This is a genomic window from Dyadobacter chenhuakuii (assembly GCF_023821985.2).
Classification (GTDB): Bacteria; Bacteroidota; Bacteroidia; order Cytophagales; family Spirosomataceae; genus Dyadobacter; species Dyadobacter chenhuakuii.
Genome location: NZ_CP098805.1, coordinates 3,575,627 through 3,690,969, shown reverse-complemented (window position 1 = coordinate 3,690,969; position 115,343 = coordinate 3,575,627). Strand labels below are relative to the sequence as shown.

The following is a 115,343-nucleotide window of genomic DNA, read 5'->3' as shown; positions in this document are numbered from 1 at the left end:
TTCGTCGGAAAACGCTTACCATAGGGCTTCATGGCTGATAGATTTGTGTAAACAAGTAACACAAGTCTATTAGCCATGAAGCTTTTTTATTTTAAGTATCCGGAGAAAACCAGCGCCTTATTAAAGGATGCTGGATCGATTGACGAATCAGGAACAGAATGGATGCTAGCCCGGAGTAATCAGTAACATTGCGTTTCACTTAAATTATGAACGAAAAAGGAACGAAGCGTCTGCGGATGACGGCATCATCACTGGATGGAAGGGATTTCAGTAATATGGACCTTGAAAATGCGGATTTTAGCTTTTCAAGTCTTAAAGACATCAATTTCGATGGCGCTAACCTGCGCAATGCGAAGCTTCGTTTCGCTGCATTGGACCGCACCACATTCCGGAACTCCGACCTGCGCAATGCCGATTTGAGTTTCAGCAGCTTAACCGATGTTGACCTCACAGGCGCCAGGGTGGAGGGGGCCAATTTCAGTTTTACCTCACAAGAAAAATCATTTAACTGGCGTGATCTTAACCTCATTGGCATCATTCAAAACCAGGGTTGGATAGGGACAGTGGTCGCTGTTATCCTGGGAGCCACTGTGTTATACGGGATCAATGCGATCTCTTATTTTACTGCTGAAATCTACTTCACCAATGAGCCCGTCCGGATCAAGCTCTATCAATATCTGGTTTCCCAAAATGTTATAGCGGGGGTTTTTACCATTCTGCTAACCCAGGGAATCACCATATGGCTCGACGTTTTCATTACCCGAACCATTCTTAGGCACGTAATTTTGTCTGTAATTGTGCTCATAATGAACAATTTGCTTGCAATAGCCGTCTATTTTCTTTTTGGCGTAACGCTGGTAGACAATTACAGGAATCTTTATCCCAATGAAGCAGCTCAGAATGCGCCCTGGTATTGGTATATGTGGGGCCCGATCATTGTTGCCAATATTTTCTACTTTCTGAGCCGCGAAGGCAAACAGATTTCCAGGAAGATTTCCGATCAGGAATTTCAATTACTAAACCTGGAAAAGCTGAAAACGCGCGCCGAGCTGGATGCATTGCAGGCACGCATTAACCCTCATTTTTTATACAACTCCTTAAACAGCATTGCCAGCCTCGTCCATGAGGATCCCGATAAGGCCGAGGAAATGACACTGTTGCTTTCCAAACTGTTCAGATACACGACCGGAAGAAAAACGAACGATTACTTTGATACAATCGAGAATGAACTGGAAATGGTTGCCACTTATTTGCAGGTGGAGAAAGTTCGGTTTGGGGAGCGCCTCAGATTTACCGTTGAGGTGACCGATCCTGCATTAAAAGAATTGCATGTGCCCAAATTCATTTTACAGCCCATCGTGGAAAACGCAATCAAGCACGGCGTTGCTAAGCTGGCCGAACAAGGCGCAATTGTGGTTCGCATTTACGAAGAAGACGAGTGGCTGCATTTATGTGTGCACGACAATGGCCCGCCGTTTTCTGAAACAATGGGCGCCGGATATGGAATGAGGAGCATTCAGGACAAATTAAAATTGCTTTATGGCGATGCGGCGCGTCTGGAACTGCATAATGAGCCGCGCAAATCGGTCAACATTTCGATTCAAAAATCTGCTATTATACAAAATCAACATCAAGGCCATGACCCAATTCCCGCTGAAAACGATCCTCATAGATGACGAGCCGCTGGCATTAAGCCGGCTTCGAAGGCTTTTGGAAAAACACAATGACGTTTTCACCATTGTATCCGAAGCAAAAAACGGCGCAGAAGGGTTGGTCGAGATTGACAAGCATAGTCCTGATATCATCTTCCTGGACATTGAAATGCCCCTTTTAAATGGTTTCGAAATGCTCGCTAAGCTGACCAAGATGCCGCTGGTGATATTTTCAACGGCCTACGATCAGTATGCGATCCGTGCTTTTGAGGAAAATTCTGTTGATTATTTGCTAAAACCGGTCGAGAATGAGCGGCTGGTTAAGACCATTGAGAAGATCCGCAACATTACCAAAGCAGGCGCCAACAATCTCGCCACGGTAAATCCCTATTCCGAAAACCTGCTCAGGCTGTTAGAGGAAATGAAACCGAAAAGAGAGATCTTCTCATTGTCGGTGAAATCAGGCGACCGGATCTTGCTCATTCCGCTGACCGAGATCACCCATTTCGAAGCAGAGGAAAAGTATGTTTTTTTAAACACATTAGACGGACAAAAATATCTGCTCAATTATACGCTGACATCCCTGGAAGAGAAGCTTCCCAAGCAATATCTGCGCATTAGCCGCGCCGGGATCGTTAATTCCCACCACATCAAAGAAATCCAAAAACATTTCAACAGCAAGTATGTCATTATCATGCGCGACCGCAAGGCATCCCAGCTCACAAGCGGCAGCACATACGGAGAAGCAATCCGCCATCTTCTTGATAATTAATCGGGTTACTACGTCCCCGGACACAAAATAATGATTTTGAAGAGGGCATACTTATTCCTAAATTGCGCCCTGATTTTAAATTCCATTACTATTTTTGAGGTTAATCAACTGTTCATCAGAAGGTTTATAGCAATTTGAGACGAAGCTAAGACTAATATTTTTTTAGTTTTCGACACAGAATGCTGCATTCCTGCGTATCATGATGTACAAAGTGATCCCTTTAAAAAAGCGGGAAGTTTTAAATTTTGATCTTACTTGAAAAGATCCTCGCTGTAGTTCATTTTGTTTTTGTTAAAAAAGGTTAAAGGGGTCAGGAATAATGAAGGAGCTCATTGATACGGGCAATCTGCCAAAGCACATCGCCGTTATCATGGACGGTAACGGAAGATGGGCCCAAAACCAGGGAGCAGCGCGCATTTTCGGCCATCGCAACGCGATCAAGGCCGTTAGGGAAGTAACCGAAGGTTGTGCGGAACTAGGTGTCGGGTTTTTGACACTTTATGCATTTTCCACCGAAAACTGGGCCCGTCCCGAGTTTGAAGTAAGGGCTTTGATGGAATTACTGGTTCAGTCTATTGGAAATGAGCTGCCTACTATGCTCAAGAACAATGTAAAGCTGGACACGATCGGTGACACGGAAAGTCTGCCAAAGAGCTGCCGCAGAACATTGGCGGAAGCTGTTGAGGCTACAAAGGCAAATACAGGCCTTAACCTGATCCTGGCGCTGGGTTACAGCGGAAAATGGGACATTACCCAGGCTGCGAGGAAGATTGCGGAGGATGTAAAGAATGGTGTGATTGCACCGGAGGAGATCAACGAAGAAATGCTGGCTGCGAATCTGGCAACCCAAAACCGCCCGGAAGTGGACCTGATGCTGCGCACGGGCGGTGATCACAGGATCAGCAATTTCCTTTTATGGCAGCTTGCTTACGCCGAGCTGTATTTTTACGAAAACCTTTTCTGGCCGGATTTCAGGCGGGAACATTTATATGAAGCGATTGCCGCCTTTCAAAACAGAGAGCGTCGTTTTGGCAAAACTGGTGAACAAATCAAAGCGAATAGTGCTAAGTAATAATATGAACCTTGTGAAAAATTTGAATAGATCATTAGCACACCTCAAAAGTATTTTAGCATTGATCCTGCTTTGCTGGTGTTTTTCAGCAAATGCACAAAAGGTCGGGCTGGGAGCTGCTGGATCAAAACCTGCTTCTGCTGCCGCCAATTTGGGCATTGACCCGGCTAATCCAAAAGAATTTACAATTGCAGAAGTGACTGTTTCAGGAACCCAGTTCCTGGACCCTAATTCCATGGTTTCGATCTCAGGCTTGAAACCTGGCGATAAAATCCGCGTTCCGGGACCAGCAATCCCGTCGTCGATCAGAAGAATGATGGATTTCGGAACATTGAATGATGTTGAGATCATTGCTACGAAAGTGGAAGGCGAAAAGATCTGGTTGAACATTCACATCAAAGAGCGTCCAAGACTTTACAAAGTTTCCTTCTCAGGCATCCGCAAAGGCGAACGCGAAACATTGAATGATAAGGTGAAATTGATCAAAGGGCGCGTTATTACGCCAACCGTAATCAAGAACACCCAGCTTGTTATCAAGAAGTATTATATGGATAAAGGGTTTTACAACACGAAAGTAAAGGTGTTGCAAATCCCTGATTCAACGCGAGGACAGGCTACGCTTAACTTCACCATTACAAAAGGGAAGAAGGTTAAGATCGAGGAGATCGACATTCAGGGAAATACGGCGGTGAGCGATAAAATCCTCAAACGCAAAATGAAAGGCACCAAACAGAAAAGAATTGGCCGTCTTTTCAACCCATCCAAATACATTCCTAAAAAATACGACGAAGACAAGGAAAAACTCATCGCCTATTATCGTAAAAACGGTTACCGCGACGCAACGATTGAATTCGACTCCATTAAAAATGGTGATGAAACGATCAGCATTGTCATGAAGATTGACGAAGGAACTAAGTATTTCTATCGCGACATCACCTGGTCCGGGAATTACCTTTATACATCTGCTTACCTGGGTGAGCGTCTGGGTGTTAAGAAGGGCGACGTTTACAATCCAGAAGAACTAGACAAAAAGATCAATGGTATCCCTGGTGCCGACGTTAGCTCCATTTATATGGATGACGGTTACCTGTATTTCCGCATTGAGCCTACGGAAAAAGCTGTTGAAGGCGATTCTATCGACGTTGAATTAAGAATGTTCGAAGGAAAGCAAGCAACGATCAACCGCATTTTGCTGAATGGTAACACCAAAACCAGCGACCGCGTGGTATTAAGGGAGCTCTTCACATTGCCAGGACAGAAATTCAGTAAAACAGAGATTATCAACACGCAGCGTCAATTATCCCAAATGGGCTATTTCGACCCTGAGAAAATTCAGATCAACCCGATCCCCAACCAGCAGGACGGAACGGTAGATATCGAATACACTGTAGAAGAAAAACCTTCTGACCAGATCGAGTTATCCGGTGGATGGGGTGGATACATTGGTTTCGTTGGAACGCTTGGTTTGGTTTTCAATAACTTCTCACTGAAAAACATCCCTAACCGTGAAACCTGGCGGCCATTGCCTTCCGGTGACGGTCAGAAACTATCGTTGCGTTTCCAGGCGAACGGAAAGCAGTATCAGACCTACTCGCTATCATTCAGTGAACCATGGCTTGGCGGCAAGAAACCGATTAACTTTGGTGTGTCCTTACAGCGCACAGTTTACCGGATGACAGATCCACGTTCTTTTTATAACAATTTGGGCCAAGGTAACGGAGGTCTGAGCTACCGCGGCGGGTATTTCAATAATGGAATTACTTTATCGCTTGGTCGCCGTCTTAAGGAACCGGATCGCAATCTTGTTATGACCCATTCGCTGTCCTATCAGCGATACAGACTGGATGATCTTGATATATTCCGGATTGGATATAGCAATGGTGTATCAAACAATATTTCGTTCAACACAACGATATCCAGAAATACCCTTAGCGATTTCCAATTTCCAAGAAACGGAAGCAACATTTCTTTGAGCGGAACATTCACGCCGCCTTATTCAGCATTCAGGAAGAAGACTTTCACAGACAAGACCGACACATATCGTTGGGTAGAATATCACAAATGGATGTTTGACGCCAGCTATTATGCAACCATCACAGGAAAGCTTGTATTGAGCGCTCGTACGCACATGGGTTTCCTTGGAGCTTATGGAGACAAAGTTGGTTACAGCCCGTTCGGCCGCTTTATCGTGGGTGGATCTGGTCTGGCAGGTCAAGGTTCATTCTCACTTGCTGACCAGGACATTATCGGTTTGCGTGGTTACCAGGATCAGAAAGTAGGACCACAGAACGAGCAGGGCTTCCCGGCATCAGGAGGTGGAATTGTGTATAACAAATATGTAATGGAGCTTCGTTACCCGGTTTCACTGAACCCGCAAGCAACGATCTTTATATTAGGTTTCGCAGAGGGTGGAAATAACTGGGGAACATATAAAGAGTTCAACCCATTCGATTTGAAACGTTCAGCAGGGGTAGGAGCACGTATATTTATGCCTGCATTCGGACTTCTGGGAATTGACTGGGGTTACGGTTTTGATAAAATTCAGGGAGAACAGAAACGAAGCGGACCACAATTCCATTTTACGATTGGTCAGCAGATCAGATAATATTTCTGATTGTAGTTTCGTTAAGAAGTTTGCAAATTATTAGCTCCCTGGCATGAAGAAGTTTTTTATTTTACTAGTTTTGTCAATTCTATGTGGATCAGCGTCCTGGGCGCAAAAGATAGGTTACACAGACATGGAATTCATCACCAGTAAAATGCCTGAGTACCAATTGGCACAAACAGAGATGAAGAAGTTCTCTGACAAGTGGGCCAAAGAGATCCAGGATAAATTTCTAGAAGTCGATCGCATGCAGCGTGCTTATATGGCTGAGGAGATCCTGCTCACCGAAGACTTAAAACGGAAAAGACAGAGCGAGATTAAGGAAAAAGAACTCGAAGCCGGAGAATACAATAGTAAGATCTTTGGCATGGAAGGACTTCTTTTTCAGAAGAAGAAAGAATTGATGAAGCCTGTCCTTGAAAAAGTGCAGCGAGCAGTTACCAAAGTTTGCAGCCAGCGCCGGCTCGATTTTATGTTTGATAAGTCCAGCGATGTAGGCATGCTTTATACAAATCCCAAGCACGATTACTCGGATTATGTGATGGAGGAGCTTGGTATTAATCCAAAAGCAACAAAAGCAGCTGCGGAAGAGAAAGTAGGAAAGGCAGAGCAGCCACCCGTCCAGGCCCCGACACAAAACTCACCAAAACAAAAAAGTACAAACAGTAAACTTAAGTAACAAAGCAATGAAACAAAAATTGATAGCTTTTTTGGTCGTAATGACCATTATTACAACCCCTCTGTTAGCACAAACAACTCCTGCAAGCGGACTTACTAAAATCGGTTATACCAATGTTGATTATATAATTGGCAAGTTACCAGAAAGTAAAGTAATGCAGAACCAGCTTGAAGTTACAAAGGCTCAGTTGGATAAAGCGTTAGGAGAAACATACAAGGAAGCACAGGAGAAGTATGAAGCCTATCAGAAAAATGGCGCTAACATGACTGATGTTATCCGTGCAGATAAAGAAAAAGAATTGCAAAACCTGCAAACAAGAATTCAGGAAATGCAAAACAATGCTCAGACGTCTTTGCAGACTAAGCAGCAACAATTGCTTGAACCGATCTTGACGAAGGTTAACAACGCCATCCAGGAAGTTGGAAAAGAAAGCGGATTCCTTTACATCCTGAACATGGATGCAGGCGCTGGAACAACACCGATCATCTTGTTTGCAGCTTCTGAAGACAACAATGCAACCAATCTTATCCTAAGAAAATTGGGTGTGGATCCTGACAAAATCGAAGCAGCAGCTCCTGCGGCAGCGAAGCCGGGAACAGCTGCACCAGTAGCAGCACCTGCAAAAACAGGCGCAGCAGCACCAGCTACAACACCTGCGGCTACGACGCCAAAGAAAAAATAGTAGCAGCTTCTTTGAACTTAAAATACCGGAGGGTAGTCTTTAAAATGGCTCCCTCCGGTATTTGTATTTAGCAAGGCCGACGTTTTTACACTGCACTATTATTTGAAATGTCCAAAATCAATCTGATTAGCAGGGCTTCCGTTTTCAAATATCAATTTAAAAATTATTCAAAACGCTTTTCTATATAGTATTTGCTAGTTTTGCGTTAGACTCAAAGGGTTTCTCGACACATGGAATTAATTATATTTTGGAAGTTATGATTACAAAGCATATTCATAAAATACTGATACTTCTGACGGCCGTTTTCTTATTCTCAAAGGCGCAGGGGCAGGATAATATGAAGAGTTCTGCAACAGGCCCCTTGCAGATTGTTTTCCCGAATGAATCCGAATGGAATGTGCTGAGTGAAGGGAAGGAGATCAATTTTCATCTTCAGACCAAAGGTGGAAAAAGCGATTCTGTGCGATATAGTATTTCTACCGGTTATCTTAAAGAGATGAAGTTTGACTCGCTCGGGCATTTCATCTGGACTCCGGGTTACGACATTGCTGACCGGATCAATACTTCGAAATCCTTTCCGGTTGTGTTTGAAGCACAGAGCACATCGGGTGAAAGTGCTTCCCGAGAGGTGGTTTTTAAAGTCATGCACGTGAACCGCCCTCCGCAAGTTGACGAATTAAAGCCTTTCTACATTCAATACAGAACTCAGAACACCTACCAGATCGATATGAACTCTGTCCGTGATCCGGATGGTGATCCCGTTGTTTTTGTTCCCATTCTGGAAGAAATGCCTGAGGGAATGAAGCTTTCGGCAGCAGGTGAAATCGTCTGGGAGCCTTCTACCAAGCAGTTTAATATTTTGAAGGAATCGCCTAAGTATGTTGAGTTCTATGTAGAAGATCAGCCGTCCAAAGAGCGGACAAAAGGGAGGTTGCGATTGAACATTACGCAAATGGACCTGGCACCGGACTTTACGATTGTGCCGCAGGTTTCCACGATCAGGAGCGCGGAAAACAACCGCATTAACCTGCGGTTCGCATTGTCCGATCCAAACGGAGAAGACGACATTTCCACATTTGCATTCATTTCTGAAAATAAGAATGTTCCCAAGGAAGCTTTGGTAAAAAACGCGCCTACCAGTTACGAGTTCATATGGGAGCCGGGTTATGATTTTGTAAAAGATCCGTTTGATACTCTTTCCTTTAACATCATTTTTTACGTGATGGACAAGGCGCAGAACAAAAAGGAGAAGACGATCCGCTTTGTGATTAAAAATACTGTGGATGAAAGTCTTCGTGACGCATATGTATACGGCTTATACAAGGGCGCACTCGTGAATGCATGGGGGCTTCTGGAGCAAATGCAGGAGAAGGAAATTTACCTGAAAAAAGCGTATTCCAAAGCGAAACGCGGGAAGAGGAGCAGATCCTTGCTAAATGCTTCGCTAGGAGCAACGACCGGGCTGGCGCCACAGTTTACAGACGATAAGGGAAAAGCCCGTGGTTACATTACAACCATTGGCGGGACGACGGTTGCGACGGTTGGAACATTGGAGGCAACTGAGGTGATCGGTAAGTCCACGAACGGACTTTTAGATCGTTTTAATTACGTATTGCAAAAGAAAAATGAGCTGCAAAATAAAGGAGATGTTTTTGCCCGTGAATATGCTCAGAAATCTGCGCGGAGGACACCTGATTTTATCCGTAAACTCGACGAATTCAAAGCGCTTATGAACCTGAGTGGTTTGGTAGCATTGGAACTGGATGCGAATTGGGAAAGCAAGAAGGAAGCCACAGATGCTGCACTGAAAAAGTCCTTTAAGGATTTTGTGCCACTAACCAAAGAAGAGAATTAATATCAAGATCATATCAAACGAAAAAAGAGAGCCTTAGCTCTCTTTTTTCGTTTCGTCATCTTCCAGTTTAACAGGAGTGGAAGGAATGTCTGTGTGCTCATCCGTTGCGCTTAATGTCGTTTCAACGGGTGTTTCATCCTCATCTTTATGATCTGAATCATCTGAATGATCCGAGTGAAAGCTTCCCTGGAATATTAAAATGCTGCATACGCCGATGAAAATGCATGAATCGGCAACGTTGAAGATCGGTGTAGAGTAATATTGTCCTCCCCAGACAGGAATCCATTCCGGAATAAACCCTTCCCAGAAATCAACAAAAATCATGTCAATAACCTGTCCATGAAACCAGGGAGTAGGAGAGCCGTAAGGCGCATTTTTAAGCAAAACGCCATAGAATGTGCTGTCAATTACATTACCCACCGCGCCGGCAAGTATCATCGACAATGCCCAAAGCAATCCCTTTGAAGCGCCTGAGCGGGCCAAATGGATCAAATACCAGCCAATGGCGCACATGGCCACAAGGCGGAATAATGTCAGAAAAAGCTTGCCATATTCGTGCCCCAGCTGCATGCCGAACGCCATCCCCGGATTAAGTACATAATGTAGTTTCAGCCAATTGCCGATCAGTGGGATCTGCCCGGAAAATCCAGGTTCCATATATTTGTAAACCAGGAATTTAGAAAGCTGATCCAGCACGATAAGCAGCAAACTGAAAACTAAATATGGCGTTGGATTTCGGGATTGATTCATTCGTTTTTCAAACAATTGACAATTTCAAGAATGCGAAAGTAATAAGTTACTTATAAAGAACCGATTCCCCTCCGCTTCAATTCACTTTTAACCAGCAGATACTCCCTGCTGCTTTGGCCCGCAATAGAGGTGTTTTCCTCCGCACGGCGGATCAGATAAGGCAAAACAGCGTCAATCGGGCCATAAGGAACATACTTGGCAACATTATATCCCGCCTTCGACAAATTAAAGGAAATGTTATCGCTCATGCCCAGCAATTGTGCAAACCAGATCCGGTCATCATTCCGGCTGATGCCCTGCTTTTTCATCTTGGCAGCACAGTATTGCGAGCTGTATTCATTATGTGTGCCCAGGCAGATCGAAATGTGTTCGATGTGGTCTAAACTGAAATCGATGGCTGCGTTGTAGTCGCTGTCCGTTGCTTCCTTCGAAACATGGATAGGATTAAAATATTCGTTTTCCCTCGCCCTGAGCCGCTCTTTTTCCATATATGCACCCCTAACGAGCTTTCCGCCAAGGAAATAGCCTTTCTGCCGTGCGGCGAGATAAGCACTTTTCAATCCTTCCAGCGTATCATGCCTGTAAAGTTGGTATGTGTTGTAAACGATGGCTTTTTCGCGGTTGAATTTTTGCATCATTCGGTAGGTCAGGTCGTCGATGATGCCCTGGATCCAGCTTTCTTCCGCATCCACAAAAATGCGGACGTTCTTATCATGTGCATGGCGGCATAATGTCTCCACACGCTCCTGAATGCGGGCATATGCGGCCTCTTCCTCGCTCGTAAGCTCCTCGTTTCGCTGGATTTTTTCCAGCAGATCCGCGGAAGCAACACCCGTAATCTTGAACACAGAAAAAGGGATCGTTTCTGAGGAAGCGGCCTTATCGATCGTTTTCAGTATTTCATTCGTTGTAGCATCAAAGCTTGCTTCGTCGTCCTCACCTTCCACTGAGTAATCCAGGATGGTGCCAATGCCCGACCGGCCGAGCAATGAAATGGTTGGGTCGCAGTCCCTAATCGTCTCACCGCCACAGAATTGTTCAAAAATGGTAAGACGGATAACATTTTTTATCGGTAAGTGAAGTTTTAGTGCAAGCTTTATAAAAAAAGTGCCTAAATTTACCACTCGAGCCTGATTCATGAGGCTGAATAACCAGTAAGTTTTACGTAGTTGAGCGTCTGATTTTGATGCAAATGCGACGGAAGTATCTTCAAAAAATACAGGTATTTCGTCTTTTGGAGAAGGATATGCCATTTTTTAATTATACGTTTTTCCTAAGTGAAAGTTTAGTGTTTTTGCTTAAAATCACTGGAAGAAAGTAGTACGCATTAAGAAGTTGATTGACTTTTGTTATATCAAATGTACGTCAATCCCAGAAATACGCATAACACCGGATCAAAATATTACAATTATCATTTTTTATTAAGGACAAGTTTTTGAATATGAATGCTTCTTTAGATATCCTTCCGTTAAGCAGTTGGATCAATACCGAAGGTAAGCCTTTGGTAATCGCCGGACCTTGCAGCGCAGAGACCGAGGAACAAATGTTAGAAACCGCAATCCAGATCAAAGAGGAAGGATTTGCGCACGTAATCCGTGCGGGAATTTGGAAACCGAGGACTCGTCCAGGAAGTTTTGAAGGCATGGGAGAAGCTGCTTTACCCTGGTTACAGGAAGTAAAGAAACAAACCGGAATGCCTGTTGCTGTTGAAGTTGCAAATCCTCAGCACATTGAATTAGCATTGAAATATGGTGTGGATATACTTTGGATCGGCGCGCGTACAACCGTGAACCCGTTCAATGTTCAGGAACTTGCGGATGCTTTGAAAGGCATTGACGTTCCTGTTTTGGTGAAAAACCCTGTAAACCCTGACCTGCAATTGTGGATCGGTGCTTTGGAGCGTTTGAACCAGGCTGGCGTACGGAAATTGGGTGCAATCCACCGCGGTTTCTCGAACGCTCAGGAAACGAAGTTCCGTAACTCCCCAATGTGGAACATTGCGATCGAATTGAAAACGCTTTTCCCTGAATTGCCTGTTATCGGTGATCCAAGCCACATGGCCGGAAAACGTGCTTACTTATATGAATTGGCACAACGTGCGCTTGATTTGAACTATGAAGGTTTGATTATCGAATCACACCGCGAGCCGGATAAAGCTTGGTCTGATGCTGCTCAGCAGTTGACGCCAGCTGCCCTTGGTCAAATGTTGCATGACCTGCACGTTCGTAAAGAGTCTTACGGCAGCGATTACCAATCTCAATTAGAGATCATTCGTGGCAAAATTGACAACCTGGACCGCGAAATGCTTGAAACATTGGCAAACCGCATGGCTTTGGTTGAGAAATTGGCCGAATACAAACGCGATAACAACGTTGCCGCTTACCAGGTTGACCGTTTCCGTGAAGTTTTGGAAACGCGCGCAGGATGGGGCAAGAGCATGAATTTATATCCAAACCTTGTCGACGAGCTTTTCAAACTTGTTCACATGGAATCAATCCGCAAGCAAACCGAGGTGATGAACCAGGTGAATGTTTAGGATTTAAGATAGCATACCAAAAACGGCCGTTTCGAAAGAAGCGGCCGTTTTTGGTTTTATAATGTTTGATCAAATTCCCTTTTCCTTCAAAACCTTCCTAATCTCCCGTCCCCAGATCTCATAAGCCTTCTCGTTCAAATGCGTTTTATCAACAGCATACTCAACTTTCAGCCCCGTTGAATCTGAAATAAACTGATTGAGGTCAATGTAAGCAACTTGATTTTCCTGGCAATATTTAATCAGGAAGTCGTTTAATGTATCTACTTCCTTTTTGCTAACGGGATCATTTTGCTCATAGACAGTCAGCGTGACGACGGGGATGATTTTGCTTTCTATTATTTTGTCAAGAATAGCCTGATAGTAGCCCTGCATTCGCTCCTGCGAAACGCCGACTGTAATGTCATTAATGCCGCCTTTTACAAAACATATCTTCGGATGCAGGTTAGTAACATGTGTGGGAAGCAATTGCAGGAAGTGATAAGTGCTCATGCCGGGCAGTCCGTTGTTCAGGACATCCGTCCGGTCCAGTAATGCGGTCCATTTTCCCTGTGCGGTGATCGAATTTCCATACATGACAATGGTCGGATTTCCTTTCATGGCAACAAATCTTTGCATAATCTTATCACGATAAATGTATGAGAAAACGCAAATTGACACGATCAGAAATGCATTCAGCGCCAGAGAAGCAATAAGCCAGTTCCTGGTTTTCATACTTGTTCACCCAAATTAAAGCAGCGGCGGCACCGTGCCTCATAAAGATTGGTTTCGCCTAATAAAACGCGTTCGTTAGACGGGGAAAGCCGGTAGGAATGGGAGGCAACTTCCCCGCAGACCATGCAAATGGCATGCACTTTGGTTACATATTCCGCGACAGCCATCAGCTGAGGCATGCATCCGAATGGTTTTCCCGCATAATCCATATCCAATCCAGCCACAATCACCCGCTTGCCGGAGTCCGCCAGCAATGTGCATACTTCCACAATTTTCTCATCAAAAAATTGCGCTTCATCCAGGCCGACCACCTCACAGTTTTCGGCCCGGTCCAGGATTTCAAGGGATGTCTGGACAGGAATAGAGCGGATCGAATTGTCATTATGAGAAACAATGTTCTCCTCGTGATAGCGTTTATCCAACGCAGGCTTGAAAATTTGTATCCGTTGCCGGGCTATTTTGGCGCGGTTCAGTCTGCGGATCAATTCCTCCGTTTTTCCGGAAAACATTGATCCACAGATCACTTCGATCCAGCCGGTTCGCGGACTCTCGTTTTCTTTCCTTTGCGATGGTTCTATGAACATGTTTGACGGGATACGGGGCTGCCGAACAGGCAAATTTCTTTATCTTTACAAATCAAGCACATTTTTTTTAAACACAGACGTTATCAAAAGCTCTTATTCGTTATGCCGGATAATTTGAATTTAATTGCACTCAACCAATACGCTGCCAGGTTCACCACAACGATCTTAAATGAGATGTACCGGGACCAGGATACGATCTCAGGAGCCGGATTACTGAAACTCACGCCCGTAAGACAAGTAAACCTTGGAATTTTGAACCGGTTATTTGACGCCTGGAGAAGTAACGCAGAACAGTTTCGGAGCCCCTATTTTGATTTTACCAATGAAGAGGTAAAAAAGGCACTGGAAGATTTTATGAACACGGCTTCGCAACATATTGCTGTGAAACGCGCCGACCTGGAACCCATATTATCGGACTCTGTGAAGGACGCGCTCAGGTTATTACTGGCTCCGGAAAGTTATTTCGAGGATAAGATCAGGGAAAAGCAGGATGCGGAATTTACGCATGAAAAGGCCGAGCATCTGGTTAAATATACCCACATTCACCGTGGACTGGCAGAAGCGATGTTAGCCCGCCTGACAGACAGTGGCTCAAATTCGGTTTATCAGACCCAAGCCGTTAGCTGGTTATACGAATTAAAAGGCAATCCGGACCTTATCGACGATTTGGATCCTTATTTGCTTCAATTCTCGGATGTTTTCCCGCTTAATCTGTCAGATCTTCGCATTTCTGAAAGTGGTAGAAATACATCAACGAGCGGAAGAAATGAATCGAGATCATTCTTCGATTCAGCATTCAATGAGCTGGACGCACCTGCTAAGCCTGCGCCGCCACGCGCAGAACCTGCTTCGGCGGTGATCGGTGAAATTATCGCTAAAACAAATTCTACCGAAAAAGACAGCCTCAACAGCCGCTACAAAGTGGAGCTTCCAAAACATGATGACGACAAGTCATACGGAAGCGTTCCGGTGAAGGTGGAGAGCATTGCGGGTTCTATTCCCTTGGGACAGCGCTTTATGTTTGTTAATCAGCTTTTTGACAAAAACAGTGAGCATTTCGACAAAGCAATTTATGAATTGGATATGGTGAAAAGTTTTGAAGAAGCGCAAAACCTGATCTGGCATCGTTATGCGTCCAAATATGCCTGGGATGTGAATGGAGAGGCGGTTACAGCGCTGTTAGCGATTGTAAAACGTAAATTTTCAGGTCAATAGACATTTATACCAATTGAAGGAACTGCTTACGAGCGTTTTGCAAAGCCTGCAAATCCAGATTGAGCAGTTCTTTTTTTTCTTTTGCAAATTCCATCAGATTTTCGGTCGGCATATTTCCTACGAGCTCATCCTGCGCCATGGGACAACCGCCGTAACCCAGCATTGCACCATCAAAACGCCGGCATCCTGCTTCATATGCTGCTGCAACTTTCTCCCGCCATTGACCAGGTGTTGTATGAAAATGTGCCCCAAATTCCAGATCCGGCCGGAGCGCCAGCATTTGTGAAAATACATTCCTAATGTCGCTTTCCCGCGCTACGCCCACAGTATCGGCCAGTGAAAATGTACGGATGCCAGATTGAGCCAGCTTTTCAATATTCTCGAATACAATTTCAGCATTCCAGGCGTCTCCGTACGGATTTCCGAAACCCATTGAAATATAAATAACAAGAGATTTCCCATTGTCCTCCGCCAAAGCGGTAATGCGCTTCACTCTTTCCAGCGATTCTGCAATCGTGGAATTGGCATTACGGATCTGAAAAGTTTCGGAAATGGAAAAAGGAAAACCAATGTCGGTGATCTGAGGAAACTGGCATGCCTCGATGGCGCCGCGCTCGTTAGCAACAATGGCAAGAAGCTTGGTAGTGGAGCCAGCTGTGTTCAGCTGGCTTATTAATTCCGCAGTATCGCTCACCTGAGGCATGGCTTTGGGAGAAACGAAACTCCCAAAGTCAATGGTATCAAACCCAACGCGAAGCAGCTGGTTAATGTAATACGCCTTTTTCTCAGTAGGAATAAAGCGATGAACTCCCTGCCAGGCATCACGCGGACATTCGATGATTTTCAAGATTCAATGAGTGAGTGAGTGAATGAGTGAATGAGTGAATGAGTGAATACTCGTTTTTTAAAACATTCAGTCATTCACTCATTCAATCATTCAAAATTATTTCAATATTGGTGCCAAATCTTTTTCATTTTCTGCGAGCCACGCTGCAATGTCCTCGACGATCTGGCGGATGCCGATTTCGGGTTTCCAGCCTGTAAGTGCTGTTACTTTCGTGTTATCCGTCACGTAAAGCCGGATGTCGGCGGTGCGGTTTTCGGGTACTACTTTAATAGGGATTGTTTTGCCGGTAACTTCCTGGCAAACTTTCGTTAATTCCTGCAAGGATGCACTGCTTTCCAGTCCGCCGCCTGCATTCAGGATCTCTCCGTTAACTTTATCAAGGTTGTGCAACTGCCAGTCGATCAGGCGGTAAAGGTCTGCTACGTGCAACATGTCACGGATTTGCTTACCAGTTCCGCCGTAGCCGAAGTAGCCCAGTTGTTGTTCAAAATAATGTTTTGCAATCCAAAGCACCATCACGCCCTGATCCACTTTGCCCATCTGCCAGGGACCTGTGATCACGCCGCAGCGGTTAATGACCGTTTTGAGATTATAAAACTCGTTGTATTCCTGGATAATAAGCTCAGAAGCCAGTTTGGTCGTTCCATATAAAGAGCGCGCACCATTCAATGGGAAATCTTCCGCAATCCCCTTGGAAGAAACACCGGCAACCGGCTGGTCGTCCGACAACGCAAAACGCGTAGGCTCTTCAACGAAGTTTAATGTTTCAATGGTTTTGATCGGATAAACCCGGCTCGTGGAAAGGAAAATAAAGCCAGCTTTATGCTTCAATGCATAATTAAGGCAGTTAATGGTCCCAACCAGGTTGGTATTAATCAGATAATCAGGTGTGCCGTCCAGGCCAGCCAGAACCGAAGGTTCGGCAGAAGCTTCGATCACCACGTCAACCGCCGGGACCGAGTCAAAATCTTCTTTATTCCTGATGTCGCCATGCACGAATTCAACGCCCTGCGCTTTCAGTCGGCTCAAATTGAGCTCGGAACCCCTGCGTTTAAGGTTATCCAATGCATAAACCTGGTAATCAGGATAATTAACTTTCAGGGATATGGCTAATGCGGAACCTACGAAACCGGCTCCTCCGGTAATTAAAATTTTCATACAGCGATTTTATGTGTAAGCAGAAAGTGTGGAAGTAAACTGTTTCCAAAGTTAGGAGATTCCATAAGAACGGATAAATTTGCCAGGAATATTTATATTTAAAACTTGTTATGTATAACATCGAAATCTAATTAATTTGAATAAATTTGGAATGTAGTATGTAACTTATGTTCACATCCTTTTCAGCATACTCCACTGCAACAATTCGTTAGCTCTACTTCGTACTAAGCATAACAAACCGGCCATACATGCGCATTTGTACTTTTACTATTTTTCTTCTTTCCTGTCTCGCATTCCAGTCTTTCGGGCAAAATGGTGGCGTAGCCGAGGCCAAAGAGACCGCATATCCGATCGCCATGTACAAGGAGGCCACCAGCCAGTCTCAGAACCTCTACAACGGCCGACAATATTACGTTTACGACAACCGGTCGGAAGAACATCAGTTTTTTGAGTTCAGAAAATGGCACAACGGCGTCATCATGTACGACGGCCAGCGCTTTGACAGCATCCCCATGCTTTACGACATCTTTAAAGATGAGCTCATAATCAAACATTTCAACGGCGATCACATCCTTCTGCAATCCGAAAAGGTTGACTATTTCAAAGTAGACAACCACAATTTTGTGCGATATGAGGCCGGTAAGGACATTAATGAACAAATGCGCACCGGGTTTTATGATGTCCTGTACGAAGGTAAATCGCGTACAATCGTCCGCCGGGTAAAACAGCGCCAGGAAAAGATCGTGGATAAAATGGTGATCGCATTATATCCCCAGAAAAATAACTTCTTCATCAGGAAAGGCGACCGTTACTATGGCGTCAGTTCCAAAAAGTCGGCGCTGAATCTGTTTCCTGAATATAAAAGGGAGTTGCGTAAAGTGCTTAAAGATCAAAGAATTAAGTTCAGGAAAAACAGGGAAACAGCCATCGTCACCATTGTCGACACTTACGACAAACTAGCCAAACAATGAAAATACTTTTACCCTTAATGATCTTATTCAGTGTCGGGTTGTTTTCCAGAGATGCTTACGCACAGTCGGCACCGGAAAAGAAAATCACCATGCGCCTGGATTCAGCGCGCTTCAATGACTTCGTAAAACAGGTCGAGAGCCAAACGGGCTACTATTTTTACTACGACGCCTCCAAATTCGACAGCCTTACGCTGGATCTCAACGTTAAAGATCTCGCGATCCGCGAAGTGCTCGACCAGGTTTTTAAAGGCTCGGAATTTGAATATTCCATTGATGCGCAAAAACGCATTTACATTACCCAGGGCCAGCGGATCATTACGCAACTCACGCCCGGACTTTTCGAGCCGGATCTGGCTGGTGACAACGGAACCATCGCTTATTCTGGTCCGGAAAACGATGCGAAAGAACGACTGCTCTCAACCGCTGAAAGCAAATTACACGAGATAGGCATCAAAAAACACCGCATAACCCCTGGAAACTCAACCATAACCGGCTATGTGCGGAATGCGGTTACCGGCGAGCCGGTGATTGGTGCGGCGGTGTTCATCACATCACCTTCGATTGGCGTTACTACGGATGCGCTCGGCCTGTACGCGCTCACCATCCCGCGTGGAAAGCAGATTGTACACATTAAGAGCACCGGGATGCGGGAAACGCAGCGCCAGGTCATGCTGTATTCTGATGGAAAACTGGACGTGGAGATGCGAGAAAGTGTGATCGCGTTGAAGGAAGTTTCAGTGAAGGCAGGGATGGATAAGAATGTAGTAGGGACACAAATGGGAACGGTTAAGCTGACCATTAAAAACCTGAAACAAGTGCCAACCGTGTTTGGGGAAACGGATCTGCTACGTACAGTGCTGACATTGCCGGGTATCAAGTCGGTGGGTGAAAACAGCACAGGATTGAATGTTCGCGGTGGCTCAACGGATCAGAATCTGATTCAGTATAATGATGCCGTTATCTATAATCCGTCCCACCTTTTCGGGTTTTTCTCCGCATTTAACCCGGATGTACTAAAAGACGTGGAGCTTTACAAAAGCACGATCCCTGCCAAGTTCGGGGGAAGGCTGGCGTCGGTTCTGGATATCAGCAGCCGGGATGGGAACAAGAAAAAGTTTATGGCTTCGGGTGGAATTGGCTTGGTAACAGGCCGGTTAACATTGGAAGGGCCATTGGTTAAAGACAAAACCTCCTTCTTACTCGGCGGCCGGTCCACTTATAGCAGCTGGCTGATCAAGAGGTTGGATAATGAGAACTATAACAAGAGCTCGGCTTCTTTTTATGATGTAAACCTCCATATAAGCCACGAAATCAATGAAAAGAACAGCTTATTTCTGACCGGATACATTAGCGACGACCGGTTTAGGCTGTATGGCGATACACTTTACACGTATCAGAACCAGCTGGGATCATTGAAATGGAAACATACATTTAATAACAGGTTATACAGTGTTTTCACGGCTGCCCACACAAAATATCAGTATGCAATGGGCGCTGCGGGTCTGCCGCTTAATTCTTTTGATCTGAAATTTGACATTAACCAATCCAATTTCAAGGCCGATCTGAGCTATGTCCTGCATCCTAAGCATACATTGGATTTTGGACTGAGCACCATTTACTACAAGCTGCATCCCGGCTCATTCCAACCAAAAGGAACTGAATCACTGATCGTTCCGGATGTGCTGGAAGCCGAGCAGGGCACCGAAAGCGCCATTTACATTGAAGATAAATTTGAGGTTAATCCAAGGCTGTCGATTACTGCCGGGATCCGTTATTCATTTTACCAATATTTGGGGCCAAGAAATGTAAATACTTATGTGCCAGGCCTTCCGATTGAATATATTTATCAGAATGGTGTAAAGGAATATGGCTCGGGTAAGAAGATCAAGTCCTACGGCGGCCCGGAATATCGTGCGTCGGTGCGTTACAGCGTCTTTGATAATCTTTCGCTGAAAGTGAGTTACAATACATTGCGCCAGTATATCCACTTGCTGACCAACACCATGACGGTTTCGCCGACGGATATCTGGAAGCTCAGCGATAATTATGTAAAACCACAAATCGGCGATCAGATCTCGGTGGGTCTATATCGGAATTTCAGGGGAAATAAGATCGAGGTTTCACTTGAAGGTTATTATAAAAACATTCAAAACTTCCTGGATTACAAAGGCGGAGATTCGCTGATTATGAACCACAACATTGAAGCCGCCGTGCTGAATACCAAAGCCAAGGCATATGGGGTTGAGTTTATGATTAAAAAAATGACAGGTAAGCTAAACGGCTGGCTGGGTTACACTTATGCCCGAACATTGCTGCGGGCCATCGACCGCGATTCCCCGGACGCGCCTAATGATGGCAATTTCTATCCAAGTAACTATGATAAGCCGCACGATTTTACATTGATTTCCAATTACAGGTTCTCGCACCGGGTAAGCTTTTCATTCAATTTTACATACAGCACAGGAAGGCCGTACACGCCGCCGATCGGGAAATACCTGATCGATGGATCGCAACGCGTTTATTATGCAGACAGAAACCAGTTCCGTATCCCGGATTATTACCGTACAGACGTCTCGCTGAACCTGGAAGGCAATCACAGGATTAAAAAGCTGGCACACAGTTCCTGGACGCTGGCCGTATACAATGTACTGGGCCGCAAAAATCCAACCTCAGTTTATTTCCAGACCGTCGGCGGCAAAGTAAGCGGTTACCAGCTTTCTATTTTTGGACAACCTATCCCGACCATCACTTATAATTTCAGATTTTAACATGGTCACACGGAAATGGTTTTCTGTTAAAAAAATGCATTGGGGTTATCAGTCTGCGGTTTTTCTTGCATCGATCCTGGTTATATACGGCTGCATTGAGCCGTTTTCTCCGCCGGAAGTCACTAATACAGAGAGTTTTCTGGTTGTCGACGGATTTCTTAATGTGGGAAGTGACACCAGCAGGATCGCATTACGGAACACGCAGAATACAAATGATGATACACGGCCTGTTGTGGAAGGCGGCGCGCGGATTTCAGTGGATGCGGAAAGTGGTGAAAAATATGAATTTGAAGAAAAAGGGCAAGGTGTTTATCTTTTGCCGCCGGTAAATTTTAACATGACCACCAAATATCGCCTGCACATTCGCCGGTCGAACGGCAGAGAATATTTATCCGATTATGTGGTTGTGACGCAAACACCTCCTATTGACAGTTTGACCTACAAGCTGGATTTGAGAAGAAATGCAATGATCATTTATGTAAACACACACGATCCTGCAAACAACACGCGGTTTTACCGGTGGAAATTTGAAGAAACTTTTGAGTACAAGAGTGCTTATTTTTCAGGTTTAGTGCGTGATACGGAGGCAGGCGAAATTATTCCGCGGCGGGACGATATCAGTACATGCTGGAACACACTGGAATCCAGGGACATTAAATTGGGTTCAACAATAAAGTTGAATCAGGATATAATCAAAGATCTGCCGATCAATATCATTGATATCTCTACAAATAAGCTCTTTATTAAGTACAGCATTCTGGTCAGGCAGTATGCATTGTCACGGGAGGCATTTGAATATTGGACAGATCTTTCAAAGACAACGCAGGGAACCGGAAGTCTTTTTGACCCACAACCTTCGCAGGTTACAGGCAACATTAAGAATACAGGAGATCCCAAGGAGCTGGTTTTTGGTTATTTCAGCGCGGTTACAGAACAGAAACAGCGCATTTTTATGACGCCCGCACTCGGTCGTTCGCCGATGTGCCTTGCGCCCGATACGCTCACGCCAGACGATGCTTACAAATCCTACGGTGTGCTGCTGAATTCATATATAGATGCAGGCGGAAGCACTTTTATTTTAAGTTCTTCCGAAGATTGTGCCGATTGCCGGGCACAAGGTGGAACAACCACAAGACCATCTTTCTGGAAATGATATTTTAATGATCATATAATTTTATGAAAAGGATTTTATTCTATTGCTGTATGCTGCTCTGTGCCGCTTTATCCGCAAAGGCGCAGGACGACGCTATGGTCAAGTCGATTCAGTATAGGTTTGGCTTATATGCCGAAAAGGCGTTGCAGGAAAAAATGTATGTCCATCTCGATCGCCCTTTGTATCTGATCGGGGAAACGATCTGGTTTAAGGCTTATAATTTAAATGCATCCTCGCATCAGTTTGTGGATGTGAGCAAAGTCGCATATCTGGAAGTACTTGATGCTGAAAACAATGCATTGATACAAACGAAATTCTCATTAGCCGAGGGCAAAGGAGATGGCTCTATCCTCATCCCGTCTACAATCGCGAGCGGAAAATATAAAGTGCGTTGCTATACTAACTGGATGAAGAATTACGGTCCTGAATATTTCTTTGAATCTTCCATCTCCATCGTGAATCCATTTGTGCGCTTCGATCCGGACAGGTTGGCAAAAGAAGCCGAAAAATATGACGTGCAGTTTTTTCCCGAAGGCGGATATTTAGTCCAGGGAATTGAAAGTAAAGTCGCATTCAGGGCCATTGGAAAAGAGGGCACTGGCATCAGCTTCATAGGCGACATTGTCAACAGCCAGAACGAAAGCATTACCAAGTTTCAGCCTGAAAAGAATGGGATTGGGTTTTTTACATTAAAACCCGAATCAGGCACCACTTACAATGCAGTCATAAAAGATGGTAAGGGACAGCAGTTCACTTTCCCGCTGCCCAAAGCGGAGGAAAGGGGATATGTTATGCAGCTGAAAGATTCTACCAATAAATTGCTGAAAGTCACTGTAACGGCAACGGTTGTAAGCGATGAGCCCGTGCCGGTTTATCTCATGAGCCACACTCGGCAGCTTAATGCATCTGCGGACAGGAAATATCTGAAAAATAACAAGGCAGTTTTTGTTCTGGACAAATCCAAACTCGGAGAAGGGATTTCGCACATTACGATCTTCAATGAAAAACTGAAACCACTTTGTGAAAGGTTGTATTTCAAAAGACCGGCGAAAGAGCTGGCCATTGAAGCAACGATTAAAAATGCCTTTGTAACAAGGGAAAAAGTGAATATGGACATTTCAGCGGCCGTCTCTTCCGCCAGAGCATCGGAACTGGCCAATGTCTCTGTCGCCGTTTATTTGGCAGATTCCATCGTTAGCCAGCCGCAATCGGACATTACCAGTCATTTGTGGCTTTCTTCGGACTTAAAAGGCAGTGTCGAATCTCCCGAATATTATTTTTCAAACAACAATGCCGATACGGACAGGCAGCTGGACAACTTAATGCTCACACACGGCTGGCGCCGGTTTAAGTGGGAAAATGTGTTCGTAGGCCAGGCCGTTCCGTTCGAATTCCTGCCGGAGTTTGATGGTCATTTGATCCAGGGCAGGGTTATCAACAAAATTGACAGCACTCCCGCCAAAGGCGTTGACACATATCTCGCAGCGCTCGACTTTCCGGCGCGGTTATATGTTGCCCAAAGTGATCAGAAAGGCAATGTTATGTATGAAGTCAGGAAATTCACAGGGCCAAAAGAAATTACTCTGCAGACCAACCTGAATATGGACTCCACTCATCGTATCGAGATAGCGAGTCCATTTTTCAAACAATTTGCAACCAGGCCGCTGGCGCCGTTCGTTTTTAGCAAAACCTGGGAAAATCAGCTGCTTACCCGGGCCATTAACATGCAGACGGCCAATGTGTTCCTGCCGCCGGTGGTGGTGGAACAAAAAGCAACATTAGCCGATTCTGTTGCGTTTTTCGGCGTGCCGGATGAAAAGTATTTCCTCGATGATTTCACCCGTTTCCCTACTATGGAGGAGGTTTTGAGGGAATATGTACGTGGTGTGCTTGTTAGAAAGAGACAAAAGGAATTCCATTTCCGAATGGTGGATAAGCTGCTTCCGAACACATTTTACACCACCGATCCGCTGGTGTTGCTGGACGGCATTCCGATCTTCGACACAGACAAGATCATGGAAATGGATCCTTTGAAGATCAAAAAAATAGAAGTTTTGAACTCCCGCTACTTCCTTGGGCCGATGACTTTTACCGGAATTGCCAGCTTTTCGACTTATCGCAATGATCTGGCGGGCTTTGAACTCGATCCCAAAGTGACAGTTATCCCTTACGAAGGCGTGCAGGTGCAACGCGAATTTTATTCGCCCCGGTACGACAAAGGCAATGCCGACAGCCGCATTCCGGATTTCAGAAACCTTTTACATTGGGCACCGAACATTACCACGGACGCTTCCGGAAAGGCAAAGCTAGATTTCTACACTTCCGATCAGACTGGGCGTTATCAGGTTGTAATCCAGGGTATTACGCCTTCCGGAGTTTCAGGAAGCAAAACACTTTCTTTCAACGTTGGCAAAAGCAGCCTTTGATCAGATGTAAAATTCTGATGTATGCTTGATTTCTTTGAGTACAAATGTGCTGTTAAGCACGCCAATGTTGTCGATTTTGGATAGTTTGTATTTGACGAAGTCGTGGTAATCGTCCAGGCTGGCGACATTGATTTTTAACAAAAAGTCAACTTGTCCGGCCATATGATAACATTCCTGAACTTCCTGCAGATTCTGGATTTCCTGCTCGAATTTTTCGATAAAAGCCTCATTGTGGTAACGCATGGAAACCTGGCAGATCGTCGTTACCTGCCGGTTGATCAGCTTCTTGTCCAGGATCGCCACGTAATGTTTGATATATCCCAGGCTTTCCAATCTCCTTATCCTTTCATAGATCGGCGACACAGTCAGATTTAACATTGTAGCGATTTCTTTTGTCGTCTTTTTCGCGTCTTTTTGCAAGATGCGCAGGATCTTGGTATCAATTTTGTCCAACTGTTCCATGGTGCAAGAATATTTACTGTGAGCCGAAAGCTTAGTGAAGTTTAAAAGTAATATTTTCTTTGAATCTATGATAGTGCAGGAACATTTCCTGTCAATAGGGTCAAACATTGAGTTTATTATCCGAATTCGGGAAATTGCAAGTGATTAATGCTTTATCAAAACAGGCTTGTCATGAAATCAGAATGCATACTAGTGATCGGTGCGAACGGACAAATTGGTTCGGTGCTTGTAGAATATTTAAGAGAGATTTACGGAGTTGAAAAAGTAGTTGCCTCAGATATCAGGCTGCCCGAGCATGAAACCGGGCTTTTCGAAAAACTGGATGCAACAGATGGCAATGCCCTGGCTGCATTGGTAAAAAAATACAAGGTCACCCAGATCTATCACCTGGCTGCAATCCTGTCTGCGAAGGGTGAGCAGGAGCCATTGAAAACGTGGCATATCAACATGCAAACCTATTTTAATGTGCTGGAAGTGGCTCGGGAAAATAATGTTGCAAAGGTTTTTTACCCAAGTTCTATCGCGGTTTTTGGAGATAATGTGGATACAAAGGCAGAGCAATGGTCTTATCTGGATCCGGCGACGGTTTACGGAATTAGCAAAGCGGCCGGTGAAAACTGGTCGAATTATTATTTTCAAAGATATGGAATGGATATCCGGTCGCTGAGATATCCGGGCATCATCGGTTACCAGTCTATGCCGGGCGGCGGGACCACGGATTATGCCGTTGACATTTACCACAAGGCCGTTCAGGGAGAAGCGTTTGAATGTTTTCTGGAAGCTAAAACAACACTTCCGATGATCTACATTAGTGATGCAATGGACGCAACCGTGCGGCTAATGGAAGCACCTAAGGATAAAATCACGGTACGAACGAGTTACAATCTCGCTGGAATCAGTTTTTCCCCGGAAGAAGTAGCAGAAAGCATTGGCAAGATTATCCCGGATTTTAAAATTTCCTACAAGCCTGATTTCCGCCAGAAGATCGCCGAATCATGGCCTGCACAAATTGACGATTCGCAAGCCAGGAAAGACTGGGGCTGGCGTCCGGCTTATAATTTGGATAAAATGACGGAGGAAATGATTTTTGAATTGAAGAAAAAGTACCAATCCGTCAAAAGCTGAGAAGCGATTACATATCAACATTAAAAAATCAGATTTATGAACGCTAGCATTCAGGAAGAACTGCATCAGGAGCTGGAAGCCATTAAGGCAGCCGGTTTATACAAAAAAGAAAGAGTTATCACCACGCCCCAGGCCGCTAAGATAGCAACCGACGGAAAGGATGTGCTAAATTTTTGTGCAAACAATTACCTGGGACTTTCTTCTCATCCTGAGGTGATTAAGGCCGGTATAGAAGCCATTAACACACACGGATTTGGTATGTCATCGGTTCGTTTTATTTGCGGAACGCAGGACATTCATAAAGAGTTGGAGAGCAAAACCGCTGCTTTTTTAGGCATGGAAGACTGCATTCTCTACGCAGCAGCATTCGACGCCAACGGCGGCGTTTTTGAACCATTGCTAAACGAAAAAGACGCTATAATCTCCGACGAACTGAATCACGCTTCCTTAATTGACGGCATCAGGCTGTGTAAAGCGAAACGTTTTCGCTACAAGCACAATGATATGGCCGATTTGGAACAGCAACTTAAAGACGCAGCCGGAAGCCGCAGAATCCTGATCGTAACTGACGGCGTATTCTCCATGGACGGAACCATCGCGCAGCTCGACAAGATCTGCGACCTGGCCGAGGCAAACAATGCCATGGTCATGATCGACGAATGTCACGCATCGGGTTTTATGGGTAAAACGGGCCGCGGCTCGCACGAATTCCGCAATGTTATGGGCCGGATTGACATCATTACCGGCACATACGGAAAAGCGTTGGGCGGTGCGTCGGGTGGTTTTACAGCCGCTAAAAAGGAAATTGTTGAGATTCTGCGCCAGCGTTCAAGGCCTTATTTATTCTCCAATACACTTGCACCATCCATTGTTGGCGCATCCATCAAAGTGCTGGATCTGCTTTCTTCATCAACGGCACTGCGCGATAAGCTGGAAAAAAACACAGCCTATTTCCGCAAAGCCATGACAGAGGCCGGTTTCGATATCTTACCAGGGGAACATCCGATCGTACCAATCATGCTTTACGATGCGAAACTTGCGCAGGAATTCGCTTCGCAATTATTGGAAGAAGGCATTTACGTGATCGGCTTCTTCTATCCCGTCGTGCCGCAGGGAAAAGCCCGCATCCGCGTGCAGATTTCCGCCGGGCACGAGCAGGAACATCTGGAAAAGGCCGTGGCGGCGTTTACGAAGGTAGGGGAGGGGTTGGGGGTTATATAAAGATAACATCCCCAGTCACCCTGAGCGGACCGGGGCCGGGCGGCCCGGTCCGCTCAGGGTGACTGGGGAGATGAATATTATTAGTTACCCGGCTCCGGCTCCAAAAGCTCCGTTTCCACATGCAGCGATTGCAATGTAGCATTGCCGTACTGCGTTACCATCGCTACATCCGCGGCGTCGCGGCCGTGGGCGATTTCGATTCTGTATCCATCTGTTTTTTCCTGCACCGCGTCGAATGTATACCATTGTCCACCGATGTACACGTCGAACCAGGCGTGCAAGTCCATTACTTTAAGCCTGTCGAGATAGCCAACGGTCATTCTGGCCGGGATGCATAGGTTACGGCACAAGGCGATGGCCAGGTGTGTGAAGTCGCGGCATACGCCAATGCGGTTTCGCGCCACATCCAATGCTGTCGTGCTGGAATCGGTTACGCCGTACTGATATTTCACATTCTGGTGAATCCAGGTCCGGATCGCTTCAACTTGCTCATAACCAGGTGCCAGGTTGCCGGCAATGTTCATCACAAGCATATTGATTTCGTGCAGGTCCGACTCGCAATAACGGCTTGGCAGGATGTAATGCATCACTTCGTCAGGCAAATCGCCAACCAGCATGAATGTTGGCGGCGGACTTGGAATGGACTTCGTTGCGCTCACCTGTGCCTGAACTTCTGTGGTAATGGTCACCCTGCCTACCGGCAGGATTGTACGCTGGCACGGATTGCCGTATATATCGGTGTATTCTGAAAAAGGAACGGACGGCTCAATGTTGAAACCTTCCTGAATGATAGACTGGCCTTCTTGTCTGCGGGGGCGTAACATGGTCGTTACGGTTGTGGGCGCATACACGTCATACGTGAATATGCTTCTTCCCTTCATTTTCATGTATGAGTCGATTTAATATATTTGGTAAATGTTATGACAACGAGTGAGTTAAAAATTACGTGCCATTATTTTCGTTTAAACATGCATTACGGTCTGAATTAAAACATTTTAATGGACGTTTATACGTCAGGAATGCTAATTTTAGGATTAATAACAGCACCGGGACGTTCCCGTCTGCAGTTTTTGTAGAATCTAAATTCTTTATCTATGTCAGTTACAAAATGGATCGTAGACCCGGTACATTCGGAAGTACAGTTTAAGATTAAACACCTCGTCATTTCCACCATTACAGGCTCCTTTAACAACTTCGAAGGCGGCGCAACTTCGGACCTGAATAACTTCGAAAACGCTGAAATTCACTTCTCGCTGGATGTGAGCAGTATCGACACGAAGGTTGATCTGCGCGATGCGCATTTAAGGTCGGCAGATTTTTTTGATGCAGAACAATTCCCGCATATCACTTTTCAGTCCAATTACTTTCATAAGGTGAAAGGCGATAATTACAAGCTCTCCGGGTTGCTTACATTAAAAGGCATTACAAAGCCTATCGAGCTGGATGCAGAATATGGCGGTGCCGAGCGTGATGCGGATGGGAAACTCAGGATTGGTTTTGAAGTGGAAGGCAGGATCAGCCGTCAGGAATTCGGCCTTAATTACATGCAACTGACCGATTCCGGAGGATTGGTCATCGGAGAAGATGTAAAGCTGATTGCCAACATTCAATTGGTTAAACAATCTTAAATCATACAATTTACCCGGTTAGTCCGGGACAATGCCCGACATCAGCCGTCACGGAATGTCGGGTTTTTTTATAATGAGGATAAAACAAATGTTTGCTCCTTTTGCATATTGGTAACCTAACCTCCCACATTCAATTAATGAGATTCCTTCGAATTTTCCTGCGCATCATCGGGGTGATCGTACTGCTCTTGATACTGACCATTGCTACGATGATCACGACAATGGACGATACGCCATATAAGGAAATGCCCTATTATGGTCAATGGAAAAAGCAGATTAGTAACGTTAAGAAAGATACAACGAGCGCTTCCGGGCAGCTGCGGGCGGGCTGGGCCAAAGTGAACATTACGCCGCCATCACCCACACCCACAGCAGGTTATGGCAAGCGCAAGGGCAAGTTGTACACGGCCGTTCACGACTCTGTTTATGTGCGTGCAATGGTCATAGACAATGGCGGGACGCAAGCCGCAATCATTGCCGCTGACCTGCTGATTGTGCCCCCTACGGTGATCAAGCTGTTACAAGCAAGGCTTACTGAAAAGGAAATTCCGTTCAATCAGGTCTTTTTCGGGGCAACGCATAGCCATAATAGTGTAGGTGGTTGGGGAACGGGGATCTCTTCTTTGTTTTTTTCAGGAAAATACAATCCAGCCACGGTAGAACGTCTTGCAGATGCTATTTTTCAAGCCATCGTACAAGCCAAAGCAAAGCTGGAACCTGTCTCACTGACTTACATGGAATCGATTGACAAAGTGGATATCCGGAACAGGCTGGTAGGAGAGGAAGGAGAGGTCGATCCTGAGATCCGTTCTGCGGCATTCGTTACAAACAGTGGGAAAAAGGCGATTTTAAGCTCCTATGCGGCACATTCAACGATTTTGAATTCGGGCAATATTGTTTTGTCAAGGGATTATCCCGGCATTCTGGTGGATTCGCTTGAAAAAGGTCGATACGATTTTGCTATGTACATGGCTGGCGCTGTGGGCAGCATGGGGCCTATCGAGAAGGGTTCCGACGATTTTGATGAGTTGAAAAATCAGGCATATGGTGTCCAAAAAGCATTGTTATCTGATTCAGCGATAAAGGAAAAGTCTAGCGGCGCTATGTTGCAGGCCATCACATTGCCTTTGCCCTTGCGCGACCCGTCGCCCAGGCTCACAATGCGCATTAACCTTCGTTCTTGGGTGTTTAAGAAGGCTTTCGGAGATTATCCGGTGTTTGTAAAAGCGTTACGGATCGGGAACATTCTCATGGTGGGGATGCCGTGTGATTTTTCGGGGGAGCTCGTTGCGGGACTGGATGCTTATGCCAAGACAAAAGGTCTCAATTTGATGGTTACCAGCTTCAACGGTGGTTATATCGGCTACATTACGCATGATAAGCATTTTGATAAAGACCTTTACGAAACCAAAACCATGAGTTGGTATGGCCCTTATAATGGTGCTTATTTGCAAGAGGTGATCAAAGACATTATTGATAAGTTATCCTAAACCAAATCGAATATGAAAACATTGCTGCTTTGTTTACTAGCGCTTTTTAGCATTCAATCTATGGCACAAGCACCTTTGAAAATCGCGGTTGCCGGTTTAAGTCACGGCCATGTCGGCTGGATTTTCAACCGTTCAGACAAGAAGGATATTGAGATTGTGGGTATTTACGAAACAAACCCGGACCTTGTTAACTTGTTCATGACCAAATACAAGCTGGATAAAAAGCTCTTTTTTACAGACTTGAATAAAATGCTGGAAGAGGCCAAGCCGGAAGCGGTTTCGGCATTTGGGGCAATAAATGAACACATTGCCATCGTACGCGCCTGTGCGCCCAAAAAAATCCACGTAATGGTGGAAAAGCCACTGGCAACTACATTTGCAGATGCAAAGGAAATTCAGAAACTGGCGGATCAGAATGGCATCCAGGTGCTGACCAATTATGAAACATCCTGGTATGCGAGCAATCAGCATGTCCGGGATTTGGTGGAACAAGGGAAACTGGGCGAGATCAGGAAAGTAATGGTGAATGATGGTCACCAGGGACCGAAAGAGATTGGTGTGAGCAAAGAATTTCTGGCCATTCTCACCGATCCTGTGAAAAACGGCGCAGGAGCATTGGTGGATTTTGGCTGCTATGGAGCCAACTTGATGACTTGGCTGTTGAAGGGTGAACGCCCGCTGTCCGTTACTGCGGTTACGCACCAGAACAAGCCGGACATTTACAAAGAAGTGGATGATGAGGCCACCATCATTTTGCAATATCCTAAGGCACAATGTGTCATTCAGGGTTCGTGGAACTGGTCTTTCGCGCGGAAGGACATGGAAGTGTTTGGAAACAAGGGTTATGCAGTTGCTGTGAGTCCCACAACCGTGCGGCAGCGCCTTGCAGAAAAGACGCCGGAAGAAACGATCAAGCTCGATCCGCGCCCTGCTCCGTTCACCGATCCGTTCTCTGTGTTGGCTGATGTGGTCCAGGGCAGATTGAAGCTTGAAAAGAATGATCTCTATGGATTGCCGGTCAATGTTACGGTCGTTGAAATATTAGAAACGGCAAAAGAGTCCGCCAAATCAGGAAAAACCGTTTATTTGAAGAAATAACCTAACATTAAGCATTTGGAACCTCGCTCAGTTCGATTTTCACAGACCACATTAACGGAACTCATGATTCCGTCCTACGCTAATTTCGGCGGAAAAATACATGGAGGCATCCTATTATCGTTGATTGACAAGGTCGCTTATGCGTGTGCAGCGCGACATGCAGGCACTTACTGCGTGACGGTTTCAGTTGATGGCGTGGATTTTTTAGAGCCGGTGGAAGTTGGGGATCTGGTTTCGCTGCACGCGTCCGTCAATTATGTTGGCAGGACGTCGCTGGTGATTGGGATCCGGGTGATTGCGGAAAATGTTAAAAACGGAACACAAAGGCATACAAATACTTCCTATGTGACAATGGTGGCGAAGGGAGACGATGATAAACCTACAGTTGTGCCTGAGTTACTGCTTGAAACGGAGGATGATGCCCGCAGGTTTCTGGAAGCGATCAAACGTCGTGAATTAAAGGAGAATTATAAGGATGCATTTGATAATGCAAAAACAAGAATGGATGTGCAGGATAATTTGCACAAGCTATCGAATCAGCGCTGTGTAATTGGTTGGGAAACAGATAAATAAAGATGATTATGCTTGTATGGATTGTGAGTTGCCTGCTAGGCTGGTTTGTGGAACCGGCAATGACATTGAACATTGAGTTTACCAATATAAAAAAAGGCCAGGGTAAACTTTGGATAGCCATTTATAAGCCGGAGGAGAAGTTTGCCAGTAAGGAAAAGCCTAAAATTTACAGGATTGTTGACGTGAAAGGTGCTGCACCTCAGCTTGTTGCATTTGACCTTGCTCCTGGCCGCTATGCGTTGGCCGTTTACCACGACCTGAACAGCAATGGTGTGCTGGATAAAAACTTTGTCGGGATCCCCAAAGAACCATACGGTTTCAGCAAGAACTTCCGGCCAAAGTTTTCTGCCCCGAAATTTGAAGATTGTGAATTCGTTTTCAAAGATCCGGGACAGAAAATTAATGTGAAGCTTACAGACTAGAAGCCAAAAAAACCGCCGCTTTTTTTGCGGGTACTCGTTGTTTTTTTACCAAATAACATTCCGAAAACGCCCCTGACCACTTCCCGCCCAATTTGTTTGGCCAATGGTGAGTTAAGTGCTTCGGAGAGCATTCCTTTTTCTTCCTTTCCTTTTTTTACTTCCGCAACTTCCTCCTGGGCTTTTGCTTCCACCTGTGCATGCGCTTCCATCCGCTTGGTAAGCATTTCATAAGCACTTTCAGGATCGATAGGGTCTTTGTATTTCAGGTAAACGTCTGATTGTCGGACGTGATTATCGTAATCTGCCTGCACCATTGGCCCCATGACCGAGTTAGGCGGAAGTAAATGCGTTGCCGCCACTTCTGTCGGGATTCCTTTTTCATTCAAAACCGTAATCAATGCCTGGCCGATCCCTAATGTGGTCAGGATCTGGTCGATTGCATAAAAATCTGATTTCGGATATGTCTTAACCGTTTGTTTCAGCGCGTCGGCATCCTGCGGCGTAAATGCCCTCAAAACGTGCTGCACACGGTTTCCTAATTGGGATAAAACCGACACCGGAACGTCCTGGGCCATTTGTGTACAGAAGAAAATTCCCACACCCTTCGATCGGATAAGCCGCACAACCTGCTCAATCTGATCTAAGAATGCTTTGGGGGCATCTTTGAACAGCAAATGTGCTTCGTCGAGGAAGAAAACCAGCTTCGGCTTATCTAGGTCTCCCGCCTCAGGCAATTTGGTATAAAGCTCGGCCAACAGACTGAGCATGAATGTTGAAAACAATGCAGGCTTGTCCTGAACATCTGAAATGTTGAGCAGGCTGATCACGCCCTGGCCGTCGACGCGGCTGATAAGATCCGTAATGTCAAAGGATTTTTCACCAAATATTGTCCCTACGCCCTGTTGTTCCAATGCAACAATTTTCCGCAGAATAGTCCCCGCTGTGGAAGTTGAAATGCTCCCATAATCTGATTTAATTTCTGCCGCTCCCGGTCCTTCGGAAAGATAGTTCAGCACTTTTTTCAGGTCATTCAGATCCACCATAGGAAGATCTTTGTCATCGGCATATTTGAAAAGAATGGCCAAAACGCCTGATTGTGTGTCATTTAATTCAAATATTTTGGAAAGCAATATCGGCCCGAATTCCAGGATCGTTGCCCGCATCTGCGCGCCTTTCTGGCCGCTTAAAGAATAGAGTTCAACCGGATAACCTTTCGGTTCGAACACCGTTCCCAACGCTGCTGACCTTTCCTGCAATGCAGCATTGGTTTGTCCCGCTTGCGCAATGCCCGATAAATCGCCTTTTATATCCGACATAAAAACCGGCACACCGGCGGCAGAAAGCTGTTCCGCAAGCACTTGCAACGTCCGCGTTTTTCCCGATCCCGTTGCGCCAGCCACCAATCCATGCCGGTTCATCATGCGCAAAGGCAGATTAACCTGTGCTTCTCCAAGGATTTCGCCGTCCAGGATGGCGGAACCCAAATGGATCACAGGTTTGTCGGTTCGGTAGGATTTTTGGATAGCTGCAACAAATTGTTCTTTTTTTGACACGGGAATAAAGGTTATGTTTATGGATTGTTAATTTACAAAAATTAAATGTTTCAGGAAGTTTTCACACAATCGCCCCTTATTTTCTTGTTATAATAATCTTTCGAGAACTTATATTACTTTTCGTAGGTTATTGTATTTGCAAAATTTTATTAGGTATTTTGGTATGATTACTTAGCAATTATTCTGATTAAACATTTTAAAGACAACAATTTCAATTTATGCTTAGCCGAGTTGCCAATTCAATATACTGGATGAATCGTTACATAGAACGGGTTGAAAACTACGCTCGGTTTGTGGGAGTTAATTTTAATCTGGCATTGGACCTGCCGCCCGACGTGGATGAGCAATGGGAACCGCTTCTGATTGCAACTGCTGATCATTATTTGTTTTATAAATACTACGAAAAGCCTACAAAAGAGGACGTTATACATTTTATGACGTTTGATAAGAGAAATCCTAATTCCATTATCAGCTGCTTATACGAGGCGCGTGAAAATGCGCGTACGATAAGGGAAACGATTTCGAAGGAAATGTGGGAGAGTATCAATACTTTTTATCTCTCGATCCGCAGCACGAACCCGGACAATTTCCGGAATATGGACCATATGCAGTCTTATTTTACGGATATCCGTAAAAGCTGCCAGCTTTTTCACGGAGTTGTGGATTCGTCCATCACGCGCAATGAGGCATGGCATTTTGGTCGCCTGGGCAGGCACATAGAGCGCGCAGATAAATGCTCGCGTTTTCTTGATGTAAAGTATTTTACATTACTACAAGATTCAGGAACCTCGGGCTCTACGCTTGATTTGATGCTCTGGACGGCGGTTTTGAAATCGGTAAGCGCATATAATATGTACAGGCAGACGCACCGTGCGCTCACGCCGATGAACATTGTGGCTTTTCTTATTCTGGATAAGCTGTTCCCGAGATCCATTGCTTACTGCGTGCGGCAGGCAGAGCTTTCCTTGTACGCGATTGCGGGTTCGATTCCCGAACGCGGCCACACCAATCCTGCTGAACGTGTATTAAGCAAAATCCGGACAGAACTGGAATTTACAGACGTGGAAGACGTTTTTAAAATGGGCCTTCATGAATATCTGGATAAATTTCAGACTAAGAACAACGAAGTAGACAACGCGATTTTCGACATGTATTTCGGACTGGAAAAAGGTCAGTCTCAAAGCCAGTCCCAGGGGAATTCACAGAGTCAGACGCAAAGCCAATCATCCGGGCAATTCAAAACCCAGTGGATGAATTGACCAAATCATCACAACTAACTGACCGGAAAGTTTATGAATTTAAAAGTCCGGCACGCTCTGGAATATCAGTATAATGCTCCGGTGGTCTTGGAAATGCACACCTTGTATTTGTATCCAAGATCTTATCCGCACCAGCGATTGCTGGAATATAACCTGTCCATTGATCCGCAACCATCTAAAATCGTTAAAAACGTAGATGTCGAAGGCAATGTTCAGCATTTGATTTACTTCTATAATCAACCTTACAGCAGGCTTTTTGTAGAAGCATCCATAACCGTGAGTTCGGAGCCTGTCAATGTTTTCGACTTTGTGTTTTATCCTTTCGAGACCAGCAAAATCCCTTTTTTATACGATAACCGGATTTACAAATACCTGATCCCCTATCTGGACAAAACGGATGCAACGCAGCAAGTGGAGCAGTTTGCCCGGAAAATCGCCGCGCATGTTAACTATGCAACCATTCCTTTCCTGGTGGAAATGAGCCAGTATATCAGCCAAAACTTTGTGTATCAGCAACGTGAATATGGCAATGCTTATCCTCCTGATGATACATTGCGGGACAGGAGCGGGTCATGCCGTGAATACGCCCGTTTGTTCATTGGCGCTTGCAGGAGCCTGGGAATTGCGGCAAGATTCGTGAGCGGATATTTATACGGAAACCCTCAGCAGGCACACGAATTGCATGCATGGGCGGAAGTCTTTCTGCCAGGCGCAGGATGGCGGGGATTTGACCCCACGGAAGGTAAAGCTGTGATAAACAATCATATCAGTATGGGAACATCCGCGGATTACGACCAGCTGGCGCCTGTGATGGGTTCATTTTTAGGCTATACAAGCTCCTGGCTTACGACCAATGTAGACATTGAGTTACTATAAGGCTAGCACCAACGCTAAGTCAAATGTTACTTTTGTTTCAAGAAAAATCGGACAGTAGAGAGGGAAATTTAGTATTTTTGCAACCAAACAAAAAGAGGAATTCTAGATCGTGACGTTAATTAAATCTATCTCAGGAATCAGAGGTATCGTGGGTGGAAAATCGGGTGAGGCGCTGACTCCGATTGATGTTGTTAAGTTTGCAGCGGCTTACGGGAGATGGCTGAGGCGTACAAATCCACAAAATTTAAAGGTTATTATTGGCAGGGACGCACGCTTATCCGGTGAAATGGTGAGCCGCCTTGTTGCCGGGACATTGCAGGGAGTCGGGCTTCATGTAACTGATCTTGGCCTATCCACTACGCCTACTGTTGAGATTGCCGTTACGGCCGAAGGAGCAGCAGGAGGGATTATTTTAACAGCAAGCCACAACCCGATTCAATGGAATGCGCTGAAACTGCTGAACCACGACGGAGAATTTATTTCCGAAGAAGAAGGTGCAGAAGTTTTGCGGATTGCCGATGAGGAAGATTTTGTTTTTGTTGACGTTAAAAAATTGGGAAGCTACACTGCGGATGATACATATTTACAAAAGCATATAGATCAGGTTCTTGCACTTCCATTGGTGGATGTGGAAGCCATTACGAATGCAAATTTCAGGATCGTTGTTGATGCTGTCAATTCTACGGGCGGGATCGTTGTTCCGATGCTCCTGGAAGCATTAGGTGTTTCTACAAAGAACATTAAGAAGTTAAATTGCGAGCCAACCGGCAATTTCGCACACAATCCGGAGCCACTTCCTGAACATTTGCGTGAAATCAGCAAAGAACTGAATGATGGTTCTTTCAATCTCGGCATTGTCGTGGATCCGGATGTGGATCGTCTGGCGCTGATGTGCGAAGACGGAACGCCGTTTGGCGAAGAATATACATTGGTGGCCGTTGCGGATTATGTATTGAAAAACACACCTGGTAACACGGTTTCCAACTTGTCGTCTACGGCCGCATTGCGTGATGTGACGATTAAGGCAGGAGGAAAATATTTTGCTTCGGCAGTAGGCGAGGTAAATGTTGTAAATATGATGAAAGCGAACCAGGCGATTATTGGTGGTGAAGGAAATGGCGGGGTGATTTATCCTGAAAGCCATTACGGACGTGATGCTTTGGTTGGAATTGCTTTATTTCTGACGCATCTGGCTAAGTTTGGCAAGACTGCTTCTGTGCTGCGCCGCTCATACCCAAGCTATTATATTTCAAAAAATAAGATCGAGCTGACGCCGGATATCAATGTGGACAACATTCTAAGCCGCATTCAAACGCGTTATTCCAAGCAGCCATTGAACACAATTGATGGTGTGCGCATTGAATTTGACAGGGAATGGGTGCATTTGCGCAAGTCGAATACTGAGCCGATTATTCGCATTTACTCAGAGTCGGAAACGCAAACGACTGCCATTAACCTTGCGAACAAGATCATTTCAGACATTAAGGAGATCATCTCTGAGCCAAAAAACAGGCAACAATGAAAGTTTATTTGGACAACGCTGCTACTACGCGCCTTGATCCGGAAGTGTTGGAGGTTATGTTGCCGCTTATGACCGAGCAATTCGGCAATCCTTCTTCCATACATTCTTTTGGGAGGGCAGTCAGGTCATCTATAGAAAAAGCCAGAAAAAGCATTGCAGGGATTTTAAATGCAGCTCCTGCGGAAATATTCTTTACATCAGGCGGCACGGAAGCAGATAACACAGCGATCCGTTCCAGCATTGAAACACTTGGATTAAAACACGCCATCACGTCCCGCATCGAGCATCATGCCGTTTTGCACACACTCGAACATCTTCAAAAGTCGGGACAAATTCAGCTGAGTTTTGTTAATCTTAACGAAAAAGGAGAGGTTGATTTACAGCATTTGGAAACATTGCTGCAATCCAATTCCCGCTCACTGGTTTCGTTAATGCATGGCAACAACGAAATAGGTAATTTGCTCGATCTGGAAGCAGTAGGCGACATTTGCGAAAAATACAATGCTGTTTTTCACAGTGACACGGTGCAGACGATGGGTCATTATAACCATGATCTTCAGAAGTTGAAAACCCATTTCATCGTCGGTGCAGCCCATAAATTCAATGGTCCGAAAGGCGTTGGTTTCCTTTACATGCGTCCGGGAATTAAAATTGCTCCCTTCGTACACGGAGGCGCGCAGGAGCGTAACATGCGTGGCGGAACGGAAAACATTTACGGCATTGTGGGCTTAGCGAAAGCATTGGAAATCGCCTACCGCGACATGGATGCGCACCGCAGGCACATTGAAAGCCTGAAACTGCGCATGATAGGCAAATTGACGAACAGCATTGATGGCATTACATTCAACGGCAATTCGGCGGATTTGGACAAAAGTCTTTACACTGTGCTGAATGTCAGCTTGCCGCCTTCTGATATTAGTGATATGCTACTTTTTAACCTGGATATTGCAGGCGTCGCAGTCTCAGGAGGAAGCGCTTGCGCCAGTGGAACGGAAATCGGCTCACACGTGCTGACGGAGCTGAAAATTGATGAGAACCGCGCTAATGTTCGTTTCTCTTTTGGAAAATATAATACGGAAGAGGAGATTGATTATGCCGTGCATACGCTGGCGGAATTATATAAAAAGGAAAGTGTAGTTTTATAAAGCAAAAAAGCGGTTATCAAACCGCTTTTTTTATGATGTCTTCCAAAGTTTCGATCCAGATATCACTGTCATTCAAGCTCTCCACCAGCTGCCAGTGCTGACCGCCTTCTTTCTCGAAAATCTCTTTATATTCTTCACCAACTTCAATCGTTGTTTCCAGACAATCGGCAACGAATGCGGGCGAAAACGCAAGGACGCTTTTTACACCTTTTTTGGTCAATTCAGGAATTACTTCATCCGTGTAAGGCCTTATCCAGGGATTTTTGCCCAATCTAGATTGAAAGCAAGTTGTATAAGTGCCTTCTTTCAAGCCTAAGCCTTTCACCAGCAAACGAGTCGTTTCAAAGCATTGCGCACGATAGCAATGTTGGTTTCTTGCATCCAAATGATCGCAGCAGGATCCGAATTGGCAGAAACTGCCTGTTACATCGCCTTTTGTAATCTGTCTTTCAGGCAATCCGTGGTAACTGAAAACAACATGGTCATACTGCTGCTGCGCCATGTATTTTTTTCCCAGATTCACAAAACCTTCAACGAATTTAGGATGATCCAGGAAGCGGTTGATGAATTTAATCTCAGGCAAAACTTCCCAGTCCTGCACCACGCGCATCACTTCTTTGTATACAGAACCCGTTGACGCTGAGGCATATTGAGGGAAAAATGGAACGACAATGATTTCAGAAAGTGTTTGTTTTCTTAGTTCTTTCAAACCGTTTTCAATGCTCGGGCTTTGGTAACGCATCGCAAGTTCTACAACATAATCATCACCGAGCACGCGCTGCAATTTTTCCTTAACCGAAAAGCCGTAAATTTTCAAAGGAGATCCGTCCGGTCTCCAAAGCTGCTTGTAAACCTTGGCCGATTTTGGGGCCCTGAATGGTGCGATTATGAGGTTAATCAGCATCCAGCGGTTAATGTATGGAATGTCGATCACGCGCTCGTCCATCAGGAACTCACGCAGATATTTGCGCACATCCGGCACGGACGGGCTATCCGGCGTTCCCAGATTTACGATCAGGACACCCGTTTTGCGGACCGATTTCATGTTTATTGAGCTATCTGGCTGTGCCAATGTTTCGGTATTCATTCTTTCAATCATTTCAAATATGTAGCAAAACCTCGCGTAACGCCGCCTGCGCAGACCATTCGCGGTTTGCCGCTTGTTCAATCACCAATGATCTTGGTCCATCCAAAACCTCATCCGCCACCTTCATATTCCGGCGCAATGGCAGGCAATGCATGAATTTACCATTATCCGTCAAGGACATTTTCGCTTCCGTAATCATCCAGGAAGGATCGCTCGTCAAAACCTGTCCATAATGCTGGTAAGACGACCAGTTTTTGCCATAAACAAAGTCAGCACCTTCCAAAGCCTTATCCTGATCATAAATAACCTGACCTTTTCCAACAAATTCCGGCGCAAGATCATAACCTTCGGGATGCGTGATCACAAGTTCCACATCCATTGGGTTCATCCATTCGCAAAACGAATTGGCAACGGCCTGCGGCAATGCTTTGAAATGCGGTAACCACGTCAAAACGACCTTAGGGCGCTGTTTGATCTTAAATTCTTCAATGGTAATGCAGTCTGCAAGGGATTGTAACGGATGCCTTGTGGCCGATTCAAGATTAATGATCGGCACGTCAGCGTATTTTTTAAATTGCTGAAAAACGATCTCGGCATAATCCTTTTCCCGGTCCTGCAATCCGGCAAACGAGCGGATTCCGATAATATCGCAATAACTGCCGATTACAGCCGCAGCTTCCTTCACGTGCTCGGCCTTATCACCGTTCATGATCACGCCATCCTCCATTTCCAAACCCCATCCATCCTGGCCAACATTCATCATAATCACATTAAGCCCAAGGTTTTGCGCAGCTTTCTGCGTGCTGATCCTCGTTCTCAAACTTGAATTGAAAAATAGCAGTCCGATGGTTTTGTTTTTTCCTAACTCAATGTCTGCAAATGGGTTACGCTTGGCGGCGATGCCATTTGAGATCAGCTGGTTCAGGTCGGTTACGTCGTTAATGGAAAGAAAGTGTTTCATTCAGTTCGGTAATTTCTGCGGCGTTTAGGTTATATTAAATGGCAACGGAAGTCTCTTTTTTTAATGCTTCCAGGAATTGATCGGCCTCTTCTTTGCCCAAAGCAAGCGAAGGCAGCAAACGAATGGTGTTGGCGCCCGCCACTCCTGTGAACATTTTATAGTCGAACAAAAGTTTGTTGCGAAGGTCCTTAACCGGGAAATCATACTCAATCCCGATCATTAACCCGCGTCCTCTCAGCTCTTTATATCCGCCAATTTCTTCGATTCCTTTCAAAAGATAATCGCCGATTTCCGCGGCGTTATCGAGCAAGTTTTCATCCTTCATGATATCCAGGACCGCGACGCCAGCCGCACAAGCCAGGTGATTCCCGCCAAAAGTGGTTCCCAGCATTCCATAACTCGCTTTGAACTTTGGAGAAATCAGGATTCCTCCGATCGGGAAGCCGTTGCCCATTCCTTTGGCCATGGAAATAATATCCGGATCGATGCCGCTGAACTGGTGCGAGAAGAATTTTCCGGTCCGGCCATAACCACACTGCACGCTGTCCAAAATCAGCACAGCGCCGGTTTCGTCACATTTGCGTCTTAATGTTTGCAAGAATTCATCCGAGCTCACATTAATCCCGCCAACACCTTGAATTCCTTCCACGATCACTGCGCAAACTTCATCCGTAATGCCGCTTTCCGCAGCCTGCACATCATTAAACGGCAGGAATGTTACATGTTCTTTATAATTAACCGGCGCAACAATCGAAGCATTGTCCGTCGCCGCGACCGCACCAGCCGTCCGGCCATGAAACGATTTTGTAAACGAAATAACCTTCTTGCGACCGTTGTGGAAAGAAGCCAGCTTCAACGCATTCTCATTCGCCTCCGCGCCGGAGTTGCATAAAAACAGCTTATAATCCGGATAGCCCGAAAGTTCGCCCAGCTTCTCAGCCAATTCCTCCTGCAAAGAAATCTTCACCGAATTCGAATAAAAACTAATCGCATTCAGCTGCTTCGTGAGCATATCCACATAATAAGGATGGCAATGCCCAACCGAGATCACCGCATGCCCGCCATAAAGGTCGAGATACTTGGTCCCATTCTGGTCCCACAAATAACTCCCCTGCGCCTTCACCGGCTCTATATCGTAGATGGGGTAAACATCGAATAAGTGTGACATGGCTTGAATTGTTATGTCTTTAAATGGGTGTTAATAATTTAAAACGCCGGCGCTTTCAACCTCAACCCCGCATCTTCCGGCAAATCAAATAGCAAGTTCATATTCTGAACTGCTTGTCCCGAAGCGCCTTTTGTGAGGTTATCGATAATGCTGCTTATTAATAGCTGTCCATCGTGCACTTCCAGATTGATAAAGCATTTGTTGGTGTTTACGACTTGTTTCAAATCAATCGGTGCGTCGCTTACGTGCGTGAATGGGTGTGAGGCGTAGAAGCTTTTGTAAATGCTTTTAGCTTCTTCCAATGTTCCTTCATAGGCTGTATAGACATTCGCCATGATGCCGCGTGTATAATCGCCGCGGTAAGGAACGAAGTTGATCGCGTTGTCAAACCCATCCTGCAATTTGCCCAAACTCATCTTGATCTCGGTCAAATGCTGGTGCGTAAAAGCTTTATAAATAGAAATATTATTACTTCGCCAACTGAAATGCGTCGTCGCACTTAATGCCTGACCTGCACCTGTGCTGCCCGTAACCGCGCTTACGTGAATGTCGTCCTTTATTAATCCAGCCTCAGCCAATGGCAAAATTGCGAGTTCAATGCTTGTAGCAAAGCAACCGGGATTGGCCACTTTCGTTGCTGTCTTAATCTTTTCCCGTTGCAACTCTGGCAATCCGTAAACGAAGCCATTTGACTCATCACGGAAATCCGTGCTCAGGTCAATGATCTTTACATTTTCCGGAACATTATACTCATTCAGAAACTTCTGTGATTCGCCATGTCCTGAGCAAAGGAAAATCGCATGAAGATCCGTCTGATTCAAAAGCGTCTGAATCTCATCTCCCGAAAAAGCCAGATCCGTATCGCCAAGTAAATCCGTATGCGTCGCATAAACCGGTTTTCCAACCTGGCTTTTACTATGCGCGAAAGCAATGGTTGCACTTGGGTGATTGAGCAATATTCTGATCAGTTCTCCGCCTGTGTAACCCGCAGCGCCTATTATGCCTATGTTAATGTTGTTCATTGCCTAGTTGTTGGCTGACTCGCTCACCTTCTGATAAATCATCACCTGGTTGGAAGCCACTTTTGAAAATCCTCTTACGTCGTCGCCGGTCCAGGCGTTGTTCATTTCACCGTAGCTGCCAAATTTTGATGACATCAGGTCAAATGGTGATTCGATTCCTTCCACGTGGAAGCGGTAAGGTGCCAGGTGAACATGCACTTTTCCGGTTACATGTGACTGTGTATCAGTAAGGAACGTTTCAATGTTACGCATCACCGGCTCTACGAACTGACCTTTGTGCAGCAAGCTGCCATACCAGTTAGAAAGTTGTTCTTTCCAATAAAGCTGCTGCTCGCTCAGCACGTGTTTTTCCAAAGTATGATGCGCCTTAATGATGATCAATGGAGCCGCAGCTTCAAAACCAACGCGGCCTTTAATCCCGATAATCGTATCTCCTACGTGAATGTCACGTCCAATCCCGAAAGGCTGCGCAATAGCGGCTAATTTTTGAATGGCCTGAACCGGATTTTCAAAACTTTCGCCTGCAACGCCTTTCAGTTCACCTTTTACAAATTCAATCGTGATTGTCTCGGGCTCCGTTTTAGTGATTTGCGTAGGCCAGGCCGATTCCGGCAGATATTGATCAGAGGTTAATGTTTCTTTTCCACCAACCGAAGTGCCCCAAAGGCCTTTGTTAATGCTATATGCAGCCTTAGCCCATTCACGGCCAACGCCTTTATTTGTTAAATATTCAATTTCTGCCTCGCGTGAGAGTTTCAGGTCGCGGATCGGTGTAATGATCTCAGCCTCAGGAATGATAATGCGAAAAGCCATGTCAAAACGAACCTGATCATTTCCAGCTCCGGTGCTTCCATGCGCAATCGCATTAGCCCCGATTTCCTTTGCATATTCAGCAACTGCCACAGCCTGGAAAACACGCTCAGCGCTTACCGAAAGCGGATAAGTATTGTTTTTAAGGATATTCCCGAAAATCAGATATTTGATACAATCATTATAGTAATCACTTGTCTTTGTGATCGTTGCATGCTGTTTCACACCCAAAGCATACGCATTGGCCTCAATTGTTTTCAGTTCTTCATCCGAAAAACCGCCTGTATCAACCAAAACCGAATGGACTTCGTAACCTTTGTCTTCGGCTAAATATTTTACACAAAAAGAGGTGTCTAATCCACCGCTGAACGCTAATACTACTTTGGGTTGTGACATTATATTAAAATCTGATTCTGACTAAATGCTTAAATTGGAGTACAAAAGTAACAAAAAAATACCTCGCTTCGGGCCAAAAAACGGCTGCCGGGCGAGGTATTTAAGAGATATATAAATCTGTAAATAAAGGCTGTACTTTAATGTACGAGCAATGTGCCGGCGTTTTTCTTTTTAGCGCGTTCTTCCCTTCGCAACAAAATGCGTTGCTTAATGCGCATCCAGCGCTCGTACAAGCTCGATTCTTTCAGGAAATCCCAGGAATGTTTTTCTGGCTCCACGCCAACCGTAACTGCCACTTCCTCTTTCTTTTTATCCTCAGGATTATACATCATTCCTGTGCATAGGCAATGTTTTCTGCCGGTCCGGGTCAATACATCGTAATTAACACAGCTTGCACACCCTTTCCAGAAAGCGTCATCAGCAGGTAACTCACTGAAAGTCACAGGCTCGTAACCCAGGTCGGAATTGATTTTCATCACGGGCAAACTGGTTGTAATGCCAATGATCTTTGCATCAGGATATTTTTGGCGCGATAATTCAAAAGCTTTCTGCTTGATGGCTTTTGCCATTCCGCTGTTACGGAAGTCAGGATGTACGATTAAGCCGGAATTTGCCACAAATTTGCCGTGTTCCCACGTTTCAATGTAACAAAAACCTACCCATTCGCCGGTGTCGGTGGTTGCGATGATCGCTTTCCCTTCCACCATTTTTTCCATTATATATACAGGAGAACGTTTGGCGATACCAGTACCACGCTTTTTGGCGCTCTCTTCCATCTCTGCGCAAATTGTATCCGCAAAGTGAAGATGATTTTCATTGGCAGTCTGCACTATAAACTTACTGCCCACTACTTCGGTATTTTTCATTGATGGCGATTCTGACAAAAATGTTCGAAACAATAGTTATTACACCCAGAGAAAACGATGGGACGTTTTGAAAATTGGAAAAGTTGGTGGGTATAAAAGTTTTACCACGTAGGTAAAAAGAAATTATGCGGTCCGGGGGGACCTGAATCGAAAAGGCGTAGTATGAAGAACAGTATGTATGCCGTTGTCGTTCATTGACTTGCTAATGCGTCTAAGAGGCTGCAAATTTTGAAAAAAAAATTGTCACTCCAAAGAAACAGAAGATATATTTTTATGGTTCGATTTTGAATAAAAGTTTTTATTACTTACCCGCTTGCGTTTTGTACAAAACCGAGGCATACCCATTTTTAAAATATGACTTCCATGTCAGCAATCAGTACAGATGACCTTTTGAACGGATATATAAATGGGATTTTCCCAATGGCCGAGGCGGACGGGACCATTTATTGGTATTCGCCAAACCCCCGCGCCATTATTCCCATTGACACCTATAAACCTTCCAAATCCCTTCGGCCTGTTTTGAATAAAAAATACTTTGATATCAGGGTTAACTGGGATTTTGAAGGCGTGATGCGCGGCTGCTCAGCGCCACGGGCTACGGAGCCTGGAACGTGGATTTCTGAGGAGATCATTGCGTCTTACACCGCACTGCATGAGCTCGGTTATGCGCACAGCGTGGAGACTTATCGCGAAAACAAGCTCGTAGGAGGGCTTTATGGCGTTTCGATCAATGGTGTTTTCTTTGGGGAATCGATGTTTTCGTATGAAAGCAATGCTTCGAAGGTGGCATTTCATTATCTGATCCAAATCCTGCGAATGAACCGCTTTGTGTTGCTCGATACACAGTTTATCAATGACAATGTGCTGCGTTATGGGGCTATTGAAATCCCGCGTGAGCACTATCTGCACCAGCTGGAAAATGCTTTAAAGCTGAAAAGACGTTTCAACGGCAAAGTGCTGGAAGACATTCTTTGAATAATTTTCTACTTTTAGGCTCAGATTTCAGACTTGGGACCGCCCGTTGGCTTGCGTCCCGTTCAAGCCCTATTTTAAAGTGTCAAAACCAATACTCGTAATCAAATTCGGGACTGCCTCCATAACCCTTCCCTCCGGTGAACCGGACGTCAGGATCATTTCGGAAATAGCACGGCAGGTCTCGGAGATCCATTCGCAATACAGGATTATCATTGTTTCTTCTGGCGCTGTGGGCGCGGGGAAGGCTTATATACAGGATTACAAAGGCTCGATGACGCAGCGGAAAGCAGCCGCGTCTGTTGGAAATCCGCTTCTGGTGGGTTTGTACGCATCTTATTTTGCGCCAAATAAAATTTATATTGCCCAAAGTCTGTGCGAAAGACAGCATTTTGCCAACCGCGCCAAGTTTCTGCAATTGAAAGAAACGTTCGAGGAATTGTGGGAAAACAACATTATTCCCATCGTGAATGAGAACGACGTTGTAAGCGACCGTGAATTGAAATTTTCGGATAATGATGAGCTGGCCACATTGTTGGCCGTGGGTTTTGGGGCTGAATCGCTGATGTTTTGCACGTCGGTGGGCGGTTTGCTGGACGAGCACGGCAACATTCTCAGGAACGTATCCAATGTGAACGAGGTTTTCAAATTTGTAAGGACTGATAAATCTTTCCTCGGTCTGGGCGGAATGGCCTCGAAGCTGACATTCGCGAAACTGGCCGCAAGAATGGCGATTAAGGTCGTTATTTTTGGAATGAAGCAGGAAGATGAGTTGCTTGAAGCGTTGGGAGGAAACGCGGGAACATTGATAAACCCCGGCAAAAGCACACTTTCTGCCCGAAACAGGTGGTTAGGAAGCGGCGGGCTCGTTTCCGGAACATTGCAGATCGACGAAGGCGCATCGAAAGCATTATTAAAAAGAAAAAGCTTACTGGCCGTGGGCGTGATGGAAGTAACGGGCGAATTTGAGGCCGGTGAAATCATCGAAATTTACACAGCAGCCGGCGAAATGGTCGCTGTTGCGCGCGCCAGGGAAAATTCGGCCGCTATCCGGGCCAATTTGAAGACAATGAATTTTGAAGTGGCGCATGCCAACGACATCGTACTATTATAATGGAATCCATTTTACCTCTTTTAGAACAAACCCAAAAGGCAGCAGCCTCGGTCAGGAACCTGACGGGCCAGCAGCGGTCGGACCTTTTGCTGAACATTGCTGCTCAGGTGCAGGCGAATGTTGCTAACATTATCACGGCTAATCAGAAAGACCTTGATGTGATGGACGACACCGACCCGAAAAAGGACCGGTTGTTGTTGAACGAACAAAGGATTCAGGCACTGGCGCAAAGTCTGCGTGATGTGGCGGCTTTACCGGATCCGAGCGGCGAAGTGCTTTTGGAGCGTACAATTGAGCAGGGTTTGTCGCTGCGTAAAATAGCCGTTCCGCTGGGTGTAGTGGGGGTTATTTACGAATCGCGGCCCAATGTTACGCTGGACGTGGCGTCGCTATGCCTGCGTTCGGGCAATGCGTGTGTGTTAAAAGGAGGCAAGGAAGCGCATTACTCGAACTTGTTTCTGGTGGGTTTGATCCACCGCGCATTAATAGAATTTGATATTGATCCTGCGGCAGTAATGTTACTTCCCACGGATAGAAAGTTTGTAACCGAGCTGCTTACTGCGACGCGATTTGTAGACATTATCATCCCAAGAGGATCGGAAAGTCTGATCAAATTTGTGCGTGAGAACTCGCTCGTTCCGACTATTGAAACGGGCGCAGGCGTTTGTCATACATATATTGAAAAAACGGGTGATCTCGACAAAGCAGCTGCGATTGTGGTGAATGCAAAGGTTTCCCGGCCATCGGTTTGCAATTCTCTGGATACGATTTTAGTAGACAGGGAAGTGGCAGCTGAACTGTTACCGAAGCTGAAAGCTGATTTTATCAAGTGGAATGTCGAGATTTTTGCCGACGACACTTCTTATGCGATCTTTAAAGAAGATGGTTATCCAATGCTACAGCATGCTGAGGAAGATGATTTTGGGAGGGAATTTTTGGATTACAAATGTTCGGTTAAGGTTGTAAATGGTTTAGATGAGGCTTTGGAGCATATCAGGGCACATTCTTCCAGGCATTCCGAGGCAATCATTTCAAAGGACGAAGTTAAAATTGAACGGTTTTTAAGAGAAGTGGATGCGGCTGCTGTTTATGCCAATGCTTCTACCCGTTTTACGGACGGCGCTGTTTTCGCGTTAGGCGCAGAAATTGGCATATCCACCCAAAAATTGCACGCACGCGGACCTTTCGCTCTGGAAAAGCTCGTAACAGAAAAATGGATTGTTAAAGGGGACGGGCAAGTAAGATGGTAAACGCATTGGAAAACATACTAACATTGACAAATGAGGCGATTGCGCTGCTGAAAAGCCTGATCGAAACACCTTCATTCAGTAAGGAAGAAGACAAAACTGCGCAACTGATTGCAGCATATTTTGAATCAAAAAACATTCCGTTTCAACAAAAAAAGAACAATCTGTGGGCCTATAACCGCCATTTTGATAAGCATAAGCCAACATTGCTTTTGAACTCTCACCATGATACGGTCAAGCCTAATAAATCCTGGACGTTAGACCCGTTCAAGGCGATTGCTGAAGACGATAAGTTGTTCGGATTAGGCAGTAATGATGCCGGTGGTTGCCTGGTTTCGCTGATTGCCACATTCTGTTACTTTTTTGATAAAACAGATCTTGCTTATAACATTGCCATTGCAACAACTGCCGAAGAGGAAATTTCCGGAAAAGAAGGGCTCGAAATCGTTGTCCCTGAGTTGCCTGAAATTGCATTCGCCATCGTTGGAGAACCGACTGAAATGCATCTGGCAGTTGCTGAAAAAGGATTGCTGGTTTTGGATTGCACGGCAAAAGGAAAATCTGGTCACGCGGCACGGGAAGAAGGTGATAATGCCATTTACAAAGCATTGAAGGACATTAACTGGATCCGGGAATACAAGTTTCCAAAGGTTTCACCCACATTAGGACCCGTGAAAATGTCCGTAACGATCATTAATGCAGGAACGCAGCATAATGTCGTTCCCGACGCCTGCAACTTCACAATTGACGTGCGTGTAACGGATCAATATACATTGGAGGAGGTCATTGAAGTCATTCAAAACAACATTCAATCCGAGGTTTCTGCAAGATCGATCCGTTTGCGGCCTTCGAGCATTCCGATGGATCATCCGATTGTGCTGGAAGGCTTGAAGCTGGGACGGGAAGCATATGGTTCGCCCACAACCTCTGACCAGGCGTTGCTCGATTGTCCATCGTTAAAAATGGGCCCGGGACATTCGGGACGCTCGCATAGTGCGGATGAATTTATCTATCTTCATGAGATTGAGGCGGGAATCAAGCAATATATAACGATGCTCGAAGGTGTCGTAAATAAGGCTTAACAAACATTCCGCTATTCCATAACGCCAACAAGCGCCTGTATGCGGTTTTATTCAGAAGAAGACGTCCAGCATTTCGATTCGGTGAAGCTTTTGTACATCAAAACTTCATTTGCCAATCATATATTCACCATCACGCTAAGCCGTCCCGAAAAGCGCAATGCCTTCACGCCGGGTATGGCGGAGGAAATCGTCTTCGCATTGGCATATGCACATTATCATAATGACGTGCGATGCCTGATAATCAATGCAGAAGGTTCCGTTTTCTGTGCAGGTGCCGATTTAAATGCTTTCCACAACGTTTCCGCAGACATCAAGAATCCTACATTGCCGCCAATCAGCGAAGAGGCGAAGTTAGGGGATGCATTTAATGAAATTTGTAAGCCCATTATTGCACAGGTTGAAGGTCCGGTTTTGGCGGGCGGCTTCCTGATCATTTGTGGCTGCACATTCGTTTTTAGTGTAAATAATGCAGTTTTCAGCTTGCCAGAAGTTAAGCGCGGCATATGGCCCATGCAGGTTATGGCCTCACTTAGCCAGATTGTCCCTCCGCGGAAAATGTTGGAAATGTGCATTACAGGCAAAAGCTACAATGCCGATGAAGCGCTTGAATTGGGCCTGGTAACCCACATTGCAGAAGCCGAAAGCATTGTGCAGGAAGTTCAGGAAATGGCTGTGCAAATTTGCGGGAATGCTCCTTACTCAATTCACCAAGGCATGAAAGCTTTTCAAAAGTTGAAGCAAATGCCGGAAAGCGAAAAGCACAGTTTTCTCAAAGCAGAATTAGATGAAATTCTTGCTTCCGAAGATGCAAAAGAAGGAGTGCTGGCTTTTAAAGAAAAAAGAAGCCCGAACTGGAAAGGGAAATGACGGTGAATGCTAGAATTTAAATCGGGCTGTTAATTACCCGGAACAATCTCAATTTCCTCGCCGTAACGGTTGTGGAATTTGAAGTCGACCACACCCAGCGAAGTATCTTTGATCAGCTTCACCCAAGTTTTGTAATGGAAAAGCCACTTTACTTGCTCTGAGATTAATCCCTTTGTAAAATAAGAATGCAGGAATGGATGAAGTGAAATGGTGATTCCACGCTCATTTTGCTTGGTCAGAATGTAATCCAGGTTATTAGCAATTACATCCGAAACCAGAATACTCGCCTGAATAGTGCCCGTTCCGCCGCAAGTAGGGCATGTTTCGCGGGTTACAATGTTCATTTCAGGCCGTACGCGCTGACGGGTAATTTGCAGCAGACCGAATTTTGAAAGCGGCAAGATCGTGTATTTCGACCGGTCACCCTTCATTTCGTCGCGCATTGTATCGAAAAGAACGCGTTTGTTTTCCGCCTTCTTCATATCGATAAAATCGACCACAATAATCCCGCCCATATCGCGAAGCCGCAACTGACGGGCAATTTCTTTGGCTGCTTCGAGGTTGACGCTCAATGCAGTCGCTTCCTGATCTTCCTCTGAATTGGACTTGTTACCGCTGTTTACGTCGATAACGTGCAGCGCCTCAGTATGTTCTATAATCAGGTAACCGCCATTCGGCAAACTTACAGAACGTCCGAAAAGGGATTTGATCTGCTTTTCAAGACCAAATTGTTCGAAGATTTTATTCTTACCATTGTGCAGTTTCAGAATGTTTTCCTTGTCCGGCGCAATGTTGTGAATGTAAGCCTTAATGTCGTCGTAGACCTCTTTGGAATCAACTGTAATGCTGTCGAATGATTCATTCAGCATGTCGCGGATGATGGAAGAAGCGCGGTTCATTTCACCTATAACCCTATCGCGAGGCTTGGCATCTTTCAATGCTTTGATCCCGTTTTCCCACTTGTCGAGGCAATCCTGCAAATCTTTATTCAGCTCATCCACATCCTTCCCAGTTGCAACGGTGCGGATAATGACACCGAAGTTGGCAGGCTTAATGGACGACATCAGACGCTGCAGGCGGTTGCGCTCAGCTTTGTCAGTGATCTTTTTGGAAAGGTTTACAGAATTTGAAAACGGCACCAGCACAATATAGCGGCCGGCAATCGAAATGTCGCAGGAAAGTCTGGGACCTTTTGTAGAAATAGGCTCCTTAACGATCTGAACAAGAATAGGCTGGTTTTTGGAAAGTACCTTATCAATTTTACCAAGCTTCTCGATTTCGGGCTCCATCTTGAAGTTATTCAATTTGCCCGAAGTCTGACGCTTCGATATTACGTCCTTGGTCAGTTTGTTGAGGGAATTGATATTTGGCCCAAGATCTAGATAATGCAGAAACGCATCTTTTTCAAAACCGACATCAACAAACGCGGCATTAAGCCCCGCTACCAGCTTCCTGACCGTACCGAGGTAAATATCCCCCACGGTAAAGCTTTGATCCGGTGTTTCGACGTGATATTCTAAAAGACGTTTATCCTGCAAAAGGGCTATACGTTCTCCCTTTTGAGTAGAATTGATTAGTAATTCGTTACTCAATGTTCAACCAACTGAATGGCTATATAATGTTGATACTTAACCTCCACTTTCAGAATGAAAGGGGCAATACATACGAGGGGAAGAAGGCATGACCGGACTTTTTTGAAAATCCGGTCATGGTATATTATTTCTTCTTATGTCTGTTTTTTCTAAGTCTTTTCTTTCTCTTGTGAGTGGAAATCTTATGTCTCTTTCTCTTTTTTCCGCAAGGCATGTTTTATGTCGTTTAAAATAAAAATTGATTGTTTTTTCTGCTTATCAATTGTTCAGACGACCTTCCAATTCGCCAATCGCTTGCTGGATTACAGGATCTTTTTCCTCCTTTTTAACCTCGGAAAGGACCTTGCGGGCCTCTTCCTTGTTTCCCAGTTCCACGAGCGTCAATCCTAAATAGAACTTCGCTTTTGTATTGGCCGGATTATTGGTCAAAATCTGTCTGAACCTGTCGGCAGCTTTTGAATATTGGTTAGATCTCATGGACAAGATCCCTAAATTGAACAATGCCAATTCGTTGGTAGGATCGGTGTCAATCACTTCGCGCAACATTAAAATTCCCTGCATCGGGTTTTCTGTGTTCACGTAAGTCATTGCCATGTTGGCTTTTGCAGCTAACAGGCCAGGATTCTGGTCAAGTGCTTTTTGGTAATATTCGCGGGTTTTTGTTCCCAGGTTTTTTGCTTTCTGATCATCAATGGCAAAACCATAAGCTTCGTAATAACGATCGCCGGTCCTGACAAGATTTTCAATGCTGGGAGACAAAAGTGCTGCTTTTTCAGCATAAAATGCTGCGCTGTCGAATTTTTGCAATTGAGCAAATTTGTCGGACAACTTCAAGCCCGCTGCAACCTTTTCCATATCATTCGCATTCTCAAAGCCATTTCTGAGCTGATCGACAATTTTTTGCTGATCCGGCGCGATGGTGGCTTCATGTGATGACGATTGAACGGAAGAGTCCGGAGCAGCCGCCGTAGCAGCTGCCTGAGACTGGTTTCTCTCGTTGCCTACTTCCTTGCCTTTGGTATTAACAACCACCTTGGGAAGGCTGAAAAGCGTTCCGACAAGAGCAACTGCAAGCACACAAGAAAGGAAAATAGACTTTTTCATACTGTTATAACCCAAACCTTTTCAGGTAAATTACTTTTCAGCGACAGCTTTCAATTTGTCACTTTCTTTTACCTGCTCTACAAATACTTTTGCAGGTTTGAAGCTCGGTACAAAGTGCTCGTCAATGATCATTGAAGTTCCCTTCGAAATATTACGGGCAACTTTACGCGCACGTTTTTTATTGATGAAACTACCAAAACCTCTTACATAAAGGTTCTCTCCCTCAGAAAGTGAGTCCTTTACCACGGTGAAGAACGATTCTAGCGTTTGCTGAACATCGCCCTTGTCTACACCTGTTTTCTCAGAAATCTGTGCGATTACGTCTGCCTTAGTCACTTTGATTGTTTACTTTAAGTGGATATTATTTCATTTATTTACTTACTCCTCTAAATTTTGGGAACACAAAGGTACGCTAATTTTACCAAGATTTAAAAGGAAGGCGTTTTCATTTTTTTTCTAATTGGTTAAATAACAGCGTACATAAGGACAAACATTATGATATCAGACCCTTTACAGGTAGATGATTTTAACAAAAAACTTAAATCCTGGTATCTCAAAAACCACCGCCCTTTACTCTGGCGACAAACGACGGACCCCTATAAAATATGGTTATCAGAAATCATTCTCCAGCAAACCAGAGTCGCCCAGGGAACGCCTTATTATGAGAAGTTTCTGGAAAATTATCCCACTGTTTTCGACCTCGCCAATGCCGATGAACGCGATGTGCTGCGCCTCTGGCAGGGCTTAGGTTACTATTCCAGGGCGAGAAATATGCATTACACGGCGCGGCAGATCGTCAGCGAATTTGAAGGCAGGTTTCCGGAAACAGCATTAACCCTCTCGAAACTAAAAGGTTTGGGGAATTACACAGCCGCAGCGATTGCATCTTTCGCTTTCGGCGAGGCCGTTGCGGCGATTGACGGGAATGTGTACCGGGTCATGTCTCGGATTTTCGGGATCAAGGCGGATATGCTTTCCAATGAAGGGAAAAAGGAGTTTGCCCAAGTCGCGAAAACGCTGATTTCACACGAAGATCCGGCAACTTACAACCAGGCAATGATCGAGTTCGGTGCGCTGCAATGTGTGCCTGTTTCGCCCAATTGCAGCATTTGTCCGTTTAATGACATTTGCTATGCCTATGCATTCAATGTGCAGAATGAACTTCCGGTGAAGGCCAAAAAGCTGAAAGTGAAAAACCGTTTCCTGAATTATTTTATCATACAACAAGGTGATAAGCTGGCCATGCAGGAGCGGAACACAAAGGACATCTGGAAAGGACTATATGATTTTCTCTTAATTGAATCCGCTGCCCACGTCGATTCGCCCGAAGAGCTGGCTGATAACGCAATGTTGCTGGTATTAATGAAAAAAGGGACTATCCGCCAGGTGCCGAAATTATACATTCACTTGCTGACCCATCAAAAGCTTCACGTGCAGTTCTGGTGGCTGACAATCCCCGAAAGCGAGCCAGTTGACCTTCCCTCAAATATTTATTTTTTCTCCAAAAACGAGGTTGAGACGCTCCCAAAGCCGATTTTGATCGATACAGTCTTAAAAGAAGAAAAATATTTGTGACCATTTCGAAACCTTCACGTCTAAATGGTTTTAATCTTCGTAATCTGCAAGGAATTGTATTTTAAGTAATATATTTTTGTACTAAACACGTAAAACGGATGAGTTATGACAAGTTTTAGTTTAAATACAAGCCAGATTAAGACATTCCATGAAGACGGTTATGTGGTCGTGAAAGGGCTGTTTTCGGAAGAGGAGACGAATAAATTATATCGGACGGCGATTGAAAACTCGGTCATGCAGAAAAATGCGATGGACCTGAATGACCAGTCGGGGAAGAAGACGAAGCTTTCGCTCTGGTTTACGCCGGGTGATGACGTTTTTGGTTATCTGATCCGCAGCGAACGCATGGTCAATTCGGTTTGGCAGTTGCTGGGGCAGGAGAGTCCGGTCTGTCATTTTCATACCAAACTAATGCAGAAAGAACCGAAGGTCGGCGGTGCCTGGGAGTGGCATCAGGATTATGGTTATTGGTATAAAAATCAGTTTATATTCCCGGATCAGTTAATGAGTGTAATGATCGCCCTGACGCCTGCAAACAAGGAAAATGGGTGTTTGCAAGTCATTAAGGGCTCTCATAAAATGGGCCGTGTCAATCATGGTTTTGCGGGTGAGCAGGTGGGCGCGGATATGGAAATGGTGAACCATGCATTGAAAACGATGGAGCTGGTTTATTGCGAAATTGAGCCGGGCGACGCATTATTCTTTCATAGTAACCTCATGCACAGGTCGGAAGCCAATTTGTCGGATCATCCGCGGTGGTCGCTGATCTCATGTTATAATTCACAATCCAACATTGCTTACGCCGAAACTTCCACATCCTGGCGTGTTCCGGTTTCCGTAGTTCCTGACCGGGCTTTGCTCGAATGGGACGCTTCATCCTTTGGCGATGCCGATTTTCTTAAAAAAGAAGATGATCCGGCGCTGAAAACAACTGGCTGGGAGAGTGAAGTGAAGACCAACTAACAGACGCATTTAAATAAGGTCATTTTCCACAGGTAAGGCCATTTAAATTTATTCCTAAACAACTTCAAGATAAGATTATGCAGAAAATTGCAATGTTAGGTTCCGGTTTTATCGGACGATTTTATGCTGAATCCATTCATGGGCAGCGGGGCCGGGATAGGGTGGTTGCCATTTACGCACGGCGTGATGAAAGTGCCCAAAAGTTCGCCAAAGACTATGGCTGCGATTTCTGGTCGTCCAGTATGGAAGAAGTGATTGCGCACCCGGATGTGAATATGGTGTGCATTGCGTTGCCTAATAATGTTCATGAAGAGGCAGTTAAGCTTTGCGTGAAACATAAAAAGGCCGTTATTTCTACCAAACCACTCGGGCGCAATGCGGCGGAGGCATTGCGGATGATGAGGGCGACAGAGGAAGCAGGAATTTTTGCAGGTTATCTGGAAGATCTTTGTTACACGCCAAAGTTTTTAAAATCGCTCGAAAGTGTCAAAAACGGCTCATTAGGAAGGATTATCTGGGCAAAATCGCGTGAAGCGCATCCTGGTCCGCATAGTGAATGGTTCTGGGACATTGAGCAGGCCGGCGGCGGCTGCATCCTGGATTTGGGCTGTCATTGCATTGAAATATCACGCAATTTTATTGGTAAGGACATTAAGCCCGTTGAAGTCATGTGCTGGGCGGACACGCAGGTGAAACCTATTGATGCTGAGGATCATGCGATTGCATTGGTAAAATATGAAAACGGCGCTATCGGGCAGTTTGAAGTGAGCTGGACTTTTCGTGGCGGCATGGACCTGCGCGACGAAGTCATGGGAACCGAAGGCACGATCTGGATCAACAATTTCCTGCGGACGGGTTTTGAAATGTTTACAACAGGGCAGAATGCAGATGGAAAAGGAGAGGATTACGTAGCTGAAAAGGCCGAAAGCAATACAGGCTGGCTGTTTCCGGTGGGGGACGAGGTGAATGATCTGGGCTACAACCATATGTTCACCGATATGTTCAATGCCGTGGAAAATGGCAGGGAAGCGGCGGAAACTTTTTATGATGGCTATGTTGTGAATGCAGTGATTGATGCAGCTTACAAATCCGCGAAAACCAAGCTTTGGGAAAAAGTGGAACTGCCGGTCTGGCGCGGACAGGAAGGCGTGACCAAACCTTCAAACTACACTTCCTATAATGACGAATATTATTTGATCAAACAGGAAATGACGCATGACGGGCGGAATAAATTAATTTTGAAACATAAAATTACGGGCAAAATCAGCGAACAGGATATTTGAAAGTGCTTTTACATCCGTATCTTTAATATTAACTTAAACAAATCATCCACAATTAGAAATCATGGCAGGAAGCGTTAACAAGGTCATTTTGATAGGCAATCTGGGCAGCGATCCCGAAGTTAGATATCTGGAAAGCGGCTCGGCAGTGGCTAAATTCAACATTGCAACAACAGAATCATACACCAACAAAAGCGGCGAACGCGTCGATAATACGGAGTGGCACCGCATTGAGCTTTGGGAAGGATTGGCCAAAGTGGCGGAAAAATATCTGAAGAAAGGAAACCAGGTTTACATCGAAGGCCGCATCCGCACCGACAGCTGGACGGACAAAGAAGGACAGCAAAGAACCGGCGTTACGATCCGCGCAAACAGCATGACATTGCTGGGCGGTCCGGGCGCACCTGGGTCTGGCGGCGGCGAGAGCAGCGGCGGTTATGCACAACAATCTTCACAACCCAGAGCACAGCAATCACCTCGATCATCCGACCCGATCCCGCCATCACTGGCAGCCGGGAATGATGATGACGATCTGCCGTTCTGATCCGCTACATTTGCCAGCTATTCTGTTCAAAAAGGATTTATTTCGACATTTAGAGCACATTGGAATAATATTTTTGAACAGAATCGCTACATTTATTTAAACGAAAGTTTATTGCAAACTTTTCCAAACCTATTCGTGAAAGAAACAGCAGACAGCGACGATCCGCTTGCCCGAACGCGTACGGGGATTACCGTCCCCCAAAGATGTACGCAAACTTTATTTGCAGGAGTCATTATACCCACTGATTTCCTTGCGCCCTACGACCTCATCCTGGTTATATTCCTCTTCCTGGTTTCCCTGTTTCTCTCCGGCGTCCGCGCCGCATATGCTGCCTCCGGTGCATTGGAAAATCCCTGGGAACGAAAAAGTGACACCGAAAGCACGCTTCCAAACCGCATTCAGCAGCTTGCCCTTTCGCTGATTCAGCGTGGGATTACGATGCTCGCCCTACTTTTGGCAGCACGCATTGCCTGGATTCACATTCAGGACGATCCGAACAATGTTTACAAGTGGATTTCCATTGGCTGTCTTGCGCTATGGATCTGGCTGGATGCAATGGTTCGTTACAATGCGGCGCGGCGTGCATTGGAGTTTATTCCGAAGATCTCGGGCGTTACCAATTTCCTGATCAAGATTTGTCAGCCACTTGCGCAGCCTATTATGAAGCTCGGCTATTCATTTGGCGTGCTTACGCCGGAAGGAGCCGAAATCACAACCGAACGACTGGAAGCAAAAGCGGAAAGTGAAGAGGAAACCGACCTTTTACGGGGACTGGCCAATTTCCGTCAGACCAATTCTAAGAAGGCCATGCAGGCGCGTCTGCACATTACCGCGTTCGATATTGAGCTGGATTTCCATGAATTGATGGATAAAATAAATAAATCGGGTTACTCGCGGGTGCCGGTTTACCGGGATGACCTGGACCACATTGAGGGAATTTTGAATGTGAAGGATTTGTTGCCGCACATTCATTTAGACGAACATTTCAACTGGCAAAAATTGCTGCGCCCGGTTTATTTCATCCCGGAAAGCAAGCATTTGGATGATCTGATGAAGGAATTTCAGAATCGCCGTGTGCATATGGCCATTGTCGTGGACGAATATGGCGGGACGAGCGGGTTAATCACACTAGAGGACATCATTGAAGAGATTTTCGGTGATATCAATGATGAATATGACGAGGATGATGAAGTGAATTACACCCAGGTAGACGATAACACTTACGTTTTCGAAGGAAAAGTTTCCATCAGCGACCTTTGTCGACTTCTGAACCTGGAAACGGATTATTTTGACGAAGTAAGGGGCAATAATGAGTCATTAGCAGGCCTGCTCCTCGAATTGTTTTCAAGATTGCCGCGCACAGGCGAAATGGCGACACACCGGGAAGTGACTTTTAAAGTGCAATCGGCTGATAAGAAGCGGATTAAGAAGGTTAGGGTGCTGGTTGGATAGCTTATTTGCCTTTTGGAACTGCTTTTGAAAAGTATCTTATTTCATACAATTCCTGATTTTTTCCGGACAAATAAGGCTTCTGCGACATTTTCAAAACCATAATCTTGTCGTTGAGATCCAGGATTTTATAGCCCGACAACATTTTGCCCGTCGAATCCGTGTAAAAGAGTGAATCGGCGGAGGCTAGCTGATAGCGCGATTTGCGGTATTCTCCTTTTCTTCTTTCGAACAATGTTCCATCGGCCCGATAGTCAAAGTAGGACCAATGTGCATCTTTTGTATTGTTGGTAAAACTGAAACCATTTACATAATTGGAAATGGAATCGGTTCGCCATAAACCTACAATGTCTTTTTCACGGGACGAGCATCCCGTAAAAAAGACAAGCAGGCAGATCAATGAGATTCCTTTTTTGATCAAAACTTAATAATTGCTGTTCTGGATTAAAACGCCGTTACTCAAATCCACCTCGCGCTGCGGCAACGGGAAATAGTAATGTTTTGGCTTAACGAAATTGCGGCTGGGCTTGTTCGGGCCACGGTTGATCTTGTAATGTGCTACAATGTCGATCAATCCGGCTTTGTCCCAACGCATCAGATCCTGGTGTCTTTCGTTTTCCCCAGCCAATTCCACGCGCCTTTCGTGCATGATGTTTTTCATGGTTGCACCCGTGATAGCAGCCAATCCAGCGCGTTTTCTCACGACATTCAATTCTGCGTCACCATTTGCACCCGAGCGAATCTTTGCCTCGGCAGCTAACAGATAAACGTCGGCAGTTCTTAAAAACGGCGCATTCAAACTCTGGCTCATATCCCCATTTTCAGCGAACTGTGTATATTTTTTGAATGCATAACCTGTCACACGCGTCATCTTTGCGTCGAAGGTTTCCACGCCAGCTTCATTGCGATCCACCTTATCACCCGGACTAAAAATGGAAGATGCTTTGCGGGTATCGCCTTTTTCATATTCCTGAACAAGATCCGCGATTGGCTCATGGAAGCCCCATCCGCCGAATGCCTGCGGCGTATGGTAGAAAGTAGGGGAGTTGTCGGCCGTCCAGCCGGTTTCGTATTGCAGCGAAAACAAGATTTCGGGATTGTTTTCTGTGGCCAGCTCAAAATTCTGGTTGAAGCCAGTGGCCAGCTTGTAGGCAGCATTTGATGTCACTTTCGTGCTCGCCTCAATCGCTTTCGCCCATTGTTCCTGATACACGTATAATTTGGTCAAAAACCCATTCGCAGAACCCTGGGTAACGCGGCCTGCATCGCCATCTGCATGCGACACGGGTAGCAATGAAGCAGCTTTAATAAAGTCGGCCTCAGCCTGTGCGCGGACTTCTGCCAATGTTGATTTTGGCTTATTAAAATTCAATGCTAATGCGTCCTCTTCAAGTAAAATAGGCACTTCACCGTAAATGAGCGATAGTCTCCAATAGATAAAACCTCTCAAAAAGTAGGCTTCACCCATGCTGCGGTTGCGCAATGTTTCGTCCATGTCAACTTTTGGGGCGTTAATCAGCACAGCATTTGCCCTGGAAATGACTTCGTATTTGGTTTTCCAGGTTGCCAGAATGTGCGAGTTGGAAGCATCGAAAGTGAACATTTCCAAAGCCGTTTCATCCGAATGGTCGCCCGCGCGGTTCATGTCATCCGAGCAGTTATCAAATGTGTATTCTGTGTGGGCAAAACCGTCTTCTTCAAGCAATGGCGCGTAAACTGCATTCACTGCCGCCACCACATCATCGCCGCTTCGCCAGTATTGTTGGGAAGTCACCTGTCCGTAAGGCGTCGTTTCCAGCAAATCATCACAGCCTGTGAGCATTGCCAGCATGATATAACCGGATAGTATTGTTATCTTTTTCATAAATAAATTCTTTCAGTTTTGGTCTGAGTGGGTTTTAGAAAGAAATGGTAGCGCCAATCGTCCACGTGCGGGCCAGCGGATATTGCGCATAATCCACGTTCAGCTGATTGTAAGTGCCGCCGCTTCCTACATATCCCAGCTCCGGATTCAGGCCGGAATATTTCGTGAAAGTCAACAAGTTTTGCCCTGTCACATAAATCCGCGCCTGTGACATTTTTAGTTTGCTGATCGCATTCTTTGGAATAGCATATCCAAGGGTCATGTTTTTTAAGCGCAGATAATCTCCTTTTTCCACAAAAAGGTCGGAAGGCCTGAAATTCCGGTTCGTGTTGTTAATGCTCATCCGGGGAATGGTGTTGCTCGATCCCTCGCCGTTCCAGCTGTTCAAAGCATCGGCATAGAGGTTGAAAGGATAACTTGCGTCAAGCCCTTGCATGCGGTCAGCATTGTAAATCGAAACGCCGCCTACACCCACGAAGAACAATGTGAAGTCAAACCCTTTATAGTTAGCACCCGCAGAAAATCCGTAGTTAATTTTTGGCTGCGGGCTGCCGATGATCGTTCTGTCATCATCATCCACAATGCCGTCGTTGTTCAAATCCAGGAAACGCACATCGCCCGGCACAATCTGTCCGTCTGCACGGCGCGGATCGTTTGAAATGTTTGCATCGCCATCAATTTCATTGGTATTCTGGTAAATTCCATTCGTTTTATAGCCATAAAAAGTGCCATATGGCTGACCTTCATACGTTCTTACAATTTCCTGCTGGCCCCTTCCGTAAAGCTGTGTTGCCAGGAAACCGCCTGGCGTGGCCAGTTTGGTAATTCTGTTTTTAATAAAAGTCGCATTACCACTCACATTGAATGTTACCGCACCAACTGTATGCTTATAGGAAGCTTCCAGCTCTAAGCCCTGGTTTCTGAGCTGTCCCACATTCTGGTCAGGAATAGTGGCGCTGCCGATTGTGCCGACTGATGGCGGCGCAAGCAGCATTTTTTTTGTATCCTTAATAAAATAGTTTGCAGAAAGATAGAGGCTGTTTTTAAACAAACCTGCTTCCAGGCCGAAATTGCTCATTTCCGCCGTTTCCCAGCCAATGTTCAAATTGGCCAGCCTGCTCTGGGCCGCGCCTGAAACCTGATTTTGCACCCCGCCATTTCCAAATGCATAACGGAAAGTAGAGTTGATCAAAGCCAGATATTGCAGGGAAGCCACATTCTGGTTACCCAGCTGTCCCCAGCCACCCGTCAGCTTGAAATTGCTGAAAACAGGCAGTGCATTTTTGAAAAAATCTTCTTCCGAAAGTCTCCATCCCAGCGAGAATGCCGGAAAAATGCCCCACTGATTTCCGGGAGCAAACTTGGAAGATCCGTCACTCCGCATAGTTGCCGTAAACAGATACCGGTCATTAAAGGAATAATTAACCCTTCCAAACCACGACCCAAGCGCGTCATAACTGCGGCCGCCGTTGCCGCCGTTCGCCAAAGGAACCGAAACGATGATCCCCGCATACTGCATGTAACGCAACGAAGGATCTTCACTCGCAAACTCACGTCCCCATTGATTAGCATAAATGCTTTTGAATGTCTGCGAAGTATAACCACCGACTACACTCAGCGAATTTTTCCCAAATGCCTTGTCGTAAGAAAGGAAATACTCCTGCAGGAATGACCACGTTTTATCACGCCCCACGCTCAACTGATTGTAAGAATTTTTGCGGAATTGGTCGTTGACCTTTATGTCAAATGTCTGGCTGTCTGAAAACGTACCGTCCATGGCCAGGTTTGCACGCAATTTCAATCTGTTCGCAATTTCAAGTTCGCCGGTAAGGTTGCCAAGAAAGCGGTTTCGGATATTGTTTTTATCCTGTGTATCAACTGTAAAAATGGGGTTGTTCAAGTCTCCGAATGCACCCAATCCGTCGGTTGAACCATAGGAGCCATTGGCATTGCGGACCGGCAAACCAGGATGGAAACGGATAGCGGTGAACAGCAGGCCAGTTTGTGAAGATTGCGTGTCCGGACCTGAATTATGCGTGTTGGTATACTGGAAATTCTGCCCGATTTTAATCCGCGAACCCACCTTATGGTCCGAATTGATCCGGAATGTATACCGCGTATAGTTTGATTTCCCGATTATTCCGTCCTCATTATAGTAACCTCCCGAAATCGCAAAAGTCGAATATTTACCGCCACCGCGCAGCGATGCGTCATAATTGCGGGTAACGCCCTGTTTTAAAAGTTCGTCCTGCCAGTTGGTAAGCTGCGTCTGATATTGTTTATCTTCCCAGATCGCCGGAATGTCCAGCTTGTCGTTGGTGTATGCTTTTTGCTTCATTTCTGCTAATTGAGGCGCGGTAAGCACATCCAGGGATCTGATCCGGTTCGTAACGCCTACATAAGCATTCACGGTGACAGACAGTGGATTATCGAATTTCCCGCGTTTGGTCGTGATCAGGATAACGCCATTAGCCGCCCTCGTTCCATAGATGGCGGAGGCAGATGCATCTTTTAAAATCTCTATCGATTCAATGTCATTCGGGTTCACGTCATTCATTGTGCCAGCCGGAACGCCGTCAATAACCACCAATGGAGAAGAGTTGTTAACCGTTCCAAAACCACGGATCTGAATAGAACCCGCATCACCCGGAGCACCGCCATTGCGGACAATGTTCACACCCGCAGCACGGCCTTGCAATGCCTGCTGCGCACCGCCGGAAGGCAGATTTTGAAAATCAGCACCCTTAACCGATGACACGGCGCCGGTAACGTCTTTCTTTTCCTGCGTTCCGTAACCCACCACAACCACTTCTTTCAGCGCGCTCACGTCGGGAGCAAGTGTTACGCTGATAATCTCCTTATCCACAGGCACTTCCTGACTTACATAGCCGATGAAGGAGAATTTCAAAGTGGCATTCTGATCAGGCACGGCAATGCGGAAATCACCATTTTCATCCGTGGAAGTTCCCTGTTGCGTGCCTACAAGCAGGATGTTCACGCCCGGAAGACCGGCGCCTTTTTCGTCCAGCACTTTTCCTGTAATGTTACGCTCCGCTGTGATCCCCTGGTTTTGCAATGTTTGTTCGTTCCCGGTCGGAGCTAAGGGCTTTTTTCTAAGCAGGATCCGCGAGTTGCCAACCACTTCATAGGACACATTCAAAGGCGTCAGCAATTGATCCAAGACCTTGTTCAAGGTTCCCTTAACCTCTTTCAAACCTGTATTTTGCGAATTCTGAATACTCGATGTGCTATATACGAACTTCACGTCCGCCTGCTTCTCGATCATTTGGAGCACCTTTTTCACTTCCAGCGATTCCACTTTCAGTGAAATCTCCTTATTCAGCAATTCCTGCCCGTGAAGTGTATGCGCGAACGACATGCCGCAGCATAATATGGCGATAATCAGTTGTTTAGCCGTAGTACTCATGACCTTGTAAACAACCCTTTTGAGGGGTATTTTTTTATGCATATTTTTAGAGGTTTTTGTGAACGCAAACGCAAAGACAATCAAATGAAACTGTTGGTAACAACAGCGTAATGGTGGCGGTGATGTTCGAGCATCATCGCCATTTATTTGCTTACTAAATGTCGCATCCCGCACCCTGGACAAACAGGGCCGTTCCGCGTCTTTCGTAAGTAATGTTGGCCGACTGGCAGATCAGATCCAGCTGCTGGAACAGCGTTAACCCATTCAAATCGCCTGTAAAAAGGCAGGAATCGGTTGAATCGTTTTCGAGCACGATATCAATTCCGTAAGATTTTTCGAGGGCTGAGAATACATTTTTCACAGGGACTTCGGAGAACGTGAAGCCATGTTCGGTTTCGCTGACCGGAACGACCAGCATCGGGTTTTCAATGATGGACAACTCTATTTTCTTCGATTTTTTATCAAAAACAATGCGCTGATTTGGCGTCAGGATCACACCGTTACGATTAACAACATTCTTAGCCGTTCCTTCATAAACGGACACGCGGCCCGTCTTCACCTGTACTTCCACAGACGCAGATTCGTCATAGGATTTAACCGTAAAACTGGTTCCCAGCACTTTTGTAACCAATGTGCCCGTCGAGACGATAAATGGCTTTGCAGGATTTCGTTTTATTTGAAAAAAAGCTTCGCCGTGTAAGTAAACAAGCCTGTTTTTCTTGCCGAAATGTTCGGGGTAACTAATGCTGCTGTTCTTTTGCAAAATCACAATGCTGCCATCTTCCAACGGCACATTTTGGGATTTGCCTGATGTATTTTTAATTTCAATAACGCTGTCATCAGGTAAGAAATCCAGTGCAGCAGTGGTTTCAGGCGTATTTTTATTTGTAAAAAAAAACCAGAACCCGATCACAACCAGCACCGAAGCCGCAGCAGCCAGATAAGGCCTTAAACGGACAACAATGGGCTCAGCGATCGTGTTAGCAACCAGTTTTTTCTTAATTCGCTTACCTATAACCGCCTTTTCGTCCTCGAAAACGGGTGTTTCGTTCAAAGGGTTATTTTTTAAATGTTCCAGAATGAAATCCTCTTCTTCCTGGGTTTGCTGCCCGGCAAGATATTTTTTCAGGGTTTTCTGGAAATCGTATTGATTCATTTTTAAGGGGTAAGGTCTCAATTATCTGTCTGATAAATCCAAAGATTGTCTTTAAGGACTTTCAGGGACTTGGTAATGTGATATTCCACAGCTTTTTCAGAAATGTGGAGTTCTTTGGCAATGTTCTTAACCGACTGATTTTCAAAGCGGCTAAGCTGAAACACACGGCTTGTCTTCTCCGGCAATTTTTTCATGGCCTTATCAATGGCTTCGGAAAGATCATTGAATTCAATGTTCTCCTCCGTCGTCGAAATCTCGTGCATCTTGTTCAGAAGCACATATTCCTGGTATTTCCGCCAGGTAATCTGCGATTTGATGTGATTAACGACCAAGTATTTCAGTGCAATGACCAGATAGGAGCTCAGATGCGTGATTTTACTCTCTAACCTTCTCTTCCAAAGGCTTTCAAACAAATCGTGCACCAGTTCTTCTGCCTCTTCTTTTGATCCGGTCTGGTGAAATGAAATGCAGTACAACTTATACCAATAACGGTCATAGATCTCCTCAAAAGCGCGTTTATTGCTTTCGGAAAGCTGAACGACCAGTTGTTCATCGGTAAATGTTGGCTTCATCTGAACCTTTAATGTGGCCTGGATTTGTGGCTGCAAAGTTATAGTCAAGCAACCTGCAATTATCCCTAAACCATTTTATCATATTTTTAATAATTTTTAAAAATACGCATTTCGCAGATCGTTTTATTCACATGGTGAGATTGGTGTTTCCCGGAATGGAAGGCGCCTGGGGCAAAAGGGGATTTTGGATTCTTAAAAAATTAATATTTGGCATTTGACAAAATGTTTGCTCGGCATCAAACTTATTCTTAATTTTGCCCGGCAAATAACAATAGTTTATTTGCTATGAGCACAGACCCATCCAAAGTCCTCTTCGAGGCGCTAACGTACGACGACGTTCTTCTAATACCTGGTTATTCAGAAATTCTGCCTCGCAACACAACAACAAAAACCAAGCTAACCCGTAACATTGAGCTGAACATTCCGCTTGTTTCCGCTGCAATGGATACCGTTACCGAATTCGACCTGGCGATTGCCATGGCGCAAGAAGGAGGGATCGGGATTATTCACAAAAATATGTCTCTCGAAGCTCAGGCTGAGCAGGTTAGGAAAGTGAAGCGCTCCGAGAGCGGCATGATCCTCGACCCGATCACCCTTTCCGACACAGCGACATTAGGTGACGCGCACCAGATCATGCGTGAGTTCAAGATCGGCGGGATCCCCGTTATCGACAAAGACCATAAGCTTATCGGCATCCTGACAAACAGGGACTTGCGTTTCGAAAGAGAAATGAACAAGCCTGTGACGGACATTATGACCAAAGACAAGCTCATCACCGCTTCGGATGGCCTGTCACTGGACGACGCCGAAAAAATCCTTCAGGAATACAAAATTGAAAAACTGCCGATCGTAGATTCAGAGTACAGACTGACGGGATTAATCACTTATAAGGATATCCTGAAACGTAAATCGCACCCGAATGCCTGTAAAGACGAATATGGTCGTTTGCGCGTAGGCGCTGCGGTTGGTGTTACGGCCGATTTGCTGAAACGCGTCGAAGCATTGGTTAAAGCCGGTGTGGATGTGATCAGCCTCGACACGGCTCACGGACATTCATTGGGCGTAATCGAAGCACTGAAATCTGTGAAAGCACAATTCCCTAAACTGGATGTAATTGCTGGTAATGTGGCCACAGGCGCAGCTGCCAAGGCACTTGCAGACGCTGGTGCAGACGCGGTGAAAGTAGGCGTTGGACCTGGCAGTATTTGCACAACCCGTATCATTGCCGGAATCGGCGTTCCGCAGCTTACGGCGGTTATGTGGGCAGCTGAGGCATTGAAAGACACGGATGTTCCCGTTATCGCGGATGGCGGAATTCGTTTCTCCGGCGATATGACTAAAGCATTGGCTGGCGGCGCAAGCACCATTATGATCGGTTCCATGCTTGCAGGAAGCGACGAAGCACCGGGCGAAATCGTGATTTACGAGGGACGGAAATTTAAAGCATATCGCGGAATGGGATCAGTGGAAGCCATGGAAGACGGATCGAAAGACCGTTATTTCCAGGATGCTGAGGATGATGTGAAAAAACTGGTTCCGGAAGGCATTGTGGGTCGCGTTCCTTTCAAAGGCAAGGTTTCCGAGATTGTATATCAAATGGTTGGAGGCTTGAAAGCGGGAATGGGTTACTGCGGAGCGGGTGACATTGCATCATTGCAAAAAGCACAATTCGTAAAAATCACATCAGCCGGCGTGAGAGAAAGCCATCCGCACGATGTGATGATCCAGAAAGAAGCACCGAATTATTCTTCAAAATCGTAAGCATTTAGTAAGATTGACATAACATGAAAACGCCTCGTGACAAAATGTTACGAGGCGTTTTTATGTTTATTGTATCTCAAAAAAAAAGAAAGCTAGTTACGCTACATTCGGTTTTGCAAATCTGCTTTTCAGATATTGATATATCATTGGGAGGATTGAGAATCCGATAATTCCGAAGATAACCAGTTCAAAGTTCTTTTTAACGATCTCCATATTGCCGAAGAAATAGCCCAGCAATGTAAGTGAAGGAACCCAAAGAATCGCTCCAATTACGCAGTAAACGATGTATTTTGAATAATTCATGCTTCCCGCACCAGCCACGAAAGGTGCTACTGTACGAACGATCGGAATGAAACGCGCCATGATCACCGTGCTTCCGCCATGTTTTTCATAGAATGCTTCGGTTTTTTCAAGATATTCCCTTTTCAGGAATAGAATGCGTTCCCGCTTCTTGATTTCTCCCCCAAATTTTTTCCCCACGAAATAATTGAGATTGTCTCCTAAAAGGGCCGCAACGATGAGAATGATAATGATCAGCCAGACATTCAGGCCGGTTCCTTCGTTGGCAGCAATGGCGCCCGCAGCAAATAAAAGTGAATCACCTGGCAGCAATGGCATAATTACAAGGCCAGTTTCTGTGAAGACAATGAGGAAAAGAATTACGTAAGTTAATGTTCCGTATTCCTCAACAATGTTGAATAAATGCTTGTCGAGATGCAGGAAGAAATCGACGAATTGCGTTAAAAATTCCATAGGTATGTTTTGGTGGACTAAATATTTTGAAAGGCGCAGAAACTACTTGGAATCAATTTTCCATTTCTGTTTGGTCTTTGCATTCAGAAAGTGATTGAATGTATCACCACGCAATCCAAGGCGGATTGTTTCGAGTGGAATTAGCTCGCTTGGAGCAATGTTTCCTAAATTTACATTGGCACCCAGGAGTTTCACAAACCAAACCTGCTGTGATTTTTGGGGCGCCTCCCAAAGCATATCTTCGAATGCAATCTCGGTGAGGATCTCTTCTACCAAACCCTGGCGAACTTCGCCACTGGCACGGAATAAACCAACATTACCAGACTCGCGCGCCTCTCCGATCACTTTCCACGCACCCGCCTGCAATTCCGATTTGATCAGCTGGATCCATTTGTAAGGAGGGATAATTTTATTCTCATCCTTTGAACCCACCTCAGAAAGGACCGTAACCTGCTGGGCCAGCGTGCGAATGAACTCACATTTTACATCCTGGTTCATTTCAATGGAACCATCCGAAACCTCTGCATATTTGAGGTCATACTTGTCGAGCAGCTTCCGGTAATCGTCAAACTGGTTTCTTACCACAAAAGCCTCAAAAAGCGTCCCGCCGAAGTAGACCGGAATGTTTGCGTTTTTATAGACCGCCAGTTTTTCGTTGAGATTCGGGCTTACGAAAGAGGTCGCCCAACCTAGTTTTACGATATCAATATAGGGGGATGCAATGGATAGCATGTCTTCTGTTTCCCTGACACTCAGTCCTTTATCCATTACCATGGTGATCCCTTTTTTCCTGGGCTTTTCAGAACGGGCAGGAACTTGCGATAACGTAAAATTCATATATGGGTATGCTTTTATCTCTGGCAAAAACTTCGGCAAAGGTAGCAATTACCTTTGATACGTCGCAATAAAATCCACATCATTGAGTCTTTTCCATGTATCTTTCTATGATAATTACTATTTTTAAAATATTTCATTGCAAACTGTCAACTTATAAATTTAAATGGATTCACAAGCTAATCCTTCCGACTTACTGCCGGAAAGTCGGATTGATCTATTACTTCAGTGGAAAGGAAAACACATGGCCGGCAACTTTTCGCCTGTTGCAAAGTGGCTGAACGGAAAACTGATCGATGCTTCGGAGGGCTCCCTGGAAATCGAGTACGAAGTCCGCGAGGATATGTGTAACCCAATGCGCACCCTGCATGGCGGAATCGCGTCTACTATTCTGGATGATATCGTTGGCACAATGGTGTATGCGCTGGGAGGTGAATTTGCATTTACTTCCGTGAATCTGAATTGCGATTTCCTGAATCCGGCTTTCCCGGGTGACGTGCTTACAGCAAAGTCGACGGTGGTGCGCAAGGGAAAAAATATTATCCATGTAGAGGGCAAGATTTTCAAGGAAGATGGCCGGATCGTCGCCAAATGCACGAGCAACATGATCCAGACCGGTTTTAAAATTCCAACCCCGTCCGCCGAGTGACGTTCAGGCAACATATCTTTGTGTTATGGAAAAGCAATTTAATGATCTGCCTGCGCGCCGCCAGGGGCAATTAATGGCCTTCGACCGGCTGTTGACCATTATGGACGAGCTGCGTGAACAATGCCCATGGGACCGGAAACAAACCATGGACACATTACGCCATTTGACTATCGAAGAAACCTACGAGTTGTCCGATGCGATTTTGGAGAATGATTTACCGGAAATCAAAAAGGAGCTGGGGGATGTTTTGCTGCACATAGTTTTTTATGCCAAAATCGGTTCTGAAAAGAGAGACGAGGGAATTCGGTTCGACATTAAGGATGTCCTGGATGGCATCGCTGACAAGCTGATCTCGCGGCATCCACATATTTATGGAGATTTCGTAGCGGAGGATGAGGAGGCTGTGAAGCAAAACTGGGAAAAGTTGAAATTAAAAGAAGGCAACAAGTCTGTTTTGGGAGGTGTGCCTGCTTCTTTGCCAGCATTGGTTAAGGCCATGCGAATTCAGGAAAAAGCAAGAGGTGTTGGTTTTGACTGGGATGAAAAGCAGCAGGTTTGGGATAAGGTTCAGGAGGAGTTGCAGGAATTCAAAGAAAATTTCAACATTGAAAATGGCGAGGTTATAGATCAGAAAGAAGCGGAAGGAGAGTTTGGGGATCTTTTGTTTTCTTTGGTTAACTATTCCAGATTCGTCGACATTAATCCCGAAACAGCCCTGGAACGCACGAATAAGAAGTTTATCAGGCGTTTTCAATATCTGGAAGAGGCAGCCCGTGCAAAAGGCAAGTCACTATCTGATATGACATTGGAAGAAATGGATGTATATTGGAACGAAGCTAAGGCGATCAAGATTTAATTTACTCACGTTTCTCGTTAACCCTTGTTAAGAATAAATTGTAATTAATGTCATCTCACCATATTGTTAGGGAGAAGCAGGAGCCTGCTTTAATTATTGCTAACGGGGAAGCCTGTTCTCCCGAACTGTTGGGCCAATTGCTCGAATGGAGCCCATTCATTGTTGTTTTGGATCATGCCATTTACCGGGTCCTTGATTTGGGGATTAAAGTCGATGTGTGGATGGGTGACTTCGATCAGCAGCATGACTTTGATGCAATCTCCGCAAGACAACACCCGATTGAGATCATCAGTACACCCGATCAGGAGAAGACAGATTTAGAAAAGGCCATTGATTTTCTGATTGGCAGAGGTTTCCCGGCTGCTAACATTGTTTGGGCAACTGGTCGCCGGGCAGATCATGCCATCACTAACATTACTAATATGGTCCGCTACAAAGACCAGATCAGGTTAGTCATGTTTGATGATTATTCGAAGATTTTTCCGCTGTCCGGCACATTTGAAAAATGGTATGTTGCCGGAACACCCATTTCGTTGATTCCGGTCGGTGCAGTCGAAGGCATTGAAACTAGCGGATTGAAATACAATTTACATAACGAAACCCTGACTTTGGGCCATCGCACCGGAAACAGCAACGAGGCTGAGGTGGATGGAATGGTCAGGGTTTCGGCCAAAAAGGGAGACCTTTTGATTATGGAATGCTGGGATCTACATTGATGCCGGCTTCGTTTCTTTTGACTCTATATAAAAATTCTTGTCGACGATAAGCGTCTTGATGCCCTTCGTTTTAAGGCTTTGCCAGCTGCCGGTCGGATAAAGCAACTCGTCCTTTCCGCCCATTTTTACTTTAACTGGCATATCAAAGCCTTCTACAACATTGGCCCAGCGATATTGAAGCCCTTTATTTCCAAATGAATATTCAAAAACCGGGATCCGCGTATCACGCAGATACTGATCGAAAATCTTGCTAATGTTCCTACCCGCATGATCACTTACATAAGCCTCAATTTGTGACCCGTCGACAGTCTGATGATAAAATGTTTTATTCAAACCCCGGAGGATCTGACGCCATTTCTCATCATCATTCACAACCTGCCGGATCGTGTGCAACATGTTGCCACCTTTGTAATACATATCCCTTGACCCTTCCTTATTCACTCCATAGGTGCCAATAATGGGACTGTCATTAGCAATTAAAGCACGGGTTCCAATAACATAATCGGCACCGGCTTCTTTCCCGAAATAGAATTCCGTGTAAAGGTTTTCAGAATAGTTTGTGAAACTTTCATGGACCCACATATCGGCCACATCCTTATAAGTAATGTTGTTGGCAAACCATTCATGGCCGCTTTCATGAATGATAATAAAATCCCATTTCAAGCCCCAGCCCGAGTTGGACAGATCTTTACCCAGATAACCCATCTTATAACCATTGCCATAGGTTACGGAACTCTGGTGTTCCATACCGAGATACGGCACTTCAACCAGTTTGTAACCATCCTCATAAAATGGATAGGGCCCAAACCAATGTTCAAAAGCCTTCAACATCTTAGGCGCTTGCTTAAATTGCTCCTTCGCTTTTTCCAGATTTTGAGGCAGCACATAATAACTCAGTGCCAAATCTCCTTTTTCACCTTTGAATGTTTCTTTCCAGCTCACATAATTGGCCACATTCATATTTACACCATAATTGTTGATCGGATTTTGGACCGCCCAGTTGAATGTATGCGAATCATCATTGTTCTCTATAACCGACCTCAGGTTTCCATTTGAAACGTCCATCATGTTTTTGGGGACCGTGATGCTGATGAGCATGCTGTCGGGCTCGTCATACATGTGGTCTTTGCAAGGCCACCAGACGCTGGATCCCAGACCCTGGCAGGAAGTCGAAATGATGGTGTTTCCTTTTCCGTCCGGCACCCATTGCACGCCTCCGTCCCACGGCGGGCGTTTTGCTAATCTTGGCTTACCTGAATAAAACACTTCAATCGATTCCGTTTTTCCTGCTTCCTGCTTTTTAGTCAATGCAATAAAGAAAGCGTCTCCATCCCGCTTGTAAGTGAGCGACTCGCCATCCTGCGTGACCTTGGTAATTTGTAGCGGTTCCTGCAAGTCGATTTGCAGCGTTTGATACGGTTTGAGAACCTTGTAGACTACTTTTGTTGAGCCTGTTAATGTGCTGTCCTGGGCGTTGGGGCGCACACTTAAATGGTAATAAGTCAAGTCCCACCAAACCCTTTCAGGTGTTATCGAGCCTCTTAACGTGTCGGCGTGGGTGAATTTTGTGTTCTGGGCCCAACTGATGTTAGCAGCCAGCAGGAAGAAGCAAGCCAGTATTTTCCGCATCTAAAAAATGTTTTCTTATCGAGTTTAATTGCAATGTTATTTGTCCAGAACTTCCATGTCGTTCAGTTCCGGACCGCCGCCCCTGTTAGCTGATCCAGCCGCAATAAATATTTTCTTATTCAACGAAACAGCCTGCGTTCCATGGCGTCCCTGGTGCAAGGATGGCAGTTTTTCCCATTTTTGGGTTTGTGTATTGAAAGCTTCAACCTCCTTATGCGCCTCCACATGCGCGTCACTTTCTCCGCCGATAATCAGGATTTTGTTTCCGTAAACCACCGTCGTGTTGCCTGCTCTTAATGTTGGCAAATTATTAGACTCATCCAATGTCGACCATTTGCCCGTTTTGAAATCATATACATCCACTTCCTTGATCACCGTGTTCAAAACCTGGTTGATACGAGCGGTTGATAAGCGCCCGCCGGCAACATATAATTTATTTTCATAAACAGCCACTTGTACATGATCTCTTGGTCGGGGCGCATCGGGGAGTGTTTTCCAGGTGTTTGTAGCCGGGTCGAATTCGTCAAACCAGGTGACCTGTCCGTCCCAATGTCCATCCTGAATTCCGCAAACGAGATAGATTTTATCATTTAAAACAAAGGCCCCCGCGGCGCCGCGCAAACGATTTTCCGGAATGGCAGCGCCTTTTCGCCATTCATTTTTGATGGGATTAAAGATGTAAATGTTAGGAATTGGCGTTTCGTGTGGATAACCGCCTGTAAATGCGCCCAAAACGTAAATTTCATTCTTATAAGTAACAGCTTGAAAATGGCTCATTTCCAGCGGTGTCTCCTTCAAATGTGACCAGGAATCTTTTTTGAAGTCATATTCGTCAACGGGCTTCACGCCGCGGCCACCCAAAAGATAGAGTTTTCCATTCGCCGTTGCCATTGCATTTTCGTGCCTCTTTTCGGGAAGATTCTCGGGCTCGGAAACCTTCCATATCTGTGCATATGCAGGGAGGATAAGGAGGATTAAGGCAATCAGAAATATCGGGGTTCTTAATTTTGAGCTCATTTTATTCGCTTTTGATGTGGGTAAGGGATATTTTCTGAACAAATGCCTGGTCGGAAATATGCATCAAGGTACAAACATATTTTATAAAACAGAAAGACCAGCATAGGGCCGGTCTTTCTGTCAATTTTAGTAAATAAGGGGTTAATTTTTGCTGCTTATATCTAATGCAGGACTTTCAAAACCCAGTTTTTTGAGCCCGTTTTGAACATCGGGATCTTTCATAAACAATTTCCAGAGCAAGCCTGTCCTGTAATTTTCGATCATCACAATGATTGGTCCCTGGTCAATAGCCAGATGTGATTTGGCATACCAGTTCTGACTCTCATTGAATGCATCCGTAAACCCATATTCGCTCCAAATTTTATCACCCAAATCGTCATAGAAATGACGCAATGCTTTCATTGATTGTTCCGGCGTGTAAGGAAATGAAGAAAGCGCTGCGGTCGGTGTAATGGTGCCAAAATCGTTGGTCGGAGAATGTGCATTATAGCCGTTGTAGGTGTCACTCGCAGTCAGTCCCCAGCTGTTTTCCCCGTAACCTCTGAACTTGCCTGGATTGGCAACGCAATGTTTGTAATTAATCAGCGAGTGGTTCACATTCTGCTCCCAGTAATCGGCATACTGGTCTTTTAATTTCCTTGGATCAAGGCCCAGGAATGAATAATGTGCAAAGAAAAGCGGCCCGCCATAATCAAAACCCAGCGGAAGTTTCACGCCATAGTATTCCTTTCCATTTTTAAAATGATCGCTTTGTGCCCAGCATTTATTGTAAACCTGCGCAGTAATTGGGTAACGGGGCGAAGAGACAGCCATCACATATGTGATCAATGTCTCGTTATAACCCCTAAGCTCGAAATTCATGGCCCAGCCATTGTTTGGGCTCCAATGCCAGTAAAGTTGGTTGGGATTTCCTCTTGTATACCAATCCCACTCTGCCTCATTCCATATCCACTGAATGCGGTTCCGGAGATCTCTTTCCACATCGTTATCCCGGTCAAAATATTGCCTGGCGGCTAACATTCCCTGGAAAAGGAAGGAGCTTTCCACCAAATCGCCACCGTCATCCTTACGGCCAAACGGCACTATTTTGCCCGTTGCACCATTGAGCCAGTGCGGGAAAATGCCGTGGTAATGATCGGCTTTGGCTAAAAATTTCATCATTTTCACAAGTCTGGCCGAAATGGAATCTCGTGGCTGCCATCCTCTTTCCGCTGCAACGATCATGGCCATAATGCCAAATCCGGTTCCGCCGGTCGTTACCACTTCATCCCCATAATCGAAGGCAATGTTGCTCCGTTCGCGTGACATGCCGCTGACCGGGTGCCCGAATTCCCAGAAATAGCGAAATGTTTGTTTTTGTACTAATTCAAGTAATGCGGTGTCGGACAAGTTTTTAGGTCTGTCTGCCGGATTGAAAACCGCAGGTTTGGTAACATTATTTTTTTTCTTTTGGCCAAAACCGTCTATTGTAAGCAAGAGGAGAAGGCACATGCAGGTAAGGTAATAATGGGATATCTTCATGATTTCGTTGATTAAATAATTTACTAATTGAGGTTTGGACTGCTAAACCCCAATTTTTTCATCCCGGACTTAATTTCCGGCGCGCTCATAAAAAGCTTCCACGGAAGGCCACTCCGATGGTTTTCAATCATGATAATGATCGGCCCCTGATCGATAGCAAGATAGGAATCGGCTAACCATTGCTCTTTTATTGAAAATGAATCATAAAATCCATAGTCACCCCAAAGCTGATCGCCCAGTTTGTAATAAAAATATTTCAAAGCCTGCATGGACTCGTCGGGCGTATAGGGGAACGAGGAAAGTGCGGCTGTGGGCGCTATAACACTTTTGTCATTGGTTGGGGAATTGGCATTGTAGCCGTTTGGAATGTCGCAGGCGGTTAATCCCCAGCATCGGTCACTGTATCCGTAATCATTTGGATCTGCTTTACAGTAATTATAATTGATCAGGGCGTGCGCCTTATTCTGGGTAAAATAGTTGGTGTATTGATCTGTGAGCTCCGTTGGGTTCAATCCCAGAAAAGAATAATGCGAGAAGAAAAGCGGCCCGCCGGATGGCTCTCCAAGCGGAAGTGTAAGTCCGTAATACGAGCTTCCATTCACAAAACTGCCGTCATTGGTCCAGCCTTTGTCATAAACTATTTTAGGGATTGGATGTGTCGGCGACGAGGCGGCGAGCGCATATGTAATCAGGCATTCATTCCATCCTTTGATCTGATGGTTCATTTCCCACTGATAATCCGGGCTCCAATGCCAGTAAAGCACATTTTCGCTGCCTTTCCTGAACCAATCCCACTCAACCCCTTCCCAAATTGTGTTAATGTCTTTCCTCAAAGCCGTTTCAGCAGGCGTTGAGGCGGAAAAATACTGTCGCGCCGTCAGCAAGCCCTGAATCAGGAAAGAAGTTTCAACCAGATCAGCCCCATTGTCTTTTTGACTGAAAGGTACAGCAACGCCCGTTGCGCCATTGAGCCAATGTGAAAACGCGCCATGGAATTTCTGTGAGTTGTCTTTCAGGAATGTCACGATTTTCTGCATTCTTTCCAATCCTTGCTCCCGCGTGATAAACTGCCGCTCAATTGCGATCGGAATGGTCATTATGCCAAAGCCGCTTCCGCCCGAAGTGACCACATCGCCCGAAGAATTCCGCTCGCGGGCAAGTCCGCTGACCGGATGTCCAAAATCCCAGAAATACTTGAATGTTTGCTTCTGGACAAGGGTAAGGAGCTCATCGTCAGATATTATCGGAAATTTATCGGTCGAATCTACTGATTCGGGTGCGGTTACCGATCCGGACGAATTCTTTTTATCGCAACCGGATACAAAAAGTATAAGCAATAAAAATCCGTGCTTCAAAAAGCCTTTGGTCATAATAGCATCGGTTGAGAAAACAAACGGGAGTGAAGTCGTCGACTTCACTCCCGGCGACATTACATTTTCTTATTGTAGATTTCCGTGATCTCAGCGTCGTTCAGGGCTTTGGTGTAAACCCTGAACTGATCAAGCTTTCCGGTATAATGCAGCATCCACGCATCCGCAGGTGCTTTTATGCCAATGTGTTGCTGAAATCCGCCGATAACAAATTTTGAAGCATTGGTCATTTTCAATGGTCCCAAAGGCGCTTTGTCCTTCACAATGTTGGTAACAGACTCAGCGAGCGGTAATTTCTTCCCATCCACATAAGCAGCGAATTTCGAGGTCGTTCCATCATAAGTGTACGCAACGTGCTTCCATTTGCCATAAGCATTTGGCCATTTGTTCAGGCCGTTTGCATTTTTCGTTTGATCAAATGTGATCCAGTTTCCTGCAAAGTTGAATTTTACCAGCATCGAGTCGCTTTTGGAAGTATTCCCTTCAATAAGCATGAAGGTGTTACCCCAAAAGTCTTCCGTATTCGGCAGCATAAAGACACTTTGCGCGCCACCGTCATGTTTGGCCGTGTTCATCCAAAAAGCAATGGTAAAGCTTTCCATGGTTGCCAGCTTGCCGGCAGATGAATATTCAATTTGCCCGGTGGGAGAACCCTGATAAGCTTTCCCGCTGATTCCCTCTACATAGGAAACCCCGTTGGCGACGCCCCGGCTGCCCCAGATGCTATCCGTAGCAACGCCTTCAAAAGCCCACAGACGCTGTAAGGGACCATTCAATGACGGGTCGTCATCGGAAATCAAGACCAGCTCCGGCCTTTCAAAATTTTGGCAGGAAAAAATTGAAACGGCTAAACCAAGTATCCATAGCCGGGATGTTATATTTTTCATTTCAATGCGTTTAATGTTGATCAAAAAATAAGGGCTCGACTATCAATACTCAGGATTTTGCACAAGCACGCCACCCGATTTGTCAATTTCAGGACGTGGGATCGGCAGGTAGCGATGGCGGTTTTGGTAAAGATTTTTTCCGGCAGCATGCAAGACGTCTTCCGCAATTCCCCAGCGAACAATGTCAAAGAACCGCTCATTTTCCATCCCCAGCTCCACGCGTCTTTCCTGGCGGATCGCTGTTCTAAGCTGCGCCTGATTTCTAGTAACAACTTTTGGTAAAATCGCTGTATTCGTTCCACGAGCCCGGCCGCGAACCATTTCCAGCCAAGCCAGTGCATCCGTGATGTTTTGCTCGCCACCCACTTCGTTTGCAGCTTCGGCAGCCATCAGTAACACGTCGGCATAACGGATAACGCGTACATTCATCCATTGTCCAAAGCGGCTTGCGGTCGCTTCTCTCGTTGCTGGATTGGTGTATACTTTCTTGTTCCAGTAGGCTCTCGGAATGCTTGTTGTAGCAGGTGGCACACTCTCATTATAAGGGGTATTCACCTGACCTGAATAAAGCAGGGTGGCGTCTTTTCTTGGGTCACCTTTTTCAAATGCATCGGCTAGTGACTTGTTCGGCGTATTCCAGCCCCAGCCCAAATCCCAAGCTCCTGAACCTCTCACGCCCTGGTGCATTGCATTATCTATTCCTAACGAAGTTTGTGTAATGGAATAAAATGCCTGCAGCTCAAAAACCGACTCCGAATTATTCTCTCCGGTTTCCCTGAAATTGCTGGCATAATCACTCACCAACGAATATTTGCCGGATGTGATGACCTGTTTGGCAGCTGCCAGCGCAGCCGGCCAGTTTTTTCGCCAAAGGTGAGTCTTGGCATGCAATGCATGCGCCGCACCGCTGGTAAGTCTTCCAATGTATTTAGATTCCCACGTCACCGGCAGCAATGCAGAGGCTTCTGTCAGATCAGCATCAATGAGCGCGAAGATTTCGTTTACCGGGGACTTCGGGATATTCGCTTCTGATGATTCCCGGACTTTGAAGTCAATTTTTGGAACATCGCCGTAGGTTCTTGCCAGATTGAAGTAGGCATATGCGCGCATGAATTTCGCTTCTGCCTTATTAACCATTGTTCCCGCATCTTGCGCACCTACCGAATCAATGTCGGAAATAACTGCGTTTGCTGCAATGATCAACGCATAGTGGTCTGACCAATAGCTGTTTAGAAGCCATTCGTCTTGTGTATATTGGAAATTGTCATAGAAACTTTCCTGTGCAACGCCATCCGTTGTCGAGCTGCCTTTGTCGGCGTCATCTGACCGGAAATTATGGATGGCAAGATAAGGCATAGAGGAAACGCCGAAGGCACGCATTTTGGCATACACACCAAAAACCTGGCTGTCAAATGATCCTGCGGGAATGTCTTTTTCGACATATCGTCCCAAAGGCTCGCGATCCAGGAAGTCGCTGCAACCGGACAGAACCAGCAGGCCGAAAACCGTCAGGATAGAGATTTTATTTATGAATTCACTTTTCATATTTCAATGAGATAAGATTTTTAGAAATTCAGGTTGATGCCGAATGTGTAAATGACAGGCACAGGATAGGTTCCGTTGTCCACACCAAAAGCAGTAGTGTTACCGCCAATTTCGGGCGTAAATCCAGTGCTGTTCGTGAACGTTTTTAAGTTTTGCGCATTCACATACAAGCGCAGTGATTTCAGACGGAGACTTTTCAATGTCTGAGACGTGAAATTGTAACCAAGCTGTACATTTCTGATGCGGAAGAAACTGCCGTCTTCGATCCAGTATGACGAAGGAAGATAGTTATTGGCACGTGACGTGTTCAAAACAGGCTCCCAGTTTGAAGTGCCCGGCCCGTTCCAGCGGTCCATTCTTTCGGTTTGGTAATTGAATTGTGCGAATGTGCCACGGTTCCACTGACGGAAAATTTCATTTCCATAAACACCATTCAAATCAATACCCACATCAAAGCCTTTGTATTTCGCAGAAACGGAAGCGCCATAGGTGAAGTCAGGCGTTGGGTTCCCGATCAATGTCCGGTCCGCTTCTGTGATAGATCCGTCACCATTAACATCCTTGTATTTAATGTCGCCGGGTGAAACTTCTCCGATTGTACTGACAGGAGATTTGATGAATTCAGCCTCTGACTGGTAAATTCCGTCATGCACGTAACCCCAGAAATAACCGATCGGGAAGCCTTCCGTCGTCCGTGATGCACCGTTGATGATGTCATAGCCTTTGGTCGAAAGCTTCTGTACCTTGTTATTAATGGTAGTTAGGTTACCACTGATAGAGTAGGAGAAGTCGTCTGTTACATCCTGGTTCCAGGTTGCAGCAAATTCAAATCCATGGTTTCTAACCTCGCCGAGGTTGCTCAAACCGGGAATTGTGCCTGCGATTCCGGGCACAAGAACCAGAATGTCTTTTGTAAGTTTGTTGTAATAATTTGCTTCAACCGTCAAGCGATTTTTCAGCATATTAAACTCGACGCCGCCTTCGTAGGCAAGCACTTTTTCCCAGTGCAGGTTCGGATCGGCAATGTATTCGTTTTGAAGCCCGGCAACGATATTTTCTCCAAAAACACCCGAATTGGCCGCCGTAAGCGTAGGGTAGGCGGGATAGCGATACTTGTCATCGATATTCTGATTACCCAAAATCCCGTAAGAACCTTTCACTTTCAAGTAATCGAAAACACTTTGGTTTTTGAAAAAATCCTCCTCACTAACAACCCATCCTAAACCAACTGCGCCGAAATCCTGCCATCTGCCTTTGCCGAGAAAAGCGGAACTTCCGTCCCTCCGGTAAGAGGCGTTAACCAGATATTTTGATTTGTAGTTATAAAGGATACGTCCCAAATAGGATAATGTAGCTGATTCCCAGGCAGAACCGGAACCAGTCCTGGTTGCTGCATCACCCACATTATCTGTATACCAGAAACGCGGATCATTCGGAATGGCAAAGCTGCTTCCTTGTCTTACTGTGGAGGCCGTTTCTTCAAAGCTTCGGTAATAAGTCGTTATACCACCCAAAACAGTCAGGTCGTGGTCGCCGAATGCCTTTTTGTAGGTTAGCAGATAGTCTTGTTGGAGTTTTGGGAAAATGTTTTGCTTTTGGTTCACAACGGTCTGTCTGACAACGGCATCCGTTTTGTCCTCACCTACGATCTCGGGATTATATGTGTTTACCAGCGGCTGGTAGTTGCGAATGGTGTTGAAGCCATAATCCGCATATAAAGAAGCCCTGAATGTGAAATCTTTCAGGAAAGTAAGTTCTCCATAAATGCTTCCGACTGCGCGATATTCTCTTAAAATCTCCGTGCGTTTCTGCAATTCAACATCTACAAGCGGATTATTCACCTGTGCACGCTGAAAATCAGGCAATGTGTGATAGAGGCCATATTGGTCATTGAACACCGGTGCAATTGGTGCAGCCAGGATCGCGCCGCCTACATTCTTCTTTTTATCGCCAAATGGCGTAGCGCGGTAGCCGCTGAACGTTAGCCCGAATTTCAGGTTTTTGTTGACTTGAAGTTCGTCGTTAATGTTCAGAGTCAGTTTTCCGTATTTTTCGTGCTTGATATTTCCTTCTTCCTGCACCGTTCCGATGCCCATATAGAAGCGGTTCTTCTCTGTGGCGCCGGATATGCTGATGTTATTGTAGTTCAAAAAGCCGCTCTGGAAGATCTGATCCTGCCAATCGGTGTCGCCCGTCCAGTTTGTGTAGTTGTATGGCGCGCTACCCTGATTTGCAAGCTGTTCATTATAAAGCTCTTTGAATTGGGCCGCATTGGTCATGCTAATGCGGTCGGCAACTTGCTTGAAGCCTACGGATGAGTTGAAATTAACATTCAATTGCCCCGCCTTAGCTTTTTTCGTGGTTACAGCAATGGCACCGTTAGCGCCCCTTACCCCGAAAATAGCCAGTGATGACGGGTCTTTTAGAACCTCAATGGACTCGATATCAGCAGGGTTAATAAAGTTAATGTTATCATTCAAAATCCCGTCCACGATGTAAACAGGCTTTACACCATTAATAGAGTTCGTTCCCCTGATCCGCACATCCGGTTCTTCGCCGGGGCGGCCTGAATTCACAACGGACAAACCGGCTACTTTTCCTTGCAGTGAAGTGATTGGGTTAGCAGAAGGCTTATCGGCGATTTCAGCGCCTTTGATCGTTACAATGGATCCGGTCAGGTCCCTTTTACTGGCTGTACCATATCCGATCACAACAACTTCACCCAGTGCCTTTGCATCTTCTACCAATGCCACATTAATGGTCGTTTGTGTGCCAACCGTAACTTCCTGCGCCGTCATACCGATCATTGAAAAGACCAGGACCGATTGAGCAGATGGAACTGAAATAGCGTAATTCCCCTCGGCATCGGTCGGCACTCCTGTGGTTGTTCCTTTGATGAGAACACTGGCCCCGGGAAGAATGGAGCCGTCAGAACTTGACGTGACTTTTCCTGACACACTAATTTCCTGACCATAGCTGATGAGGCTGACGGACAGGAAAACCATCATGTACAGTAATCGTACAATAGTTTTCATTTAGGTTATAATTTGGTCGATTGAATTATTATAAGATTTAATTGTCTTCAAATTTAAGTTCCAAGACAACCAGTAATCAAATAAAGCACTACATCACCACTACATCAATGAGAATAATGCAAGGATTTGTGCCGGTAAATTGGGTTTGTGAAGGATTAGTACAATGTGGCTAGATATCCATCATGAACTGAACGAGATTGCCATCCGTACCTAATCCCAATTTTTTGCGTAGCCGGTAGCGCTTTATTTCCACACCCCGGATTGAAATTCCCAGAACAGGCGCCATCTCTTTGGTCGAAAGATTCATGCGAAGGCACGCCGCCAGCCGGAGCTCAGAGGGGGAAATTGTGGGAGCGATTTGACGTAGGCGCTTAAAGAATTGTTCATGGACTTCGTCGAAATTTTGTTCGAAAAGCATCCAGTCGTCCTTTCCGGCTACATTTCGCTCAATGCTATTCAATAGTTTCTGATAATGAATGTTCGGGAGCTGCTGGCCCATTTCGGCTTTAACTTGCTTTAATTCATCCCGTATTTCTTCCAGAATTTCATTTTTCCGTACAACATTAATGGCAATGTTGCTGAGCTGCTGGCTTTTACCTTGAATGTCGCTCTGCAATTTCTCATTCTGGATCTGCATGATTTGCCTTTCGTTAGCAAGCTGTTGCTGGCGGAGTTTCTCTTCCTGCTCCCGCATAAGCCTGTTCCGATGCCGGCGCAAGCGTTCTTCCTGGTAAAGGATCAGCCCTACAAATACGAGCCCTATTAATGCTATGAAAACGATCTTGGCGATTAATGTCTCGCGCCAGTAAGGCTGAACACTGAACTGATATGCTGTAACACGATCATTCAGGTTGCTTTTTACTTCAAATGTGTATCTCGTGGATTCGAGATTTGTAAACTCCACAAAATTCTGGTCTGTCCATTCCGACCATTGATCCGACAGTCCGCGAAGGCGGTATTTATATTGTGTGCTCTGCCCATACACCGGCAACGCAAAATTGATCCGTAACGAGCGCACATTAGAAGGAAGCGCGGGCTTTCCCAAAATGCTGAATGATTGCGACAAATTCCTGAGGTTAGCAACCTTTCTGACGATGGGCGAAGCTGGCGGCTCAACGTTTTTTGCGCCGGAAGTTCTGTTATAAAGCGCATAGCCATTGTCCAGACAGAAGAAATAATAGTCCTTAGAGACTGGAATAATGGTTTCACTGTTGCGGATCAGCGCCAGCGGCAGGTTGTGGACCTGGTTATCCGAAGCGTAATATGTGATCCGGTTAATGAACACTTTGAACCAATCACCATTCACGCCTGTGCGGATCTTGAATGCTTCGTCTTCACTATGCTGCGCGAAATCAGTGGAGACCTGCAATTTGTCGTTCGCATCAGGTTGCAGGAAAACGGAGCCAGAACGAACATATAAGCGCTTTCTCCATTTCATGATCTCCACTGCGAATTCACCGGGCAAATCGGCAGGCGCCTTGAATTCTTTCCACTGATAAGCGGAATCCAGCGCGGGCGTAAGTTTAGCCATAAATAAACCTCTGTATGCATGTCCGAGCCAGAAAGCGCCTTTTTCGTCCCGGACGATCTGCCTGACCGGAATCGGGGAGATGCCTTTAATGGGATATGCATAGGCCCATTGCTGGCTACTGTTCTTTTTGTAAACATGCAATCCATTGTAAGAACCTTGCAATAAAAGCGATTCCTGACCGGATTGAATGGGCAGCATCACCCAACCGCCCGTAATGTTGGAAAGCTTAGTAATGCCTTGTTCATTAATGCGGTAAGTTGCATCGTTATGCCCGCAAAGGAGCTGGTCATCAAAAACTTGCAGGTTCCAGGTCTGGCCTTCCAGGCCGGGAACTGGCTGGAAAGGCTCGTTAGAAAGCCATTTTTTTACAAAAACACCCTTATTGGAGCCCACATATAATTTTCCCCGCCAGATGGCAGCAGCATACGTTGAACCGAGCGGATTATCATTGGTCTGGTAGGAAATGACGGGTGACGACATTTTGAGCATATCAATTCCCTGATCCAGACCGATCCAAAGTTGATTGCGGCGGTCCTCCGTCAATGCCAGAACGGTGTTGTTTTGAAGGCCGGTATCTTTGTTGAAATGATATTTCAGCTTGCCATTTTTCTCAATTACATAAACGCCCGATTGAATTGTGCCGAAAACAAGGCTGCTGTCCTGTCTGAGCATTACTGCCCTGTTGATAATGTTTGTTTTAAGTTCTTCCGAAAGCGGAATTTTCCAGGGACTAAGCAAGCCATCTTTCCACAAAAACAAGCCGTGTTTGAATGTCGTGATCAGGATCTGGCCATTCGAGAATGGTAATATGGCTGAAACGATCACAGCCGAAAGTGGTTCCGTACCGGCCAGCTTTTCAAATTTCTTGCCTCTCAATTCATAAATCCCTTTACCTATTGTTGGTAGGAACAGCCGGTTTTGTACAAATCTTAAAAACATGAAATTTCCCGGCGTGCTCAACTCCGTAATGTTCTGACCATCGTACCGGTAAATCCTTGAAAAGGATTGGAAGTAAATGTGTGTAGGCGTTTTGGTAATGTGCCAGATCTCTTCTGTTTTCAGGCTGGCGAAGTTGGCGCTCTTGCTGAGAGAGTGATATTTCAGCTGGCCATCGAATTCTTTTTTCCAATAACCAAACTCTGAAAAGCCACCGACATAGATCCGCTGTTCTTTTGGACTATTTTGTTTGAAAACTTTGCCCATAAGCATGTTCGGAACGGTTTCATCGCAGAGCACAGTCCGCACTATCTGTCTGTCGGGCAACGGATAGAGCTTCCATGCAGCGCCATCGTATTCCATAAGGCCATCCGAATTGGCCGCATAAATGATCTGATCGGAAGTCTGGTCAATGGCCCAATTCTGATTGTGCGCCTTGTAAATTGCCGACGAATAGTTGATCAGAGGCGGGGTTTCCTGGGCCTTTGCGGCGAATATGATTGCAAAAAAAAGGAGTAAAGCCGTCCACAATGCAGCCTTATGATTTTTAGTTAAATATAAAAAAGGGTAGTGTGTCATCTTTTTAACGTGCTATTCGCTATTGGAAACTATAACGTCAATTAATGAAAAAAGTACTCTCTCTCATCTTGCTCAGCGCGTCCGTAACCACGGCGCAAGTAAAGCCAACCGACGACAATACAAGGAACGATATCCGCTACAATCTTAATGATTCCGGCTCACATTACGTCAAATTCACTTTCACCAACCAAACCTGGCTCCGGTTCGACGAAAGCAACCCCGGAACCACCGTTTTAGGCGATCCCAAATCCAACACATTCGACATTGGCCTGCGCCGGACGCGTGTGCAGCTTTTCGGCCAGATTACCGACCGGATATTTTTCTACACGCAGTTTGGAATGAACAATTTTAATAAAGTGAGCGCATTCCCGGCCTATAATAATGCAGGAACACCCAGCAACCGGAAAATTGCCGCTTTCTTCCATGATGCTTTGGGAGAATATGAAGTGCAGCGAAAGGGCACCAACTTCATCCGTTTCGGTGGCGGGCTGACCGTTGTGAATGGTCTTTCCCGTTTTTCCCAGCCAAGCATCGGGACCATCATGACCATGGATGTTCCTGTTTTCGCGCAGGCAACAGTGGATCAAACGGATCAGTTTGCGAGGAAACTTAGCGTTTACAGCCGAGGGCAGATCGGCAAGTTGAATTACCGCGTAGATGTGGCGGATCCGTTTCCTATCGAAACCAATGGTGCCGTTCCGCCAGCTCTGGGCTTGAATTCCGTTTTTGCACAACGTAAAAACCACAAGCAGTTCCAGGGTTTATTAATTTATAACATATTTGACACAGAAGACAACACCACACCGGGATATATGACCGGGACATACCTCGGCAAGCGCAAAGTTCTGAACATTGAAGCGGGTATTATTTCTCAAAAGAATGCGACGTGGCGCCGGGAAAACGCGGATACAGTTTACAATAACATGACGCTGTGGTCTGTGGCCGCATTTATGGATATGCCTTTGAATAAAGATAAAGGAACGGCGGTTTCGGCATATCTGGGCTATTTTAATACGGATTATGGCAAAGGTTACCTGCGTTACAATGGGATTATGAACCCTGCAACGGGCACAACACAGGCCATTCCGGGCGTGGGCGCTACGCATGGCAATGCTTATCCGATGTTTGGGACAGGGAGCGTCGTGTATGCGCAGGCAGGATATAAATTTAGGGATGGATTACTGGGAAGTCAGGGCACATTAATGCCGTATGCTTCCCTGCAACATTCTGATTATGAACGTTTGCAGGATGCTTTGAACGTATATAATGTTGGTGTAAACTGGCTTATCAAAGGACATACCGGCAAAATCTCACTCAACTACGAAAACCGGCCGGTTTACCAAGCCAGCACGGTTGCCAACGAGCTCGCTGCGTGCACGCGCAGAGGAACATTCGTGCTGCAATATCAGATCTCCATCTAATGTGTCTCAAATAAAAAAATGTCATCAATGCAGAAACCCAATCCCCGCATTGATGACATCCCCAAAAAAATTACCCGTCATCTCAAGATGACGGAAATGCCAAAAAATATTATTTATTTTTTGGCATTATAAATTTAATGCTCCGTTCATGGATCTAACTGCCTCTGCTGATTTTTCAAAAGCAGCTTTTTCTGAATCGGTTAGTTCGAGCGGGATGATCTTTTCCCAGCCTTTTCTACCTAAAACAACAGGCACGCCCATACAGATATCATTCTGGCCATATTCGCCTTCCAGGTAAACGCTGCATGGAACAATGCGTTTTTGGTCGCGCACGATGCTTTCAACCAAAAGCAATGTTGCTGCACCCGGCGCGTACCATGCCGAAGTTCCGATCAGCTTGGTCAATGTTGCGCCGCCTACCATCGTGTCAGCTGCCACTTTTTCCAGTTCGTCAGTAGAAAGGAAATTGCTTACCGGAAGACCATTGTAAGTCGCCAGCCTTGTCAGCGGGATCATTGTGGTATCGCCGTGACCACCGATCACCATTCCGTGGATATCCAGCGGAGAAACGTTCATGGCTAATGCCAGATACGTTTTGAAACGTGCGCTATCCAGAGCACCGCCCATTCCGATCAGTTTTTCTTTTGCTATGCCCGATTCTTTCAGTGCCAGGTAAGTCATTGTATCCATAGGGTTGGAAACAACGATGATGATGGCATCAGGCGAATATTTTAGAATATTTTCAGTAACTCCTTTTACGATTCCTGCATTGATTCCGATCAGCTCTTCACGTGTCATACCAGGCTTGCGCGGCAGGCCGGAAGTGATTACAACGACATCAGAACCCTTGGTTTTTTCATAGTCGTTGGTTGATCCTACGGGTTTGGTATTGAAGCCCAGCAAAGCTGCTGTCTGGTACATATCCAGTGATTTTCCTTCGCTTACGCCTTCTTTTATATCCAGTAGAACGACCTCCTCAGCCAACTCACGACGAATAATATTATCGGCAGTAGTTGCACCAACGGCGCCTGCTCCCACAACAGTAATCTTCATAAAGAAATATGGTTAATTGTATAGAAATTAATGCTTTTTAAATTTTCTCCTAAAAGTAGGACACATAATTTGTTTAAACCAAGCGGAATGTAATTTTTTGCCGGAAAAGTCCGGGGCTCGATCCGAAATGCAATTTTTTACGTATCTTAATAGTTATATCGGCATTATTAACCACTTTTTCTTGCTGTATACGATGAGCAACGAGTCAATGATATCTAGAATATTAAAGTCAATTTTTTTCAAGAGGGCAACCGGAAAGGCTGGCCGTTATGTGCACAATTCAGCGCGGCTGTTTGAACTTGCGAAGGATGTAATGGGCAAAATGAATCAGGTTGGGTTCAAAGGCGGCCTGGCCGAAGTGGCCGGCAGCGTTCAAGTCCTCATCAGGATGGTGCGAGCTTACGCTTCCGGAGAATATAAGGGCTTGCCATGGAAAAGTCTAATTTCGGTGGTTGCGGTGCTAATCTATTTTGTATCACCTATTGACCTGATTCCTGACTTTCTGCCCGTAATTGGCATCGCAGACGACGTCGCATTGATCGCTTGGCTGATCAAGACACTGGGCAGTGATATTGCAAAATTCAGCCAGTGGGAAAAGAGTGAAAAAACGATTAACATAGGATAAAACAGAACCGTTTAGTAGTTTCTGTAGAAAAGAATTTTTATTTTTGTAAACATTAAAAAAGAAACAGACATGGAATCAGTAACCGTTTTGGCATTTATGGGATTAGGTGGACAAGAGATCTTTTTGGTTGCCTTGTTCGTTTTACTATTCTTCGGTGCGAAGAAAATTCCTGAGTTGATGCGCGGTTTGGGGCAGGGTATCAATGAATTCAAGAACGCTACTAAAGACGTTAAGGAAAATATTGAAAAAAGCATGGAAGACCCCAAATAACGCTTCCATCTTATTGAAAGTTATAACACAGAGCCTCTAAGGTATACTTATTGGCTCTGATTCTTTATTTACAACCCCACAAAGAAATTACATTGAAAGAGTATCTGACGCTGGCCGGGATTCAGGAAGATTTGCGTGGAGGCAATTTGACGTGCGTCGAGTTAGTGAGTCATTATTTGCAGAATATAGAGGCTAATCAACACCTGAATGCATTCGTTGAAGTTTATGCGGATGAAGCCAGGAAAGCAGCCATTGCCGTTGATGAAAAATTGGCCAGCGGAACTGCCGGAAGGCTAGCCGGAATGGTGATCGGACTCAAAGATGTGCTTTCGCACAAAGGACACGGTTTACAAGCCGCCAGTCAAATCCTCAATACATACATTGCTCCTTATACTGCAACGGCGGTTCAGCGATTGCTGGATGAAGACGCTATTGTGATAGGCCGGCAAAACTGCGATGAATTCGCAATGGGTTCGTCCAATGAAAATTCATCATTCGGGCCGGTTTTAAATGCTGCGGATAACACCAAAGTTCCGGGCGGTTCTTCCGGCGGTTCTGCGGTGGCGGTGCAAGCTGGCCTTTGCCACGCGTCTCTCGGAAGTGATACGGGCGGTTCTGTAAGGCAACCCGCAGCTTTTTGCGGTGTTGTGGGCGTAAAGCCATCTTATGGCCGGATTTCCAGGTATGGTCTTATCGCCTATGCATCGTCTTTCGACTGCATCGGCCCCATTACCAAAAGTGTTGAAGACGCCGCGTTGCTGATCGAAATCATGGCTGGTCCGGATAATTTTGACAGCACGGTTTCTAACAAAGAAGTGCCTGCATATTCCAAAAATCTGGAATGGTCCGGCAAAGCCAGGGTCGGTTATATCCGGGAGAGTGTTGAAAGCGAGGCGATTTCTTTGGAAATCCGGCAGCAAACGCTGGAAGTGCTGAACCGTCTGCGCGCCGAAGGGCACGAAGTAACGCCGGTAGAAATTCCATTGCTCGATTCACTGCTGCCTACTTATTATATATTGACAACGGCCGAAGCCAGTTCTAATTTATCCCGCTTCGACGGTGTCCGTTATGGTCACAGAAGTGCGGAAGCGACGGATCTGGAAAGCTTGTATAAAAAGACACGCACGGAAGCTTTTGGTGAAGAGGTGAGGAGAAGGATACTATTGGGTACTTTTGTTCTGAGCGCAAATTATTATGACGCATACTATACCAAAGCGCAACGCGTTAGAAGATTGGTGCAGGAGGAAACGAACCGGTTCTTCGATCAGTTTGATTTTCTGATCACGCCGGTAACGCCAACTACCGCTTTTACAATTGGTGAAAAAACCGAAGATCCGTTACAAATGTATCTCGCTGATATTTTTACAGTGCAGGCAAATGTGGTTGGGAATCCGGCTGTTGCGATCCCTAACGGGCTGGACGAAAACGGGATGCCTATTGGAATTCAGATAATGGCTCCTTATTTTGGTGAGTTGAAAATGCTGGCTTTTGCCAATTATTTAACCGATTTGAATAAAAATTCGGCATTGAGATCGGATACAAATCATTGAGAATCAAGTAAATGCTTTTGCATTTTTTTTATTTTCACATTTGTTAAGCATTGTTTGTATCTGTATCCATGTTAAGTAGTAAAAAATCGTGCCGGGATAACAGGCGATTTGAGATTTGTTGTTCCGAAGCGAAATTTTGTGAGTAAAGCGTAAAATGTATTAGAGATTATTCTAGTTCATCAGGCAGATTTTCAGAACGTTGAAAATCTTAACAAGGAAATTTTATTTGTAACAGTTGATTTACAAATAGTAGCCATTGAAAACCGGGAATTGATTAACCTTCAAAAAACATTTATTGATGAGGATTTCGAAAAAAGTATTGTGGCTCGGAGCCATGTGTGTAGGATTTGGATACGTGCCGGCTATGGCAATAATTCCACAAGAGAAGTTAGCATTCGAGCAGGATACACTGGAGAAAATAGTTGCAGCAGAAGAAATGGCGATCCCCGCCCTGCCCGCTGTTGAAGAATTTGGGAATACACCGGCAATTCCGGAAGAACTGTTGAAAGAGCGGTTTGCCAAACTTGAAAAATCAATTCCCCTTACTTACCACAAAACTTCCCACGAGTTTGTAGAGTATTTTATTTATAAAAAGGCAGAATTCACTCAGACAATGATGGAGAAGATGCCGCTCTACTTCCCCATTTTTGAAAAAACGCTGGCCAAGCACGGTTTGCCGACAGAACTTAAATATCTGTCAATGATCGAGTCGGGGCTTAACCCAACCGTGATCTCTCATGCAAGAGCAGGCGGTTTGTGGCAGTTCATGCCGGCGACCGGCCGTGAATTTGGTCTTTATCAGGACAAATACATTGACGAACGCTTCGAGCCTGTGAAAGCGACCGAGGCTGCCTGCCGTTATCTGAAACAACTTTACAATATTTTTGGTGACTGGGAGCTTGCATTGGCTTCCTATAACACAGGCCCGGGCAATGTGAAACGCGCCATGCGCCGCTCACGCGGAACCACGTTCTGGACCATCTACAATGTCCTTCCCCGCGAAACCCGCTCATATGTTCCGCAATACGTTGCGATGAACTATATGATGAACTATGGTAACGACCACGGCATTTACCCGGCCCAAACCGAGTTCCAGATCCCTAACGACACCATTCATATCAACGGCTATATTGATTTGCTGGCATTCTGCAAGAACAGCAACATCAATTTTGATGACATTAAGAAATTAAACCCGCAAATCACCAAAACGTCCCTGCCGGACCAGACCCGGGATTTCGTACTCAAAGTGCCGAGTATGCAATACACTTACCTGGTTAGCAACCGGAACTCCATTATGGATTCCTGCACCCGCAGATTGCTTCTTCAACCGAATGTAATGGTTGCAAAGCTGGATAGCACTGCATTAGACTCGATGGGTAAAAATCCTGCTTTTCCTTATGCCACAATGGTTAGCCAGCAATCAACTTCGGAGTACGACGAAGATCTGGATGAAGAGCATGACGAAATAGTTTTACAAAAGACACGTACAAAAAGAGCTACACACACCGTTAGAAGAGGAGAGAGTTTAAACTCGATCTCAAAGAAATACAGAGTGTCGGTTTCTGAGCTTAAAAAATGGAATCATTTACGCCGCACCAACATTGCCAGGGGTCAGCGTCTGGTGATTCTGAAAGAAGTGAAAGAGCCCGTTCGCGCTGCGAGAGTTGCAGCAAATTCGACTCCAGCGGTTAAAAAGGAAATTGTAAGAAATGACAGGCATACTAAAAAGCGTTACCATACAGTTCAGAAAGGGGATACGCTCTGGATTATTTCACAACGTTACGGACTGGAAATAGGACAATTGAAAAAGAAAAACAGAATCAGAGGAAATGCGATTAAACCAGGCCAAAAATTGATCGTTTCCAGCTAGTGAACAAGAGTCAATTACACATACTATTTATATGATTGCCTACGTTAACGGAACTGTAGTCTACAAAGATCCGGCTTATGCCATTATTGATGTAAACGGATTAGGCTATGAAGTTCGGATTTCATTACAAACCTATACTTCACTGCCTGAACTGGGCGAGCGTTGCAAACTTGTAACGTACCTGAATATACGGGAAGACGCCCACATACTATACGGGTTTTGGGGAAGTGATGAGAAAAAGCTTTTCCTAGACCTGATAGGCATTTCGGGTGTAGGGCCATCAACGGCCCTGGTTATGTTATCGTCGCTTTCTTCATCGGAAATACGACAAGGAATAATAGATGAAGACCTGCGATTGATCCAGTCAATTAAAGGCATCGGGTCCAAAACTGCTCAGCGCGTAATACTTGAATTAAGGGATAAAATTCGCAAGGAAGATCTGGTGTCTACCGGTCCGAGGACCATAGACAATCCTTCCGGCACTGTGAAAAGTGAGGCGCTTGCTGCACTGGTTACACTGGGAATTCCCAAAGCCACCGCAGAAAAAAGTCTTGACGCTATCATCAAGCGTGAAGGTCAGGCGGTCACCGTTGAGAATCTTATTAAGTTGGCACTTCGATAACCGAACTGTAATGATATTTGGTAAAAAAATTTACGATAGTAAAGTCGTTTTGATGGATTTGATTGTAGCTGCAACCTTCTCTAAATAAGTATTATACCTTGTCATCAACGATTTACTCCTTTCTTTTTAAGGCATTAACCATATCAACAGGCGCTGTTCTGTTAGCGAATGTATCCGTTGATATGGACGAACCTTATTCCGGGCAGGCGCAGGACTGGGCAATTATTGCCGATACTGTAAGAGAAGATACTTCCAAAAAGAAAATAGATAGGTCTGGTAGTCAGCTTATTATGCGTTGGAAAGATTTTTATTCCAACCGCATTGCTGAACCAAGGCCACGCTCCCCGTTTTATCTCCGTGATCCGGCCAATGTATCCATTCAACTGGACAGCGCTGGTAAAGTAGCCGTTTCCGAAAGCATACAGACCCCGACTGGTAACTTCAATTACCGGGCGCCGGAACGGATGGATCTTTCCACTTATGACAAGATTCAGGAAGATCGTGCATTCAAAAGTCTGCTGCGCGAATATGCTGGCAGGCAGGATGGAAAAAGTGCCATGGGGTCGCGGGGGCTATTGCCTAAACTGGACATTCCGCCTGGACTTTCCAAGTTGCTGGGAGATGATTTTATCAATTTCAAACCCACCGGTTTTGTGTCGCTGGATCTGGGCTTAATGCACCAGTTCCTTGATAACCCGGCCATCCCGATACGGCAACGCAGGAATACGCAGTTCATTTTTAATGAGCAGATCAGCATTAATTTTGATGCAAGGCTAGGTGATCAGCTTGGTTTCCAAACCAACTTTGATACAAAGGCTAATTTCAACTTTGAAAATGCCATTAAGCTGAATTATAAGAACCCGGAAGAAAGTTTTATCCGGAAAATTGAAGCAGGTAACATCAACTGGGCCATTAACAGCCAGCTGATTCCCGGCGTTCAGAACCTTTTTGGTTTGAAAACGGACCTTCAATTCGGCCGGTTAAGCGCAACTGTTGTAGCCTCGCAGCAGAAATCCAGTAAAGAGAGAATTGTTTTAAGAGGAGGGGCGCAAAGCAGGGATTTTGAGTTACGTGCCGATACTTACGACGAAAACCGAAATTTCTTCCTGTCGCAATATTTCCGGAACATTTACGAGAGCTCGTTGAAGAACACGCCAACCATTACATCGGGCGTGACGGTTACGCGTATGGAGGTGTATGTTACTAACCGCACCACCACAACGGAATCGCTCAGAAACGTTGTCGGTTTCGCGGATTTGGGAGAACCTGCTCCCTATAAGTCGGCTAATCCAAGTTTACAGCCTATCCGTTCTACTTCGCCTGCTGACAATGCGGCCAATGGTCTTTATAAATCATTGACAACTAATGAGTCGTTCCGGCAGGTTGATAACACCAATAGTGCGATTACGAGCCTGGGACTGGAAAAAGCGGTTGATTATGAATTGCTGAGAGGAGCCAAAAGGCTGATCGCTGATCGTGACTACACATTTCACCCACAGCTTGGTTACATCTCCTTAACCAATGCATTGAGAAACGACGAAGTGCTGGCCGTTTCTTACGAATATACATTGAACGGCAGGGCATTTAAAGTGGGTGAGCTTACCGAGGATTATCAGGCACGCCGGGATAATGAGGTTATTGCATTAAAACTGCTGAAATCATCCACGATCAGGAACAACACAAAGCTTCCTATGTGGAACCTGATGATGAAAAACATTTATGCACTGGGAACCAGCCAGATGGATAAGCAGGGTTTTCAGTTACGGATCATTTATAAGGATGACCAAACCGGAATTGATAACCCAAACTTGCAGGAAAGCAGCATTGCCAACATTCCATTGATCCGCTTGATGGGCCTCGACAGGCTGAACCCGGTTAATGATCTGCAGCCCGACGGAAACTTCGATTTTGTGGACGGGATTACGGTGGATAGTAAATCGGGCCGCATTATCTTCCCGGTTTTGGAGCCGTTTGGAAGCAATCTATCCAAGAAATTTGGTGCCGGCGAAGAGCAGTTCAGAAACAAATATGTGTTCGGTGAGCTGTATTCCACGACTATGATCGATGCGCAGCAGGTTTCTGAGCGCAATAAATTTTTCATTAAAGGTTCGTATCAATCCAGCGGTGGCGCAGAAGTCCAGCTTCCGTTCGGTGTTCTGGAAACTTCGGTTACCGTCACTTCCGGCGGCGTCCCTCTTTCACCGGGCTCAGATTATATTGTTGAAGCGCAAATCGGCCGGGTCCGTATCCTTAATGGCAGCGTGATGAACTCGGGCAGGGAGATCGTTATTGAATACGAACGGCCCGATATGTTCCAGAACCAGATCCGGTCCTTGCTGGGAACGCGCCTGGATTACGTCGTAAGCCGCGATATGAGCATTGGCGCCACGATTATGAAATACAGGGAACGTCCTGCTGGTTTCTTAACGAGGGTGTCCATCGGAAATGAACCGGTTAACAATACAATGCTCGGTTTTGATATCAATTTCAGAAAAGACGTGCCTTTCCTGACCAAATGGCTGGATGCATTACCCTTGATCCAGACCAAAGAAATGTCGAGCATTCAGTTCAAGGGTGAATTTGCCAAAATTCTACCCGGTGTTTCGAAAGACGTCAATAACCGTTCGCTGGTGGACGATTTTGAAGCGACCAGAACCATTTATGACCTTTCAAGGCAACCACAGAAATGGCGGCTGGCAGGTGTTCCGCCAAAGTTCAGGCAGGGAACGGATGGTAAGACATTGGATTATGCTTACAGGCGCGCGAAAATCTCTGCTTATACAGTGGACAACATATTCGGCGGTGCTCAAGGGCTGGGCGGCGGCTACGATCCGCCGGGCAACCTGGACGACCAGGATCGCAGCTACTACTACGAGAGACTTTATTTACCCAATGAAATTTTCCCGCGTCGTGCGATTGCCGGACTGGTATCTTATCCGCAAAATGTCCTCGACATTGCTTATTACCCAAGCGAGCGCGGCATGTACAACTACAATGTTGACCTGCTGCCTAATGGTCGTTTGAAAAACCCAAGACAAAATTTTGGTGCGATCAGCAGAGCGATCACTTCGGATAATGACTTTGATAATGCGAACATTGAAAGCATCGAATTCTGGATGCTGGACCCTTTCATTAACAATGAACTTGGGAAAGTTCGGGATGGGAGCGGAGATGAAAAACCCAACACAACCGGTGGGAAACTGGTTTTCAACCTGGGTGATATTTCAGAAGATGTTATTCCTGACGAGCGTTACAATTTTGAGAACGGGCTTCCTATTGTGCCCAAACAAGTTGGCGTGAATGTTGATTCTACGGCCTGGGGTTACGTAACGAAGTCGCAATATCTGATTAATGCATTCAGTAACGAATCCGGTGCGCGTGAGCGGCAGGATGTGGGTTTGGATGGATTGAATAATGAAGAGGAGCGTCGTTTTTTCAAACCATTCATTGATCGATTACCGGCTAACCTGACCGCCCAAGCACGCGAGCAGATTTTGGGTGACCCTTCCGGGGATGATTTCCAGTTCTTCCTGGGAGCAAGTCTGGATAGTGCCAATCTAAAAGTTCTGCAGCGTTACAAGAATTACATTGGTATGGAGAACAACTCTCCCGAAAGCCTTGGCAGAAACGCCGATGTGACGCCTGCTTCAACCAATGTGCCGGATGGCGAGGATATGAACGTGGATAACACGATCAATGACAACGAGTCTTATTATGAATACGAAATTGACCTGAAACCAAACCAGCTGGCGGTTGGAAACGGATATATTGTTGATAAAACAGTTAATACAGCCGATCAGCAAACCTGGTATCTTTTCCGGGTTCCTATCAAGGAGTTTTCAGGAGTGATAGGCAATATGAACGGCTTTAAGTCGATCCGTTTTATGCGCATGTATCTGACTGATTTCCAGCAGCCTGTCGTATTGCGTTTTGCGCAGTTGCAAATGGTTGGTCAGCAATATAGAAAATATACAGCTAACCTGGACGCGCCTGGCTTACAGGAAGTTCCTGAGCCTTATGATGCCAAATTCACTGTCGGAACGGTTAGCATTGAAGAGAATGGTCAGGAGCAGACAGACGCTACAAATAAATACGTTTACGCCATTCCGCCAGACTGGAAGCGCGATCAGGATAACACACAGCGTCCCCCGCTCTTGCTGAATGAACAATCGATGAGCTTATGCGTAACAGATTTGCGCGATGGCGATTCCAGAGCGGTTTTCAAAAATGTGAACCTGGATTTATTGTTCCGCAAAAGGCTGCGCATGTATGTGCACATGCAGAATGAGCAGAGTGAAGACCGTATGGTGGGCGCATTTATGCGGATTGGAACGGACCTTACACAAAATTACTACGAAATAGACCTTTCCGGCCTGAAAGCAACATTGCCGGGCCAGTCAGTTGATCGGGAAGTTTGGCCGGAAGAGAATGAACTGAACATTGCCCTGGCCGATCTGATCGAAGCCAAAGCACAACGCAACCGCCAGCTGGACAGAAACCTGAGCGTGCCTTACACGATCACGACAGCCGACGGCAGATACAAATTGACTGTGGTCGGTAACCCGGATCTAAGTTCGGTGCGCGTCATGATGATCGGGATGCGCAACCCCAAATCCCAGGACGAACGCCCGAAAAGCTTCTGTATTTGGGTGGATGAAATGCACGTAGAGGGCTTTGACGACACAGGCGGCGTTGCGGCCATTGCACAATTGAATGCGAAACTCGCAGATTTTGCAACATTAACTGCTTCCGGAAGGCTGGAAACATTCGGTTTTGGAAGCGTGCAGCAGCGGATAGGCGAGCGTTCCCGTAATTTCACCACAGAATATGGCGTGTCTACCAACGTGGCATTGGATAAACTGCTGCCCGCAAGCTGGGGTTTCAGCATTCCGCTGTTCCTGAGCTATGACCGGCGAAATGTAAAGCCGCATTTCAATCCGCTCGACCCGGATACGCCGCTAGAAACTTCGCTGGGAAATTTGCAATCGGATGAAGAACGGGATGGTTACCGGCGTATGGTGGAGGAAAATGCCATCAAACGGGGGATTAATTTTTCCAATGTCAGGAAGATCAAGACCAAGCCCGGAGCACGGAATCACTTCTATGATTTTGAGAACTTCTCGTTTACATATGCATTCAGTGATGACAAGCGGAGGAACATTCTTACCCAGGAATATGCGCAGCGCAATTACCGGGGCGGCATTTCTTACGTGTACAGCAGTCAGCCGAAGCCTATGGAGCCATTCAAAAACTGGAAAGCGACCAGTCGTTGGGCCGATATCATCAAAGATGTAAACCTGACATTGCTGCCTAACATGGTCTCGATCCGTACAGATGTTGACCGGCGGTTCCTTAAAACACAGCTTCGGAATGCGGATCTGACGACGGACGGCATTCAGCCTTTGTATGAAAAATATTTCTGGTTCAACCGCTATTATGACCTGAGCTGGAACCTGACCCGGAATATGACATTGAGCTACAACTCAACGGCCAACTCGATCATCGACGAGCCGATGGGCGACATTAACTCTGCTGAGAAAAAAGACTCGCTCTGGACCAATTTCAAGAAACTGGGCAGGATGAAGAATTTTGACCAAAAGATTGATCTGACTTATCGCTTGCCTCTGGATAAAATTCCGCTTCTGGACTGGATGACAGCCGATTACAAACATTCGGTGGCCTATCAATACCAAGCCAATGCATTTGGGTTAAAAGACACATTAGGCTTGCCATTCGGGGACATTATCCGTAACAGTAAAGACCGTGGGGTTACCGGTAAGGTGGATTTTGTGCTGCTTTATAACAAACTGCGCTATTTGAAATTTGCCAACACACCTTCGGCGGGACGCAAGAATTTTGCAAGAAGCCCCGGTGATATTGAGGAAATCGATATGCGTACGACGGACATTCTGAAAAGCGTTACGCGTGCCTTAATGACCGTTCGGGGGATTAATGTAAGTTATTCGATTCAGGAAACAACGGCGCTTCCGGGTTACCTGCGCGCACCGAGCTATTTTGGAATCGATAACACCAATGCACCCGGACTGCCATTTGTCCTTGGGCAGCAAGACCGGAATTTCCAGATCAAGGCCGCTGAAAAAGGCTGGATCACGAAAAGTGAGCAACAGAATATGCCTTTCCAGCAGACCATTGCAAAGAACTTTTCCGCCAACACCACATTGGAACCGTTCAAGGATTTCAGGCTGATCGTTGAAGCGCGGCTCACACGGCAGGATGCTTACCAGGAATTTTACCGGCCCGATGCATCAGGTAACTTTGTGTCGCAAAGCCCGTTGCGGAATGGACAATTCAGTATGTCGTTCTTGTCATTCAGAACGGCTTTTGCCAAAATGAAACGCGATAATTCTTCTCCTGTTTTTGATAAATTCAGAGCTTACCGTGCTATTTTGAGGGATCGTCTGAATGCGGAAAACCAGAGTGGCGGAGAGTATAATGAAACTTCACAGGACGTTTTGATTTCGTCATTCTTTGCAGCTTATACAGGCAAGGATCCGCAGACCGTGCGGACAAACCCGTTCCTGAAATTCCCGATGCCGAACTGGGATCTGAGTTACAATGGCCTTTCGCAGCTTGCGGGCTTTAAGCGACTTTTCAGCTCGTTCACTTTGCGGCATAAATACATGTCGCAGTACAGCGTTGGGAACTTTACATCTTCGCTGGATTATGAGGCGCTTTATGTGAACTTGTCGGTAACGGGTTATCCTCTTTCACAAAGATTGAATGAGCTCGGACAATACATTCCGGTGTTTTCTATGAGCACGATCACATTGTCGGAAAAGTTCCAGCCGCTTGTGGGGGTTGAATTCAGGACGCAGAGCAGGGTTACCGCCAGGATCGAATACAACCGGGACCGCACCATTGCATTGAACCTGTCCAATTCGCAGATGGCGGAACTGTTCAACCAGGATGTAACGGTGAATATTGGTTTTACCAAAAACAATGTGGCCATCCCGTTCAAGATCAATGGGGTTAAGAAGAAACTGAAGAATGATATGACGATGCAGCTGGGACTTACTTTCCGCGATACGAGGTCCATACAGCGGAAGTTTGATGGTGAGAACATTCCCATTGCCGGTAACATCAACTTCCAGCTCCGCCCAACCGTTAATTACATGGTTAACAATCGTTTGAGCGTGCAGTTTTATTTCGACAGGACATTTAACGATCCATTGGTTTCCAATTCCTTTTACCGGGCAAGCACGTCCGGCGGTGTACAGTTGAAATTCAATTTGGCTGAATAACTTTTTGATTTGGAAAATACGACCGACATCCTGTAATTTGCGTTACTAAAGATGTTTACAACTTACCTGATTAAACCATGAATTTCCCGGCAGAACTTAAGTATACAGAGGATCACGAATGGATTCGCATCGATGGCGATACAGCGACCATTGGCATTACGGACCATGCGCAGAATGAATTGGGTGACATTGTGTACGTCGACATCAACACGGTGGGAGATGCAGTGGGAAAAGGAGAGGTTTTTGGGTCAGTGGAAGCGGTTAAGACGGTTTCTGACCTGTTTATCCCGGTTGCAGGAACAGTGCTGGAAGTGAATGAAGAATTGGACGGCGAGCCTGAACTTGTAAATACGGATCCTTACGGCCGTGGCTGGATGGTGAAAATCAGTTTGACCAATCCCGACGATCAGGAAGGTTTAATGTCCGCCGAAGAATACGAAAAGTTTATAGGTGCCTGATATTAGGTTGAAGCTCCGGTTTGGAGCTTTTTTTTTGTTTTGAATACTCATATATGAAATTATTAATCCGTTCAGTTCAGATCATTGATAAAAAATCTCCGTTCAACGGCCAGATTAAGGACATTCTGATTGAAGGCAAAAACATTAAATCGATAGGAGACCACCTGGACGCAGATGGTGCGGAGGTGGTCGAAGGTAATGGACTATTTGTGTCCGCAGGTTGGGTGGATATGCGCGTGGCTTCGCGTGATCCGGGGTTTGAGCATAAAGAAGATCTCATATCCGTACGCGCTGCGGCTTCGCATGGCGGTTTTACGGAAATTGTGCTGCTACCCAATACTGAACCTGTCGTTCATAGCAAGGATACATTGAATTACATTCGCCAATCGGGCTCGGGCGGGCTGGTGAAGCTGCATGTGGCCGCGTCGGTAACACGGAAGGCCGAGGGCGTTGATTTCACCGAAATGATCGATCTGCATGAGGCGGGCGCCATAGCGTTTACCGATGGCGAACATCCGGTGCAGAATGCAGATTTGTTTTTGAAAACCATATTATATCTGCAACCGCTCAATGCGTTGCTGATGAACCGGCCGGAAGACAGGCAACTGACGCTTTACGGGCAGATGCATGAGGGCCTGACAAGCACATTGATCGGCACGAAAGGCATTCCTTCCCTGGCAGAAGAAATGATGCTGAACCGGGACCTGAAATTGCTGGAATACGCGCTTGAAAAAAGCATGTATAAATCTGATTCCCCCGCATTACACATCTCATTAATCTCTACAAAAAGAGCCGTAGAACTGATCCGTGAAGCGAAAAGGAATGGTTTGCCCGTTTCCTGCGACATCGCCGCGCACCAAGTCGCTTTTACGGACGGCGATCTGATTAATTTTGATACAAACCTGAAAGTGAACCCGCCATTCCGTTCCGCGGCAGATGTGGAGGCAATTAAGGAAGCACTTGCTGACGGGACCATTGATGCCATTGTTTCGGATCATAACCCACATGATGAGGAGAGTAAGAATCTTGAATTTGACCATGCGGATTTCGGTATGACCGGCCTGGAAACGGCATTTTCGCTTGCATTAATGTACAGCGGATTAGGTGTGGAGGACATCATTGAAAAATTCACTTCGGGACCGCGCCGGGTTTTGAGATTACAGGACCCTTTGCTGGAAGAAGGCGCGCTGGCGAACCTCACTTTCTTTGAAAAGGACACGAACTGGACATTTAATAAAAGCTTTTCGAAATCAAAAAACACACCATTTCTGGGACAAGAGCTGCGTGGAAAAGTGAGAGGCGTTGTCAATAACGGAAAACAGGAATGGTATCTATGAAATCAATAATCGAATATTTTAACAAACCCCTTTTAAAAGTCTCCCTGATCTTTGGGCTGATCACCGGAGTGCTCGTTTTCCTTTTCTTTCTGGGACTTTACTTCATGGACATTGTGCCATTGGGAAACAACAAGATCCTCGATTTTGGTATACACATTATCCTGATAGCCGGCGCTTGCTGGTATTACCGGAAATATGTCGGAAACGGCTTTTTGCATTTGTGGGAAGCATTAACGATCGGTTATGTAGTGAACACCCTGGGCGCGCTGATAGCCGGCTGGCTGATCTACTTTTTTGTGACTTATGCAGATCCATCTGTTTTCACTAATTATCTGGCCGAAATGAAGACTCTAATGCTCGAAGGCAAAGCGGAGTTAGTCAAGAACATTGGCGAAGCTGAATTTACCAAAATGTACAATGGCGTGGGGAGCATGGAGCGTTCGGAGATCATCATGGATGAGGTAAGCAAGAAAACCGTGATGGCGATCATCCCGATCCTCGTTATTTCGCTTATTTTCAGAAAGCAGGATTACGGTGTGTTTCATAATAAAGCTTAAATTTGATCACCAAGTATTTGCCTTACCTAAACAATCTTAAAAAATGGAAGAACAAGCGTCAACCGCTCGTGTGGCCCTGAAATATGGCGTGCTGGCGTCCGTGGTGATCATGATCTACTCAACAATCATCAATATTGCGGGGTTGTCCCAGAACAAGATGTTGTCTTCTTTGTCGTTCGTGTTCATGGTGGTAGCCATTGTGCTGGCGATGAAAAACTTCAGGGAAAAAAACCGTGGTTACATGACGTATGGCGAGGGGTTGGGCCTGGGGACGTTGGTCTCAGCCGTAATGGGCTTGTTAAGTTCGGCTTTTTCGATGTTTTACATGCAGTTTATCGATAATACACTGCTTACGCAGGGAATGGACCAGGTACGTGAGGATATGGAGCGAAGAGGGCTGGACGATTCGCAGATTGACCAGGCTATGGAGCTTTCTCAGAAAGTAATGTCGCCCGGGGTAGTTTTTGCGATAGGTGTGTTTGGTTATATTGTAATGGGACTGATCATTTCATTAGTCGTGGCAGCCATTATCCGCAGGGAAAAGCCAGTTTTTGAATAATCCGCAGCAGTTTCGGTTTAAATTTTTTCAATGTGTTTGCAATTTTTCAAAAGGAAATAGGGAGCTTTTTCAATTCCCTGATCGCCTACATTGTGATGGCCGCTTTCCTGACAGCGGTTGGTCTCATTGTCTGGGTTTTTCCTGATTCCAATATTCTTGATTACGGTTATGCCGATCTGGGCTCATTTTTCCAGCTGGCTCCGTATGTGCTGCTTTTTCTGATTCCCGCTATTACGATGCGCTCGATTTCGGAAGAAGCCAGGAACGGGACATTGGAACTGCTGCTAACCAAGCCATTGCGCAACATTGAGCTTGTGCTGGGCAAGTTTTTTGCAAACTGGGTTCTCGTGGCCATCACCCTTTTACCTACCCTCATTTACTATTACAGCGTTTACAAGCTGGGCAACCCCGAGGGCAATGTGGATTCTGCCGCCGTTTTCGGTTCCTATATCGGCCTTCTGCTGTTCTGCGGCGTGCTGGTTTCCATGGGGATCTGGACATCCTCTCTCACCGATAACCAGATCGTCGCATTCATTGCATGTGTCTTTATCGCATTCGTCTGGTATGTAGGTTTTACTGCATTGGCACAACTTGCAGGAGTAGGAATTGCCTCCGAGTTACTTAATTGGGGAGCACTGGATCAGCAGTATCTTGCGTTGGGAAAAGGCCTTGTCGATTCGCGAAACATTATTTATCTCCTCAGCCTCATGGCTTTGTTCCTGTCTCTTGCCTATATAAGGATCGAAAAGATAAGGAAATAGACGATTTTAAAGCGGTTTCGGCAAGAGTTAGTCCTTCATTGATCTTTTCCGGTGTGTTGTTCGTATATCAAGAAAAACACACTATCATGAATGTAACTTATGCCCCTATCGGGATACCCTCATTACCGCAGCTAACCACAGTTTTTGACGGCTGGAGCCAGGACACAATAATTTATAATAGCCGTGACCGGTTCTTCCGAAAATTCGTTAGATTGCCATTTAGTAACATACAATTAAATGTTAAGCAACTCTTGGCGACTAGTAAGTTAAAATACTCGGAAGAGGAATTGGTGTTGGCTCTGAAAAGAAATGAGCGAACAGCTTTTGAATTCCTGTACGACCATTACTCGGGAGCTTTGTTTAATATCATTTCAAAAACGTTGAGGGATGAGGAGCGCGCCGCAGATGTATTGCAAGAGTCTTTTTTAAAAATCTGGAAGAATATAGCTTCTTATAATCCGGAAAAAGGAAGGCTGTTTACATGGATCATGAACATTGCACGGAACGGTGCGATTGATGCGGCAAGGGTTGAGGGAAGAAAACCAGCGATGGATGATATCGACAACAAGGCAGTCCAGAATGAAAGGGACGTATATGAAGATTCGCTGACATCAAGTTCGGAGATGAAAGCCATTGTGAATATGCTGAGGCCCGAAAGGAAGATCCTCATTGACATGGCCTATTTTCAGGGATACACGCATGAAGAAATATCGGAGGAGCTGAGTATCCCGCTGGGAACTGTTAAATCAAGGATCCGAACAGCATTACAAGAGTTAAAACAATACTTTGCAGTATGAATATCCAAGCCTACATAGAGTCCGGTATATTAGAGGAATATGTATTGGGCACTGTTTCTCCTCAGGAAAAACAGGAAGTGGAGTGCATGTCTCATATTTACCCTGAGATAAAAGAAGAGCTGCTGAGGACTGAAAGCGCATTGGAAGAATATGCATTGAAACATCAGACGCCTCCGCCCGCTTCTTTGAAAGAATCGCTTTTTGCCAAAATGAATTTTGATTCCGTACAGGAGATAGACGATACAAACACCGACGAGCAAACCGAGAGTACACATTTCGAAGCGGGTCCGGTAACCAACATGCGCCCTGTTACGCAGGAAGAGCCTAGGGTGATCGATAATGTCTTTAACAGCGTTGAAACGAAAGTGGTTACGCCATTCTGGGCGCGGCTTGCTGTTGCAGCTTCTGTTTTGCTGGCGATTTTCGCAGGCTGGTCGGCAACCGAAATGTCTAAAGTTAAAAAGGACAATGAGGAAATGGCTTCCAAAATGGGGACGTTGGAGAAAGGTTTCAGCTATGCACAATCATTGGCAAGCCTCTACCGCAACCCGGAATACAAAACGGTGCATCTGGCCGGACTGGAAAAATCTCCTCAGAGCTCGGTAGCAGCATTCTGGCACACGGCAACCAACCAGGTTTTGCTGGACGTGCAGAACTTGCCAAAACCACCCTCAGGAAAGCAATATCAGCTTTGGAGCATTGTGAATGGAAAGCCTGTGGACAATGGTATGATCGATCAGGAATTCTCCGGAAGAGTGCTTAAAATGAAAAATACAAAACCAGGTGCAGTCGCTTTCGCCATTACATTGGAAAAAGAAGGCGGTAACCCAACCCCAACCATGGAGGAAATGTATGTGATGGGGAAAGTCGTTTAAATAGTATGAAGCGTAGAAACTTCCTCGGAAGCATTGCCCTGACAGGCAGCTTGCTGACGAACAAATCAGAAATACAAGACACGGATTCTTTGCAGTCGAAAGACACAGCAAAGAATCTTTTTTTTGAGGCCGATATGGTCGTTGCCGGAGGCGGGCTGGGCGGTTGCGCGGCAGCATTAGCCGCGTTGCGAAATGGCTTGTCCGTAATCCTGACCGAAGAAACCGACTGGCTCGGCGGCCAGCTTTCACAGCAAGGCGTCCCGCCGGATGAGCATCAATGGATAGAAACGCACGGCGCCACGCAACTTTACCGGGATTTCAGGACTGCCATCAGGCAATATTACATCAAACATTACCCGCTTACCGAAGAAGCCAAAAACCGCAAACATCTGAATCCCGGCGACGGCGCGGTTTCACGCCTTTGCCACGAGCCGCGTGTAGCCGTAGCCGTTCTGAACGATATGTTCATGCCCTACATCAGCTCCGGCAAATTGACGCTGTTGATGGAGCATAAGGCCGTTACTGCCGAGGTGAAAGGAAATAAAGTCCAGTCCCTGGAAGTGGTGCATGTCAAAACAAAAACCCGCTCTCAACTCTCAGCACCCTACTTCGTCGATGCAACCGAACTGGGCGATCTGCTGCCCATAACCGGAACCGAATTCGTAACCGGCACCGAATCCAAAGCCGAAACCAACGAGCTCCACGCACCCGAAAAAGGCAATCCCGACAATAACCAGGCATTCACAGTCTGCTTCGCCATCGATTATCGGCCCGGAGAAAATCATGTGATCGAGAAACCTGTCGAGTATGCATTCTGGAAGGATTTTATTCCAAAAATGGCAAAACCCTGGTCCGGAAAGTTGCTGGACCTGTCTTATTCCAATCCCAAAACGTTGGAACCGAAACAGCTGGGATTCCATCCGGCCGGCATCAAAACGGGTGATATGCTGAATCTCTGGAATTACCGCCGGATCATCAGCAAAGACAATTTCAAACCAGGGACCTACGCAGGCGACATTACCATTGTCAACTGGCCCCAAAACGACTATTTCCTGGGCAATCTCATCGGAGCAAGCGAAAAGGATTTCCAAAAGCACGTCAACAGAGCCAAGCAGCTCAGCCTATCCCTGCTATACTGGCTCCAAACCGAGGCCCCGCGCCCGGACGGCGGCAAAGGCTGGCCCGAAATCCGCCTCCGCAAAGACATTATGGGAACTGAAGACGGCCTCGCCAAATATCCCTACGTCCGCGAATCCCGCCGCATAAAAGCCCTCTTCACCATCAAAGAAGAACACGTAGGAGCCGAAAACCGCGCCCTAGCCGTGGAACGTGGCGCAACCGGCGCCATCTCCAATGGAGCCCCAGGCCCCAAGGAAAAAGCCGCCCACTTCCCCGACAGCGTCGGCATAGGCTACTACCACATAGACCTGCACCCCAGCAGCGCGGGCGATAACTACATCGATTTTACCTCCCTGCCATTCCAAATCCCGCTAGGCGCACTGCTGCCCGTGCGCATGGAAAATCTGCTTCCGGCTAACAAGAACATTGGCACTACGCACATTACGAATGGCTGCTATCGGCTGCATCCGGTTGAATGGAGCATTGGGGAGGCTGTGGGGTTGTTGGTGAAGTTCGCTTCTGCGAAAAAGGTTGCGCCGCGGGTTGTGCGGGAGCGGGAGGAGTTGTTGAGTGGGTTTCAGGGGGTTTTGAAGGGGGAGGGGGTGGAGTTGGAGTGGGGACAATAATCAAGCGCAACTTTTTAGGCCGAATGGCGCTATTTTAGGAGCGTAATTAAAGCGATAACTAGGCATACCAAGCCAATGAATGATATCCTGGCGGACCATTTCATTGCCAAATGATCAGAGAAAATGATATAATTGACTTTTAAAATCTCATCAGCATTGTAATCAATCATCTGCTCAATAGTCAGCTCCTTTAAGAAAGCCGTATATTCAGCACTACTGAACATTTTTATTCCAATTATGGTACGCGGACTTTTCTTAATAAGGTTATGATTCTTCGAAAGTTTACTTTTAAGCCTGGGTATTGAAACAAAAAGTCCGATAGATATAGATATAAACAGAAATAAGATTGTAATGATTATAAGCCATATACCTGCCTGAATGCATTTGGTTGAACTTTGTCAAAACTTATATACGAAATTCCAGACAAGATTGAATTGATTGTCATCATCACTCCATTCAATGTTCCTGTCCATTGATATAACCCAAATTTCTTTTCCAAGATATCCTGAGAAAACAAAGTCTATCGCTAAAAGATGTATTACTTCTTGATATATCGTCCATATTACCTGCATTTGATTTAATTATTTGTTAGTTGGAATATCAGGAAACACAATGATAGAGCCTAGTTGTTCACGTATTGCTAGCCTACACTGCTTTTTGTAAATTTCATCAGGATTTTGCATTAGATATCTTACAGCAAAAAATAAATCAGAAGTACGAATAAGACCAATATTTTCCCTCTTTGCACCACTTTTGCATTTTTCGGTAAAATCGAGCTTCCTGTCATTAACATCCACTAAACGTTGAGCATTGCCAAAGATTAGACCCAAGGCTTTCTCAGAGACATCATCTCTTTCAAAATCTTCTGACAGAGAATCGGTAAGCTGTCTAAATTTAGATACATCTATATCTTTACTATCCTTTCCTTCACATTCGCCAATAAATCTATCGCTTTCTGGCGAAACTATGACTGCATCTAGTTCGAGTGTGCCATTGTCAAAATTCTCGGCAGAATATCCGAGTATATAAAGAGCAGTCAGGACAGCCTTCTCAAGTGGCTTTCCTGTTTCGTATAATAGATCTTTTATTCTGGTTTCTTCTTCAATCTTTTCTGAAAACTCAGTATTTGCTTTGCTTAATTTCTCTATTTTTTGATTGTTATTATATATTTTAGTTTTTAGTGCCGCTTCAATTTTTAGATTGTAGCCATCATTATGTACCCAGTCAGGGCGTAATGATTTTTCTTGGTTAGTTAGAATCTTGTCGTCTAACTCAATTATAAAATTGAAAAACATTTTTCCTAATCTTAGCGCATCCTGGGTCCAGACCTCTTTTTTATTTTTGATCTCTACTAAATCTTCAAAATCAATGTTTGGTAAGAATATAAAATTTCCCTTTCCCGTGGGAAGAATGCCCGAAACAATTTCGCGACCATTTTTAGTCAGTAGAAAAGGTGTAATGCTGCTGTGCTTTATATAGCATTGAAAGTTTGAGACTGAGCTAAACATTCTAGGATATGCCGCAAACATACTATTTGCCATTTTGAAATGACTTCCGTGAGCGTTTATAAATTGCAAGCCACTCAAGTTTATAAATCTATAATTGTCAAATTCGTCAACATATTCTGTCCTTCTTGCATTTCTACCAGTTCCTGAATATGCGTGTTCCCCAGTCTTTATATAAAACTGATATAATTCTTTGACCACTATGAATACATTCTTCCCAGATTCTACAAATGCTGTCAATTCATCTCGCCAATATTTAGTTTCTTCTCTAACAGAATTCGAACTATTATGATCTAAACTATCCTTGCCGCGATATTCACCCGTTACGCCAGAATATGAATCGAATGTTTGAAAAATTACTATATCACACTCATCCAGCGTTGGCCTTGATAAAAAAAACTTTCGTTCCTTTGAGTATCCTGGAATATTAAGATTGACGATTGTTACTTGTTTCACGAATTTGCTGATTGAACTTTTCGGTACATTTGCTAATAGTTGCTTTAATTAATTACATCTGGTTCCGTTATCTATATAATAATTGACATTATTTGGAAATTAGAGAATTGATTTCCGCCCGCAAAACCGACAAATGCCTCACTACAATCCCCCAAATTACATCATCTGAAACCGAATCATAACCATGAATAATCCGATTGCGGGTGTCGACGAGTTTACGAGAGTTTGTGATTTGAATGGTGTCATCTTTCTTGATGATCCGGTTCATTGCCTCACTGATAATTTCAATGTTCCTTTCGACGGCTCGTTTTGTGCGTAAGTCGGCTTGGTAATTTGCAAATAGCATTGGCCGATCAGCGAAGAAGCTGTCGATTTCTGAGATTGCATTGAGGATATCGTAGAGCCAGGATTTGATCTCAATGTCCATACACAAGCTGCTTCTTTTGATTTACGTTTTGCAAGAAATAGGGATTTTTGATCGCCTTTTCTTCAAGCAGGTCAACTTGACGTTGGAAAATATCTTGTAAGGAAAATTTGAAATCAAAGTAATTGTCGGCGTACTCTTCGACATCCATAGGAGTAAAGTCAACGATCAGATCAATGTCGCTTTTGCTGTCGAAGTGATCTGTAAGAACAGAACCAAATGCATATAAGCTCTTTACCTTGTGAATTTCACAAAGTTTAATTATATCAGCTTTGTGTCGTTTAAGTTGTTTCATCTACCTAATTGATTTCTAGCAAGTAAGTAATTTATTCAATTAATAGTGTTATTACGTCTCCCAAGGCTTGATTTTCACAATCTCATCACCCCTCATCACGACAAGCTCAGTATTCTTTTGCTTTTTAAATGCGATGACGTTCTCATGGGTTTTTTTAAGCCCTAAAATTATCTTTTCCTTTAATTCCTTTTGCTTGTTAATTGTGCTCATAATAATATCTAAGTTTATTGTATTTTTCCCTGTCAATGATCTCCCAATCGGTATTAATTTCCTTATGCGCGATCAATTCTTCTTTTTCGAAAGAATTGTCGACAATAAATGCGTGATCGACGATTGGCAAGTATATATCGAACAGGTTTTTGATGCCTTTACGATATCTTCGTTTAATTACGTCGGGCTCAATATTATGTCCTCCTTCTGAGACTCTCATTTTTACACGCTCTTCTGCTAGTTGAACATTTTTAAGCCAAAAGAAGATCAATGTCGTTGAAAATCCTTTGCTTTTTGCTTCAAAGATCTTTTGTTTATAACTCCTTGTCGATAGTGTTGTTTCAAATGCAAAGCTTTCACCACCATTAAGTAGCTCGTTGACCCTATTGAGCATTATTCTTCCAGCCTCCAGAGCAACCTTTTCTGGCTGAAACGGAGAAACGCCCTTTGCGATTTCATCAGCATTTACAAATTCCTTACATTCTAAAATCTCAGGCAATATTGAAAATGAGGCGGCCGTTTTTCCGGCTCCGTTGCAGCCAGCAATTATATAAAGATACTTTTCGGTCATTTTAGTTCTTAGGACGTTATGATGGCCATTGCCATTAAAAATTATTCCCCCCAATCAACCGCTCCAATCGCCCCATCATCTCATCCTTCTCTTTCAATATCCGCTCGTACAACGCAATCTTCTCTTCATGAAGCTGAATGAGTTTGTCAATAGGATGAAATGTTGGGTTATTATTGACAGCATTCAACATTGAGCTATCATTAAACGTATTCGCAATTATATTCACAGCCTGCTCCTCATCATAATTCCTTATCGCCTCGACAGGCATCTTTAATATTGCAGAGACCTGCTCTAAAATGTCGGAATCGATCCTTTCTTTTTGTTCGAGTAAGGAAACCTTTTGCTGGTTCCAATCGCTGCCGAGTTCCATGGCGAGGACGTCTTGTTTCATTCCGAGCATTTCGCGGAAGCGTTTCAGATTGCGGCCTTCGTGGATCTTGGGGTTGGGTGTAGTATGTGTCATGCGGGAAGGTGGTTGGTTAAAAAGGCAATTTAGATAAATCTATCGGGAAGTTTCCGAGTATTTTACAAGCATTTCGGCGTACGATACGGGCTGGATGCATGGCATTAGGTTAGCCGGAATTCCGTGATTTGCCACAACACAAACGGGAAGCCGCAAAGCGCGGCGCTCATCACACATTAAAAACATAAAAATGGAAACAAAAACGCACTCTAGCGAGTCGCCCGACGCAAAATGGATTGCCTATGGAAAAGCAGTAAGCGACCTCCTCAGCAGCAGCACCGCCGAAAGCTGGAACCGTGAGCTCTGGACCATGTTCAGCGGCTTCATGCTGGCCCAAAATGAAATGGGCCGTGCGGAGAATTTGAGTAATACGTTCTTTTCGTTTAAGGAATTGCTGGAATTTTTTGAGAAGGTGGAGGGGATTAGGGCGGGGTGAATAATTTTTCTTTCTGAAAAATTAAATTTAAGTAACTTGTTGGTTAGTAATGAGTAACGTATTGCTATCACTATACCAAATACATGTTATGAGAATTGCAATTTTATTTCTGGGGTCGATTCTGACTTATTTTCCGGCACTTGCCCAAACACACGCTCCAAGCTGGGAATTTGGTATTCAAGCCGAGTATGGACGGGATTATTATCACAAAGAAGCTGCACCTATGGGCTCTTATGAGGGTTCGGACATTGATTTTTCTTCAAGCCGCTCTTGGGGTGCGGGGTTCTATTTTGAGCGATCTTTGAATCCACGGTGGTCTTTACTGGGCCAAGTGGGTTATGCGCAAAAGAAGGTGCATCCGCAGCTTTTTCATGAGTACAATCAAACTGCATCGCAACATTTGTTACGCGAAGTGCATCATAGGAGTGCCGTTGACGCTGGTTTACGACTGTATCCCAATCCCCATTCCAAGATCCTCTTGTTCGTGGATGGAAAGTTGGGTGCAAATGTTTTTATGTCTGTTGTCCAGCATGAACGCACCCAGGGCAGAATCGTTCGCGGCAATGTCTTCGGCTTCCAACGCGTCGCACCCGTCGCATCTGCTTCATTGGGAATTAAATGGTCACGGCTAACCGTCTCCGCAGAATATCGGGATGATTTGACGGTGTCAAAACGGATCGGTGGAATGAGTGAGGTTTCGGGGAGGGGTGTCTTTGGGAAGGTGGGTTTTGCTTTGTTTAGGGGTGGAATGTAGTGATAAACCATTCGTTCATTCACTTACGCCGGAAGGAAAGTCTGGATGCTTTTATTCGAGAAATAGGATTACATAGCATAAGCTGTTTCATCCTACTTAATCCAATCCCTCGAATGTTATGAAATCGATAACCTTTGTTTTCCTTTTAACCATTTGCACTTCACTACAAACCCAGGCACAGGCACGTTGGGAATTAGGCATTCAGTTAGAGTATGGAAGAGATTGGTACGATCGGGAATATTACAACTGGGTAGAACGTCCTAGCGGCTACATCGAAAACTTTCCCTCATATTATTCACGTGGGGCTGGCTTTCACGCAGAACGCGTTATCAATCCGCAGTTCTCCGCTCTGGCACAAATCAGCTATTTTCAAAAGAAAATGCATGTTGATATGTTTGATGAAGCGAGCGGGACGCATGGAGGTTGGATAACAAAAGAAATGCATCACCGTGGAGCAATTGACGCCGGGGTTCGATGGTATGTTAATCCAAAATCAAAAATAAGGCTTTTTGTAGATGGAAAATTAGGAGCCAATATGTTCATCGCCGCTGTGCAGCGAGGAACAAGTCTTGACGACATTGTAAACCACGACGCTTTCGGTTACGATCGAATCACTCCTTTTGCAACCGGAACAATAGGAGCGAAATGGCAAAGGCTGAGTGTTTCAGTGGAATATCGGCAGGACTTAGCTGCCGCGAAACGAGCAAGGACCGGAACGGGGATAACAAGTAGGGGTGTTGTTGGGAAGGTGGCTTTTGTGTTGTTTCGGGCTGGTAATTAGTAGCTACCTACTTCCGAAAGAAAACTAGCAAATCGTAACTAACCCTGTCAGCCTGATTTCTATGATAAAACCAAGTGATCTTGATAGGTTGCTTGGTTTTTTATTAGGGCAAATATGATGTGGACGATTTTGTTTCTGACTGCATTGAGCACGGACATTTTATTTTTGCCTTCTGCTACTTTTCTTTGGTAGTAATCTCTTAATTTGTTGTCGAACCTGATGGCGCTCATTGCGGCCATATGCAGGATACTCTTTACACTTTTGTCCGCATAAGCAGAGACCCTGGGCTGTCGCCTAACCGATGTTCCAGACTGGTGGTCAAAGGGTACGATTCCACAATAACATGCCATTTTCCTGGGCTCGGTAATCGTTTTGAAGCCTTCGGTTTTAGCTATCATTGTCCAGCAAGTTATCGGGCCAACGCCTGGCACAGACTGTATTTGTTTAGCCTGCTCTTTTAGCGATTCGTCAGACTTGATAATCTTTTCGATCTCGCACTCCAGCGCTTCGATCTGTTCTTGGATGGACTTGATCAAACCCTGGTTCATCTTAGCCAGTTGCTTTTCAAGACCAATTGTATTCATTAATTTATAATCAGCTTGCTGGGCAAGCAGCTGCCTTTTTATTTTAATGCGGCTGGTCCGTTCAGTGAGTAACACTTTCATTTTCTGAATGTTGGTTGCCACTGGCTTCCAGGTCGAACATTCGTCCTGGTTCTTTTGGATGAACTTGCAGATCCTTTCAGCATCTACCTTATCATTTTTTCCTCTGATCAGACCCATGCTCTTTTTTAAATGCAGAGCTGAGATCACATACACCTCAAAATTGAATTTGGGCAAAACTTCGTAGAGTTGCCAGTTGTAACGTCCAGTGTTTTCCATAGCTACAACTACTTCTTCCTTGGCCAGTTTCTTGAAAAAACCATTGATTGCTTTTACATCATTAGCAATCGTAACAAAACTGGTTTTCCCTTCTTTTTGCAGGCAGATATCAAGAGTTTTACTGCTGATATCAATGCCAATAATGATCTTTTTCATAAATTGGTCTTGGAAAAAGTGAAATGAGAAATTCATCAATTGACTCAACTCCTTGATAATGGGCTCTAAGCCCGAATTTCTATATGAGCAGTTGATGATGGGGAGGTAAAGTCTAAATCAGGCTGTGAGTTACGAGCTCAGAGCGTATGTCATAGTTTACTTTACTTCCCTTCTCATTTTATTAATTTACCTACACCAATCTTAATTCCCTAATACATTGCTAATCTAAAGGAGCGGAGCCGAAGGCACGCTACTCCTTGGCAACGTGCCTTCGACTCCGCTCAGGCTGACAGGGTTAGTTAACATTGCACCTAGCATGCATTTGGCAGTGTTAATAGCATCTATCACTTAGCCTCCTTCAAAGCCAGCGTCGTCAAATAATACTTCGCAATCATATTCGGAACCTCCCATCTCGGCAGCTGCCCGGCTTTCAAATACTCCATATACTTATTAGCAACCTGCGCGAAATGCGCTTCGTGGCCGTTGTCATATTTTGCAGGGATGGATAGTTCCCAGCCGGCGGCGTTCTTTTTCAGCTCGATACCGGGGTATTTGCCCTGCACTTTTTTGAAGCTTTCGGCTACGGCGTCTTCGTAGGCTTTGGATTTATCGATGGTTTCAATGTAAAGGACTGGTTTGTATTTCTGGTCCTTGCCCTGGCGGACGATGAGGTTGGCTTTTGAGCCTTTCATGATCGAGTAGTGCGTGTCGCCGGTGCCTTCGGGGGCTTGGAAGTTCCAGAGTACTGATACTTTTGCGTGCACACCTTTCACTGTGTAATTCATTGCGCCATTCGCGTAAACGCTTAATGTTGTGTCTTTTACGTCTTTGCTCAGGAAGTCGGGGAAGCTATCGCTTTTGGTTACGAGCTTGAATTGAGATTTGGTGAGTTTCGTCGCGGTGCGTTTTGCGGAGAGGAGTTTAATGTCCTTTTTGTAGTCCAATTCAGTATTTGGGAAACAGCTCCATTGTACGAGATCTACCAAGTGCGTGGTGACGTCAACCATTCCTTCGCCTTGTTGTTTTACATCGAAAAACCAGGTCGGGCGCACGAGCGGTTCGCCCGAAATGTATTTGAAAAAATGGTGCACACTTTCCTTGG

98 protein-coding genes (1 of these 98 cut by a window edge) are annotated in these 115,343 nt (G+C 45.4%); 56 read left to right on the top strand and 42 right to left on the bottom strand.

What is annotated here, in order from left to right:
- Window positions 1-206: 206 nt before the first annotated feature.
- The 7 genes from NFI80_RS15225 to NFI80_RS15195 all read left to right on the top strand — a co-directional run bounded on the left by NFI80_RS15225 (window position 207) and on the right by NFI80_RS15195 (window position 9,317).
- Window positions 207-1,676, top strand: coding sequence for a histidine kinase (locus tag NFI80_RS15225; RefSeq protein WP_235156885.1), 1,470 nt, complete (start codon window positions 207-209; stop codon window positions 1,674-1,676).
- Window positions 1,639-2,424, top strand: coding sequence for a LytR/AlgR family response regulator transcription factor (locus NFI80_RS15220; RefSeq protein ID WP_235165112.1), 786 nt, complete (start codon window positions 1,639-1,641; stop codon window positions 2,422-2,424). Before NFI80_RS15225 ends, NFI80_RS15220 begins: the two co-directional genes overlap by 38 nt.
- Before the next feature lie 319 nt (window positions 2,425-2,743).
- On the top strand, window positions 2,744-3,496 hold the full coding sequence (uppS, locus tag NFI80_RS15215; protein ID WP_235165111.1) for an undecaprenyl pyrophosphate synthase: 753 nt from the start codon (window positions 2,744-2,746) through the stop codon (window positions 3,494-3,496).
- 4 nt (window positions 3,497-3,500) lie between these two features.
- Window positions 3,501-6,101, top strand: a complete 2,601-nt coding sequence (gene bamA, locus NFI80_RS15210; protein ID WP_233795166.1) for an outer membrane protein assembly factor BamA — start codon at window positions 3,501-3,503, stop codon at window positions 6,099-6,101.
- Window positions 6,102-6,153: 52 nt separating this feature from the next.
- Window positions 6,154-6,780: an OmpH/Skp family outer membrane protein gene (locus NFI80_RS15205; RefSeq protein WP_233795167.1), complete on the top strand. Its 627-nt coding sequence runs from the start codon at window positions 6,154-6,156 to the stop codon at window positions 6,778-6,780.
- Between the two features lie 7 nt (window positions 6,781-6,787).
- Complete coding sequence (locus tag NFI80_RS15200; RefSeq protein WP_026631270.1) at window positions 6,788-7,462, top strand: OmpH/Skp family outer membrane protein; 675 nt, start codon at window positions 6,788-6,790, stop codon at window positions 7,460-7,462.
- 256 nt (window positions 7,463-7,718) lie between these two features.
- On the top strand, window positions 7,719-9,317 hold the full coding sequence (locus NFI80_RS15195; protein ID WP_233795168.1) for a hypothetical protein: 1,599 nt from the start codon (window positions 7,719-7,721) through the stop codon (window positions 9,315-9,317).
- Window positions 9,318-9,350: 33 nt separating this feature from the next.
- Here NFI80_RS15195 and NFI80_RS15190 read toward each other — a convergent pair whose 3' ends face one another.
- Entirely contained in the window at window positions 9,351-10,067 is a 717-nt protein-coding gene (locus tag NFI80_RS15190) for a lipoprotein signal peptidase (protein WP_235165110.1), read from the bottom strand.
- A gap of 50 nt (window positions 10,068-10,117) precedes the next feature.
- A complete protein-coding gene (locus NFI80_RS15185) occupies window positions 10,118-11,320 on the bottom strand; it encodes a proline dehydrogenase family protein (RefSeq protein ID WP_235156889.1) in 1,203 nt (400 codons plus the stop codon).
- 188 nt (window positions 11,321-11,508) lie between these two features.
- On the opposite strand from NFI80_RS15185, the gene NFI80_RS15180 reads away from it, so the two are divergent.
- On the top strand, window positions 11,509-12,603 hold the full coding sequence (locus NFI80_RS15180; protein ID WP_233795171.1) for a chorismate mutase: 1,095 nt from the start codon (window positions 11,509-11,511) through the stop codon (window positions 12,601-12,603).
- Between the two features lie 69 nt (window positions 12,604-12,672).
- On the opposite strand, the gene NFI80_RS15175 is transcribed toward NFI80_RS15180, so the two are convergent.
- Both NFI80_RS15175 and NFI80_RS15170 read right to left on the bottom strand, forming a co-directional pair.
- On the bottom strand, window positions 12,673-13,314 hold the full coding sequence (locus tag NFI80_RS15175) for an SGNH/GDSL hydrolase family protein (RefSeq protein WP_235165109.1): 642 nt from the start codon (window positions 13,312-13,314) through the stop codon (window positions 12,673-12,675).
- Window positions 13,311-13,898 (bottom strand): thymidine kinase, encoded by a 588-nt coding sequence (locus NFI80_RS15170; protein WP_235165108.1) that lies wholly within the window; start codon window positions 13,896-13,898, stop codon window positions 13,311-13,313. The genes NFI80_RS15175 and NFI80_RS15170 overlap by 4 nt, the downstream gene beginning before the upstream one ends.
- A gap of 102 nt (window positions 13,899-14,000) precedes the next feature.
- Between NFI80_RS15170 and NFI80_RS15165 the strand changes: the two genes are divergently transcribed.
- Window positions 14,001-15,113: a DUF8457 domain-containing protein gene (locus NFI80_RS15165; protein ID WP_235165107.1), complete on the top strand. Its 1,113-nt coding sequence runs from the start codon at window positions 14,001-14,003 to the stop codon at window positions 15,111-15,113.
- 4 nt (window positions 15,114-15,117) lie between these two features.
- Here NFI80_RS15165 and NFI80_RS15160 read toward each other — a convergent pair whose 3' ends face one another.
- Entirely contained in the window at window positions 15,118-15,960 is an 843-nt protein-coding gene (locus NFI80_RS15160) for a hydroxymethylglutaryl-CoA lyase (protein ID WP_235165106.1), read from the bottom strand.
- 96 nt (window positions 15,961-16,056) lie between these two features.
- Window positions 16,057-17,118 (bottom strand): NAD-dependent epimerase/dehydratase family protein, encoded by a 1,062-nt coding sequence (locus NFI80_RS15155; protein ID WP_233795176.1) that lies wholly within the window; start codon window positions 17,116-17,118, stop codon window positions 16,057-16,059.
- 248 nt (window positions 17,119-17,366) lie between these two features.
- Here NFI80_RS15155 and NFI80_RS15150 point away from each other — a divergent pair, with 248 nt between their 5' ends.
- From NFI80_RS15150 to NFI80_RS15135, 4 genes are read left to right on the top strand one after another with little or no spacing between them, the layout of a single operon-like run.
- Window positions 17,367-18,089: a hypothetical protein gene (locus tag NFI80_RS15150; RefSeq protein ID WP_235156894.1), complete on the top strand. Its 723-nt coding sequence runs from the start codon at window positions 17,367-17,369 to the stop codon at window positions 18,087-18,089.
- Window positions 18,086-20,857 (top strand): TonB-dependent receptor, encoded by a 2,772-nt coding sequence (locus NFI80_RS15145; RefSeq protein ID WP_235156895.1) that lies wholly within the window; start codon window positions 18,086-18,088, stop codon window positions 20,855-20,857. Before NFI80_RS15150 ends, NFI80_RS15145 begins: the two co-directional genes overlap by 4 nt.
- A gap of 34 nt (window positions 20,858-20,891) precedes the next feature.
- Window positions 20,892-22,010: a DUF4249 domain-containing protein gene (locus NFI80_RS15140; protein WP_254414151.1), complete on the top strand. Its 1,119-nt coding sequence runs from the start codon at window positions 20,892-20,894 to the stop codon at window positions 22,008-22,010.
- A 23-nt stretch (window positions 22,011-22,033) separates the two neighbouring features.
- Window positions 22,034-24,436 (top strand): hypothetical protein, encoded by a 2,403-nt coding sequence (locus NFI80_RS15135; RefSeq protein ID WP_235156897.1) that lies wholly within the window; start codon window positions 22,034-22,036, stop codon window positions 24,434-24,436.
- Here the strand turns inward: NFI80_RS15135 and NFI80_RS15130 are convergent, their stop codons facing one another.
- On the bottom strand, window positions 24,437-24,898 hold the full coding sequence (locus NFI80_RS15130) for an Lrp/AsnC family transcriptional regulator (protein WP_026631284.1): 462 nt from the start codon (window positions 24,896-24,898) through the stop codon (window positions 24,437-24,439).
- Between the two features lie 171 nt (window positions 24,899-25,069).
- Between NFI80_RS15130 and NFI80_RS15125 the strand changes: the two genes are divergently transcribed.
- Window positions 25,070-26,023: an NAD-dependent epimerase/dehydratase family protein gene (locus tag NFI80_RS15125; protein WP_235156899.1), complete on the top strand. Its 954-nt coding sequence runs from the start codon at window positions 25,070-25,072 to the stop codon at window positions 26,021-26,023.
- A 36-nt stretch (window positions 26,024-26,059) separates the two neighbouring features.
- Window positions 26,060-27,244, top strand: coding sequence for a glycine C-acetyltransferase (gene kbl, locus NFI80_RS15120; protein WP_235156901.1), 1,185 nt, complete (start codon window positions 26,060-26,062; stop codon window positions 27,242-27,244).
- 80 nt (window positions 27,245-27,324) lie between these two features.
- Here the strand turns inward: kbl and NFI80_RS15115 are convergent, their stop codons facing one another.
- On the bottom strand, window positions 27,325-28,131 hold the full coding sequence (locus NFI80_RS15115) for a transglutaminase-like domain-containing protein (protein ID WP_235156910.1): 807 nt from the start codon (window positions 28,129-28,131) through the stop codon (window positions 27,325-27,327).
- Between the two features lie 207 nt (window positions 28,132-28,338).
- Between NFI80_RS15115 and NFI80_RS15110 the strand changes: the two genes are divergently transcribed.
- The 5 genes from NFI80_RS15110 to NFI80_RS15090 all read left to right on the top strand — a co-directional run bounded on the left by NFI80_RS15110 (window position 28,339) and on the right by NFI80_RS15090 (window position 32,455).
- Window positions 28,339-28,872 carry a YceI family protein gene (locus NFI80_RS15110; RefSeq protein ID WP_233795184.1) on the top strand — a complete coding sequence of 178 codons (534 nt, stop codon included), beginning with the start codon at window positions 28,339-28,341 and terminating at the stop codon, window positions 28,870-28,872.
- A 137-nt stretch (window positions 28,873-29,009) separates the two neighbouring features.
- On the top strand, window positions 29,010-30,362 hold the full coding sequence (locus NFI80_RS15105; protein WP_235156917.1) for a neutral/alkaline non-lysosomal ceramidase N-terminal domain-containing protein: 1,353 nt from the start codon (window positions 29,010-29,012) through the stop codon (window positions 30,360-30,362).
- A 12-nt stretch (window positions 30,363-30,374) separates the two neighbouring features.
- Window positions 30,375-31,460 (top strand): Gfo/Idh/MocA family protein, encoded by a 1,086-nt coding sequence (locus tag NFI80_RS15100; RefSeq protein WP_235156919.1) that lies wholly within the window; start codon window positions 30,375-30,377, stop codon window positions 31,458-31,460.
- A 63-nt stretch (window positions 31,461-31,523) separates the two neighbouring features.
- Window positions 31,524-32,033 carry an acyl-CoA thioesterase gene (locus NFI80_RS15095; protein ID WP_051350226.1) on the top strand — a complete coding sequence of 170 codons (510 nt, stop codon included), beginning with the start codon at window positions 31,524-31,526 and terminating at the stop codon, window positions 32,031-32,033.
- Window positions 32,034-32,041: 8 nt separating this feature from the next.
- The gene (locus NFI80_RS15090; RefSeq protein WP_235156933.1) at window positions 32,042-32,455 is read left to right on the top strand and encodes a DUF2141 domain-containing protein; all 414 of its coding nucleotides are present in this window, start codon (window positions 32,042-32,044) and stop codon (window positions 32,453-32,455) included.
- On the opposite strand, the gene NFI80_RS15085 is transcribed toward NFI80_RS15090, so the two are convergent.
- Window positions 32,452-34,008, bottom strand: a complete 1,557-nt coding sequence (locus tag NFI80_RS15085; RefSeq protein ID WP_235166407.1) for a helicase HerA-like domain-containing protein — start codon at window positions 34,006-34,008, stop codon at window positions 32,452-32,454. The two genes, NFI80_RS15090 and NFI80_RS15085, sit on opposite strands and share 4 nt — an antisense overlap.
- A 218-nt stretch (window positions 34,009-34,226) precedes the next feature.
- Between NFI80_RS15085 and NFI80_RS15080 the strand changes: the two genes are divergently transcribed.
- The 4 genes from NFI80_RS15080 to NFI80_RS15065 all read left to right on the top strand — a co-directional run bounded on the left by NFI80_RS15080 (window position 34,227) and on the right by NFI80_RS15065 (window position 38,810).
- Entirely contained in the window at window positions 34,227-35,267 is a 1,041-nt protein-coding gene (locus NFI80_RS15080; RefSeq protein ID WP_233795190.1) for an alpha-E domain-containing protein, read from the top strand.
- Between the two features lie 33 nt (window positions 35,268-35,300).
- Entirely contained in the window at window positions 35,301-36,143 is an 843-nt protein-coding gene (locus tag NFI80_RS15075) for a transglutaminase family protein (protein ID WP_233795191.1), read from the top strand.
- A 109-nt stretch (window positions 36,144-36,252) separates the two neighbouring features.
- Window positions 36,253-37,665 carry a phosphoglucosamine mutase gene (gene glmM, locus NFI80_RS15070; protein ID WP_235166408.1) on the top strand — a complete coding sequence of 471 codons (1,413 nt, stop codon included), beginning with the start codon at window positions 36,253-36,255 and terminating at the stop codon, window positions 37,663-37,665.
- Window positions 37,662-38,810, top strand: coding sequence for a cysteine desulfurase family protein (locus NFI80_RS15065; protein WP_233795193.1), 1,149 nt, complete (start codon window positions 37,662-37,664; stop codon window positions 38,808-38,810). The genes glmM and NFI80_RS15065 overlap by 4 nt, the downstream gene beginning before the upstream one ends.
- 16 nt (window positions 38,811-38,826) lie before the next feature.
- On the opposite strand, the gene hemH is transcribed toward NFI80_RS15065, so the two are convergent.
- The 6 genes from hemH to NFI80_RS15035 form a co-directional block, all read right to left on the bottom strand.
- Window positions 38,827-39,897 (bottom strand): ferrochelatase, encoded by a 1,071-nt coding sequence (hemH, locus tag NFI80_RS15060; RefSeq protein ID WP_252172067.1) that lies wholly within the window; start codon window positions 39,895-39,897, stop codon window positions 38,827-38,829.
- Window positions 39,898-39,910: 13 nt separating this feature from the next.
- The gene (locus tag NFI80_RS15055) at window positions 39,911-40,858 is read right to left on the bottom strand and encodes an N-acetylornithine carbamoyltransferase (protein ID WP_235166410.1); all 948 of its coding nucleotides are present in this window, start codon (window positions 40,856-40,858) and stop codon (window positions 39,911-39,913) included.
- Between the two features lie 34 nt (window positions 40,859-40,892).
- Window positions 40,893-42,026: an aspartate aminotransferase family protein gene (locus NFI80_RS15050; RefSeq protein WP_235166411.1), complete on the bottom strand. Its 1,134-nt coding sequence runs from the start codon at window positions 42,024-42,026 to the stop codon at window positions 40,893-40,895.
- A gap of 38 nt (window positions 42,027-42,064) precedes the next feature.
- Entirely contained in the window at window positions 42,065-43,048 is a 984-nt protein-coding gene (argC, locus tag NFI80_RS15045) for an N-acetyl-gamma-glutamyl-phosphate reductase (RefSeq protein ID WP_235166412.1), read from the bottom strand.
- Window positions 43,049-43,051: 3 nt separating this feature from the next.
- Window positions 43,052-44,254, bottom strand: coding sequence for an argininosuccinate synthase (gene argG / locus NFI80_RS15040; RefSeq protein WP_235166413.1), 1,203 nt, complete (start codon window positions 44,252-44,254; stop codon window positions 43,052-43,054).
- Between the two features lie 137 nt (window positions 44,255-44,391).
- Window positions 44,392-45,120 carry a GNAT family N-acetyltransferase gene (locus NFI80_RS15035; RefSeq protein WP_233795202.1) on the bottom strand — a complete coding sequence of 243 codons (729 nt, stop codon included), beginning with the start codon at window positions 45,118-45,120 and terminating at the stop codon, window positions 44,392-44,394.
- 363 nt (window positions 45,121-45,483) lie between these two features.
- Here NFI80_RS15035 and aat point away from each other — a divergent pair, with 363 nt between their 5' ends.
- The 5 genes from aat to NFI80_RS15010 all read left to right on the top strand — a co-directional run bounded on the left by aat (window position 45,484) and on the right by NFI80_RS15010 (window position 50,402).
- A complete protein-coding gene (gene aat / locus NFI80_RS15030; RefSeq protein ID WP_235166414.1) occupies window positions 45,484-46,095 on the top strand; it encodes a leucyl/phenylalanyl-tRNA--protein transferase in 612 nt (203 codons plus the stop codon).
- Between the two features lie 79 nt (window positions 46,096-46,174).
- Window positions 46,175-47,206, top strand: coding sequence for a glutamate 5-kinase (gene proB / locus NFI80_RS15025; RefSeq protein ID WP_235166415.1), 1,032 nt, complete (start codon window positions 46,175-46,177; stop codon window positions 47,204-47,206).
- The gene (locus tag NFI80_RS15020) at window positions 47,206-48,456 is read left to right on the top strand and encodes a glutamate-5-semialdehyde dehydrogenase (RefSeq protein WP_235166416.1); all 1,251 of its coding nucleotides are present in this window, start codon (window positions 47,206-47,208) and stop codon (window positions 48,454-48,456) included. Before proB ends, NFI80_RS15020 begins: the two co-directional genes overlap by 1 nt.
- Window positions 48,450-49,535: a M20 family metallo-hydrolase gene (locus NFI80_RS15015; protein WP_235166417.1), complete on the top strand. Its 1,086-nt coding sequence runs from the start codon at window positions 48,450-48,452 to the stop codon at window positions 49,533-49,535. Before NFI80_RS15020 ends, NFI80_RS15015 begins: the two co-directional genes overlap by 7 nt.
- A 39-nt stretch (window positions 49,536-49,574) precedes the next feature.
- Window positions 49,575-50,402 (top strand): enoyl-CoA hydratase/isomerase family protein, encoded by an 828-nt coding sequence (locus NFI80_RS15010; RefSeq protein WP_235166418.1) that lies wholly within the window; start codon window positions 49,575-49,577, stop codon window positions 50,400-50,402.
- A 29-nt stretch (window positions 50,403-50,431) separates the two neighbouring features.
- Here the strand turns inward: NFI80_RS15010 and NFI80_RS15005 are convergent, their stop codons facing one another.
- From NFI80_RS15005 to NFI80_RS14995, 3 genes are all read right to left on the bottom strand, one after another.
- The gene (locus NFI80_RS15005; protein ID WP_235157044.1) at window positions 50,432-51,994 is read right to left on the bottom strand and encodes an Rne/Rng family ribonuclease; all 1,563 of its coding nucleotides are present in this window, start codon (window positions 51,992-51,994) and stop codon (window positions 50,432-50,434) included.
- A gap of 258 nt (window positions 51,995-52,252) precedes the next feature.
- Window positions 52,253-53,098, bottom strand: coding sequence for a tetratricopeptide repeat protein (locus NFI80_RS15000; protein ID WP_235166419.1), 846 nt, complete (start codon window positions 53,096-53,098; stop codon window positions 52,253-52,255).
- Between the two features lie 30 nt (window positions 53,099-53,128).
- Window positions 53,129-53,434, bottom strand: a complete 306-nt coding sequence (locus tag NFI80_RS14995; RefSeq protein WP_026631310.1) for an HU family DNA-binding protein — start codon at window positions 53,432-53,434, stop codon at window positions 53,129-53,131.
- A 159-nt stretch (window positions 53,435-53,593) separates the two neighbouring features.
- Here NFI80_RS14995 and mutY point away from each other — a divergent pair, with 159 nt between their 5' ends.
- From mutY to NFI80_RS14970, 5 genes are all read left to right on the top strand, one after another.
- Window positions 53,594-54,673, top strand: coding sequence for an A/G-specific adenine glycosylase (gene mutY / locus NFI80_RS14990; protein ID WP_235166420.1), 1,080 nt, complete (start codon window positions 53,594-53,596; stop codon window positions 54,671-54,673).
- 105 nt (window positions 54,674-54,778) lie between these two features.
- Complete coding sequence (locus NFI80_RS14985) at window positions 54,779-55,636, top strand: phytanoyl-CoA dioxygenase family protein (protein WP_235157054.1); 858 nt, start codon at window positions 54,779-54,781, stop codon at window positions 55,634-55,636.
- Window positions 55,637-55,713: 77 nt separating this feature from the next.
- The gene (locus tag NFI80_RS14980; RefSeq protein ID WP_235166421.1) at window positions 55,714-56,919 is read left to right on the top strand and encodes a Gfo/Idh/MocA family protein; all 1,206 of its coding nucleotides are present in this window, start codon (window positions 55,714-55,716) and stop codon (window positions 56,917-56,919) included.
- 61 nt (window positions 56,920-56,980) lie between these two features.
- A complete protein-coding gene (locus NFI80_RS14975; RefSeq protein ID WP_255698926.1) occupies window positions 56,981-57,460 on the top strand; it encodes a single-stranded DNA-binding protein in 480 nt (159 codons plus the stop codon).
- A 135-nt stretch (window positions 57,461-57,595) separates the two neighbouring features.
- Window positions 57,596-58,912: a transporter associated domain-containing protein gene (locus NFI80_RS14970; RefSeq protein ID WP_235166422.1), complete on the top strand. Its 1,317-nt coding sequence runs from the start codon at window positions 57,596-57,598 to the stop codon at window positions 58,910-58,912.
- 1 nt (window position 58,913) lies between these two features.
- Here the strand turns inward: NFI80_RS14970 and NFI80_RS14965 are convergent, their stop codons facing one another.
- The 5 genes from NFI80_RS14965 to NFI80_RS14945 all read right to left on the bottom strand — a co-directional run bounded on the left by NFI80_RS14965 (window position 58,914) and on the right by NFI80_RS14945 (window position 65,964).
- Window positions 58,914-59,330, bottom strand: coding sequence for a hypothetical protein (locus NFI80_RS14965; RefSeq protein WP_235166423.1), 417 nt, complete (start codon window positions 59,328-59,330; stop codon window positions 58,914-58,916).
- 3 nt (window positions 59,331-59,333) lie between these two features.
- Window positions 59,334-60,773 carry a RagB/SusD family nutrient uptake outer membrane protein gene (locus tag NFI80_RS14960; protein WP_235166424.1) on the bottom strand — a complete coding sequence of 480 codons (1,440 nt, stop codon included), beginning with the start codon at window positions 60,771-60,773 and terminating at the stop codon, window positions 59,334-59,336.
- A gap of 34 nt (window positions 60,774-60,807) precedes the next feature.
- Entirely contained in the window at window positions 60,808-64,242 is a 3,435-nt protein-coding gene (locus NFI80_RS14955) for a TonB-dependent receptor (protein WP_235166425.1), read from the bottom strand.
- Window positions 64,243-64,354: 112 nt separating this feature from the next.
- Complete coding sequence (locus tag NFI80_RS14950; protein ID WP_235166426.1) at window positions 64,355-65,356, bottom strand: FecR family protein; 1,002 nt, start codon at window positions 65,354-65,356, stop codon at window positions 64,355-64,357.
- 17 nt (window positions 65,357-65,373) lie between these two features.
- Entirely contained in the window at window positions 65,374-65,964 is a 591-nt protein-coding gene (locus NFI80_RS14945; protein ID WP_252172066.1) for an RNA polymerase sigma factor, read from the bottom strand.
- A 249-nt stretch (window positions 65,965-66,213) separates the two neighbouring features.
- On the opposite strand from NFI80_RS14945, the gene guaB reads away from it, so the two are divergent.
- Window positions 66,214-67,689 (top strand): IMP dehydrogenase, encoded by a 1,476-nt coding sequence (guaB, locus tag NFI80_RS14940; RefSeq protein ID WP_235166428.1) that lies wholly within the window; start codon window positions 66,214-66,216, stop codon window positions 67,687-67,689.
- A gap of 96 nt (window positions 67,690-67,785) precedes the next feature.
- Here the strand turns inward: guaB and NFI80_RS14935 are convergent, their stop codons facing one another.
- Together NFI80_RS14935 and NFI80_RS14930 are read right to left on the bottom strand one after the other, a co-directional pair.
- Window positions 67,786-68,442, bottom strand: a complete 657-nt coding sequence (locus NFI80_RS14935) for a DedA family protein (RefSeq protein ID WP_233795220.1) — start codon at window positions 68,440-68,442, stop codon at window positions 67,786-67,788.
- Window positions 68,443-68,484: 42 nt separating this feature from the next.
- Window positions 68,485-69,279 (bottom strand): phosphosulfolactate synthase, encoded by a 795-nt coding sequence (locus NFI80_RS14930; protein WP_026631322.1) that lies wholly within the window; start codon window positions 69,277-69,279, stop codon window positions 68,485-68,487.
- A 163-nt stretch (window positions 69,280-69,442) separates the two neighbouring features.
- Between NFI80_RS14930 and NFI80_RS14925 the strand changes: the two genes are divergently transcribed.
- Genes NFI80_RS14925 through NFI80_RS14915 form a run of 3 tightly spaced genes read left to right on the top strand, consistent with a single transcriptional unit; the run spans window position 69,443 to window position 71,497 of the window.
- Window positions 69,443-69,925 carry a PaaI family thioesterase gene (locus NFI80_RS14925; protein WP_235166429.1) on the top strand — a complete coding sequence of 161 codons (483 nt, stop codon included), beginning with the start codon at window positions 69,443-69,445 and terminating at the stop codon, window positions 69,923-69,925.
- 25 nt (window positions 69,926-69,950) lie between these two features.
- Window positions 69,951-70,781, top strand: a complete 831-nt coding sequence (gene mazG, locus NFI80_RS14920; RefSeq protein WP_235166430.1) for a nucleoside triphosphate pyrophosphohydrolase — start codon at window positions 69,951-69,953, stop codon at window positions 70,779-70,781.
- A gap of 47 nt (window positions 70,782-70,828) precedes the next feature.
- A complete protein-coding gene (locus NFI80_RS14915) occupies window positions 70,829-71,497 on the top strand; it encodes a thiamine diphosphokinase (RefSeq protein WP_235166431.1) in 669 nt (222 codons plus the stop codon).
- Here the strand turns inward: NFI80_RS14915 and NFI80_RS14910 are convergent.
- From NFI80_RS14910 to NFI80_RS14875, 8 genes are all read right to left on the bottom strand, one after another.
- The gene (locus tag NFI80_RS14910) at window positions 71,489-73,126 is read right to left on the bottom strand and encodes a M1 family metallopeptidase (RefSeq protein WP_235166432.1); all 1,638 of its coding nucleotides are present in this window, start codon (window positions 73,124-73,126) and stop codon (window positions 71,489-71,491) included. The two genes, NFI80_RS14915 and NFI80_RS14910, sit on opposite strands and share 9 nt — an antisense overlap.
- A 36-nt stretch (window positions 73,127-73,162) precedes the next feature.
- Window positions 73,163-74,143, bottom strand: a complete 981-nt coding sequence (locus NFI80_RS14905) for a Kelch repeat-containing protein (RefSeq protein ID WP_235157112.1) — start codon at window positions 74,141-74,143, stop codon at window positions 73,163-73,165.
- Window positions 74,144-74,284: 141 nt separating this feature from the next.
- Window positions 74,285-75,664 carry a glucoamylase family protein gene (locus tag NFI80_RS14900; RefSeq protein WP_235166433.1) on the bottom strand — a complete coding sequence of 460 codons (1,380 nt, stop codon included), beginning with the start codon at window positions 75,662-75,664 and terminating at the stop codon, window positions 74,285-74,287.
- Between the two features lie 23 nt (window positions 75,665-75,687).
- A complete protein-coding gene (locus NFI80_RS14895) occupies window positions 75,688-77,034 on the bottom strand; it encodes a glucoamylase family protein (protein WP_310587929.1) in 1,347 nt (448 codons plus the stop codon).
- Between the two features lie 59 nt (window positions 77,035-77,093).
- Window positions 77,094-77,921 (bottom strand): LamG domain-containing protein, encoded by an 828-nt coding sequence (locus tag NFI80_RS14890; protein WP_235157115.1) that lies wholly within the window; start codon window positions 77,919-77,921, stop codon window positions 77,094-77,096.
- A gap of 42 nt (window positions 77,922-77,963) precedes the next feature.
- Window positions 77,964-79,466, bottom strand: a complete 1,503-nt coding sequence (locus tag NFI80_RS14885) for a RagB/SusD family nutrient uptake outer membrane protein (RefSeq protein WP_235166434.1) — start codon at window positions 79,464-79,466, stop codon at window positions 77,964-77,966.
- 20 nt (window positions 79,467-79,486) lie between these two features.
- The gene (locus NFI80_RS14880; protein ID WP_235157119.1) at window positions 79,487-82,501 is read right to left on the bottom strand and encodes a SusC/RagA family TonB-linked outer membrane protein; all 3,015 of its coding nucleotides are present in this window, start codon (window positions 82,499-82,501) and stop codon (window positions 79,487-79,489) included.
- Between the two features lie 169 nt (window positions 82,502-82,670).
- Window positions 82,671-85,547, bottom strand: coding sequence for a helix-turn-helix and ligand-binding sensor domain-containing protein (locus NFI80_RS14875; protein ID WP_235166435.1), 2,877 nt, complete (start codon window positions 85,545-85,547; stop codon window positions 82,671-82,673).
- A gap of 44 nt (window positions 85,548-85,591) precedes the next feature.
- Between NFI80_RS14875 and NFI80_RS14870 the strand changes: the two genes are divergently transcribed.
- Entirely contained in the window at window positions 85,592-86,968 is a 1,377-nt protein-coding gene (locus NFI80_RS14870) for a hypothetical protein (protein ID WP_235166436.1), read from the top strand.
- 126 nt (window positions 86,969-87,094) lie between these two features.
- On the opposite strand, the gene mdh is transcribed toward NFI80_RS14870, so the two are convergent.
- The gene (mdh, locus tag NFI80_RS14865) at window positions 87,095-88,021 is read right to left on the bottom strand and encodes a malate dehydrogenase (RefSeq protein ID WP_233795233.1); all 927 of its coding nucleotides are present in this window, start codon (window positions 88,019-88,021) and stop codon (window positions 87,095-87,097) included.
- 208 nt (window positions 88,022-88,229) lie between these two features.
- Here mdh and NFI80_RS14860 point away from each other — a divergent pair, with 208 nt between their 5' ends.
- The 14 genes from NFI80_RS14860 to NFI80_RS14795 all read left to right on the top strand — a co-directional run bounded on the left by NFI80_RS14860 (window position 88,230) and on the right by NFI80_RS14795 (window position 107,309).
- A complete protein-coding gene (locus NFI80_RS14860; protein ID WP_235166437.1) occupies window positions 88,230-88,646 on the top strand; it encodes a YkvA family protein in 417 nt (138 codons plus the stop codon).
- A 69-nt stretch (window positions 88,647-88,715) separates the two neighbouring features.
- Window positions 88,716-88,916, top strand: coding sequence for a Sec-independent protein translocase subunit TatA/TatB (locus tag NFI80_RS14855; RefSeq protein ID WP_026631334.1), 201 nt, complete (start codon window positions 88,716-88,718; stop codon window positions 88,914-88,916).
- A gap of 92 nt (window positions 88,917-89,008) precedes the next feature.
- On the top strand, window positions 89,009-90,466 hold the full coding sequence (gene gatA, locus NFI80_RS14850) for an Asp-tRNA(Asn)/Glu-tRNA(Gln) amidotransferase subunit GatA (RefSeq protein WP_235166438.1): 1,458 nt from the start codon (window positions 89,009-89,011) through the stop codon (window positions 90,464-90,466).
- Window positions 90,467-90,764: 298 nt separating this feature from the next.
- A complete protein-coding gene (locus tag NFI80_RS14845; RefSeq protein WP_233795235.1) occupies window positions 90,765-92,336 on the top strand; it encodes a lytic transglycosylase domain-containing protein in 1,572 nt (523 codons plus the stop codon).
- A gap of 31 nt (window positions 92,337-92,367) precedes the next feature.
- A complete protein-coding gene (ruvA, locus tag NFI80_RS14840; RefSeq protein WP_026631337.1) occupies window positions 92,368-92,958 on the top strand; it encodes a Holliday junction branch migration protein RuvA in 591 nt (196 codons plus the stop codon).
- Window positions 92,959-93,056: 98 nt separating this feature from the next.
- Window positions 93,057-100,220 (top strand): T9SS outer membrane translocon Sov/SprA, encoded by a 7,164-nt coding sequence (gene sov / locus NFI80_RS14835; RefSeq protein WP_235166439.1) that lies wholly within the window; start codon window positions 93,057-93,059, stop codon window positions 100,218-100,220.
- A 77-nt stretch (window positions 100,221-100,297) separates the two neighbouring features.
- Window positions 100,298-100,678 (top strand): glycine cleavage system protein GcvH, encoded by a 381-nt coding sequence (gcvH, locus tag NFI80_RS14830; protein WP_233795237.1) that lies wholly within the window; start codon window positions 100,298-100,300, stop codon window positions 100,676-100,678.
- Window positions 100,679-100,731: 53 nt separating this feature from the next.
- Window positions 100,732-102,015 (top strand): dihydroorotase, encoded by a 1,284-nt coding sequence (locus NFI80_RS14825; RefSeq protein ID WP_235166440.1) that lies wholly within the window; start codon window positions 100,732-100,734, stop codon window positions 102,013-102,015.
- Window positions 102,012-102,572, top strand: coding sequence for a DUF4199 domain-containing protein (locus NFI80_RS14820; RefSeq protein ID WP_235166441.1), 561 nt, complete (start codon window positions 102,012-102,014; stop codon window positions 102,570-102,572). Before NFI80_RS14825 ends, NFI80_RS14820 begins: the two co-directional genes overlap by 4 nt.
- Before the next feature lie 43 nt (window positions 102,573-102,615).
- Window positions 102,616-103,131, top strand: coding sequence for a DUF4199 domain-containing protein (locus NFI80_RS14815; protein WP_233795239.1), 516 nt, complete (start codon window positions 102,616-102,618; stop codon window positions 103,129-103,131).
- A gap of 32 nt (window positions 103,132-103,163) precedes the next feature.
- Window positions 103,164-103,892, top strand: a complete 729-nt coding sequence (gene gldF / locus NFI80_RS14810; RefSeq protein WP_233795240.1) for a gliding motility-associated ABC transporter permease subunit GldF — start codon at window positions 103,164-103,166, stop codon at window positions 103,890-103,892.
- Between the two features lie 251 nt (window positions 103,893-104,143).
- The gene (locus NFI80_RS14805) at window positions 104,144-104,689 is read left to right on the top strand and encodes an RNA polymerase sigma factor (protein ID WP_026631344.1); all 546 of its coding nucleotides are present in this window, start codon (window positions 104,144-104,146) and stop codon (window positions 104,687-104,689) included.
- On the top strand, window positions 104,686-105,564 hold the full coding sequence (locus tag NFI80_RS14800) for an anti-sigma factor (RefSeq protein WP_235166442.1): 879 nt from the start codon (window positions 104,686-104,688) through the stop codon (window positions 105,562-105,564). The genes NFI80_RS14805 and NFI80_RS14800 overlap by 4 nt, the downstream gene beginning before the upstream one ends.
- A gap of 5 nt (window positions 105,565-105,569) precedes the next feature.
- Window positions 105,570-107,309: an FAD-dependent oxidoreductase gene (locus NFI80_RS14795; protein ID WP_235166443.1), complete on the top strand. Its 1,740-nt coding sequence runs from the start codon at window positions 105,570-105,572 to the stop codon at window positions 107,307-107,309.
- A gap of 581 nt (window positions 107,310-107,890) precedes the next feature.
- Here the strand turns inward: NFI80_RS14795 and NFI80_RS14790 are convergent.
- The 6 genes from NFI80_RS14790 to NFI80_RS14765 form a co-directional block, all read right to left on the bottom strand.
- Window positions 107,891-109,270: a hypothetical protein gene (locus tag NFI80_RS14790; protein ID WP_235166444.1), complete on the bottom strand. Its 1,380-nt coding sequence runs from the start codon at window positions 109,268-109,270 to the stop codon at window positions 107,891-107,893.
- Between the two features lie 88 nt (window positions 109,271-109,358).
- On the bottom strand, window positions 109,359-109,697 hold the full coding sequence (locus tag NFI80_RS14785; protein ID WP_235166445.1) for a HepT-like ribonuclease domain-containing protein: 339 nt from the start codon (window positions 109,695-109,697) through the stop codon (window positions 109,359-109,361).
- Window positions 109,687-109,989: a nucleotidyltransferase family protein gene (locus tag NFI80_RS14780; protein WP_235166446.1), complete on the bottom strand. Its 303-nt coding sequence runs from the start codon at window positions 109,987-109,989 to the stop codon at window positions 109,687-109,689. Before NFI80_RS14780 ends, NFI80_RS14785 begins: the two co-directional genes overlap by 11 nt.
- A 51-nt stretch (window positions 109,990-110,040) precedes the next feature.
- Window positions 110,041-110,199 carry a hypothetical protein gene (locus NFI80_RS14775; protein WP_235166447.1) on the bottom strand — a complete coding sequence of 53 codons (159 nt, stop codon included), beginning with the start codon at window positions 110,197-110,199 and terminating at the stop codon, window positions 110,041-110,043.
- Window positions 110,186-110,770 (bottom strand): ATPase, encoded by a 585-nt coding sequence (locus NFI80_RS14770; protein WP_235166448.1) that lies wholly within the window; start codon window positions 110,768-110,770, stop codon window positions 110,186-110,188. Before NFI80_RS14770 ends, NFI80_RS14775 begins: the two co-directional genes overlap by 14 nt.
- 34 nt (window positions 110,771-110,804) lie before the next feature.
- The gene (locus tag NFI80_RS14765) at window positions 110,805-111,233 is read right to left on the bottom strand and encodes a helix-turn-helix domain-containing protein (RefSeq protein ID WP_235166449.1); all 429 of its coding nucleotides are present in this window, start codon (window positions 111,231-111,233) and stop codon (window positions 110,805-110,807) included.
- A gap of 190 nt (window positions 111,234-111,423) precedes the next feature.
- Here NFI80_RS14765 and NFI80_RS14760 point away from each other — a divergent pair, with 190 nt between their 5' ends.
- The 3 genes from NFI80_RS14760 to NFI80_RS14750 all read left to right on the top strand — a co-directional run bounded on the left by NFI80_RS14760 (window position 111,424) and on the right by NFI80_RS14750 (window position 113,204).
- The gene (locus NFI80_RS14760; protein WP_235166450.1) at window positions 111,424-111,669 is read left to right on the top strand and encodes a hypothetical protein; all 246 of its coding nucleotides are present in this window, start codon (window positions 111,424-111,426) and stop codon (window positions 111,667-111,669) included.
- A gap of 88 nt (window positions 111,670-111,757) precedes the next feature.
- Window positions 111,758-112,423, top strand: a complete 666-nt coding sequence (locus NFI80_RS14755) for a hypothetical protein (RefSeq protein WP_235166451.1) — start codon at window positions 111,758-111,760, stop codon at window positions 112,421-112,423.
- A 118-nt stretch (window positions 112,424-112,541) separates the two neighbouring features.
- Complete coding sequence (locus tag NFI80_RS14750; RefSeq protein WP_235166452.1) at window positions 112,542-113,204, top strand: hypothetical protein; 663 nt, start codon at window positions 112,542-112,544, stop codon at window positions 113,202-113,204.
- 59 nt (window positions 113,205-113,263) lie between these two features.
- Here NFI80_RS14750 and NFI80_RS14745 read toward each other — a convergent pair whose 3' ends face one another.
- Both NFI80_RS14745 and NFI80_RS14740 read right to left on the bottom strand, forming a co-directional pair.
- A complete protein-coding gene (locus NFI80_RS14745; RefSeq protein WP_235166484.1) occupies window positions 113,264-114,241 on the bottom strand; it encodes an IS110 family RNA-guided transposase in 978 nt (325 codons plus the stop codon).
- 344 nt (window positions 114,242-114,585) lie between these two features.
- Window positions 114,586-115,343, bottom strand: the 3' portion of a protein-coding gene (locus NFI80_RS14740; protein WP_235162571.1) for a putative oxidoreductase C-terminal domain-containing protein. The gene runs 622 nt beyond the window's last position; the window shows 758 of its 1,380 coding nt (coding positions 623-1,380); its start codon lies beyond the right edge, outside the window; it ends in the stop codon at window positions 114,586-114,588.

Bases quoted from the DNA above. Each gene is read 5' to 3' on its own strand.
- NFI80_RS15225 (WP_235156885.1), top strand. From the start codon at position 207: ATGAACGAAAAAGGAACGAAGCGTCTGCGGATGACGGCATCATCACTG.
- NFI80_RS15220 (WP_235165112.1), top strand. From the start codon at position 1,639: ATGACCCAATTCCCGCTGAAAACGATCCTCATAGATGACGAGCCGCTG.
- uppS (WP_235165111.1), top strand. From the start codon at position 2,744: ATGAAGGAGCTCATTGATACGGGCAATCTGCCAAAGCACATCGCCGTT.
- bamA (WP_233795166.1), top strand. From the start codon at position 3,501: ATGAACCTTGTGAAAAATTTGAATAGATCATTAGCACACCTCAAAAGT.
- NFI80_RS15205 (WP_233795167.1), top strand. From the start codon at position 6,154: ATGAAGAAGTTTTTTATTTTACTAGTTTTGTCAATTCTATGTGGATCA.
- NFI80_RS15200 (WP_026631270.1), top strand. From the start codon at position 6,788: ATGAAACAAAAATTGATAGCTTTTTTGGTCGTAATGACCATTATTACA.
- NFI80_RS15195 (WP_233795168.1), top strand. From the start codon at position 7,719: ATGATTACAAAGCATATTCATAAAATACTGATACTTCTGACGGCCGTT.
- NFI80_RS15190 (WP_235165110.1), bottom strand. From the start codon at position 10,067: ATGAATCAATCCCGAAATCCAACGCCATATTTAGTTTTCAGTTTGCTG.
- NFI80_RS15185 (WP_235156889.1), bottom strand. From the start codon at position 11,320: ATGGCATATCCTTCTCCAAAAGACGAAATACCTGTATTTTTTGAAGAT.
- NFI80_RS15180 (WP_233795171.1), top strand. From the start codon at position 11,509: ATGAATGCTTCTTTAGATATCCTTCCGTTAAGCAGTTGGATCAATACC.
- NFI80_RS15175 (WP_235165109.1), bottom strand. From the start codon at position 13,314: ATGAAAACCAGGAACTGGCTTATTGCTTCTCTGGCGCTGAATGCATTT.
- NFI80_RS15170 (WP_235165108.1), bottom strand. From the start codon at position 13,898: ATGTTCATAGAACCATCGCAAAGGAAAGAAAACGAGAGTCCGCGAACC.
- NFI80_RS15165 (WP_235165107.1), top strand. From the start codon at position 14,001: ATGCCGGATAATTTGAATTTAATTGCACTCAACCAATACGCTGCCAGG.
- NFI80_RS15155 (WP_233795176.1), bottom strand. From the start codon at position 17,118: ATGAAAATTTTAATTACCGGAGGAGCCGGTTTCGTAGGTTCCGCATTA.
- NFI80_RS15150 (WP_235156894.1), top strand. From the start codon at position 17,367: ATGCGCATTTGTACTTTTACTATTTTTCTTCTTTCCTGTCTCGCATTC.
- NFI80_RS15145 (WP_235156895.1), top strand. From the start codon at position 18,086: ATGAAAATACTTTTACCCTTAATGATCTTATTCAGTGTCGGGTTGTTT.
- NFI80_RS15140 (WP_254414151.1), top strand. From the start codon at position 20,892: ATGCATTGGGGTTATCAGTCTGCGGTTTTTCTTGCATCGATCCTGGTT.
- NFI80_RS15135 (WP_235156897.1), top strand. From the start codon at position 22,034: ATGAAAAGGATTTTATTCTATTGCTGTATGCTGCTCTGTGCCGCTTTA.
- NFI80_RS15130 (WP_026631284.1), bottom strand. From the start codon at position 24,898: ATGGAACAGTTGGACAAAATTGATACCAAGATCCTGCGCATCTTGCAA.
- NFI80_RS15125 (WP_235156899.1), top strand. From the start codon at position 25,070: ATGAAATCAGAATGCATACTAGTGATCGGTGCGAACGGACAAATTGGT.
- kbl (WP_235156901.1), top strand. From the start codon at position 26,060: ATGAACGCTAGCATTCAGGAAGAACTGCATCAGGAGCTGGAAGCCATT.
- NFI80_RS15115 (WP_235156910.1), bottom strand. From the start codon at position 28,131: ATGAAAATGAAGGGAAGAAGCATATTCACGTATGACGTGTATGCGCCC.
- NFI80_RS15110 (WP_233795184.1), top strand. From the start codon at position 28,339: ATGTCAGTTACAAAATGGATCGTAGACCCGGTACATTCGGAAGTACAG.
- NFI80_RS15105 (WP_235156917.1), top strand. From the start codon at position 29,010: ATGAGATTCCTTCGAATTTTCCTGCGCATCATCGGGGTGATCGTACTG.
- NFI80_RS15100 (WP_235156919.1), top strand. From the start codon at position 30,375: ATGAAAACATTGCTGCTTTGTTTACTAGCGCTTTTTAGCATTCAATCT.
- NFI80_RS15095 (WP_051350226.1), top strand. From the start codon at position 31,524: ATGATTCCGTCCTACGCTAATTTCGGCGGAAAAATACATGGAGGCATC.
- NFI80_RS15090 (WP_235156933.1), top strand. From the start codon at position 32,042: ATGCTTGTATGGATTGTGAGTTGCCTGCTAGGCTGGTTTGTGGAACCG.
- NFI80_RS15080 (WP_233795190.1), top strand. From the start codon at position 34,227: ATGCTTAGCCGAGTTGCCAATTCAATATACTGGATGAATCGTTACATA.
- NFI80_RS15075 (WP_233795191.1), top strand. From the start codon at position 35,301: ATGAATTTAAAAGTCCGGCACGCTCTGGAATATCAGTATAATGCTCCG.
- NFI80_RS15065 (WP_233795193.1), top strand. From the start codon at position 37,662: ATGAAAGTTTATTTGGACAACGCTGCTACTACGCGCCTTGATCCGGAA.
- hemH (WP_252172067.1), bottom strand. From the start codon at position 39,897: ATGAATACCGAAACATTGGCACAGCCAGATAGCTCAATAAACATGAAA.
- NFI80_RS15055 (WP_235166410.1), bottom strand. From the start codon at position 40,858: ATGAAACACTTTCTTTCCATTAACGACGTAACCGACCTGAACCAGCTG.
- NFI80_RS15050 (WP_235166411.1), bottom strand. From the start codon at position 42,026: ATGTCACACTTATTCGATGTTTACCCCATCTACGATATAGAGCCGGTG.
- argC (WP_235166412.1), bottom strand. From the start codon at position 43,048: ATGAACAACATTAACATAGGCATAATAGGCGCTGCGGGTTACACAGGC.
- argG (WP_235166413.1), bottom strand. From the start codon at position 44,254: ATGTCACAACCCAAAGTAGTATTAGCGTTCAGCGGTGGATTAGACACC.
- NFI80_RS15035 (WP_233795202.1), bottom strand. From the start codon at position 45,120: ATGAAAAATACCGAAGTAGTGGGCAGTAAGTTTATAGTGCAGACTGCC.
- aat (WP_235166414.1), top strand. From the start codon at position 45,484: ATGTCAGCAATCAGTACAGATGACCTTTTGAACGGATATATAAATGGG.
- NFI80_RS15020 (WP_235166416.1), top strand. From the start codon at position 47,206: ATGGAATCCATTTTACCTCTTTTAGAACAAACCCAAAAGGCAGCAGCC.
- NFI80_RS15015 (WP_235166417.1), top strand. From the start codon at position 48,450: ATGGTAAACGCATTGGAAAACATACTAACATTGACAAATGAGGCGATT.
- NFI80_RS15010 (WP_235166418.1), top strand. From the start codon at position 49,575: ATGCGGTTTTATTCAGAAGAAGACGTCCAGCATTTCGATTCGGTGAAG.
- NFI80_RS15000 (WP_235166419.1), bottom strand. From the start codon at position 53,098: ATGAAAAAGTCTATTTTCCTTTCTTGTGTGCTTGCAGTTGCTCTTGTC.
- mutY (WP_235166420.1), top strand. From the start codon at position 53,594: ATGATATCAGACCCTTTACAGGTAGATGATTTTAACAAAAAACTTAAA.
- NFI80_RS14985 (WP_235157054.1), top strand. From the start codon at position 54,779: ATGACAAGTTTTAGTTTAAATACAAGCCAGATTAAGACATTCCATGAA.
- NFI80_RS14980 (WP_235166421.1), top strand. From the start codon at position 55,714: ATGCAGAAAATTGCAATGTTAGGTTCCGGTTTTATCGGACGATTTTAT.
- NFI80_RS14975 (WP_255698926.1), top strand. From the start codon at position 56,981: ATGGCAGGAAGCGTTAACAAGGTCATTTTGATAGGCAATCTGGGCAGC.
- NFI80_RS14960 (WP_235166424.1), bottom strand. From the start codon at position 60,773: ATGAAAAAGATAACAATACTATCCGGTTATATCATGCTGGCAATGCTC.
- NFI80_RS14955 (WP_235166425.1), bottom strand. From the start codon at position 64,242: ATGCATAAAAAAATACCCCTCAAAAGGGTTGTTTACAAGGTCATGAGT.
- NFI80_RS14950 (WP_235166426.1), bottom strand. From the start codon at position 65,356: ATGAATCAATACGATTTCCAGAAAACCCTGAAAAAATATCTTGCCGGG.
- guaB (WP_235166428.1), top strand. From the start codon at position 66,214: ATGAGCACAGACCCATCCAAAGTCCTCTTCGAGGCGCTAACGTACGAC.
- NFI80_RS14935 (WP_233795220.1), bottom strand. From the start codon at position 68,442: ATGGAATTTTTAACGCAATTCGTCGATTTCTTCCTGCATCTCGACAAG.
- NFI80_RS14930 (WP_026631322.1), bottom strand. From the start codon at position 69,279: ATGAATTTTACGTTATCGCAAGTTCCTGCCCGTTCTGAAAAGCCCAGG.
- NFI80_RS14925 (WP_235166429.1), top strand. From the start codon at position 69,443: ATGGATTCACAAGCTAATCCTTCCGACTTACTGCCGGAAAGTCGGATT.
- mazG (WP_235166430.1), top strand. From the start codon at position 69,951: ATGGAAAAGCAATTTAATGATCTGCCTGCGCGCCGCCAGGGGCAATTA.
- NFI80_RS14915 (WP_235166431.1), top strand. From the start codon at position 70,829: ATGTCATCTCACCATATTGTTAGGGAGAAGCAGGAGCCTGCTTTAATT.
- NFI80_RS14910 (WP_235166432.1), bottom strand. From the start codon at position 73,126: ATGCGGAAAATACTGGCTTGCTTCTTCCTGCTGGCTGCTAACATCAGT.
- NFI80_RS14905 (WP_235157112.1), bottom strand. From the start codon at position 74,143: ATGAGCTCAAAATTAAGAACCCCGATATTTCTGATTGCCTTAATCCTC.
- NFI80_RS14900 (WP_235166433.1), bottom strand. From the start codon at position 75,664: ATGAAGATATCCCATTATTACCTTACCTGCATGTGCCTTCTCCTCTTG.
- NFI80_RS14895 (WP_310587929.1), bottom strand. From the start codon at position 77,034: ATGACCAAAGGCTTTTTGAAGCACGGATTTTTATTGCTTATACTTTTT.
- NFI80_RS14890 (WP_235157115.1), bottom strand. From the start codon at position 77,921: ATGAAAAATATAACATCCCGGCTATGGATACTTGGTTTAGCCGTTTCA.
- NFI80_RS14885 (WP_235166434.1), bottom strand. From the start codon at position 79,466: ATGAAAAGTGAATTCATAAATAAAATCTCTATCCTGACGGTTTTCGGC.
- NFI80_RS14880 (WP_235157119.1), bottom strand. From the start codon at position 82,501: ATGAAAACTATTGTACGATTACTGTACATGATGGTTTTCCTGTCCGTC.
- NFI80_RS14875 (WP_235166435.1), bottom strand. From the start codon at position 85,547: ATGACACACTACCCTTTTTTATATTTAACTAAAAATCATAAGGCTGCA.
- NFI80_RS14870 (WP_235166436.1), top strand. From the start codon at position 85,592: ATGAAAAAAGTACTCTCTCTCATCTTGCTCAGCGCGTCCGTAACCACG.
- mdh (WP_233795233.1), bottom strand. From the start codon at position 88,021: ATGAAGATTACTGTTGTGGGAGCAGGCGCCGTTGGTGCAACTACTGCC.
- NFI80_RS14860 (WP_235166437.1), top strand. From the start codon at position 88,230: ATGATATCTAGAATATTAAAGTCAATTTTTTTCAAGAGGGCAACCGGA.
- NFI80_RS14855 (WP_026631334.1), top strand. From the start codon at position 88,716: ATGGAATCAGTAACCGTTTTGGCATTTATGGGATTAGGTGGACAAGAG.
- NFI80_RS14845 (WP_233795235.1), top strand. From the start codon at position 90,765: ATGAGGATTTCGAAAAAAGTATTGTGGCTCGGAGCCATGTGTGTAGGA.
- ruvA (WP_026631337.1), top strand. From the start codon at position 92,368: ATGATTGCCTACGTTAACGGAACTGTAGTCTACAAAGATCCGGCTTAT.
- gcvH (WP_233795237.1), top strand. From the start codon at position 100,298: ATGAATTTCCCGGCAGAACTTAAGTATACAGAGGATCACGAATGGATT.
- NFI80_RS14825 (WP_235166440.1), top strand. From the start codon at position 100,732: ATGAAATTATTAATCCGTTCAGTTCAGATCATTGATAAAAAATCTCCG.
- NFI80_RS14820 (WP_235166441.1), top strand. From the start codon at position 102,012: ATGAAATCAATAATCGAATATTTTAACAAACCCCTTTTAAAAGTCTCC.
- NFI80_RS14815 (WP_233795239.1), top strand. From the start codon at position 102,616: ATGGAAGAACAAGCGTCAACCGCTCGTGTGGCCCTGAAATATGGCGTG.
- NFI80_RS14800 (WP_235166442.1), top strand. From the start codon at position 104,686: ATGAATATCCAAGCCTACATAGAGTCCGGTATATTAGAGGAATATGTA.
- NFI80_RS14795 (WP_235166443.1), top strand. From the start codon at position 105,570: ATGAAGCGTAGAAACTTCCTCGGAAGCATTGCCCTGACAGGCAGCTTG.
- NFI80_RS14785 (WP_235166445.1), bottom strand. From the start codon at position 109,697: ATGGACATTGAGATCAAATCCTGGCTCTACGATATCCTCAATGCAATC.
- NFI80_RS14780 (WP_235166446.1), bottom strand. From the start codon at position 109,989: ATGAAACAACTTAAACGACACAAAGCTGATATAATTAAACTTTGTGAA.
- NFI80_RS14775 (WP_235166447.1), bottom strand. From the start codon at position 110,199: ATGAGCACAATTAACAAGCAAAAGGAATTAAAGGAAAAGATAATTTTA.
- NFI80_RS14770 (WP_235166448.1), bottom strand. From the start codon at position 110,770: ATGACCGAAAAGTATCTTTATATAATTGCTGGCTGCAACGGAGCCGGA.
- NFI80_RS14765 (WP_235166449.1), bottom strand. From the start codon at position 111,233: ATGACACATACTACACCCAACCCCAAGATCCACGAAGGCCGCAATCTG.
- NFI80_RS14760 (WP_235166450.1), top strand. From the start codon at position 111,424: ATGGAAACAAAAACGCACTCTAGCGAGTCGCCCGACGCAAAATGGATT.
- NFI80_RS14755 (WP_235166451.1), top strand. From the start codon at position 111,758: ATGAGAATTGCAATTTTATTTCTGGGGTCGATTCTGACTTATTTTCCG.
- NFI80_RS14750 (WP_235166452.1), top strand. From the start codon at position 112,542: ATGAAATCGATAACCTTTGTTTTCCTTTTAACCATTTGCACTTCACTA.
- NFI80_RS14745 (WP_235166484.1), bottom strand. From the start codon at position 114,241: ATGAAAAAGATCATTATTGGCATTGATATCAGCAGTAAAACTCTTGAT.